The 111,131-nt window shown below is 54.2% G+C and carries 122 protein-coding genes, 3 tRNA genes and 4 rRNA genes (2 of these 129 running past the window's edge); 44 read left to right on the top strand and 85 right to left on the bottom strand.

Translation table 11 applies throughout. From position 1 onward, the window contains the following. The 4 genes from dusB to ACW9E7_RS18270 form a co-directional block, all read left to right on the top strand. Window positions 1–391: the end of a tRNA dihydrouridine synthase DusB gene (dusB, locus tag ACW9E7_RS18255; protein ID WP_023309409.1), read on the top strand. 575 nt of this gene lie to the left of the window's left edge; only the last 391 of its 966 coding nucleotides appear in the window; the start codon falls outside the window, past its left edge; its stop codon occupies window positions 389–391. Window positions 392–414: 23 nt separating this feature from the next. Beyond that, window positions 415–711: a DNA-binding transcriptional regulator Fis gene (gene fis / locus ACW9E7_RS18260; protein WP_000462905.1), complete on the top strand. Its 297-nt coding sequence runs from the start codon at window positions 415–417 to the stop codon at window positions 709–711. Window positions 712–889: 178 nt separating this feature from the next. Beyond that, window positions 890–1,054, top strand: coding sequence for a DUF2556 family protein (locus ACW9E7_RS18265; RefSeq protein WP_008502862.1), 165 nt, complete (start codon window positions 890–892; stop codon window positions 1,052–1,054). Between the two features lie 138 nt (window positions 1,055–1,192). After that, window positions 1,193–3,271 carry a putative bifunctional diguanylate cyclase/phosphodiesterase gene (locus tag ACW9E7_RS18270; RefSeq protein WP_458728187.1) on the top strand — a complete coding sequence of 693 codons (2,079 nt, stop codon included), beginning with the start codon at window positions 1,193–1,195 and terminating at the stop codon, window positions 3,269–3,271. Here the strand turns inward: ACW9E7_RS18270 and envR are convergent. Continuing rightward, window positions 3,190–3,906, bottom strand: a complete 717-nt coding sequence (envR, locus tag ACW9E7_RS18275; RefSeq protein ID WP_133295229.1) for an acrEF/envCD operon transcriptional regulator — start codon at window positions 3,904–3,906, stop codon at window positions 3,190–3,192. The two genes, ACW9E7_RS18270 and envR, sit on opposite strands and share 82 nt — an antisense overlap. A gap of 385 nt (window positions 3,907–4,291) precedes the next feature. On the opposite strand from envR, the gene ACW9E7_RS18280 reads away from it, so the two are divergent. The 7 genes from ACW9E7_RS18280 to ACW9E7_RS18310 all read left to right on the top strand — a co-directional run bounded on the left by ACW9E7_RS18280 (window position 4,292) and on the right by ACW9E7_RS18310 (window position 13,705). Continuing rightward, on the top strand, window positions 4,292–5,428 hold the full coding sequence (locus tag ACW9E7_RS18280; protein ID WP_136195020.1) for an efflux RND transporter periplasmic adaptor subunit: 1,137 nt from the start codon (window positions 4,292–4,294) through the stop codon (window positions 5,426–5,428). A gap of 11 nt (window positions 5,429–5,439) precedes the next feature. After that, entirely contained in the window at window positions 5,440–8,553 is a 3,114-nt protein-coding gene (locus tag ACW9E7_RS18285) for an efflux RND transporter permease subunit (RefSeq protein ID WP_252093507.1), read from the top strand. Between the two features lie 304 nt (window positions 8,554–8,857). Continuing rightward, on the top strand, window positions 8,858–9,079 hold the full coding sequence (locus ACW9E7_RS18290; RefSeq protein ID WP_008502867.1) for a lipoprotein: 222 nt from the start codon (window positions 8,858–8,860) through the stop codon (window positions 9,077–9,079). A gap of 473 nt (window positions 9,080–9,552) precedes the next feature. After that, a complete protein-coding gene (locus ACW9E7_RS18295) occupies window positions 9,553–10,578 on the top strand; it encodes an amino acid ABC transporter substrate-binding protein (protein WP_047071242.1) in 1,026 nt (341 codons plus the stop codon). Between the two features lie 66 nt (window positions 10,579–10,644). Beyond that, window positions 10,645–11,826 (top strand): amino acid ABC transporter permease, encoded by a 1,182-nt coding sequence (locus ACW9E7_RS18300; protein WP_133295232.1) that lies wholly within the window; start codon window positions 10,645–10,647, stop codon window positions 11,824–11,826. Between the two features lie 9 nt (window positions 11,827–11,835). Further along, window positions 11,836–12,939 carry an amino acid ABC transporter permease gene (locus ACW9E7_RS18305; RefSeq protein WP_133295475.1) on the top strand — a complete coding sequence of 368 codons (1,104 nt, stop codon included), beginning with the start codon at window positions 11,836–11,838 and terminating at the stop codon, window positions 12,937–12,939. 7 nt (window positions 12,940–12,946) lie between these two features. Further along, window positions 12,947–13,705 carry an amino acid ABC transporter ATP-binding protein gene (locus ACW9E7_RS18310; protein ID WP_014171880.1) on the top strand — a complete coding sequence of 253 codons (759 nt, stop codon included), beginning with the start codon at window positions 12,947–12,949 and terminating at the stop codon, window positions 13,703–13,705. 106 nt (window positions 13,706–13,811) lie between these two features. Here ACW9E7_RS18310 and rrf (ACW9E7_RS18315) read toward each other — a convergent pair. From rrf (ACW9E7_RS18315) to ACW9E7_RS18345, 7 genes are all read right to left on the bottom strand, one after another. Then, window positions 13,812–13,927: ribosomal RNA gene (rrf, locus tag ACW9E7_RS18315) — 5S ribosomal RNA — on the bottom strand. A 43-nt stretch (window positions 13,928–13,970) separates the two neighbouring features. Further along, a tRNA-Thr gene (locus tag ACW9E7_RS18320) sits at window positions 13,971–14,046 on the bottom strand. Between the two features lie 14 nt (window positions 14,047–14,060). Next, a 5S ribosomal RNA gene (gene rrf / locus ACW9E7_RS18325) occupies window positions 14,061–14,176 on the bottom strand. 72 nt (window positions 14,177–14,248) lie between these two features. Then, window positions 14,249–17,153, bottom strand: a 23S ribosomal RNA gene (locus ACW9E7_RS18330). A gap of 172 nt (window positions 17,154–17,325) precedes the next feature. Further along, a tRNA-Ala gene (locus tag ACW9E7_RS18335) sits at window positions 17,326–17,401 on the bottom strand. Between the two features lie 107 nt (window positions 17,402–17,508). Continuing rightward, a tRNA-Ile gene (locus tag ACW9E7_RS18340) sits at window positions 17,509–17,585 on the bottom strand. Between the two features lie 69 nt (window positions 17,586–17,654). Then, window positions 17,655–19,194: ribosomal RNA gene (locus ACW9E7_RS18345) — 16S ribosomal RNA — on the bottom strand. The 16S, 23S and 5S rRNA genes sit together here with 3 tRNA genes alongside, the layout of an rRNA operon. 472 nt (window positions 19,195–19,666) lie before the next feature. Here ACW9E7_RS18345 and ACW9E7_RS18350 point away from each other — a divergent pair. Then, window positions 19,667–20,221: a gamma carbonic anhydrase family protein gene (locus ACW9E7_RS18350; RefSeq protein WP_111966069.1), complete on the top strand. Its 555-nt coding sequence runs from the start codon at window positions 19,667–19,669 to the stop codon at window positions 20,219–20,221. Here the strand turns inward: ACW9E7_RS18350 and ACW9E7_RS18355 are convergent. From ACW9E7_RS18355 to dprA, 6 genes are read right to left on the bottom strand one after another with little or no spacing between them, the layout of a single operon-like run. Then, a complete protein-coding gene (locus tag ACW9E7_RS18355; RefSeq protein ID WP_111966068.1) occupies window positions 20,197–20,445 on the bottom strand; it encodes a DUF1488 family protein in 249 nt (82 codons plus the stop codon). The genes ACW9E7_RS18350 and ACW9E7_RS18355 overlap by 25 nt on opposite strands. Continuing rightward, window positions 20,442–21,260: a shikimate dehydrogenase gene (aroE, locus tag ACW9E7_RS18360; protein ID WP_133295233.1), complete on the bottom strand. Its 819-nt coding sequence runs from the start codon at window positions 21,258–21,260 to the stop codon at window positions 20,442–20,444. The genes ACW9E7_RS18355 and aroE overlap by 4 nt, the downstream gene beginning before the upstream one ends. Window positions 21,261–21,264: 4 nt before the next feature. Further along, window positions 21,265–21,837, bottom strand: a complete 573-nt coding sequence (gene tsaC, locus ACW9E7_RS18365) for an L-threonylcarbamoyladenylate synthase type 1 TsaC (RefSeq protein ID WP_115874277.1) — start codon at window positions 21,835–21,837, stop codon at window positions 21,265–21,267. After that, entirely contained in the window at window positions 21,830–22,384 is a 555-nt protein-coding gene (locus tag ACW9E7_RS18370; protein ID WP_047652855.1) for a DNA topoisomerase family protein, read from the bottom strand. Before ACW9E7_RS18370 ends, tsaC begins: the two co-directional genes overlap by 8 nt. 26 nt (window positions 22,385–22,410) lie before the next feature. Then, window positions 22,411–22,884 (bottom strand): DUF494 family protein Smg, encoded by a 474-nt coding sequence (smg, locus tag ACW9E7_RS18375; RefSeq protein ID WP_008503477.1) that lies wholly within the window; start codon window positions 22,882–22,884, stop codon window positions 22,411–22,413. Next, the gene (gene dprA, locus ACW9E7_RS18380) at window positions 22,856–23,980 is read right to left on the bottom strand and encodes a DNA-protecting protein DprA (protein WP_133295234.1); all 1,125 of its coding nucleotides are present in this window, start codon (window positions 23,978–23,980) and stop codon (window positions 22,856–22,858) included. Before dprA ends, smg begins: the two co-directional genes overlap by 29 nt. 127 nt (window positions 23,981–24,107) lie before the next feature. Here dprA and def point away from each other — a divergent pair, with 127 nt between their 5' ends. The 5 genes from def to mscL all read left to right on the top strand — a co-directional run bounded on the left by def (window position 24,108) and on the right by mscL (window position 28,883). Beyond that, the gene (gene def, locus ACW9E7_RS18385; RefSeq protein ID WP_008503479.1) at window positions 24,108–24,617 is read left to right on the top strand and encodes a peptide deformylase; all 510 of its coding nucleotides are present in this window, start codon (window positions 24,108–24,110) and stop codon (window positions 24,615–24,617) included. A gap of 23 nt (window positions 24,618–24,640) precedes the next feature. Beyond that, complete coding sequence (gene fmt, locus ACW9E7_RS18390; RefSeq protein WP_115874278.1) at window positions 24,641–25,588, top strand: methionyl-tRNA formyltransferase; 948 nt, start codon at window positions 24,641–24,643, stop codon at window positions 25,586–25,588. Window positions 25,589–25,640: 52 nt separating this feature from the next. Then, a complete protein-coding gene (gene rsmB / locus ACW9E7_RS18395; RefSeq protein WP_136195925.1) occupies window positions 25,641–26,927 on the top strand; it encodes a 16S rRNA (cytosine(967)-C(5))-methyltransferase RsmB in 1,287 nt (428 codons plus the stop codon). 22 nt (window positions 26,928–26,949) lie between these two features. Next, complete coding sequence (gene trkA, locus ACW9E7_RS18400) at window positions 26,950–28,326, top strand: Trk system potassium transporter TrkA (RefSeq protein WP_008503482.1); 1,377 nt, start codon at window positions 26,950–26,952, stop codon at window positions 28,324–28,326. Between the two features lie 146 nt (window positions 28,327–28,472). Continuing rightward, window positions 28,473–28,883 (top strand): large-conductance mechanosensitive channel protein MscL, encoded by a 411-nt coding sequence (mscL, locus tag ACW9E7_RS18405; protein ID WP_023309449.1) that lies wholly within the window; start codon window positions 28,473–28,475, stop codon window positions 28,881–28,883. On the opposite strand, the gene ACW9E7_RS18410 is transcribed toward mscL, so the two are convergent. The 31 genes from ACW9E7_RS18410 to rpsJ all read right to left on the bottom strand — a co-directional run bounded on the left by ACW9E7_RS18410 (window position 28,884) and on the right by rpsJ (window position 43,714). After that, entirely contained in the window at window positions 28,884–29,099 is a 216-nt protein-coding gene (locus ACW9E7_RS18410; RefSeq protein WP_115874279.1) for an alternative ribosome-rescue factor A, read from the bottom strand. 57 nt (window positions 29,100–29,156) lie between these two features. Next, on the bottom strand, window positions 29,157–29,582 hold the full coding sequence (gene zntR, locus ACW9E7_RS18415) for a Zn(2+)-responsive transcriptional regulator (protein WP_014833516.1): 426 nt from the start codon (window positions 29,580–29,582) through the stop codon (window positions 29,157–29,159). Window positions 29,583–29,584: 2 nt separating this feature from the next. Continuing rightward, window positions 29,585–29,953 (bottom strand): DnaJ family domain-containing protein, encoded by a 369-nt coding sequence (locus ACW9E7_RS18420; RefSeq protein WP_458728188.1) that lies wholly within the window; start codon window positions 29,951–29,953, stop codon window positions 29,585–29,587. A 107-nt stretch (window positions 29,954–30,060) separates the two neighbouring features. Continuing rightward, complete coding sequence (rplQ, locus tag ACW9E7_RS18425; protein WP_001216368.1) at window positions 30,061–30,444, bottom strand: 50S ribosomal protein L17; 384 nt, start codon at window positions 30,442–30,444, stop codon at window positions 30,061–30,063. A gap of 40 nt (window positions 30,445–30,484) precedes the next feature. Beyond that, complete coding sequence (locus ACW9E7_RS18430; protein WP_002919219.1) at window positions 30,485–31,474, bottom strand: DNA-directed RNA polymerase subunit alpha; 990 nt, start codon at window positions 31,472–31,474, stop codon at window positions 30,485–30,487. Window positions 31,475–31,499: 25 nt separating this feature from the next. After that, entirely contained in the window at window positions 31,500–32,120 is a 621-nt protein-coding gene (gene rpsD / locus ACW9E7_RS18435) for a 30S ribosomal protein S4 (protein ID WP_004868345.1), read from the bottom strand. Between the two features lie 33 nt (window positions 32,121–32,153). Continuing rightward, the gene (rpsK, locus tag ACW9E7_RS18440) at window positions 32,154–32,543 is read right to left on the bottom strand and encodes a 30S ribosomal protein S11 (protein ID WP_003863312.1); all 390 of its coding nucleotides are present in this window, start codon (window positions 32,541–32,543) and stop codon (window positions 32,154–32,156) included. Between the two features lie 16 nt (window positions 32,544–32,559). Beyond that, a complete protein-coding gene (gene rpsM, locus ACW9E7_RS18445; protein ID WP_063079676.1) occupies window positions 32,560–32,916 on the bottom strand; it encodes a 30S ribosomal protein S13 in 357 nt (118 codons plus the stop codon). A 146-nt stretch (window positions 32,917–33,062) separates the two neighbouring features. Further along, on the bottom strand, window positions 33,063–33,179 hold the full coding sequence (gene rpmJ / locus ACW9E7_RS18450; protein WP_000868187.1) for a 50S ribosomal protein L36: 117 nt from the start codon (window positions 33,177–33,179) through the stop codon (window positions 33,063–33,065). 31 nt (window positions 33,180–33,210) lie between these two features. Continuing rightward, window positions 33,211–34,542, bottom strand: a complete 1,332-nt coding sequence (gene secY, locus ACW9E7_RS18455; protein WP_003863305.1) for a preprotein translocase subunit SecY — start codon at window positions 34,540–34,542, stop codon at window positions 33,211–33,213. A 7-nt stretch (window positions 34,543–34,549) separates the two neighbouring features. Beyond that, window positions 34,550–34,984 carry a 50S ribosomal protein L15 gene (gene rplO, locus ACW9E7_RS18460; protein WP_003863304.1) on the bottom strand — a complete coding sequence of 145 codons (435 nt, stop codon included), beginning with the start codon at window positions 34,982–34,984 and terminating at the stop codon, window positions 34,550–34,552. A gap of 3 nt (window positions 34,985–34,987) precedes the next feature. Further along, window positions 34,988–35,167, bottom strand: coding sequence for a 50S ribosomal protein L30 (rpmD, locus tag ACW9E7_RS18465; protein WP_003863301.1), 180 nt, complete (start codon window positions 35,165–35,167; stop codon window positions 34,988–34,990). Window positions 35,168–35,173: 6 nt separating this feature from the next. Next, window positions 35,174–35,674, bottom strand: a complete 501-nt coding sequence (gene rpsE / locus ACW9E7_RS18470; RefSeq protein ID WP_003863299.1) for a 30S ribosomal protein S5 — start codon at window positions 35,672–35,674, stop codon at window positions 35,174–35,176. Window positions 35,675–35,688: 14 nt separating this feature from the next. Beyond that, a complete protein-coding gene (gene rplR, locus ACW9E7_RS18475; RefSeq protein WP_003863297.1) occupies window positions 35,689–36,042 on the bottom strand; it encodes a 50S ribosomal protein L18 in 354 nt (117 codons plus the stop codon). A 9-nt stretch (window positions 36,043–36,051) separates the two neighbouring features. Next, window positions 36,052–36,585, bottom strand: coding sequence for a 50S ribosomal protein L6 (gene rplF / locus ACW9E7_RS18480; protein ID WP_003863296.1), 534 nt, complete (start codon window positions 36,583–36,585; stop codon window positions 36,052–36,054). 12 nt (window positions 36,586–36,597) lie between these two features. Next, a complete protein-coding gene (gene rpsH, locus ACW9E7_RS18485; RefSeq protein WP_006178918.1) occupies window positions 36,598–36,990 on the bottom strand; it encodes a 30S ribosomal protein S8 in 393 nt (130 codons plus the stop codon). Window positions 36,991–37,020: 30 nt separating this feature from the next. After that, window positions 37,021–37,326, bottom strand: coding sequence for a 30S ribosomal protein S14 (rpsN, locus tag ACW9E7_RS18490; RefSeq protein WP_003863291.1), 306 nt, complete (start codon window positions 37,324–37,326; stop codon window positions 37,021–37,023). Window positions 37,327–37,340: 14 nt separating this feature from the next. Then, the gene (gene rplE, locus ACW9E7_RS18495; RefSeq protein WP_001096202.1) at window positions 37,341–37,880 is read right to left on the bottom strand and encodes a 50S ribosomal protein L5; all 540 of its coding nucleotides are present in this window, start codon (window positions 37,878–37,880) and stop codon (window positions 37,341–37,343) included. A gap of 14 nt (window positions 37,881–37,894) precedes the next feature. Then, window positions 37,895–38,209, bottom strand: coding sequence for a 50S ribosomal protein L24 (rplX, locus tag ACW9E7_RS18500; protein WP_003863287.1), 315 nt, complete (start codon window positions 38,207–38,209; stop codon window positions 37,895–37,897). A 10-nt stretch (window positions 38,210–38,219) separates the two neighbouring features. Next, window positions 38,220–38,591: a 50S ribosomal protein L14 gene (gene rplN / locus ACW9E7_RS18505; protein WP_002919748.1), complete on the bottom strand. Its 372-nt coding sequence runs from the start codon at window positions 38,589–38,591 to the stop codon at window positions 38,220–38,222. Window positions 38,592–38,757: 166 nt separating this feature from the next. Further along, the gene (gene rpsQ, locus ACW9E7_RS18510) at window positions 38,758–39,012 is read right to left on the bottom strand and encodes a 30S ribosomal protein S17 (protein WP_008503489.1); all 255 of its coding nucleotides are present in this window, start codon (window positions 39,010–39,012) and stop codon (window positions 38,758–38,760) included. Next, window positions 39,012–39,203 carry a 50S ribosomal protein L29 gene (gene rpmC, locus ACW9E7_RS18515; RefSeq protein ID WP_003863282.1) on the bottom strand — a complete coding sequence of 64 codons (192 nt, stop codon included), beginning with the start codon at window positions 39,201–39,203 and terminating at the stop codon, window positions 39,012–39,014. The genes rpsQ and rpmC overlap by 1 nt, the downstream gene beginning before the upstream one ends. Continuing rightward, on the bottom strand, window positions 39,203–39,613 hold the full coding sequence (gene rplP / locus ACW9E7_RS18520; RefSeq protein WP_002919759.1) for a 50S ribosomal protein L16: 411 nt from the start codon (window positions 39,611–39,613) through the stop codon (window positions 39,203–39,205). The genes rpmC and rplP overlap by 1 nt, the downstream gene beginning before the upstream one ends. 12 nt (window positions 39,614–39,625) lie before the next feature. Next, window positions 39,626–40,327: a 30S ribosomal protein S3 gene (gene rpsC / locus ACW9E7_RS18525; protein WP_000529945.1), complete on the bottom strand. Its 702-nt coding sequence runs from the start codon at window positions 40,325–40,327 to the stop codon at window positions 39,626–39,628. Window positions 40,328–40,344: 17 nt separating this feature from the next. After that, window positions 40,345–40,677 (bottom strand): 50S ribosomal protein L22, encoded by a 333-nt coding sequence (rplV, locus tag ACW9E7_RS18530; RefSeq protein WP_002919773.1) that lies wholly within the window; start codon window positions 40,675–40,677, stop codon window positions 40,345–40,347. A 14-nt stretch (window positions 40,678–40,691) separates the two neighbouring features. Next, complete coding sequence (gene rpsS, locus ACW9E7_RS18535; RefSeq protein WP_001138117.1) at window positions 40,692–40,970, bottom strand: 30S ribosomal protein S19; 279 nt, start codon at window positions 40,968–40,970, stop codon at window positions 40,692–40,694. A gap of 16 nt (window positions 40,971–40,986) precedes the next feature. After that, the gene (gene rplB, locus ACW9E7_RS18540; RefSeq protein ID WP_008457150.1) at window positions 40,987–41,808 is read right to left on the bottom strand and encodes a 50S ribosomal protein L2; all 822 of its coding nucleotides are present in this window, start codon (window positions 41,806–41,808) and stop codon (window positions 40,987–40,989) included. 17 nt (window positions 41,809–41,825) lie between these two features. After that, the gene (rplW, locus tag ACW9E7_RS18545; protein WP_000617546.1) at window positions 41,826–42,128 is read right to left on the bottom strand and encodes a 50S ribosomal protein L23; all 303 of its coding nucleotides are present in this window, start codon (window positions 42,126–42,128) and stop codon (window positions 41,826–41,828) included. Beyond that, window positions 42,125–42,730, bottom strand: a complete 606-nt coding sequence (gene rplD, locus ACW9E7_RS18550; RefSeq protein WP_000424395.1) for a 50S ribosomal protein L4 — start codon at window positions 42,728–42,730, stop codon at window positions 42,125–42,127. Before rplD ends, rplW begins: the two co-directional genes overlap by 4 nt. Window positions 42,731–42,740: 10 nt before the next feature. Then, complete coding sequence (rplC, locus tag ACW9E7_RS18555) at window positions 42,741–43,370, bottom strand: 50S ribosomal protein L3 (RefSeq protein WP_003863274.1); 630 nt, start codon at window positions 43,368–43,370, stop codon at window positions 42,741–42,743. Window positions 43,371–43,402: 32 nt separating this feature from the next. Beyond that, the gene (gene rpsJ, locus ACW9E7_RS18560) at window positions 43,403–43,714 is read right to left on the bottom strand and encodes a 30S ribosomal protein S10 (protein ID WP_001181005.1); all 312 of its coding nucleotides are present in this window, start codon (window positions 43,712–43,714) and stop codon (window positions 43,403–43,405) included. A gap of 380 nt (window positions 43,715–44,094) precedes the next feature. Between rpsJ and ACW9E7_RS18565 the strand changes: the two genes are divergently transcribed. Then, window positions 44,095–44,568 carry a prepilin peptidase gene (locus tag ACW9E7_RS18565; RefSeq protein ID WP_271369738.1) on the top strand — a complete coding sequence of 158 codons (474 nt, stop codon included), beginning with the start codon at window positions 44,095–44,097 and terminating at the stop codon, window positions 44,566–44,568. On the opposite strand, the gene bfr is transcribed toward ACW9E7_RS18565, so the two are convergent. From bfr to fkpA, 11 genes are all read right to left on the bottom strand, one after another. After that, window positions 44,552–45,028, bottom strand: a complete 477-nt coding sequence (gene bfr, locus ACW9E7_RS18570; RefSeq protein ID WP_008503492.1) for a bacterioferritin — start codon at window positions 45,026–45,028, stop codon at window positions 44,552–44,554. The two genes, ACW9E7_RS18565 and bfr, sit on opposite strands and share 17 nt — an antisense overlap. Window positions 45,029–45,100: 72 nt before the next feature. Next, on the bottom strand, window positions 45,101–45,295 hold the full coding sequence (bfd, locus tag ACW9E7_RS18575) for a bacterioferritin-associated ferredoxin (RefSeq protein WP_008503493.1): 195 nt from the start codon (window positions 45,293–45,295) through the stop codon (window positions 45,101–45,103). Window positions 45,296–45,474: 179 nt separating this feature from the next. After that, window positions 45,475–46,659 (bottom strand): elongation factor Tu, encoded by a 1,185-nt coding sequence (gene tuf / locus ACW9E7_RS18580; protein ID WP_014068448.1) that lies wholly within the window; start codon window positions 46,657–46,659, stop codon window positions 45,475–45,477. 69 nt (window positions 46,660–46,728) lie between these two features. After that, window positions 46,729–48,843 (bottom strand): elongation factor G, encoded by a 2,115-nt coding sequence (gene fusA, locus ACW9E7_RS18585; RefSeq protein ID WP_008503004.1) that lies wholly within the window; start codon window positions 48,841–48,843, stop codon window positions 46,729–46,731. Window positions 48,844–48,939: 96 nt separating this feature from the next. Continuing rightward, window positions 48,940–49,410, bottom strand: coding sequence for a 30S ribosomal protein S7 (rpsG, locus tag ACW9E7_RS18590; RefSeq protein ID WP_004106370.1), 471 nt, complete (start codon window positions 49,408–49,410; stop codon window positions 48,940–48,942). A 96-nt stretch (window positions 49,411–49,506) separates the two neighbouring features. After that, complete coding sequence (gene rpsL, locus ACW9E7_RS18595; protein WP_000246815.1) at window positions 49,507–49,881, bottom strand: 30S ribosomal protein S12; 375 nt, start codon at window positions 49,879–49,881, stop codon at window positions 49,507–49,509. A gap of 124 nt (window positions 49,882–50,005) precedes the next feature. After that, window positions 50,006–50,293 (bottom strand): sulfurtransferase complex subunit TusB, encoded by a 288-nt coding sequence (gene tusB, locus ACW9E7_RS18600; RefSeq protein WP_115876879.1) that lies wholly within the window; start codon window positions 50,291–50,293, stop codon window positions 50,006–50,008. 7 nt (window positions 50,294–50,300) lie between these two features. Next, window positions 50,301–50,660: a sulfurtransferase complex subunit TusC gene (gene tusC, locus ACW9E7_RS18605; RefSeq protein ID WP_111963791.1), complete on the bottom strand. Its 360-nt coding sequence runs from the start codon at window positions 50,658–50,660 to the stop codon at window positions 50,301–50,303. Next, window positions 50,660–51,046 (bottom strand): sulfurtransferase complex subunit TusD, encoded by a 387-nt coding sequence (gene tusD / locus ACW9E7_RS18610; RefSeq protein ID WP_115876878.1) that lies wholly within the window; start codon window positions 51,044–51,046, stop codon window positions 50,660–50,662. Before tusD ends, tusC begins: the two co-directional genes overlap by 1 nt. Beyond that, window positions 51,046–51,768, bottom strand: a complete 723-nt coding sequence (locus ACW9E7_RS18615) for a helix-turn-helix transcriptional regulator (protein ID WP_003861697.1) — start codon at window positions 51,766–51,768, stop codon at window positions 51,046–51,048. Before ACW9E7_RS18615 ends, tusD begins: the two co-directional genes overlap by 1 nt. A 165-nt stretch (window positions 51,769–51,933) precedes the next feature. Next, on the bottom strand, window positions 51,934–52,755 hold the full coding sequence (fkpA, locus tag ACW9E7_RS18620) for an FKBP-type peptidyl-prolyl cis-trans isomerase (RefSeq protein ID WP_111963789.1): 822 nt from the start codon (window positions 52,753–52,755) through the stop codon (window positions 51,934–51,936). Window positions 52,756–52,993: 238 nt separating this feature from the next. On the opposite strand from fkpA, the gene ACW9E7_RS18625 reads away from it, so the two are divergent. Further along, window positions 52,994–53,212 (top strand): protein SlyX, encoded by a 219-nt coding sequence (locus ACW9E7_RS18625; RefSeq protein ID WP_008503009.1) that lies wholly within the window; start codon window positions 52,994–52,996, stop codon window positions 53,210–53,212. Window positions 53,213–53,263: 51 nt separating this feature from the next. Here ACW9E7_RS18625 and slyD read toward each other — a convergent pair whose 3' ends face one another. The 4 genes from slyD to kefG form a co-directional block, all read right to left on the bottom strand. Then, the gene (gene slyD / locus ACW9E7_RS18630; RefSeq protein WP_008503010.1) at window positions 53,264–53,854 is read right to left on the bottom strand and encodes a peptidylprolyl isomerase; all 591 of its coding nucleotides are present in this window, start codon (window positions 53,852–53,854) and stop codon (window positions 53,264–53,266) included. A gap of 94 nt (window positions 53,855–53,948) precedes the next feature. Beyond that, the gene (locus tag ACW9E7_RS18635; RefSeq protein ID WP_010436300.1) at window positions 53,949–54,149 is read right to left on the bottom strand and encodes a YheV family putative zinc ribbon protein; all 201 of its coding nucleotides are present in this window, start codon (window positions 54,147–54,149) and stop codon (window positions 53,949–53,951) included. Window positions 54,150–54,162: 13 nt separating this feature from the next. Beyond that, window positions 54,163–55,968 (bottom strand): glutathione-regulated potassium-efflux system protein KefB, encoded by a 1,806-nt coding sequence (gene kefB, locus ACW9E7_RS18640; RefSeq protein WP_133295240.1) that lies wholly within the window; start codon window positions 55,966–55,968, stop codon window positions 54,163–54,165. Beyond that, window positions 55,968–56,519, bottom strand: a complete 552-nt coding sequence (gene kefG / locus ACW9E7_RS18645) for a glutathione-regulated potassium-efflux system ancillary protein KefG (RefSeq protein ID WP_014885493.1) — start codon at window positions 56,517–56,519, stop codon at window positions 55,968–55,970. Before kefG ends, kefB begins: the two co-directional genes overlap by 1 nt. A 138-nt stretch (window positions 56,520–56,657) precedes the next feature. On the opposite strand from kefG, the gene ACW9E7_RS18650 reads away from it, so the two are divergent. The 4 genes from ACW9E7_RS18650 to ACW9E7_RS18665 all read left to right on the top strand — a co-directional run bounded on the left by ACW9E7_RS18650 (window position 56,658) and on the right by ACW9E7_RS18665 (window position 60,812). Beyond that, window positions 56,658–58,562, top strand: coding sequence for an ABC transporter ATP-binding protein (locus ACW9E7_RS18650; protein ID WP_274241057.1), 1,905 nt, complete (start codon window positions 56,658–56,660; stop codon window positions 58,560–58,562). Window positions 58,563–58,674: 112 nt separating this feature from the next. Continuing rightward, a complete protein-coding gene (locus tag ACW9E7_RS18655; protein ID WP_115876875.1) occupies window positions 58,675–59,697 on the top strand; it encodes a hydrolase in 1,023 nt (340 codons plus the stop codon). After that, window positions 59,694–59,912 carry a YheU family protein gene (locus ACW9E7_RS18660; protein ID WP_008503016.1) on the top strand — a complete coding sequence of 73 codons (219 nt, stop codon included), beginning with the start codon at window positions 59,694–59,696 and terminating at the stop codon, window positions 59,910–59,912. The genes ACW9E7_RS18655 and ACW9E7_RS18660 overlap by 4 nt, the downstream gene beginning before the upstream one ends. 30 nt (window positions 59,913–59,942) lie before the next feature. Continuing rightward, complete coding sequence (locus ACW9E7_RS18665) at window positions 59,943–60,812, top strand: phosphoribulokinase (protein WP_008503017.1); 870 nt, start codon at window positions 59,943–59,945, stop codon at window positions 60,810–60,812. Window positions 60,813–60,878: 66 nt separating this feature from the next. Here ACW9E7_RS18665 and ACW9E7_RS18670 read toward each other — a convergent pair whose 3' ends face one another. Continuing rightward, window positions 60,879–61,283: an OsmC family protein gene (locus ACW9E7_RS18670; RefSeq protein ID WP_008503018.1), complete on the bottom strand. Its 405-nt coding sequence runs from the start codon at window positions 61,281–61,283 to the stop codon at window positions 60,879–60,881. Between the two features lie 311 nt (window positions 61,284–61,594). Here ACW9E7_RS18670 and crp point away from each other — a divergent pair, with 311 nt between their 5' ends. Together crp and ACW9E7_RS18680 are read left to right on the top strand one after the other, a co-directional pair. Next, on the top strand, window positions 61,595–62,227 hold the full coding sequence (crp, locus tag ACW9E7_RS18675) for a cAMP-activated global transcriptional regulator CRP (RefSeq protein WP_000242758.1): 633 nt from the start codon (window positions 61,595–61,597) through the stop codon (window positions 62,225–62,227). A 57-nt stretch (window positions 62,228–62,284) separates the two neighbouring features. Further along, the gene (locus ACW9E7_RS18680) at window positions 62,285–64,372 is read left to right on the top strand and encodes a YccS/YhfK family putative transporter (RefSeq protein WP_127732848.1); all 2,088 of its coding nucleotides are present in this window, start codon (window positions 62,285–62,287) and stop codon (window positions 64,370–64,372) included. On the opposite strand, the gene argD is transcribed toward ACW9E7_RS18680, so the two are convergent. From argD to ppiA, 4 genes are all read right to left on the bottom strand, one after another. Next, window positions 64,369–65,589, bottom strand: coding sequence for a bifunctional acetylornithine/succinyldiaminopimelate transaminase (argD, locus tag ACW9E7_RS18685; protein WP_172621926.1), 1,221 nt, complete (start codon window positions 65,587–65,589; stop codon window positions 64,369–64,371). The two genes, ACW9E7_RS18680 and argD, sit on opposite strands and share 4 nt — an antisense overlap. A gap of 86 nt (window positions 65,590–65,675) precedes the next feature. After that, window positions 65,676–66,239 (bottom strand): aminodeoxychorismate synthase component 2, encoded by a 564-nt coding sequence (gene pabA / locus ACW9E7_RS18690; protein WP_458728189.1) that lies wholly within the window; start codon window positions 66,237–66,239, stop codon window positions 65,676–65,678. Window positions 66,240–66,269: 30 nt separating this feature from the next. Further along, entirely contained in the window at window positions 66,270–66,854 is a 585-nt protein-coding gene (locus tag ACW9E7_RS18695) for a putative adenosine monophosphate-protein transferase Fic (RefSeq protein ID WP_458728190.1), read from the bottom strand. 106 nt (window positions 66,855–66,960) lie between these two features. Then, complete coding sequence (gene ppiA / locus ACW9E7_RS18700) at window positions 66,961–67,533, bottom strand: peptidylprolyl isomerase A (protein ID WP_014885514.1); 573 nt, start codon at window positions 67,531–67,533, stop codon at window positions 66,961–66,963. Between the two features lie 277 nt (window positions 67,534–67,810). Between ppiA and tsgA the strand changes: the two genes are divergently transcribed. After that, window positions 67,811–68,995, top strand: coding sequence for an MFS transporter TsgA (tsgA, locus tag ACW9E7_RS18705; protein ID WP_136195933.1), 1,185 nt, complete (start codon window positions 67,811–67,813; stop codon window positions 68,993–68,995). Between the two features lie 18 nt (window positions 68,996–69,013). On the opposite strand, the gene ACW9E7_RS18710 is transcribed toward tsgA, so the two are convergent. Next, window positions 69,014–70,315 carry a cytosine deaminase gene (locus ACW9E7_RS18710; protein ID WP_458728191.1) on the bottom strand — a complete coding sequence of 434 codons (1,302 nt, stop codon included), beginning with the start codon at window positions 70,313–70,315 and terminating at the stop codon, window positions 69,014–69,016. Between the two features lie 240 nt (window positions 70,316–70,555). Here ACW9E7_RS18710 and nirB point away from each other — a divergent pair, with 240 nt between their 5' ends. From nirB to ACW9E7_RS18730, 4 genes are all read left to right on the top strand, one after another. Continuing rightward, on the top strand, window positions 70,556–73,099 hold the full coding sequence (gene nirB / locus ACW9E7_RS18715) for a nitrite reductase large subunit NirB (protein WP_127732470.1): 2,544 nt from the start codon (window positions 70,556–70,558) through the stop codon (window positions 73,097–73,099). Further along, window positions 73,096–73,422 carry a nitrite reductase small subunit NirD gene (gene nirD / locus ACW9E7_RS18720; RefSeq protein WP_008503027.1) on the top strand — a complete coding sequence of 109 codons (327 nt, stop codon included), beginning with the start codon at window positions 73,096–73,098 and terminating at the stop codon, window positions 73,420–73,422. Before nirB ends, nirD begins: the two co-directional genes overlap by 4 nt. Window positions 73,423–73,556: 134 nt before the next feature. Then, the gene (gene cysG, locus ACW9E7_RS18725; RefSeq protein WP_458728192.1) at window positions 73,557–74,930 is read left to right on the top strand and encodes a siroheme synthase CysG; all 1,374 of its coding nucleotides are present in this window, start codon (window positions 73,557–73,559) and stop codon (window positions 74,928–74,930) included. A 143-nt stretch (window positions 74,931–75,073) separates the two neighbouring features. Further along, window positions 75,074–75,244, top strand: a complete 171-nt coding sequence (locus tag ACW9E7_RS18730; RefSeq protein WP_008503029.1) for a YhfL family protein — start codon at window positions 75,074–75,076, stop codon at window positions 75,242–75,244. Window positions 75,245–75,387: 143 nt separating this feature from the next. Here ACW9E7_RS18730 and trpS read toward each other — a convergent pair whose 3' ends face one another. From trpS to pilM, 12 genes are all read right to left on the bottom strand, one after another. Further along, window positions 75,388–76,392 (bottom strand): tryptophan--tRNA ligase, encoded by a 1,005-nt coding sequence (gene trpS / locus ACW9E7_RS18735; RefSeq protein WP_115876864.1) that lies wholly within the window; start codon window positions 76,390–76,392, stop codon window positions 75,388–75,390. Further along, a complete protein-coding gene (gene gph, locus ACW9E7_RS18740) occupies window positions 76,385–77,146 on the bottom strand; it encodes a phosphoglycolate phosphatase (RefSeq protein ID WP_111963775.1) in 762 nt (253 codons plus the stop codon). Before gph ends, trpS begins: the two co-directional genes overlap by 8 nt. Next, the gene (rpe, locus tag ACW9E7_RS18745; RefSeq protein WP_133295249.1) at window positions 77,139–77,816 is read right to left on the bottom strand and encodes a ribulose-phosphate 3-epimerase; all 678 of its coding nucleotides are present in this window, start codon (window positions 77,814–77,816) and stop codon (window positions 77,139–77,141) included. Before rpe ends, gph begins: the two co-directional genes overlap by 8 nt. 41 nt (window positions 77,817–77,857) lie before the next feature. Next, entirely contained in the window at window positions 77,858–78,670 is an 813-nt protein-coding gene (gene dam / locus ACW9E7_RS18750; RefSeq protein ID WP_458728193.1) for an adenine-specific DNA-methyltransferase, read from the bottom strand. Between the two features lie 67 nt (window positions 78,671–78,737). Beyond that, a complete protein-coding gene (gene damX / locus ACW9E7_RS18755; protein ID WP_458728194.1) occupies window positions 78,738–80,054 on the bottom strand; it encodes a cell division protein DamX in 1,317 nt (438 codons plus the stop codon). A 92-nt stretch (window positions 80,055–80,146) separates the two neighbouring features. Further along, complete coding sequence (gene aroB, locus ACW9E7_RS18760; protein WP_133295251.1) at window positions 80,147–81,235, bottom strand: 3-dehydroquinate synthase; 1,089 nt, start codon at window positions 81,233–81,235, stop codon at window positions 80,147–80,149. A 57-nt stretch (window positions 81,236–81,292) separates the two neighbouring features. Then, complete coding sequence (aroK, locus tag ACW9E7_RS18765; protein WP_003861630.1) at window positions 81,293–81,814, bottom strand: shikimate kinase AroK; 522 nt, start codon at window positions 81,812–81,814, stop codon at window positions 81,293–81,295. A 286-nt stretch (window positions 81,815–82,100) separates the two neighbouring features. Then, the gene (hofQ, locus tag ACW9E7_RS18770; protein ID WP_458728195.1) at window positions 82,101–83,339 is read right to left on the bottom strand and encodes a DNA uptake porin HofQ; all 1,239 of its coding nucleotides are present in this window, start codon (window positions 83,337–83,339) and stop codon (window positions 82,101–82,103) included. Then, on the bottom strand, window positions 83,251–83,655 hold the full coding sequence (locus ACW9E7_RS18775) for a HofP DNA utilization family protein (protein WP_133295253.1): 405 nt from the start codon (window positions 83,653–83,655) through the stop codon (window positions 83,251–83,253). The genes hofQ and ACW9E7_RS18775 overlap by 89 nt, the downstream gene beginning before the upstream one ends. Continuing rightward, window positions 83,645–84,100, bottom strand: coding sequence for a HofO family protein (locus ACW9E7_RS18780; RefSeq protein WP_458728196.1), 456 nt, complete (start codon window positions 84,098–84,100; stop codon window positions 83,645–83,647). The genes ACW9E7_RS18775 and ACW9E7_RS18780 overlap by 11 nt, the downstream gene beginning before the upstream one ends. A 3-nt stretch (window positions 84,101–84,103) precedes the next feature. After that, complete coding sequence (locus tag ACW9E7_RS18785; RefSeq protein ID WP_458728197.1) at window positions 84,104–84,598, bottom strand: PilN domain-containing protein; 495 nt, start codon at window positions 84,596–84,598, stop codon at window positions 84,104–84,106. Beyond that, window positions 84,595–85,371 (bottom strand): pilus assembly protein PilM, encoded by a 777-nt coding sequence (gene pilM, locus ACW9E7_RS18790; protein WP_127732488.1) that lies wholly within the window; start codon window positions 85,369–85,371, stop codon window positions 84,595–84,597. The genes ACW9E7_RS18785 and pilM overlap by 4 nt, the downstream gene beginning before the upstream one ends. 120 nt (window positions 85,372–85,491) lie before the next feature. Between pilM and mrcA the strand changes: the two genes are divergently transcribed. Then, entirely contained in the window at window positions 85,492–88,044 is a 2,553-nt protein-coding gene (gene mrcA / locus ACW9E7_RS18795) for a peptidoglycan glycosyltransferase/peptidoglycan DD-transpeptidase MrcA (RefSeq protein WP_458728198.1), read from the top strand. 88 nt (window positions 88,045–88,132) lie between these two features. Here mrcA and nudE read toward each other — a convergent pair whose 3' ends face one another. Further along, window positions 88,133–88,693, bottom strand: coding sequence for an ADP compounds hydrolase NudE (nudE, locus tag ACW9E7_RS18800; protein ID WP_008503041.1), 561 nt, complete (start codon window positions 88,691–88,693; stop codon window positions 88,133–88,135). A gap of 324 nt (window positions 88,694–89,017) precedes the next feature. Between nudE and ACW9E7_RS18805 the strand changes: the two genes are divergently transcribed. The 5 genes from ACW9E7_RS18805 to pckA all read left to right on the top strand — a co-directional run bounded on the left by ACW9E7_RS18805 (window position 89,018) and on the right by pckA (window position 95,171). Next, window positions 89,018–91,153 (top strand): intracellular growth attenuator family protein, encoded by a 2,136-nt coding sequence (locus tag ACW9E7_RS18805; RefSeq protein ID WP_458728199.1) that lies wholly within the window; start codon window positions 89,018–89,020, stop codon window positions 91,151–91,153. A gap of 66 nt (window positions 91,154–91,219) precedes the next feature. Next, window positions 91,220–91,903 (top strand): GMP/IMP nucleotidase, encoded by a 684-nt coding sequence (yrfG, locus tag ACW9E7_RS18810; RefSeq protein ID WP_127732494.1) that lies wholly within the window; start codon window positions 91,220–91,222, stop codon window positions 91,901–91,903. Continuing rightward, window positions 91,900–92,301 (top strand): ribosome-associated heat shock protein Hsp15, encoded by a 402-nt coding sequence (gene hslR, locus ACW9E7_RS18815; protein ID WP_458728200.1) that lies wholly within the window; start codon window positions 91,900–91,902, stop codon window positions 92,299–92,301. Before yrfG ends, hslR begins: the two co-directional genes overlap by 4 nt. A 17-nt stretch (window positions 92,302–92,318) precedes the next feature. Beyond that, window positions 92,319–93,203: an Hsp33 family molecular chaperone HslO gene (gene hslO / locus ACW9E7_RS18820; protein ID WP_161495995.1), complete on the top strand. Its 885-nt coding sequence runs from the start codon at window positions 92,319–92,321 to the stop codon at window positions 93,201–93,203. 348 nt (window positions 93,204–93,551) lie between these two features. Continuing rightward, window positions 93,552–95,171: a phosphoenolpyruvate carboxykinase (ATP) gene (gene pckA, locus ACW9E7_RS18825; protein ID WP_248235478.1), complete on the top strand. Its 1,620-nt coding sequence runs from the start codon at window positions 93,552–93,554 to the stop codon at window positions 95,169–95,171. A gap of 66 nt (window positions 95,172–95,237) precedes the next feature. Here pckA and envZ read toward each other — a convergent pair whose 3' ends face one another. Further along, complete coding sequence (envZ, locus tag ACW9E7_RS18830; RefSeq protein ID WP_008503047.1) at window positions 95,238–96,584, bottom strand: two-component system sensor histidine kinase EnvZ; 1,347 nt, start codon at window positions 96,582–96,584, stop codon at window positions 95,238–95,240. Further along, the gene (gene ompR / locus ACW9E7_RS18835) at window positions 96,581–97,300 is read right to left on the bottom strand and encodes an osmolarity response regulator transcription factor OmpR (protein ID WP_001157751.1); all 720 of its coding nucleotides are present in this window, start codon (window positions 97,298–97,300) and stop codon (window positions 96,581–96,583) included. The genes envZ and ompR overlap by 4 nt, the downstream gene beginning before the upstream one ends. A gap of 232 nt (window positions 97,301–97,532) precedes the next feature. Here ompR and greB point away from each other — a divergent pair, with 232 nt between their 5' ends. The 5 genes from greB (at window position 97,533) to feoC (ending at window position 103,552) form a co-directional block, all read left to right on the top strand. After that, window positions 97,533–98,006 (top strand): transcription elongation factor GreB, encoded by a 474-nt coding sequence (gene greB / locus ACW9E7_RS18840; RefSeq protein WP_458728201.1) that lies wholly within the window; start codon window positions 97,533–97,535, stop codon window positions 98,004–98,006. 88 nt (window positions 98,007–98,094) lie between these two features. Further along, entirely contained in the window at window positions 98,095–100,425 is a 2,331-nt protein-coding gene (locus ACW9E7_RS18845; protein ID WP_458728202.1) for a Tex family protein, read from the top strand. A gap of 303 nt (window positions 100,426–100,728) precedes the next feature. Continuing rightward, window positions 100,729–100,956, top strand: coding sequence for a ferrous iron transporter A (gene feoA / locus ACW9E7_RS18850; RefSeq protein ID WP_008503050.1), 228 nt, complete (start codon window positions 100,729–100,731; stop codon window positions 100,954–100,956). Window positions 100,957–100,986: 30 nt separating this feature from the next. Beyond that, window positions 100,987–103,305, top strand: coding sequence for a Fe(2+) transporter permease subunit FeoB (gene feoB / locus ACW9E7_RS18855; protein ID WP_458728203.1), 2,319 nt, complete (start codon window positions 100,987–100,989; stop codon window positions 103,303–103,305). Window positions 103,306–103,315: 10 nt separating this feature from the next. Further along, the gene (gene feoC / locus ACW9E7_RS18860) at window positions 103,316–103,552 is read left to right on the top strand and encodes a [Fe-S]-dependent transcriptional repressor FeoC (RefSeq protein ID WP_048976275.1); all 237 of its coding nucleotides are present in this window, start codon (window positions 103,316–103,318) and stop codon (window positions 103,550–103,552) included. Window positions 103,553–103,585: 33 nt separating this feature from the next. Here feoC and ACW9E7_RS18865 read toward each other — a convergent pair whose 3' ends face one another. Further along, on the bottom strand, window positions 103,586–103,855 hold the full coding sequence (locus ACW9E7_RS18865) for a YdgH/BhsA/McbA-like domain containing protein (protein WP_048976276.1): 270 nt from the start codon (window positions 103,853–103,855) through the stop codon (window positions 103,586–103,588). Window positions 103,856–103,966: 111 nt separating this feature from the next. Beyond that, window positions 103,967–104,740 carry a pimeloyl-ACP methyl ester esterase BioH gene (gene bioH, locus ACW9E7_RS18870; RefSeq protein WP_252093621.1) on the bottom strand — a complete coding sequence of 258 codons (774 nt, stop codon included), beginning with the start codon at window positions 104,738–104,740 and terminating at the stop codon, window positions 103,967–103,969. A 36-nt stretch (window positions 104,741–104,776) separates the two neighbouring features. Between bioH and gntX the strand changes: the two genes are divergently transcribed. The 3 genes from gntX (at window position 104,777) to gntT (ending at window position 107,730) form a co-directional block, all read left to right on the top strand. After that, window positions 104,777–105,460, top strand: coding sequence for a DNA utilization protein GntX (gene gntX / locus ACW9E7_RS18875; RefSeq protein WP_127732505.1), 684 nt, complete (start codon window positions 104,777–104,779; stop codon window positions 105,458–105,460). A gap of 61 nt (window positions 105,461–105,521) precedes the next feature. Further along, a complete protein-coding gene (gene nfuA / locus ACW9E7_RS18880; protein WP_008503055.1) occupies window positions 105,522–106,097 on the top strand; it encodes a Fe-S biogenesis protein NfuA in 576 nt (191 codons plus the stop codon). A 316-nt stretch (window positions 106,098–106,413) separates the two neighbouring features. After that, complete coding sequence (gntT, locus tag ACW9E7_RS18885) at window positions 106,414–107,730, top strand: gluconate transporter (RefSeq protein ID WP_024907902.1); 1,317 nt, start codon at window positions 106,414–106,416, stop codon at window positions 107,728–107,730. 87 nt (window positions 107,731–107,817) lie between these two features. Here gntT and malQ read toward each other — a convergent pair whose 3' ends face one another. Further along, entirely contained in the window at window positions 107,818–109,896 is a 2,079-nt protein-coding gene (gene malQ / locus ACW9E7_RS18890) for a 4-alpha-glucanotransferase (protein WP_458728204.1), read from the bottom strand. Window positions 109,897–109,905: 9 nt separating this feature from the next. Continuing rightward, a protein-coding gene (malP, locus tag ACW9E7_RS18895) for a maltodextrin phosphorylase (RefSeq protein ID WP_458728205.1) crosses the window boundary here: on the bottom strand, window positions 109,906–111,131 show its 3' portion. It continues 1,168 nt past the right edge of the window; 1,226 of the gene's 2,394 nt are visible here — the last part of the coding sequence; its start codon lies off the right edge, out of view; its stop codon occupies window positions 109,906–109,908.

Genomic DNA, 111,131 nt, shown 5'->3' on the forward strand with positions numbered 1-111,131 from the left:
AGTTTCCATTCCGATTATCGCGAATGGCGACATAACTGACCCGCTTAAAGCCAGGGCTGTACTCGACTATACGGGAGCTGATGCTCTGATGATAGGACGTGCAGCTCAGGGAAGACCCTGGATCTTCCGGGAAATCCAGCATTATCTGGACACTGGGGAGCTGCTTGCCCCGCTGCCTCTGGCAGAGGTTAAGCGCTTGCTTTGTTCGCATGTTCGGGAACTGCATGACCACTACGGTCAGGCAAAAGGGTACCGAATTGCGCGTAAACACGTCTCCTGGTATCTCCAGGAGCACGCTCCAGATGACCAGTTTCGGCGCACATTCAACGCCATAGAGGATGCCAGCGTACAGCTGGAGGCGTTGGAGGCATACTTCGAAAATCTTGCGTAATGAAATAAAGAGCTGACAGAACTATGTTCGAACAACGCGTAAATTCTGACGTACTGACCGTTTCTACCGTTAACTCTCAGGACCAGGTAACTCAAAAACCCCTGCGTGACTCGGTTAAACAGGCACTGAAGAACTATTTTGCTCAACTGAATGGTCAGGATGTTAATGACCTGTATGAGCTGGTACTGGCTGAAGTTGAACAGCCACTGTTGGACATGGTGATGCAATACACCCGCGGTAACCAAACCCGCGCTGCGCTGATGATGGGTATCAACCGTGGTACTCTGCGTAAGAAACTGAAAAAATACGGCATGAACTGATACTAATCAGTTGAATGCTTGTTTAAAAAGGCGCTCTTCGGCATGGGGAAGCGCCTTTTTTATTCCCCAGCTTCAGTCCGTCAACGCTTTGTAAACCTTAACTTATCCCGCTTTAAAACCGCAGATTTTGGTGTATATTTCTCCCACCTTACTGGCGATCTTCTCGCGGAATGACACAATGATTCGTAAATACTGGTGGCTGGTTGTCTTTGCAATCTCCGTTCTCATTTTCGATGCACTCCTGATGCAGTGGATTGAACTGATGAGCACCGAAACCGATAAGTGTCGCAATATGAACTCCGTGAATCCCCTTAAACTCGTGAACTGCTCAGAGCTCGACTAAGCGCCCGATTGCGCAAATCACCTGTTATTACCCACTAAAAACGGGGATTTAAATCCCTTTGAGCCATTACCTGACGGTGATAATGTCTCGCCCTTCTCAACCGCTCTAGCGTAACCCCACACTCGAGTAGAACCGTCCATGCTGGTCAGCCAATACAACCATATCCTTGTCGTCCTCTCCTTTGTTGTTGCCATCCTTGCTGCGTATACCGCACTGAATATGGCTGCACGCGTTGCCGGAAGCGAGGGCGTCGCTGCCCGCGTCTGGCTGGCTGGCGGCGGTATTGCTATGGGTATTGGCGTGTGGGCCATGCATTTTATCGGCATGCTGGCGATGGACCTCTCCATGAGCATGAGCTACAACGCCACCCTGACGGTGTTATCTATGATCATCGCCGTGGGGTCGTCGCTATTTGCGCTATGGCTCGTTAGCTGCGAGCAATTACGCCTGCGCCGACTGCTGCCCGGAGCGTTGGTGATGGGAAGCGGTATAGTTGCAATGCATTACACCGGTATGGCGGCGCTGGAAGTGATGCCCGGGATTATCTGGGACAAGGTCTGGGTGGCCATTTCGGTCGCGATTGCGCTTGCCGCTTCACTCGCGGCGTTATGGCTGACCTTCCGCCTGCGCCACGAAGCCGCGCAGGTCGTGCTGATGCGCATGGGTGCCGCCATCACGATGGGAATTGCCATTGCCGGTATGCACTATGCCGGGATGAAAGCGGCGCAGTTTCCGATGTCCACAATGGTTCACCATGATGGTATCAACGGGAGCTGGCTGGCGGTGCTGGTCAGCGTCGTCGCGCTCTCTATTCTTGGGATCACCCTGCTGGTCTCGATGCTGGATGCCCGCCTTCAGGCTCGTACCGCCCTTTTGGCCTCGTCGCTTGCAGAAGCTAACCGGGAACTCGCTCAACTGGCTCTACACGATACCCTCACGCGTCTGCCCAACCGTATCCTGCTGGAAGACAGACTCGATCAGGCCATCAGCAAAGCCGATCGTGAAAGAACCCATTTTGCCCTGATGTTCATGGATCTTGACGGCTTTAAAGCCATCAATGATGCCTACGGCCATGATGTCGGTGACAGGCTGCTGGTCGCCGTTACACAGCGTCTGCTGCTTCTCCTGAAAGGCCAGTTCACCCTTGCACGTATTGGCGGTGATGAGTTTGTTCTGCTGGCAGAGGGAGAAGGTCCGGACGACGCGGCGTCGCTGGCGAATTCGCTGGTACGCGCGATCGATAGTCCATTCAATCTCAGTCCCTATGAACTGGTGGTTACCCTCAGCATTGGTATTGCGCTGTACCCTCACGACGGCAAAACCGAGCGTGAGCTGATGTTTAACGCCGACGCGGCGATGTATCACACGAAGCATATGGGCCGTAACGGTTACCATTTTTTCCAGCCCTCCATGAACACCCTGGCGCAGACCCATCTCCAGTTAATGAACGATTTGTGGATGGCAATCGAGCGCAATGAGCTGCGCCTGCTTTATCAGCCAAAATTCAACGCCCCCGCGGGTCCTGTCCTCGGATTCGAGGCGTTATTACGCTGGCAGCATCCTAAGCAGGGGTTACTGACCCCTGACCTTTTCCTGCCGCTGGCGGAAAAAACGGGGCTGATCATCCCCATAGGCAACTGGGTGATTAATGAAGCCTGTCGCCAGCTGCGGGAATGGCATCTGCAGGGGCATCAAAGCTGGTCAATGGCGGTAAACCTGTCGACACTGCAGTTTGAACAACCTTCGCTGGTTAAAACGGTTCTCGACTGCCTGGCACTTCACCAGGTGCCACCGGAATTGTTGATCCTCGAAGTGACGGAAACCACGGCGATGAGCAACCCGGATGAGAGCGTACGAGTGCTGACAGAGCTGACGGATGCGGGGGTGAAAGCCTCCATTGATGATTTTGGCACCGGATATTCAAGCCTGCTGTACCTCAAACGCTTACCGGCCTGCGAACTAAAAATCGACAGGGCGTTTGTACAAGAGCTTAGCGGGGAGAGTGAGGATGCGACTATTGTCTCAGCGATTGTAGCCCTTGCAAAAACACTTAACCTGAAAGTCGTGGCTGAAGGTGTAGAAACCGAAGCGCAGCAGGCCTTTTTGACCGAGCTAGGCTGTAACACCCTTCAGGGTTATCTGTTAGGTAAACCCGTCAGCGCGGAAACCATCGAAGCACTTTGTGCCCGAGGGGAAATGTTACCTGCCGCTGAGTAGTAAGCATCATCAGGCGACACGCGAATGACAGGAAGTGTCGCCAGAATGCTATCAACTAGGGCGGGGGCCTGCTGATAAAGATTAAAACTGTCGGTACTCATTAGCCAGTTTTTAATTATTCCGCTAAAAAACCCGTGGAATACAATCAAGGTGAGATCAACATTCACCTTTGGCGAAATGATATTCCGCGAAATACAGGTCTCCAGCGTGGCACGGAGCGTATCATCATTAAATCCAATACGTTTTCTGATTTCATGCTCTGAAATCATATCACCGCTAAATTCACACTTATGATACAGAATTTGTAAAAGCGCACATTGCCGGGGTTCATGGGCAATATACTGCAGCGCAGTAATAAACTGCTCACGAAGTTTTAACAAGGGATCGTCACTATCGGAAAGGGGAAGCCTGTCGCGGATAATGTCGCGAAGGGGTAATTGCTGTTCCCAGATGGCATTAAATATTTCAGATTTACTGGTGAAGTGCCAGTAGATAGCGCCGCGCGTCACCTTAGCAGCATCAGCGATATCCGTCAGCGTCGTGCTGGCTACGCCACGCGTCGCAAACTGTCCGATAGCCGCCTCAATCAGTTTCTGCCGGGTTTGTTGAGCTTCTTCTTTCTTTTTACGCGCCATAGGCAACTACTCGTGACTCAGAAGGTTTAAAGGTAATATTGCGTTCATGCAAATGTAAGTATTCACTAAAATCCGTTTTAATTTTGCACAAAAAAAGTCACCTCTATTAATTTATAATTAATACAAATACATTAAATCAATTAAATTGGCGGCATGAATAACAAGAAGTATTAAACTCACTTACCTGATTAATATACATGAAGTATACCCCTGAATGGACATGGTCTGATTCTGATTTTTTCTGTAAGCATGGTCATTCGCACTTATAAATTAAAAAAGATTAAATACCCTCATTATTATACGCAGCTACATTTTATTTTTTATCCCTCTGCCCCGCTACCGATTCGCGGCATATATCGGTTTATGGGTATTTAAAGGAACAGTAATGACGAATCATTTCAGACGCTTGCCCTTATCCGGTTTCATTGTCTGCGCGGTACTGCTCACTGGATGCGATGGTCAGGAAAATCAACAACACCTGCAGGCACCTCAGGTCAGCGTGCATATTGTGCAAAGCGCGCCTCTGGCTGTCACCACTGAACTCCCGGGAAGAACAGATGCGTTCCGCGTTGCAGAGGTTCGTCCGCAGGTTAGCGGTATCATCCTGCGCCGCAACTTCACGGAAGGTAGCGATGTAAAAGCCGGGGATTCGCTTTATCAGATTGATCCTGCAACCTATCAGGCGGCATACGATAACGCGAAAGGCGAGCTGGCGAAGGCCCAGGCGGCGGCCAATATTGCGCACCTGACGGTGAAACGTTATCTCCCGCTGGTCGGCACACAGTATGTCAGCAAGCAAGAGTATGACCAGGCCGTCGCCACGGCCCAGCAGGCAGATGCCAGCGTCGTCGCCGCCAAAGCGGGCGTTGAAAGTGCACGAATCAATCTTGCTTATACCAAGGTGACGTCTCCCGTCGATGGTCGCATCGGCAAATCCAGCGTGACGGAAGGGGCGCTGGTGACGAACGGACAAACCGCTGCACTGGCAACGGTCCAGCAGCTCGATCCTATTTATGTCGATGTCACCCAGTCCAGCAATGATTTTATGCGCCTTAAACAAACGAGCCTGCAAAAAGGCGGTAACGCCAGCAGCGTTGAGCTACTGATGGAGAACGGACAGCCCTATCCGCTGAAAGGCACATTGCAGTTCTCTGACGTCACGGTGGACGAAAGTACCGGCTCGATTACCCTGCGCGCCATTTTCCCGAATCCTCAACATCTGCTGTTACCCGGCATGTTCGTTCGCGCCCGCATTGATGAAGGTACGCAGCCGGATGCGATTCTGGTTCCCCAGCAAGGCGTGACCCGCACGCCGCGAGGCGAAGCCACCGTGATGGTGGTGAACGATAAAAACCAGGTTGAGTCGCGTACCGTCGTTGCGCCTCAGGCGATTGGGGACCGCTGGCTGGTAACCGAAGGGCTGAAAAACGGTGACCGCGTGATCGTCAGCGGGCTACAGAAAATCAGACCGGGGGTAACCGTCGTCGCCACGCCGGATACCACAACGACTCCAGCCGGTTAAGGGACGACGACATGGCTAATTTCTTTATTCAGAGACCGGTTTTCGCCTGGGTACTTGCTATCATTTTGATGATTGCTGGCGGGCTGGCCATTCTCAAACTCCCCGTCGCACAGTACCCAACCATTGCACCTCCCGCCGTGGCGATATCCGCGACCTACCCTGGAGCTGACGCTCAAACGGTACAGGATACCGTGACTCAGGTTATAGAACAGAACATGAACGGTATCGATAACCTGATGTATATGTCATCCACCAGCGATTCAGCGGGCAACGTCACCATCACTCTGACCTTCGAGTCAGGAACCGATCCGGATATCGCTCAGGTACAAGTGCAAAACAAGCTGCAGCTCGCCATGCCGCTGCTGCCGCAAGAGGTGCAGCAGCAAGGGATCGGCGTGGAGAAATCCAGCAGCAGCTTCCTGCTGGTCGCCGGTTTTGTTTCTGACAACAAAAATCTCACGCAGAACGACATCTCTGATTACGTCGCCTCAAACGTCAAAGATGCCATCAGCCGAACGTCTGGCGTTGGCGACGTGCAGCTGTTTGGTGCTCAGTATGCGATGCGCATCTGGCTCGACAGCAACGCGATGAACAAATACCAGCTGACGCCGCTGGATATTATCAGCCAGCTGAAAACGCAGAACGACCAGATAGCGGCAGGCCAGCTGGGCGGAACGCCGTCCATTCCCGGTCAGCAGCTGAATGCCTCGATCATCGCGCAAACTCGCCTGAAATCACCGGGGGAATTTGGCCGCGTGACGCTCAAGGTGAATCAGGACGGCTCGATGGTTCATCTTAAGGATGTGGCTCGCATTGAGCTCGGTGGCGAAAACTACAACATGGTCACTAAAATCAACGGGCAGGCGGCAACCGGTCTCGGGATCAAGCTGGCAACCGGAGCAAATGCGCTGGACACTGCGGCTGCCATTAAGAGCAAGCTGACGCAACTGCAGCAGTTCTTCCCACAGGGTCTGAAAGTTGTCTATCCCTATGACACCACGCCTTTTGTAAAAATCTCTATCCACGAAGTGGTGAAGACCCTGTTTGAAGCAATCATTCTCGTCTTCCTGGTCATGTACCTCTTCCTGCAAAACCTGCGGGCAACGCTCATCCCGACTATCGCGGTGCCGGTCGTTCTGCTGGGTACCTTCGCGGTTCTGGCGGCATTTGGTTTCTCCATCAATACCCTGACGATGTTCGGCATGGTGCTGGCGATAGGTCTGCTGGTCGATGACGCTATCGTGGTCGTTGAGAACGTTGAACGCGTCATGGTCGAGGATAACCTGCCGCCCAAAGAGGCCACGCAGAAGTCGATGGAGCAGATCCAGGGTGCGCTGGTAGGGATCGCCATGGTGCTCTCGGCGGTCTTTATTCCAATGGCCTTTTTTGGCGGCTCGACTGGAGCAATATATCGCCAGTTCTCACTGACTATCGTGTCCGCTATGGCGCTGTCGGTACTGGTTGCGCTAATCCTGACGCCCGCACTCTGCGCAACGTTGCTTAAGCCCGTATCCGACGACCATCGTCAGAAAAAAGGTGGCTTTTTCAGCTGGTTTAATGCGCTCTTTGATAAAAGCGTGGAGCACTACAGCAACAGCGTGAGCGGTATTTTGCGCAAGACAGGGCGCTATCTGGTGGTGTACGTCATCATCGTCGGTGGGATGGCGGTGCTCTTCCTGCGCTTACCTACCTCCTTTCTGCCCGAAGAGGATCAGGGGGTGTTCATGACGATGGTTCAACTCCCGGCAGGTGCAACTCAGACGCGTACTCAACAGGTGCTCGACCAGGTACAGGACTATTACCTGAACAAAGAGAAGGCGAACGTCCAATCCGTCTTTACCGTAAATGGCTTTAGCTTTAGCGGCCAGGGTCAGAACGCCGGCATTGCCTTCGTCAGCCTGAAGCCCTGGGAGGAACGCCCGGGACAGAAAAACGGCGTTGAGGCGATTGTCGGTCGCGCGACTAAAGCCTTCAGTCAGATTAAAGATGGCCTCGTGTTCCCGTTTAACCTGCCTGCAATTATCGAACTGGGTACCGCTACGGGCTTCGATTTTGAATTGATCGATCAGGCTAACCTGGGGCATACCCAGCTGACTCAGGCGCGTAACCAACTGCTTAACATGGTGAAAGAGCACTCTGATCTGCTGGTTAGCGTGCGTCCTAACGGTCTTGAAGATACGCCCCAGTTCAAGCTGGATGTCGACCAGGAGAAAGCACAGGCGCTGGGCGTCAGTCTTTCTGACGTCAACCAGACGATTTCAACGGCCTTAGGTGGCACCTATGTGAACGACTTTATCGATCATGGGCGCGTGAAAAAAGTCTACGTACAGGCCGACGCAAAATTCCGTATGTTGCCAGGAGATATTAACAACCTTTACGTGCGCAGCGCGAATGGAGAAATGGTCCCTTTCTCAGCCTTTAGCAACGCTCGCTGGGTCTATGGTTCACCCCGACTGGAGCGCTATAACGGGATGCCCTCTATGGAGATCCTCGGTGAGTCAGCCCCGGGTAAAAGTACCGGTGAGGCTATGGCTATGATGGAAAGCCTCGCGGCAAAACTGCCTTCCGGTATCGGATATGACTGGACGGGGATGTCTTATCAGGAGCGGCTTTCGGGTAACCAGGCACCTGCCCTGTACGCCATTTCACTGATCGTGGTGTTCCTGTGTCTGGCAGCGCTGTATGAAAGCTGGTCCATTCCGTTCTCCGTTATGCTGGTTGTGCCGCTGGGGGTCATTGGGGCGCTTCTCGCAGCGTCGCTGCGTGGATTAAACAATGACGTCTATTTCCAGGTCGGCCTGCTGACGACGATTGGTTTATCGGCGAAAAACGCCATCCTGATCGTCGAATTTGCTAAGGACCTGATGGAGAAAGAAGGCAAAGGCATCATTGAAGCCACACTGGAGGCGTCAAGGATGCGCCTTCGACCGATCCTGATGACTTCCCTGGCTTTTATCCTTGGCGTCATGCCGCTGGTGATCAGCTCCGGGGCCGGGAGCGGCGCGCAAAACGCCGTCGGTACGGGCGTGATGGGGGGAATGCTTTCCGCAACGCTTCTGGCGATTTTCTTCGTGCCCGTCTTCTTTGTGGTTGTCCGTCGACGCTTTACCCGTCATAAAGATTAACATTTCACTAAAAAGGCACCTCGGGTGCCTTTTTTATTTTTAAGATAAACAATCAATTAGGCATTAAGCAAAAGTCATGTTAAAAATACGATGATTTGCATTAAGTAAAAACACTCTATTACCCCTTCATAATGTCTCCATTAATTCGTCCTGAAAGCGACTTTTCTCCACGATTTTTACAAACTACATAATTTGAGATTATTCCTCGTGTAACGTGGACTTACCCCGGTGGTAAAATAACCTCCGGTTCGTTAATTGCCCTCCTGGCTTTATAGCGGACGAGAAATAATACTGAGGTAACATCATGAAAAGATTCATTTCCGTTGCACTACTCGCTGCGCTGCTTGCTGGTTGCGCGCACGACTCTCCATGTGTACCGGTTTACGACGACCAGGGCCGACTGGTTCATACCAATACCTGCATGAAAGGCACCACCCAGGATAACTGGGAAACTGCGGGTGCTATCGCCGGCGGTGCTGCCGCAGTGGCAGGTTTGACGCTGGGTATTGTTGCCCTGACGAAGTAACAGCTGTTAAGAAAGCGCGGCTCTGGCCGCGCTTTTGCTTTTAATCAGTGCACTATTTTCAAATAAGTAAAAAAATAGCCCCGTATTTATTCGCGCTGTTCATTTCATCCTGAAACCAGTCACATCTTTTTCGTATACTCATTTAAATTACGGGTTCTATTGTGATGATTTTCACACATTAATATTATTGACTACCCTGCCAATATTCACGCTGGAAACTATCTTGTCTTTTTCCTGACGCGACTCAAAACTTTTGCTCCAATTTGTGGCACAGGTTGTAATTTCGCACCGTTTCAGGGCGCTCGTTTTATTTAAGCCTGTCTACACTCAGCATTAAGCGTTCACTCATCTCTTATTTTGTCGAACGCAAAACTGGCATTACGTTTGCTTTATAAACGTTGGCCAACGCCACAGACAGGTAAAGCGTTTAAAAACGCCTCTATAACGATAAATTTCGCCACACAGGATGCATTATGAAAAAGACGATGATAGCCAGCCTGGCCGCTGCAGGCATGATGTTTGCCGTAGCCGGTCAAGCCCATGCGGGAACGACACTGGATGCCGTTAAAAAGAAAGGTTTTGTTCAATGCGGTATCAGTGACGGTTTGCCTGGCTTCTCTTATGCCGATGCGAACGGCAAATTTACCGGTATCGATGTGGACGTCTGCCGTGGCGTTGCTGCCGCCGTTTTTGGTGATGACAGCAAAGTAAAATATACCCCGCTGACGGCGAAAGAACGCTTTACGGCGCTGCAGTCCGGTGAGGTTGACATGCTCTCCCGTAATACCACCTGGACTTCCTCCCGCGACGCAGGGATGGGGATGTCATTCACGGGCGTGACCTATTATGACGGTATCGGCTTCCTGACCCACAATAAAGCGGGCCTGAAAAGCGCCAAAGAGCTGGATGGCGCTACCGTTTGTATTCAGGCGGGCACCGATACCGAGCTGAACGTCGCCGATTATTTCAAAGCAAATAACATGAAATACACGCCAGTGACATTCGACCGCTCGGATGAGTCGGCCAAAGCGCTGGAATCCGGCCGTTGCGACACGCTGGCCTCTGACCAGTCACAGCTGTATGCCTTACGCATTAAGCTGAGCAATCCTGCAGAATGGATTGTTCTGCCTGAAGTGATCTCCAAAGAACCTCTCGGGCCGGTGGTACGTCGTGGCGATGAAGACTGGTTCTCCATTGTTCGCTGGACGCTGTTTGCCATGCTGAACGCAGAAGAGATGGGCATCAACTCGAAAAACGTGGATGAGAAAGCGGCTAAACCATCCAACCCGGATATGGCACACCTGCTGGGTACAGAAGGTGATTTCGGCAAGGATCTGAAGCTGGATAACAAGTGGGCCTACAACATCATCAAACAGGTGGGCAACTACTCTGAGATCTTTGAACGCAACGTGGGATCGGAAAGCCCGCTGAAGATCAAACGCGGCCAGAACAATCTCTGGAACAACGGCGGTATTCAGTACGCACCACCAGTACGTTAAGTCATAGCTGTAACGGGCACTGCTCCGGCAGTGCCCACTCCAGAGTCATGGTTACTGAGGTTTCTTATGTCCCATCGCCGCTCAGCCGTAAAAGGATCGCTATCCTTTTCTCATCCCGCGGTCCGCGCCTGGCTATTCCAGATTATTGCTATTGTTGCGGTTGTTCTCATCGCCGTGTATCTCATCCATAACACCATCACCAACCTGAATAATCGCGGCATTACCTCCGGTTTCGCGTTTTTAGATCGCAGCGCGGGGTTTGGCATTGTTCAGCATCTTATTGATTACCAGGAAGGTGACACGTATGGACGCGTGTTCGTGGTCGGTTTACTGAATACGCTGTTGGTATCGGCGCTTTGTATCGTCTTCGCGTCGATTCTGGGCTTCTTTATTGGTCTGGCGCGTCTTTCTGAAAACTGGCTCCTGCGGAAGCTGTCGACTGTTTATATTGAAACGTTCCGCAATATCCCCCCGCTCCTGCAGATCTTCTTCTGGTATTTTGCCGTATTGCGTAACCTACCCGGCCCCCGTCAGGCCGTCGACGCGTTTGAGCTTTTTTTCCTGAGCAACCGTGGGTTGTCTATCCCTTCTCCTCTGCCGGGTGAAGGTCTGTACGCTTTTATCGGCGCGATTGTGATAGCGTTTGCTCTGTCTGCCGGGGCATTCCGTTTTAACCGCAAGCATCAGATCAAAACCGGTCAGCTTCGCAGAACCTGGCCCACGGCAGTTATCCTGCTCGTTAGCCTGCCGCTGGTGGCACACTGGCTGTTTGGGGCCGCGTTGCACTGGGATGTTCCACACCTACGAGGCTTTAACTTCCAGGGTGGAATGGTGTTAATTCCCGAGCTGGCAGCTCTAACATTGGCGCTGTCGATTTATACTTCCGCGTTTATTGCCGAGATTATTCGTGCCGGGATCCAGGCCGTACCTTACGGGCAGCACGAAGCGGCACGCTCGCTGGGATTACCCCATACCGTGACGCTTCGCCAGGTCATCATCCCGCAGGCTTTACGGGTCATCATTCCGCCTCTGACCAGCCAGTATCTCAACATCGTTAAAAACTCGTCGCTGGCCGCCGCTATTGGTTATCCGGATATGGTGTCACTCTTCGCCGGAACCGTGCTTAACCAGACCGGACAAGCCATTGAAACCATCGCCATCACGATGTCTGTCTATCTGATCATCAGCCTGGTGATTTCATTGCTGATGAACCTCTATAACCGTCGTATAGCACTGGTCGAGCGCTAAGGATTTATGATGACAAAAGCGATACTGTCGCACTCCTCGCGCCCTGCCAACTCGACAGGTGGACGTTTCATTCTCTGGGCGCGCAAGAACCTGTTCTCCAGCTGGAGTAACAGCCTGCTGACGATTGTCTGCCTGTGGCTCATGTGGGAATTGATTCCTCCCCTGCTGAACTGGGCATTTTTACAGGCCAACTGGGTCGGTTCAACTCGGGCAGACTGTACAAAAGCCGGCGCCTGCTGGGTGTTTATCCATGAACGCTTCGGTCAGTTCATGTATGGGCTGTATCCCCACGAACAGCGCTGGCGGATTAATCTGGCGCTGATTATCGGCCTGATATCTGTCGCAGTCATGTTCTGGAAAAAGCTGCCTCACCGTGGACGCTATATTGCCGTCTGGGCGGTGGTTTATCCGATTATTGTCTGGGTGCTGTTGTATGGCGGTTTCCTGGGGCTGGAACGCGTTGAAACACGCCAGTGGGGCGGGCTGACGCTGACGCTGATTATCGCTTCTGTGGGGATAGCCGGTGCGCTACCGTGGGGGATTTTACTGGCCCTGGGACGGCGTTCAAAAATGCCGATTGTACGCGTGCTCTCCGTTATCTTCATTGAGTTCTGGCGCGGCGTCCCGCTTATTACCGTTCTCTTTATGTCGTCGGTCATGCTGCCGCTATTCATGGCAGAAGGCACAACGATCGACAAACTGATCCGTGCCCTGGTCGGGGTAATTCTCTTCCAGTCCGCCTATGTCGCTGAAGTCGTACGTGGTGGTCTGCAGGCGTTGCCTAAAGGGCAGTACGAAGCGGCGGAATCACTGGCTCTCGGCTACTGGAAAACGCAGGGGCTGGTCATTCTTCCCCAGGCACTCAAGCTGGTCATCCCGGGTCTGGTCAACACGATCATTGCCCTCTTCAAGGATACCAGCCTGGTGATCATCATTGGATTGTTCGATCTCTTTAGCAGCGTGCAACAGGCGACCGTTGACCCAGTCTGGCTGGGTATGTCCACCGAAGGATATGTCTTTGCTGCCCTGATCTACTGGATCTTTTGTTTTAGCATGTCGCGCTACAGCCAGCATCTGGAAAAGCGCTTTAACACCGGGCGTACACCGCACTGAGGAAATTATGAGCCAAATAACTATGACACCCGCCGACGCGATGATTACGCTGGAAAATGTGAATAAATGGTACGGACAGTTTCATGTCCTGAAGGACATTAATCTTAAGGTAAAGCAGGGAGAACGCATCGTCCTTTGCGGCCCTTCTGGCTCCGGGAAATCCACAACCATTCGCTGTATTAATCATCTTGAAGAACATCAGCAAGGACGCATTGTGGTTGATGGTATCGAGCTGAATGAAGATATCCGCAATATCGAACGCGTGCGTCAGGAAGTGGGTATGGTCTTTCAGCACTTTAATCTGTTTCCGCACCTGACCGTTCTGCAGAACTGTACGCTTGCACCGATTTGGGTACGGAAGATGCCGAAAAAGGAAGCCGAGGCGTTGGCAATGCACTACCTGGAGCGAGTGCGCATCGCAGAGCATGCCAATAAGTTCCCTGGCCAGATATCGGGTGGCCAGCAGCAGCGTGTGGCTATCGCCCGTTCTCTGTGTATGAAACCGAAAATTATGCTGTTTGATGAACCGACATCTGCCCTCGATCCGGAAATGGTGAAAGAGGTTCTGGACACCATGATTGGGCTGGCACAATCCGGCATGACCATGCTGTGCGTGACGCATGAGATGGGTTTTGCACGAACCGTCGCCGATCGGGTGATCTTTATGGACCGTGGGGAGATTGTTGAGCAGGCGCCACCGGATGAGTTCTTTGCGCATCCGAAGTCAGAGCGTACGCGAGCATTCCTGTCGCAGGTGATTCATTAATCAGCAGTTTTTGCCCGGTAGCGCTGCGCTTACCGGGCTTACGGTTTTCACGAGAATCATAACGCAAAAAGGCCATCCTTTCGGATGGCCTTCTCACTTATTTGATGTCTGGCAGTTCCCTACTCTCACATGGGGAGACCCCACACTACCATCGGCGCTACGGCGTTTCACTTCTGAGTTCGGCATGGGGTCAGGTGGGACCACCGCGCTAAAGCCGCCAGACAAATTCTTTTACTTCTTGCCGAACTTTAACCTAAGTATAAAGTGGTGCTGATACCCAGAGTCGAACTGGGGACCTCACCCTTACCAAGGGTGCGCTCTACCAACTGAGCCATATCAGCACGCTAAATTTGATGCCTGGCAGTTCCCTACTCTCACATGGGGAGACCCCACACTACCATCGGCGCTACGGCGTTTCACTTCTGAGTTCGGCATGGGGTCAGGTGGGACCACCGCGCTAAAGCCGCCAGGCAAATTCTGTTAATCTGTATCAGGCTGAAATTTGATTGTTCTGTCTCTTCGCCAAAACACCTTCGGCGTTGTAAGGTTAAGCCTCACGGTTCATTAGTATCGGTTAGCTCAACGCATCGCTGCGCTTACACACCCGACCTATCAACGTCATAGTCTTTAACGTTCCTTCAGGAGACTTAAAGTCTCAGGGAGAACTCATCTCGGGGCAAGTTTCGTGCTTAGATGCTTTCAGCACTTATCTTTTCCGCATTTAGCTACCGGGCAGTGCCATTGGCATGACAACCCGAACACCAGTGATGCGTCCACTCCGGTCCTCTCGTACTAGGAGCAGCCCCCCTCAATTCTCCAGCGCCCACGGCAGATAGGGACCGAACTGTCTCACGACGTTCTAAACCCAGCTCGCGTACCACTTTAAATGGCGAACAGCCATACCCTTGGGACCTACTTCAGCCCCAGGATGTGATGAGCCGACATCGAGGTGCCAAACACCGCCGTCGATATGAACTCTTGGGCGGTATCAGCCTGTTATCCCCGGAGTACCTTTTATCCGTTGAGCGATGGCCCTTCCATTCAGAACCACCGGATCACTATGACCTGCTTTCGCACCTGCTCGAGCCGTCACTCTCGCAGTCAAGCTAGCTTATGCCATTGCACTAACCTCCTGATGTCCGACCAGGATTAGCTAACCTTCGTGCTCCTCCGTTACTCTTTGGGAGGAGACCGCCCCAGTCAAACTACCCACCAGACACTGTCCGCAACCCGGATCACGGGTCTACGTTAGAACACCAGCCATTAAAGGGTGGTATTTCAAGGACGGCTCCACGCAGACTGGCGTCCACGCTTCAAAGCCTCCCACCTATCCTACACATCAAGGACCAGTGTTCAGTGTCAAGCTATAGTAAAGGTTCACGGGGTCTTTCCGTCTTGCCGCGGGTACACTGCATCTTCACAGCGAGTTCAATTTCACTGAGTCTCGGGTGGAGACAGCCTGGCCATCATTACGCCATTCGTGCAGGTCGGAACTTACCCGACAAGGAATTTCGCTACCTTAGGACCGTTATAGTTACGGCCGCCGTTTACCGGGGCTTCGATCAAGAGCTTCGCGTTGCCGCTAACCCCATCAATTAACCTTCCGGCACCGGGCAGGCGTCACACCGTATACGTCCACTTTCGTGTTTGCACAGTGCTGTGTTTTTAATAAACAGTTGCAGCCAGCTGGTATCTTCGACTGATTTCAGCTCCACCCGCAGGGGCTTCACCTACATATCAGCGTGCCTTCTCCCGAAGTTACGGCACCATTTTGCCTAGTTCCTTCACCCGAGTTCTCTCAAGCGCCTTGGTATTCTCTACCTGACCACCTGTGTCGGTTTGGGGTACGATTTCGTGTTACCTGATGCTTAGAGGCTTTTCCTGGAAGCAGGGCATTTGTTACTTCAGCACCGTAGTGCCTCGTCATCACACCTCAGCGTTAATAAGGTACCGGATTTACCTGGAACCTCCGCCTACATGCTTAAACCGGGACAACCGTCGCCCGGCTAACATAGCCTTCTCCGTCCCCCCTTCGCAGTAACACCAAGTACAGGAATATTAACCTGTTTCCCATCGACTACGCCTTTCGGCCTCGCCTTAGGGGTCGACTCACCCTGCCCCGATTAACGTTGGACAGGAACCCTTGGTCTTCCGGCGAGCGGGCTTTTCACCCGCTTTATCGTTACTTATGTCAGCATTCGCACTTCTGATACCTCCAGCATGCCTCACAGCACACCTTCAACGGCTTACAGAACGCTCCCCTACCCAACAACACATAGTGTCGCTGCCGCAGCTTCGGTGCATGGTTTAGCCCCGTTACATCTTCCGCGCAGGCCGACTCGACCAGTGAGCTATTACGCTTTCTTTAAATGATGGCTGCTTCTAAGCCAACATCCTGGCTGTCTGTGCCTTCCCACATCGTTTCCCACTTAACCATGACTTTGGGACCTTAGCTGGCGGTCTGGGTTGTTTCCCTCTTCACGACGGACGTTAGCACCCGCCGTGTGTCTCCCGTGATAACATTCTTCGGTATTCGTAGTTTGCATCGGGTTGGTAAGCCGGGATGGCCCCCTAGCCGAAACAGTGCTCTACCCCCGAAGATGAGTTCACGAGGCGCTACCTAAATAGCTTTCGGGGAGAACCAGCTATCTCCCGGTTTGATTGGCCTTTCACCCCCAGCCACAAGTCATCCGCTAATTTTTCAACATTAGTCGGTTCGGTCCTCCAGTTAGTGTTACCCAACCTTCAACCTGCCCATGGCTAGATCACCGGGTTTCGGGTCTATACCCTGCAACTTAACGCCCAGTTAAGACTCGGTTTCCCTTCGGCTCCCCTATACGGTTAACCTTGCTACAGAATATAAGTCGCTGACCCATTATACAAAAGGTACGCAGTCACACCACGAAGGTGCTCCCACTGCTTGTACGTACACGGTTTCAGGTTCTTTTTCACTCCCCTCGCCGGGGTTCTTTTCGCCTTTCCCTCACGGTACTGGTTCACTATCGGTCAGTCAGGAGTATTTAGCCTTGGAGGATGGTCCCCCCATATTCAGACAGGATACCACGTGTCCCGCCCTACTCTTCGAGTTCACAACCTGTGTGCTTTCGTGTACGGGACTGTCACCCTGTACCGTGCGACTTTCCAGACGCTTCCACTAACACACAAGCTGATTCAGACTCTGGGCTGCTCCCCGTTCGCTCGCCGCTACTGGGGGAATCTCGGTTGATTTCTTTTCCTCGGGGTACTTAGATGTTTCAGTTCCCCCGGTTCGCCTCGTTAACCTATGTATTCAGTTAACGATAGTGCAACGAATTGCACTGGGTTTCCCCATTCGGACATCGCCGGGTCAAAGGTTCATATCACCTCGCCGGCGCTTTTCGCAGATTAGCACGTCCTTCATCGCCTCTGACTGCCAGGGCATCCACCGTGTACGCTTAGTCGCTTAACCTCACAACCCGAAGATGTTTCACTTCATGATTGCGAAAATTTGAGAGACTCGAACACACCATTAAAGATGTGTCGTTTCAATTTTCAGCTTGATCCAGATTTTTAAAGAGCAAAACTTCGCAGTGCACCTTTTCAGGTTCACTCTGAAGTTTTCTTGTGTTTGCAGTAAAAGATGGTGGAGCTATGCGGGATCGAACCGCAGACCTCCTGCGTGCAAAGCAGGCGCTCTCCCAGCTGAGCTATAGCCCCATCGTTTTGCAATCTCTGTACCGGTAATTTTTCCTGAGACAAGGCGTGGTAACGCGAAGCATACATCAGTATGTGAGCGTTGCCGCAACGCAGTATCAGGGAAAATTTGGTAGGCCTGAGTGGACTTGAACCACCGACCTCACCCTTATCAGGGGTGCGCTCTAACCACCTGAGCTACAAGCCTGCAGAGATTTTTACTGCTGTTTTTCATCAGACAATCTGTGTGAGCACTACAAAGGCAGGTTCTTTAAGGTAAGGAGGTGATCCAACCGCAGGTTCCCCTACGGTTACCTTGTTACGACTTCACCCCAGTCATGAATCACAAAGTGGTAAGCGCCCTCCCGAAGGTTAAGCTACCTACTTCTTTTGCAACCCACTCCCATGGTGTGACGGGCGGTGTGTACAAGGCCCGGGAACGTATTCACCGTAGCATTCTGATCTACGATTACTAGCGATTCCGACTTCATGGAGTCGAGTTGCAGACTCCAATCCGGACTACGACGCACTTTATGAGGTCCGCTTGCTCTCGCGAGGTCGCTTCTCTTTGTATGCGCCATTGTAGCACGTGTGTAGCCCTACTCGTAAGGGCCATGATGACTTGACGTCATCCCCACCTTCCTCCAGTTTATCACTGGCAGTCTCCTTTGAGTTCCCGGCCTAACCGCTGGCAACAAAGGATAAGGGTTGCGCTCGTTGCGGGACTTAACCCAACATTTCACAACACGAGCTGACGACAGCCATGCAGCACCTGTCTCAGAGTTCCCGAAGGCACCAATCCATCTCTGGAAAGTTCTCTGGATGTCAAGAGTAGGTAAGGTTCTTCGCGTTGCATCGAATTAAACCACATGCTCCACCGCTTGTGCGGGCCCCCGTCAATTCATTTGAGTTTTAACCTTGCGGCCGTACTCCCCAGGCGGTCGACTTAACGCGTTAGCTCCGGAAGCCACGCCTCAAGGGCACAACCTCCAAGTCGACATCGTTTACGGCGTGGACTACCAGGGTATCTAATCCTGTTTGCTCCCCACGCTTTCGCACCTGAGCGTCAGTCTTTGTCCAGGGGGCCGCCTTCGCCACCGGTATTCCTCCAGATCTCTACGCATTTCACCGCTACACCTGGAATTCTACCCCCCTCTACAAGACTCTAGCCTGCCAGTTTCGAATGCAGTTCCCAGGTTGAGCCCGGGGATTTCACATCCGACTTGACAGACCGCCTGCGTGCGCTTTACGCCCAGTAATTCCGATTAACGCTTGCACCCTCCGTATTACCGCGGCTGCTGGCACGGAGTTAGCCGGTGCTTCTTCTGCGGGTAACGTCAATCGCTGAGGTTATTAACCTCAACGCCTTCCTCCCCGCTGAAAGTACTTTACAACCCGAAGGCCTTCTTCATACACGCGGCATGGCTGCATCAGGCTTGCGCCCATTGTGCAATATTCCCCACTGCTGCCTCCCGTAGGAGTCTGGACCGTGTCTCAGTTCCAGTGTGGCTGGTCATCCTCTCAGACCAGCTAGGGATCGTCGCCTAGGTGAGCCGTTACCCCACCTACTAGCTAATCCCATCTGGGCACATCTGATGGCAAGAGGCCCGAAGGTCCCCCTCTTTGGTCTTGCGACGTTATGCGGTATTAGCTACCGTTTCCAGTAGTTATCCCCCTCCATCAGGCAGTTTCCCAGACATTACTCACCCGTCCGCCGCTCGTCACCCAGGAGCAAGCTCCCTGTGTTACCGCTCGACTTGCATGTGTTAGGCCTGCCGCCAGCGTTCAATCTGAGCCATGATCAAACTCTTCAATTTAAGTTTGATGCTCGTGAATTAAACTTCGTAATGAATTACGTATGTTCACTCAGAGACTTGGTATTCATTTTTCGTCTTGCGACGTTAAGAATCCATGTCACTTTGAGTGCCCACACAGATTGTCTGATAAATTGTTAAAGAGCAGTGCAACGCGGCTTTCGCTCACCGTTGCGAGGTGGCGTATATTACGCTTTCCTCTTTCAGAGTCAACCCGTTATTGCAGGATTTTTTCTCTTCAACCGAACCGCTTGTTGTGTGAAGTGATTCACATCCGCCGTGTCGATGGAGGCGCATTATAGGGATCCCATTTTTTAGCACAAGTATTTTTTAGATCTTTTTTTCCGACTGCTGATTTTCCGCGCTTTTCGCTGAAATCCCGCCCGATCTGCTTAAATATTGACGTATTTTGCCTTGCCTCGATCCATTAATACGATCAAAGTCTTATGTATAGCGCTCATTGTTAGAGGTAGATATGCCCGCAGTATTACGTCCTTATAAAGATCTGTTCCCCCAAAAAGGCGATCGCGTGATGATCGATGCCAGTAGCGTGGTGATTGGTGATGTCCGAATGGCCGATGATGTCAGTATCTGGCCACTCGTCGCCATCAGGGGTGATGTTAACTATGTGTCGATTGGTGCACGTACCAATATTCAGGACGGTAGCGTCCTGCACGTCACGCACAAATCCTCCTATAACCCGGAAGGCAATCCCCTCATCATTGGAGAAGAGGTTACCGTCGGCCATAAAGTGATGCTTCACGGCTGCACTATCGGAAATCGCGTACTTGTTGGCATGGGGTCGATTTTGCTGGATGGCGTCATAGTAGAAGATGACGTGATGATTGGAGCCGGTAGCCTGGTCCCGCAGAACAAACGGCTGGAGAGCGGCTATCTCTATCTGGGAAGTCCGGTAAAACAGATCCGCCCCCTTAAGGAGGCAGAGATCGAAGGATTAAAATACTCGGCGAACAACTACGTAAAATGGAAAAATGATTATTTGGATCAGGATAGCCAAACCCAACCCTGATCGTCTTCCTGCTCTTCGCGGATTAAATCGCTGGCTTCCTCTTCCAGATCCCAGCGATTTTCGCAAAATACCGCTATCGGATCTGAACCGCCAAAACGACGCAACAGCGTTTCCCCATGAATGGCACAGGTCAGTTGCATGCCGTGCACCAGAACCGGGAAACAGACCGCTTGCTTACTTTCATCCCAGCTCTCTCTGTCCGGAAAATGAATAGCCTGATTCACGCCGAAAGCTCCTGCTTTAACTTTTCAATGACCGGCTCGACTGCAGGCAACACCCCGTGCCAGAGAAGCACCGCATGCGCAGCCTGCCCCACCAGCATGCCGAGTCCATCGGCTAACTTTTTCGCACCGTGTTGTTCACACCAGTAAAGGAAAGGCGTCTTCCCTTTCTGATAAAACATGTCATAGAAATACATATGCGCACTGACCAGCGAAGCGGGGATCGCCGGGATCTCACCGTTGATGCCGCTGGATGTAGCATTAATGACAAGATCGAACTCACGATCGGCAAGATCGTCAAGAGCTACCGCGCTCACGCTGCCGATATGCGCAAACAACGCCGCCAGCGCTTCTGCCCGGGAAAAGGTTCTGTTAGTAACGGTCACCGAACAGTCCAGTGAAAGCAGAGGCAACAGAACGCCCCGCGATGCGCCACCCGCGCCAATCAGCAGGATCCGGAATCCGGGCTTGATAAAGGAGAGCCTTTCCAGATCGCTGAGTAAACCAATCCCGTCGGTGTTGTCACCCAAAAAGCGTCCATCCTCAAGCCGTTTTAGAGTATTGACTGCACCAGCCAGTGAAGCGCGCTCGGTTAGCTCATCCGCACGTTCGAAGGCTTCCTCTTTAAAAGGCACCGTCACATTCGCGCCTTTGCCCCCCGCGGCGAAAAAGGCCTCCAGCGTTGGGATAAAAGCATCCACTGGCGCCAGTATGCGACCGTAGGGATGATCAATCTCCAGCTGCTCCGCGAATTGCTGATGGATCAACGGTGACTTGCTGTGTGCAATGGGATTGCCAAAAACAGCATAGGTTTCCATGAGATTACCCCTGGCGAAAACGTTCGCCGGTCAAAGCGTCGCGAATTTCAGACGGATTCAGGCGCCCTCCCGTTTCACCGACAGCAACAGGGAAGTCATCCCCGAACTGCGCCAGCACTTCTTCGGTTGTCCTACAAGGCGGCAATCCGGTCAGGTTAGCACTTGTTGAGACTAGCGGTTTACCAAATGCCAGACAAAGCTCAACCACCAGCGGATGGTCAGTTACGCGAACGGCGAGGGAATCAAAGCGTCCGGTTAACCAACGCGGGGTTGTCGGCTGCGCCGGGAAGACGAAGGTCACTGGTCCCGGCCACGCGGAGAAGATAGTCTCGCGCTGCGCCGGCGTCAGCATAGAGTCATCGATATAAGGTTTAAGCTGCTCGTAATTCGCAGCGATCAAAATCAGTCCTTTCTCGACGGGTCTTTGTTTCAGGGCAAGCAGACGGCTCACAGCCGTCTCGCTGTCAGGATCGCAACCGACCCCAAAAACAGCTTCAGTTGGATAGGCGATGACTTCTTCATTTTTCAGTACGTCCACTGCATGCGCAATGGAGCCTAATGGCAGGTTATTATTCACTATTTTGATCCGCCGTAACCGGCTTTCCACATTGTTTACTGGCGCAGAAGCGTTTCATGCCTTGCGCGGTTTTCTTCTCTATCAGTAGCGGATAATTGCAATGAGGGCAGGTTCCCGCTACCGGTTTAAAATTGATGACGAACTGGCATTCAGGGTAGCGATCGCACGAATGGAAGGTCTTACCATAACGGGAACGGCGCTGTACCAGCTGACCGCGCTGACACTGAGGACACGCAATTGCCGTTTCATCAGGCTTATCAATTTGTTCCGTATGCTCACATTCTGGATAGCGGCTACATCCAATAAACATGCCGAAACGCCCCTGCCGCAGGGCTAATTCACCACCGCACACGGGACAATACTGACCCTCCAGAATTTTAACGATATGTCCATCCGCCTGGCTTTTCAGAGGACGAACATAATCACATTCCGGATAGTGTGAACAACCGAGAAACGGGCCGTGTTTCCCGGACCGAATAACAAGTTCAGCCCCGCACTGCGGGCAGGGCTCGTTTTTATGCACCGTGAATAGTGCTGATTTGGCCATAACAACTCTTGGTGCTGCACATTGAATTAGTGCAGCATACCTTCATTCACTTCAAAGAGTAATTCTTCCATTTGCTGATAGGCATTTTCACAGCCCGGAATATTAAACAGAACCATCAGGATCACCCATTTGAGATCTTCCAGTTCGAATTCTGCTGTATCCAGCGCCATGACGCGCTCTATCACCATTTCTCTCGTTTCGAGGTTCAGCACCTGAATCTGCTCAAGGAATAAGATGAATCCCCGACAGCTGGCGTCCAGCCTTTCACACTCTTCTGCGGTATAAATGCGTACTGACAATGGATCAGAAGCAAGCTGCATCGGTTCGGCCAGGCCTTCCTGATAATCAGCCAGTTTTTCCAACCACATCAACGCATTATAGATGTCTTCCCGCTCAAACCCCGCATCGGTAAGATCCTGTGTCAATTTGTCCTGATCCACTCGCATTTCTGCTTCGTTATGGATGTAAGTCTCAAACAAATACATCAGTACGTCGAACATGGCATGCCCTCCTCAATCGGACATAGCCGCCGGGTACAGCTGCGATCCACCCTGCTAACTCCAGTTCGAGTAGCTGTGCTACCGTTACTGGCACAGGTTGGCCGGCACGTTCAGCGACAACGTCAACAGGTGTTACCTCATCTCCTACGTTAGCCAGGAGCTTGGGAAATGGCAATGCCACCTTTCCCTGATCTGATGAATATTGTCGCTTTTCGGGATCTTCCTGCAGCCATTGCAGCCCATATTGCAAATTTTCAAGAATATCCCCTACTTCCGTTACCGGTGTGGCCCCTTGTTTAATCAGCCAGTGGGGCCCCTCGCATCCGGGGTTACCTATCGGGCCGGGCAAGGCAAAGACCTCTCTCCCCTGTTCAAGCGCGCATCGTGCCGTGACCAGCGAACCGCTTCGCCGCGCAGCTTCAACTACCAGCACGCCTTTGCTAAGCCCGCTGATAATTCGATTACGACGCGGAAAGTTTGCCGGCCTGGGCTGCGCGGAAAGCGGAAACTCAGAGACTATCGCGCCGTCAGATTCAATAAGCCGCATCGCCAATGCCTGATGTCGGCGTGGATAAATGCTAAAAAGACCGTTCCCCAGGACCGCGACACTTTGTCCTTTAGCTGACAGCGCCGCGCTGTGGGCAACGCCGTCAATACCGCAGGCCAGCCCGCTGGTAATCGTGAAACCACTTTGTGTAAGCTGTTCGCACAGGATTTTCCCCCATCGCTCGCCGTACCATGACGGCGCACGACTGCCTACCACCGCCAGCTGAACGCTATTAAGCGTCTCTGGGTTACCTTTTATGAATAATGCACCGGGATAATCAGGGATCGTGCGGAGCAAAGGGGGATAAAGGGGATGGTTGGCCGTTAATAAATGATGCCCCGGCTGTTCAAGCCATAGCAGGCTACGTTCCAGCTCACTCTCATTGAACGCAAAGAACCGTTCAGCCTGCTTTGCTGTCAGTCCAGCATTTCTTAAGACAAGCGTGTCGATGCCTTCCTGCTTCTGCAGTCGTGCAGCCGCTTCCAGCATTACATCACCACACAGAGACCCTGTGTGTATTAGCCGTAGCCATATCTCGGTCAACGTCATCCTTTCCCCTGCCATAAGCGGCCTCCGCAATCATTGCGATTGGTCACTGATGCTGTCAATCGATGGGGGATTTGTCTAGAATAGAGGTAGTATTCTTATCAACTCCTGAACACGACTCTGGAAATTTATGGCAGTTTTGCAAGTGTTACATATTCCGGACGAGCGCCTTCGCATCGTCGCTGAACCGGTCAAAGAAGTGAATGCAGAAATCCAGCGTATCGTTGATGATATGTTCGATACCATGTACGCCGAAGAAGGCATTGGTCTGGCGGCGACGCAGGTAGACATTCATAAGCGTATTATCGTGATTGATGTTTCTGAAAATCGCGATGGCCGCCTGGTGCTGATCAACCCTGAGCTGCTCGAAAAGAGTGGCGAAACCGGTATTGAGGAAGGCTGTCTGTCTATTCCTGAACAGCGTGCGTTAGTGCCGCGAGCTGAAAAGGTGAAAATTCGCGCCCTGGATCGTGACGGTAATCCGTTCGAACTGGAAGCAGATGACCTGCTGGCGATTTGTATTCAGCATGAGATGGATCACCTTGTCGGTAAACTTTTTATCGATTACCTCTCACCGCTGAAACAGCAGCGTATTCGTCAGAAAGTAGAAAAACTGGATCGTTTGCGTTCTCGCGCATAACGCCCCCGGATACAAGGATCACCGTGTCTAAAACACTACGAATTATCTTCGCGGGAACCCCTGATTTTGCAGCGCGTCATCTTGACGCGCTGTTATCTTCTGGTCACAAGGTTGTTGGCGTCTTTACCCAGCCGGACCGTCCTGCTGGTCGCGGCAAAAAACTGATGCCCAGCCCGGTAAAAGTGCTGGCAGAAGAGCATGGGCTACCCGTTTTCCAGCCCGCATCGTTACGCCCACAGGAAAATCAGCAGCTGGTCGCTGACCTAAATGCCGACGTAATGGTGGTGGTGGCTTACGGTTTAATCCTGCCAAAAGCTGTGCTCGATATGCCTCGCCTGGGTTGCATCAACGTGCATGGGTCTTTGCTCCCGCGCTGGCGTGGTGCTGCACCTATTCAGCGCTCGCTGTGGGCTGGTGATGCCGAAACGGGCGTTACCATTATGAAGATGGACGTAGGTTTAGACACCGGCGATATGCTGTATAAACTGGCCTGCCCCATTACGTCAGACGATACCAGCGCCACGCTGTATGACAAACTGGCAGACCTCGGTCCACAAGGGCTTATCGAGACGCTCCAGCAGCTTGCTGACAATACGGCGAAACCGGAAGTTCAGGATGACGCGCTGGTGACATATGCCGAAAAGCTGAGCAAAGAAGAAGCGCGGATCGACTGGTCCCTGTCGGCCGCTCAGCTTGAACGCTGCATTCGCGCTTTCAATCCGTGGCCGATGAGCTGGATAGAGATTGATGAGCAGCCGGTGAAAGTGTGGAAAGCCTCCGTCATTAGCGGTACTACCACGGCTGAACCCGGTACGATCGTTGACGCCAATAAGAACGGCATCCAGGTGGCGACTGGGCAAGGGATATTGAATCTTGAATCGCTCCAACCGGCCGGTAAGAAAGCCATGAGCGCTCAGGATCTGTTAAATTCCCGTCGCGAATGGTTTATCCCGGGCAACCGTCTTGCCTGAGCAAATTTATTCTTAAGGCCCGGTGTTTCCGGGCATTTTTATTTTTACGGTTATGAAAAAACAAAATCTACGCAGTATGGCGGCTCAGGCCGTCGAGCAGGTTATTGAGCAGGGCCAGTCATTGAGCAACGTCCTGCCTCCCCTGCAGCAAAAAGTCTCTGATAAGGATAAAGCCCTGCTTCAGGAGCTCTGCTTTGGCGTCCTGCGCATGCTTTCTCAACTTGAGTGGTTGATTAATAAGCTGATGTCACGCCCAATGACAGGCAAACAGCGCACCGTACACTATTTGATTATGGTGGGTTTTTATCAGCTTCTTCATACCCGCATCCCACCCCATGCCGCGCTGGCAGAGACGGTGGAAGGTGCCGTTGCGATTAAACGCCCTCAGCTGAAAGGGCTGATCAACGGCGTATTGCGTCAGTTCCAGCGACAGCAGGATGAGCTTCTGGCTGAATTTGCCCAAAGCGAAGCGCGCTTCCTGCATCCGGACTGGCTGTTGAAGCGCCTGAAAAAAGCTTATCCACAGGAGTGGCAGGACATTGCCGATGCTAACAACCAGCGTCCACCAATGTGGTTACGCGTGAATCGTAATCACCACACCCGTGACGCATGGCTGGCATTACTTGAAGAAGCTGGAATGAGCGGCTTCACCCATGACGCATACCCTGATGCCGTGCGCTTAGCATCGCCTGCACCGGTACATGCATTGCCCGGCTTTGAAGACGGTTGGGTAACGGTACAGGATGCCTCGGCTCAGGGTTGCATGACCTGGCTTGAACCCCAAAACGGTGAGCAGATCCTCGATCTCTGCGCAGCGCCTGGGGGCAAAACGACCCATATTCTTGAAGTGGCTCCGCAGGCCAGCGTGATGGCGGTGGATGTTGATGAGCAGCGTCTTTCACGCGTTTATGACAACCTCAAGCGTCTGGGCATGAAGGCACAGGTTAAGCAAGGCGATGGGCGCAAACCCGCGGAATGGTGTGGTGAAACCCAGTTTGACCGCATTTTGCTGGATGCCCCCTGCTCAGCAACCGGCGTGATTCGTCGTCATCCGGATATCAAGTGGCTGCGTCGTGATCGTGATATTAACGAGCTTGCCCAACTGCAATCCGACATTCTCGACGCCATCTGGCCGCATCTCAAACCCGGCGGCACGCTGGTCTATGCGACCTGCTCAGTGCTGCCGGAAGAAAACAGTCAGCAAATCTCGGCCTTTCTTAAACGTACCCCGGACGCGGCGCTGCGCGATACGGGAACGCCTGAATGCCCGGGTCAGCAGAATCTGCCGGGTACAGAAGAGGGTGATGGCTTCTTTTACGCTAAGCTAATCAAAGAGTGATGTTGAGAACAGGTCACGAGATATGAAGATTATCATTCTGGGCGCAGGACAGGTTGGCGGAACGCTGGCGGAAAACCTGGTTGGGGAAAACAACGACATCACCATAGTTGATACCAACGGCGATCGCCTGCGTGTTTTACAGGACAAATTTGACCTGCGGGTGGTGCAGGGTCATGGTTCGCACCCACGTGTTCTTCGTGAGGCAGGCGCCGACGATGCCGACATGCTGGTTGCGGTAACCAGTTCTGATGAAACTAATATGGTGGCCTGTCAGGTGGCCTACTCGCTTTTCAACACGCCAAACCGAATTGCGCGTATTCGCTCTCCGGACTATGTTCGCGATGCTGAAAAACTGTTTAATTCCGAAGCGGTCCCCATCGACCACCTTATCGCGCCTGAACAGCTGGTTATCGACAATATCTACCGCCTGATCGAATATCCGGGTGCCCTGCAGGTGGTAAACTTTGCCGAGGGCAAAGTGAGTCTGGCAGTGGTTAAGGCCTATTACGGCGGACCATTGATCGGCAATGCGCTTTCCACCATGCGCGAGCACATGCCGCATATCGATACGCGCGTCGCAGCCATTTTCCGTCACGACAGACCCATTCGCCCGCAGGGCTCCACGATTGTCGAAGCCGGTGATGAGGTCTTCTTTATTGCGGCCTCACAGCATATTCGTGCGGTGATGAGTGAACTACAGCGTCTCGAAAAACCCTATAAACGCATTATGCTGGTCGGCGGCGGCAATATCGGTGCAGGTCTCGCACATCGGTTAGAAAAAGATTACAGCGTGAAGTTGATCGAGCGCGATCAACAGCGTGCTGCTGAACTGGCGGAAAAACTGCAAAATACGATCGTATTTTATGGTGATGCGTCCGATCAGGAGCTACTGGCTGAAGAGCATATTGATCAAGTCGATCTCTTTATTGCCGTCACCAACGATGACGAGGCAAATATAATGTCCGCCATGCTCGCGAAGCGCATGGGGGCAAAAAAAGTCATGGTGCTTATCCAGCGCAAGGCGTATGTCGATCTGGTTCAGGGCAGCGTTATTGATATTGCCATTTCGCCTCAGCAGGCAACAATTTCAGCGCTTCTGAGCCATGTTCGTAAAGCGGATATTGTCGGTGTGTCATCGCTCCGCCGTGGCGTGGCGGAAGCCATTGAAGCTGTTGCTCACGGAGATGAAACCACGTCACGCGTCGTGGGCCGGTCAATCGATGAAATTAAGCTTCCACCAGGCACGATCATCGGCGCCGTTGTGCGCGGGAATGATGTCATGATTGCCAATGACAATTTACGAATTGAGCAAGGCGATCACGTTATTATGTTCCTTACCGATAAAAAGTTTATTACCGACGTCGAACGTTTATTCCAGCCAAGTCCATTCTTCCTTTAAAGAATTGGGTGCTCCAGAAAGAGCACCCTTACTTTATCCTTTTCATTTCTGTGCCTTTTATTTTTCATAATGTTTAATTATCCCGAATGGCAATTGGCTAATCATTTGTTAAACTTAAACTCGTCAGCTGGCACAAGGAGAGAACAATGAGTTTTATTAAAGAATTTCGCGAATTTGCGATGCGCGGGAACGTGGTGGATTTAGCTGTGGGTGTCATTATTGGTGCGGCATTCGGCAAGATTGTTTCATCATTAGTGGCCGACATTATCATGCCACCTTTAGGGTTGTTAATCGGGGGCATTGATTTCAAACAGTTCGCTTTCACGCTGCGTGAAGCACAGGGTGATGTGCCGGCAGTCGTGATGCACTACGGCGTTTTTATTCAGAACGTATTTGATTTTGTGATTGTCGCGTTTGCCATTTTTATGGCTATCAAGCTGATCAACAGGCTCAATCGTAAGAAAGAAGAGCCAGCTGCAGCACCTGCACCAACGAAAGAAGAAGTGCTGCTGAGTGAGATCCGCGATCTGTTAAAAGAGCAGAACAACCGCGTTTAATCAAGAGCTTAAAGCAGGAAGGCCAGTGGTAAATAAGCGATTCGCTTGCTTGCCACTGGCCTCCCAGTTACCCCGTTTTTCATGCTTGTCTTTACGCAGATAACTTCCTTTCCCTTTTTTATTCTTCTCAACGCGCTGTCTGAATAGCGGGTCGTGAAGTAGTGCCTCAATGGCATTGTCTTTGATCTGACCTTTCGTGTGCTGATAGCGGCTCATAAATTCTCCTGAGCTTGGTTTATGACGACGGGAGTCTAGACCCGGTTTGACTAAAAATCAACAGCCCTGCGTTTCTCCACTGGCCCCCTGTTCAAGGGCTTCGAGAATGGAACAATAAATACTGCTGTGGGCCGTACCGCAGCAGGCATCATTCAGCCTTTGCAGAGATCGCTGCATGGTTTGCAGCTCCTGAATGCGTGCTTCCACTTCATCCAGACGGGCCTGCACAATGCTTTTAGACTCCTGGCAGGTGTGATGTGCCGGATCGATGCGGATCGATAATAGCTCGCGGATCGAGTCTAATGTGAAGCCGAGCTGGCGCGCATAACGAATAAACCGCAGGCGCTGCAGATCGTTATCGGTATAAAGTCGAAAGCCACCTTCAGTACGAACTTCATGATCGATCATCTGCTGCTTTTCGTAATATCGGATAGTATCCGGCGTCACGTTCGCGAGCTTCGCAAGTTCACCGATACGGTACATAGCTACTCCTCGTTTATTCTTCGCAACAAGCGTTCACCGTATTCACCGTGCAGAAAGTCAGTGTTCATTCCTGCCTGGCGAAGCTTGAGTTCAATCAGGACGAGACGACGGCTAAGTTCAGAATGTCGCGGATCGTCCTGACGGATGCCTTTAAGCAGATCGGCCAGTTCAACAGCCTCTCTGCGCTGTTCAAGCTCCGGAGGGAGACAGCCTGCATTTTTCAGTAAACGGTAGCCCGCCCGTAGTTCAGGCGCAATGTGCGAGTCATCGTCAAGCACAAGGGGTTCACCGCGTCCCGGAAGATCGTCGAATTCACCTTTTTTTTGGGCATCACGAATATGGCGTTCTGCCCACTGGTCAAGCAACCACATTACCCGCTCCAGGAGATGAACAGAATTGATACAGACATTGTAGAGAAGTGGGGATATCGCGGATATAAAAAAACCCGCCGAAGCGGGTTTTTTTACGTTACTGCAGATTACTCTGCAGCAGCTTCTGCTTTCTCTGAACGATCAACCAGCTCGATGTAAGCCATCGGCGCGTTGTCGCCTGCACGGAAACCACACTTCAGAATGCGAGTGTAACCACCTGCACGGCTCGCGAAACGCGGGCCCAGTTCGTTAAACAGTTTTGCCACGATCTCGTTATCACGAGTACGGGCGAATGCCAGACGACGATTAGCAACGCTGTCAGTCTTGGCAAGAGTAATCAGCGGCTCAACTACGCGACGCAGCTCTTTCGCTTTAGGCAGGGTCGTCTTGATGATCTCATGACGAACCAGTGAACCTGCCATGTTGCGGAACATAGCCTGGCGATGGCTGCTGTTGCGGTTCAGTTGACGACCACTCTTACGATGGCGCATGACCTTATCCTTCTCAGTAAAACCTTAACCTGTGATCCGGTTACTCGTCAGCAATGCTTGCCGGTGGCCAGTTTTCCAGGCGCATGCCCAGAGACAGACCACGAGAAGCCAACACGTCTTTAATCTCAGTAAGAGATTTTTTACCCAGGTTCGGCGTTTTCAGCAACTCAACCTCGGTACGCTGTACCAGATCACCGATATAGTGGATAGCTTCTGCCTTGAGGCAGTTAGCAGAGCGGACAGTCAACTCGAGATCGTCAACAGGGCGCAGCAGGATCGGATCGAATTCTGGTTTCTCTTCTTTCACTTCCGGCTGACGTACATCACGTAAGTCAACGAAAGCTTCCAGTTGTTCTGCCAGGATGGTTGCCGCACGACGAATCGCCTCTTCAGGATCGATTGTGCCGTTGGTTTCCATTTCGATGACCAGCTTGTCCAGGTCGGTACGCTGTTCTACACGCGCTGCTTCAACATTGTAGGCAATACGCTCTACAGGGCTGTAGCATGCGTCGACCAGCAGACGGCCGATTGGGCGCTCATCTTCTTCCGAATGAATTCGGGCAGAAGCCGGCACATAACCACGACCGCGCTGAACTTTGATACGCATGCTAATCGCTGCGTTCTCATCGGTCAGGTGGCAGATCACGTGCTGCGGCTTGACGATTTCAACATCACCGTCGTGGGTGATGTCGGCTGCAGTCACAGGGCCAATGCCAGATTTATTCAGAGTAAGAATAACTTCATCTTTACCCTGAACTCTCACCGCCAGCCCTTTCAGGTTGAGCAGGATTTCAAGGATATCTTCCTGAACGCCTTCTTTGGTGCTGTACTCATGAAGTACACCATCAATCTCAACCTCGGTCACCGCGCAACCCGGCATCGATGAGAGCAGAATACGGCGCAGTGCGTTACCCAGAGTATGGCCAAAGCCACGCTCTAAAGGCTCAAGGGTCACCTTGGCGTGCGTCGAACTCACTTGCTCGATATCTACCAGGCGCGGTTTTAGAAACTCTGTCACAGAACCCTGCATTGTGTCCTCTCTTTGGTACTAAGCTTTACTTGGAGTAAAGCTCGACGATCAGGTGTTCGTTAATGTCCGCAGACAGATCAGAACGTTCTGGCTGACGCTTGAACGTACCTTCCATCTTGCCAGCATCAACTTCCAGCCAGGTTGGCTTTTCACGCTGCTCAGCCAGCTCCAGAGCGGCCTTCACGCGAGATTGCTTTTTCGCTTTCTCACGAATGCTAACAACGTCATTCGCTTTAACCTGATAAGAAGCGATGTTAACAACACGACCGTTTACCATGATTGCTTTGTGGCTAACCAGCTGACGTGATTCAGCACGAGTAGCGCCGAAGCCCATACGGTATACAACGTTGTCCAGACGACCTTCCAGCAGAGCCAGCAGGTTTTCACCTGTGTTGCCTTTCAGACGTGCTGCTTCTTTATAGTAGTTACGGAACTGACGCTCCAGCACACCGTACATACGGCGAACTTTTTGCTTTTCACGCAACTGCACACCATAGTCAGACAGACGCGGTTTACGCGCACCGTGCTGGCCAGGAGCTTGTTCAATTTTACACTTGGTATCGATCGCGCGAACGCCAGACTTAAGGAATAAGTCGGTGCCCTCACGACGGCTCAGCTTGAGCTTAGGACCCAAATATCTTGCCATTTTCTATCTCCAACTAACCTAAAAAACGGAGCGTTATACGCGACGTTTTTTCGGCGGACGACAACCGTTATGAGGGATCGGAGTCACATCAGTAATATTCGTGATGCGGAAACCAGCGGCGTTCAGAGCGCGAACAGTAGATTCACGACCCGGACCCGGACCTTTAACCATAACTTCCAGATTCTTGATGCCGTATTCTTTTACGGCTTCAGCGCAACGCTCTGCTGCAACCTGAGCTGCGAACGGAGTGGATTTGCGAGAACCACGGAAACCGGAACCACCGGCTGTTGCCCAACCCAATGCGTTACCCTGACGATCAGTAATAGTAACGATGGTGTTGTTGAAAGAAGCATGGATATGAGCCACGCCGTCAGAGACTTGTTTTCTTACACGTTTACGTGCACGAACTGGTGCCTTTGCCATTATTCAATCACCCCGATTATTTCTTGATCGGTTTGCGCGGACCCTTACGGGTACGTGCGTTGGTCTTAGTACGCTGACCGCGCACTGGCAGACCACGACGATGACGCAAACCGCGATAGCAACCAAGATCCATCAGGCGCTTGATGCTCATGCTGATTTCACGGCGCAGATCACCTTCAACGACAAATTTGGCAACTTCGTCACGCAGCGTGTCGATTTGTTCTTCAGACAGCTCACTGATCTTAACATCTTCAGCGATACCCGCTGCAGCCAGAATGGCTTTAGAACGGGTCTTGCCGACGCCGTAGATCGAAGTTAATGCGATCACAGCATGTTTATGATCAGGAATGTTAATGCCTGCTATACGGGCCACTATGCACTCCTACTATTTAATATGTACGCACCATGCTGAAAAGCCCGTTTTCAGGATACTCAAATGGAAACGTACAGACATACAAAAGATTGGCTGGCTAATCTAGCCAGCTCAACCCAACTTTGCAAGAAAAATATGCGAAATAATCAGCCTTGGCGCTGTTTATGCTTCGGCTCGGCACTGCAAATCACACGGATGACACCATCACGCTTAACGATTTTGCAGTTACGGCATAATTTCTTGACGGAAGCACGAACTTTCATTTTTACTCTCCGTAACTTCTCAGGCGACCAATTAGCGGCCGTAGCCTTTCAGGTTCGCCTTCTTCAATGCAGACTCATACTGACTGGACATCATCAGAGTTTGCACTTGAGCCATAAAGTCCATAATCACGACAACAACGATAAGCAGTGAGGTCCCACCGAAGTAGAACGGTACTTTCATTGCATCACGCATGAACTCCGGGATCAGGCAGATAAAAGTAATATAGAGCGCACCAACCAAAGTCAGGCGGGTCATTACTTTATCGATATACTTCGCCGTTTGCTCTCCCGGACGAATTCCTGGTACAAATGCACCGGACTTCTTCAGGTTATCTGCTGTTTCACGCGGGTTGAAGACCAACGCCGTGTAGAAGAAACAGAAGAAGATGATCGCAGACGCATAGAGTAACACATAAAGTGGTTGCCCAGGCTGCAAATACAGCGAAATTGTTGTCAGCCAGTTCCAACCAGTACCGCCCCCGAACCATGACGCGATGGTCGCCGGGAACAGAATAATACTGGAAGCGAAGATAGCCGGGATAACCCCCGCCATGTTCACTTTCAGCGGTAAATGTGTGCTCTGTGCAGCATAGACACGACGACCTTGCTGACGTTTAGCGTAGTTCACCACAATGCGGCGTTGACCACGTTCAACGAAGACAACAAAGAACGTCACTGCAAATACTAATACTGCAACCAACAGCAACAGGAGGAAGTGCAGGTCGCCTTGACGCGCTTGCTCGATAGTATGGGCGATGGCTGGCGGGAGGCCCGCAACAATACCGGCGAAGATGATGATTGAGATACCGTTACCGATACCACGCTCAGTAATCTGTTCGCCGAGCCACATCAGGAACATTGTCCCTGTGACCAGACTTACAACAGCGGTGAAGTAGAATGCAAAGCCCGGGTTTAACACCAGGCCCTGCATACCAGGCATATTCGGCAGACCGGTAGCAATACCGATCGACTGGAATATTGCCAGCACCAGAGTACCGTAACGGGTGTACTGACTAATCTTACGACGTCCAGACTCCCCTTCTTTCTTCAACTCTGCCAGGGCCGGATGAACGACCGTCAGCAGCTGGATAATAATAGATGCCGAAATGTACGGCATAATACCCAATGCAAAGATAGAAGCACGGCTGAGAGCACCACCAGAGAACATGTTGAACATTTCAATGATGGTGCCTCGCTGTTGCTCAAGCAGTTTGGCAAGTACAGCGGCATCGATACCAGGGATCGGAATAAAAGAGCCAATACGGAACACAATCAGCGCGCCGATAACAAACAGCAGTCTGCGTTTCAGCTCGCCAAATCCACCTTTGGCACTTTGAAAATCTAATCCCGGTTGCTTAGCCATCTGCTACTTATTCCTCAATTTTACCGCCAGCAGCTTCGATAGCAGCACGAGCACCTTTAGTAACACGCAGGCCACGAACAGTTACCGGAGTAGAAACTTCACCAGCCAGGATCACTTTCGCGAACTCGATCTGGATACCGATAATGTTTGCTGCTTTCAGCGTGTTCAGGTCTACAACGCCGCCTTCAACTTTCGCCAGGTCAGACAGACGGATTTCCGCTGTGATCGCTGCTTTGCGAGAGGTGAAGCCGAACTTCGGCAGACGACGGTACAGTGGCATCTGGCCACCCTCGAAACCGCGACGTACGCCACCGCCAGAACGAGAGTTCTGACCTTTGTGACCACGACCACCGGTTTTACCGAGGCCAGAACCGATACCACGACCCAGGCGTTTACCCGCCTTTTTAGAGCCTTCGGCCGGAGACAGAGTATTTAAACGCATCTCTTACTCCTCAACTTTAACCATGAAGTAAACCGCGTTGACCATACCACGAACAGCAGGAGTATCCTCGCGCTCAACGGTATGACCAATACGACGCAGACCCAGGCCAAGCAGCGTTGCCTTGTGTTTCGGCAGACGACCGATTGCACTGCGGGTTTGAGTGATTTTAATAGTCTTTGCCATGGTCAATTACCCCAGAATTTCTTCAACGGATTTACCACGCTTGGCAGCGACCATTTCTGGAGAATTCATATTTTCCAGGCCATCAATAGTTGCACGAACCACGTTGATCGGGTTGGTGGAACCATATGCTTTAGCCAGAACGTTATGAACCCCAGCAACTTCCAGAACGGCGCGCATTGCACCACCGGCGATGATACCGGTACCTTCTGAAGCTGGCTGCATGAATACACGAGAACCCGTGTGAACACCTTTAACTGGGTGCTGCAGGGTGCCGTTGTTCAGCGCGACGTTAATCATGTTGCGACGGGCTTTTTCCATCGCTTTCTGGATCGCTGCTGGAACTTCACGCGCTTTACCGTAACCAAAACCAACGCGACCGTTACCATCGCCTACTACAGTCAGAGCTGTGAAGGAGAAAATACGACCACCTTTAACGGTTTTAGATACGCGGTTTACCGCGATCAGCTTTTCCTGCAGTTCGCCAGCCTGTTTTTCGATGTGAGCCATCTTACACCTCTACCTTAGAACTGAAGGCCAGCTTCACGGGCAGCATCTGCCAGTGCCTGGACACGACCATGATATTGGAACCCGGAACGGTCAAAGGAAACATTGCTGATGCCTTTTTCCAGAGCGCGTTCAGCAACAGCTTTACCTACAGCTGCAGCGGCGTCTTTGTTACCGGTGTACTTCAATTGTTCTGAGATAGCTTTTTCTACAGTAGAAGCAGCTACCAGAACTTCAGAACCGTTCGGTGCAATTACCTGTGCGTAAATATGACGCGGGGTACGATGTACCACCAGGCGAGTTGCACCCAGCTCTTTGAGCTTGCGGCGTGCGCGGGTCGCACGACGGATACGAGCAGATTTCTTATCCATAGTGTTACCTTACTTCTTCTTAGCCTCTTTGGTACGCACGACTTCGTCGGCGTAACGAACACCCTTGCCTTTGTAAGGCTCAGGACGACGGTAGGCGCGCAGATCTGCTGCAACCTGACCGATCAGCTGTTTATCAGCGCCTTTCAGCACGATTTCAGTCTGAGTCGGGCATTCTGCAGTGATACCGGCCGGCAGCGGATGCTCAACAGGGTGTGAGAAGCCCAGAGACAGGCCTACTGCATTCCCTTTGATAGCTGCACGATAACCTACACCAACCAGCTGAAGCTTTTTAGTGAAGCCTTCGGTAACACCAACAACCATTGAGTTCAGCAGGGCACGCGCGGTACCAGCCTGAGCCCATCCATCCACGAAACCATCACGTGGACCGAAGGTCAGAGCGTTATCTGCATGTTTAACTTCAACAGCTTTGTTGAGGGTACGAGTCAGCTCGCCGTTTTTACCTTTGATCGTAATAACCTGACCGTCGATTTTTACATCAACGCCGGCAGGAATAACGACCGGTGCTTTAGCAACACGAGACATTCTTTCCTCCGATTAGGCTACGTAGCAGATAATTTCGCCACCAAGACCAGCCTGGCGCGCTGCACGATCAGTCATAACACCTTTAGAGGTAGAAACAACTGCGATACCAAGACCAGCCATAACTTTTGGCAGCTCATCTTTTTTCTTATAGATGCGCAGGCCTGGGCGGCTGACACGCTGAATGCTTTCTACAACAGCTTTACCCTGGAAATACTTGAGAGTAAGTTCCAGTTCCGGCTTGGTGTCGCCTTCAACTTTAAAATCTTCGATAAAACCTTCTTCCTTCAGCACGTTGGCAATTGCCACTTTCAGCTTGGCGGAAGGCATGGTGACCGCAACTTTGTTCGCGGCCTGACCGTTACGGATACGGGTCAGCATATCCGCGATCGGATCTTGCATGCTCATCTGTCTTTACTCCCGTGATTCAATTGGTAATTACCAGCTAGCCTTTTTCAAGCCTGGCACTTCACCGCGCATGGCGGCTTCACGCAGTTTGATACGGCTCAACCCAAACTTGCCCACATAACCATGTGGACGACCTGTTTGACGACAGCGGTTACGCTGACGAGACGGGCTGGAATCACGCGGCAGAGACTGCAGCTTGAGAACCGCATTCCAACGATCTTCGTCGGAAGCGTTCACATCAGAAATGATCGCTTTCAGTTCAGCGCGTTTAGCGAAGAATTTATCAGCTAAAGCTACGCGCTTTACTTCGCGTGCTTTCATTGATTGCTTAGCCATTCAGTAACCCTACCTTACTTGCGGAACGGGAAGTCAAAGGCAGCCAGCAGAGCACGGCCTTCTTCGTCAGATTTCGCAGTAGTGGTAATGGTAATATCCAAACCACGCACGCGGTCGACTTTATCGTAGTCGATTTCTGGGAAGATGATCTGCTCACGGACACCCATGCTGTAGTTACCACGACCGTCGAAAGACTTAGCGGACAAGCCACGGAAGTCACGGATACGTGGAACAGCAATAGTGATCAGGCGCTCAAAGAACTCCCACATGCGTTCGCCACGCAGAGTTACTTTACAGCCGATCGGATAGCCCTGACGGATTTTGAAGCCTGCAACAGATTTGCGTGCTTTGGTGATCAGCGGTTTTTGACCGGAGATTGCTGTCAGGTCAGCTGCTGCGTTATCCAGCAGTTTCTTGTCAGCGATCGCTTCACCAACACCCATGTTCAGGGTGATCTTCTCGACCCGAGGGACTTGCATGACAGAATTGTAGTTAAACTCGGTCATGAGTTTTTTAACTACTTCGTCTTTGTAGTAATCATGCAGTTTCGCCATCGTACTACTCCAAATTACTTGATAGTTTCGCTGTTAGACTTGAAGAAACGGACTTTTTTGCCGTCTTCGAATCTAAAGCCTACACGGTCAGCCTTGCCGGTAGCCGCATTGAAGATTGCAACGTTAGAAACCTGAATAGCAGCTTCTTTTTCAACGATGCCACCTGGTTGGTTCAGGGCCGGAACCGGCTTCTGATGTTTCTTAACCAGGTTGATACCTTCAACGACAAGTTTGCCGGAAGACAGAACATTTTTTACTTTACCGCGTTTACCTTTATCTTTACCGGTTAACACGATAACTTCGTCATCACGACGGATTTTCGCTGCCATGATTCGCTCCTTAGAGTACTTCTGGTGCCAGAGAGATAATTTTCATGAACTTCTCAGTACGAAGTTCACGAGTTACCGGCCCAAAGATACGCGTGCCGATAGGCTGCTCGCTGTTATTGTTTAAAATAACGCATGCATTACCATCGAAGCGAATGACAGAACCGTCAGGGCGACGAACACCCTTCTTGGTGCGCACCACTACCGCCTTCAGCACATCACCTTTTTTGACCTTACCACGTGGAATTGCTTCCTTGATGGTGATCTTGATGATGTCGCCTACGCCTGCGTAGCGACGGTGCGAGCCACCCAGAACCTTGATACACATTACGCGACGTGCACCGGAGTTGTCGGCGACGTTCAGCATAGTCTGTTCTTGGATCATTTTAGTGCTCCGCTAATGTCAACTACTACCTGAGACTCTAAAATCAGAGCCGTTAAAAAGCCCCATATCGAGGGCGCGGCATTATAACACCGCTTCTGCAATATGGGTAGAAAAAATAAACGGCTCATCGCTGAGCCGTTTATTCGTATTGAGAAGGCGTACTGTATTACAGAACCGCTTTCTCTACAACGCGAACCAGCGTCCAGGACTTAGTCTTGGACAGTGGGCGGCATTCACGGATTTCAACCTTGTCGCCGATACCACATTCGTTGTTCTCGTCATGTACGTGCAGTTTGGTCGTACGCTTGATGAATTTACCGTAGATCGGGTGTTTCACAATACGTTCGATAGCTACAACAATGGATTTCTCCATTTTGTCGCTAACAACACGACCTTGCAGAGTACGGATTTTATCGGTCATTACGCACCCGCCTTCTGAGTCAGTAAAGTCTTAACGCGCGCAACATTGCGACGCACTTGCTTCAGCAGGTGAGTCTGTTGCAGCTGGCCACTTGCAGCCTGCATACGCAGGTTGAACTGCTCACGCAGCAGGTTCAGCAGCTCAGCGTTCAGCTCTTCAACGCTTTTTTCACGCAGCTCTTTTGCTTTCATTACATCACCGTCTTAGTTACAAAGGTGGTTTTGATAGGCAGTTTCGCTGCTGCCAGGCCGAAGGCTTCACGGGCCAGCTCTTCCGGAACACCGTCCATTTCATAAAGGACTTTGCCCGGTTGGATCAAGGCAACCCAGTACTCCACGTTACCTTTACCTTTACCCATACGAACTTCCAGCGGCTTCTCGGTGATCGGTTTGTCCGGGAATACACGGATCCAGATCTTACCTTGACGCTTAACTGCACGGGTCATTGCACGACGTGCTGCTTCGATCTGACGTGCAGTCAGACGACCACGGCCAACAGCTTTCAGACCGAAAGTGCCGAAGCTAACATCCGTACCCTGCGCCAGACCACGGTTGCGGCCTTTGTGCACTTTACGGAATTTTGTACGCTTTGGTTGTAACATCAGCGACGCTCCTTATTTACGGCCTTTACGCTGCTGCTTTTTAGGTTGAGCAGCCGGTTTTTCCGGTTGTTCAACAGCAGCCATACCACCCAGGATCTCACCTTTGAAGATCCATACCTTAACGCCGATTACACCGTAAGTGGTGTGCGCTTCAGAGGTGTTGTAGTCGATGTCAGCACGCAGAGTGTGCAGCGGTACGCGACCTTCACGGTACCATTCGGTACGTGCGATTTCCGCGCCGCCCAGACGGCCGCTAACTTCAACTTTGATACCTTTAGCGCCCAGACGCATTGCGTTCTGTACAGCACGCTTCATAGCACGACGGAACATAACACGACGTTCCAGCTGTGAAGTGATGCTGTCAGCAACCAATTTAGCGTCCAGTTCAGGCTTACGAACTTCAGCGATATTGATCTGTGCAGGAACGCCAGCGATATCCGCTACGACCTTGCGCAGTTTTTCTACGTCTTCGCCTTTCTTACCGATAACGATGCCAGGACGAGCAGTGTGAATAGTCACACGGATGCTCTTCGCTGGACGCTCGATAACGATACGAGATACAGACGCTTTAGCCAGTTCCTTAGTCAGGTACTGACGTACTTTAAAATCGCTGTCCAGGTTGTCAGCGAATTCTTTGGTGTTCGCAAACCAGGTAGAGTTCCATGGTTTTACAATACCCAGGCGAATACCATTAGGATGTACTTTCTGACCCATTGCTAGTCTCCAGAGTCTCAGCGATCGGACACAACCACAGTAATGTGGCTGGTGCGCTTCAGGATGCGATCTGCACGACCTTTCGCACGCGGCATAATGCGCTTCATGCTTGGGCCTTCATCTACGAAAATTTTCGCAACTTTCAGATCGTCGATGTCAGCGCCATCGTTGTGTTCAGCGTTAGCAATGGCAGATTCCAGTACTTTCTTGACCAATACCGCAGCTTTCTTGTTGGTATAGGTCAGAATGTCCAGGGCCTGCGACACTTTCTTACCGCGAATCAGGTCAGCAACAAGGCGAACCTTCTGAGCAGAAGAACGAGCATGGCGATGTTGAGCTAAAGTTTCCATCTCTTCCTCCTACCTTATTTCTTCTTCGCTTTTTTATCAGCAGCGTGGCCGCGATAAGTACGAGTCGGTGCGAATTCACCCAGTTTGTGACCAACCATTTCGTCGGTAACAAAGACTGGAACGTGCTGACGACCATTATGGACAGCGATGGTCAAACCGATCATGTTAGGAAAGATCGTTGAACGACGGGACCAAGTGCGCAGGGGCTTCTTGTCTCCGCTTTCCACCGCTTTCTCTACCTTCTTCAGCAAGTGCAGGTCAATAAAAGGACCTTTCTTGAGAGAACGTGGCATGGCTTATCCTCTAAAATTATTTGCTACGGCGACGTACGATAAATTTATCAGTACGCTTGTTGCTGCGGGTCTTCTTACCTTTGGTCTGAACGCCCCACGGAGATACCGGGTGCTTACCAAAGTTACGACCTTCACCACCACCATGTGGGTGATCGACTGGGTTCATCGCAGTACCGCGAACGGTAGGACGAACACCACGCCAGCGTGCAGCACCAGCTTTACCCAGAACGCGCAGCATATGCTCAGCATTGCCAACTTCGCCCAGAGTAGCGCGGCAGTCTGCTTCGACTTTACGCATTTCACCAGAACGCAGACGCAGGGTGACATAAGCACCATCACGAGCAACGATCTGAACGTAAGTACCAGCGGAACGTGCCAGCTGACCGCCTTTACCTGGTTTCATTTCTACGTTATGAACGGTAGAACCAACCGGGATATTGCGCATCGGCAGGGTGTTGCCTGCTTTGATTGCAGCATCAACGCCAGACTGAATCTGGTCGCCAGCTTTCAGGCCTTTAGGGGCCAGGATGTAACGGCGTTCGCCGTCTTTGTACAGAACCAGCGCGATGTTCGCGGAACGGTTCGGATCGTACTCAAGACGTTCAACAACTGCTGGGATACCGTCTTTGTTGCGTTTGAAGTCAACAATACGATAAGCCTGCTTGTGGCCACCACCGATGTGACGAGTGGTGATACGGCCATTGTTGTTACGACCACCGGATTTGCTGTTTTTTTCCAGCAACGGAGCAAAAGGTTTGCCCTTGTGCAGCTCAGGGTTAACCACTTTAACTACGTGGCGACGACCCGGAGATGTCGGTTTACATTTAACAACTGCCATTGTATTACTCCTCCGACTTACTCAGCGCCGCCAACGAAGTCCAGATTCTGGCCTTCTTTCAGGGTGACGTAAGCTTTTTTCCAGTCGCTACGACGACCGATACGCTGTCCGTGACGTTTAACTTTCCCTTTAACTACCAGGGTGTTAACGACTTCGACTTCGACTTCAAACAGTTTCTGCACAGCAGCTTTGATCTCTGCTTTGGTCGCGTCTTTAGCAACTTTGAGAACGATGGTGTTTGTTTTTTCCATCGCAGTAGACGCTTTTTCAGAAACGTGCGGTGCGCGAAGCACCTTCAGCAGACGTTCTTCACGAATCATGCCAGCATCTCCTCAACTTGCTTAACAGCATCAGCAGTCATTACGACTTTGTCGAAGGCGATCAGGCTAACCGGGTCGATACCAGTCGCATCGCGTACGTCAACCTTGTGCAGGTTACGTGCGGCCAGGAACAGGTTCTCGTCCAGCTCACCGGTGATGATCAGCACATCTTCCAGAGCCATGTCTTTCAGTTTCTGTGCCAGCAGCTTAGTTTTAGGCGCTTCAACAGAGAACTTCTCGACAACGATCAGACGATCCTGACGTACCAGTTCGGACAGGATGCTTTTCAGCGCGCCGCGGTACATCTTTTTGTTAACTTTTTGACTGTGGTCCTGTGGACGCGCAGCGAAGGTCACGCCACCTGAACGCCAGATCGGGCTCTTGATAGAACCTGAACGCGCACGGCCGGTACCTTTCTGGCGCCATGGCTTTTTGCCAGAACCAGTTACTTCAGCACGAGTCTTCTGAGCACGAGTACCCTGACGAGCACCAGCTGCATAAGCAACAACAACCTGGTGAACCAGCGCTTCGTTGAAATCACGACCGAAGGTAGTTTCGGAAACAGTCAGCGCGCTCTGCGCGTCTTTCAATACTAATTCCATTGCTATCCCCTTACGCCTTCACAGCTGGTTTAACGATCAGGTCGCTACCGGTTGCACCCGGAACTGCACCTTTAACCAGCAGCAGGTTGCGCTCAGCGTCAACACGTACTACGTCCAGGCTCTGAACGGTTACACGTTCGTTACCCAGCTGACCTGCCATTTTCTTGCCTTTGAACACTTTGCCCGGAGTCTGGTTCTGACCGATAGAACCCGGAACGCGGTGAGACAAGGAGTTACCGTGAGTAGCGTCCTGGGTACGGAAGTTCCAGCGCTTAACGGTACCAGCAAAACCTTTACCTTTAGAGGTACCGGTTACGTCAACTTTTTTAACGTCAGCAAACAGCTCAACGCTAATGTCCTGACCTACGGTGAACTCTTCGCCTTCAGCAAGACGGAATTCCCACAGACCACGGCCAGCTTCTACGCCAGCTTTAGCGAAGTGACCCGCTTCTGGTTTGGTTACACGGTTAGCTTTTTTAGCACCAGTGGTAACCTGAATAGCGCGGTAGCCATCGTTAGCCAGATCTTTAACCTGAGTAACGCGGTTTGCTTCAACTTCGATTACGGTTACTGGGATAGAAACGCCATCTTCAGTGAAGATGCGGGTCATACCCACTTTTTTACCGACTAAACCAATCATTGTTTCAACCTCTCAATCGCTCGATGACCTGATTAACCCAGGCTGATCTGCACGTCTACACCGGCAGCCAGATCCAGACGCATCAGAGCATCAACGGTTTTCTCAGTTGGCTCAACGATGTCAACCAGACGCTTGTGAGTGCGGATTTCGTACTGATCGCGCGCGTCTTTGTTGACGTGCGGAGAGATCAGAACGGTGAAGCGCTCTTTGCGGGTCGGCAGCGGGATCGGACCACGGACTTGCGCACCAGTGCGCTTAGCAGTCTCGACGATTTCCGCGGTTGATTGATCGATCAGACGATGATCAAACGCTTTAAGGCGGATACGGATTCTTTGGTTCTGCATGAGACCAGAGCTCCAATTATTTTATAAACGAAAATGATTACTCCTCAAACCCATTACGATTGATGGGAGAGTGTAACCGTTCTTACGTAGCTCCCCAATTGGGAGCATTGTTGAGTAACAAAATGAGCTACTCTGGTTCTGATTGAACCCGCCGTCAATTACGACAAGCCCGCGCATTATACGTAAATCTGGGCAAGACGCAAGTGCCGTTTAGAAATTAAGCGTCAGAGGCGCAGTATTCGTAAGAGCGCGCAACATTTTATGCAATGTAATCTGCGTCGATGTTTTGTTTCGAGCCGCTACGCGTCTCCGTTTTTTATGCATTGCCGGCAAGGCCGATTATAACGAGTATGCGCCCAAACCCGCTTGAGGCCTTTTTCATGCTAACCACCCTCCCCTTTCTGCTGATCTATCTTTCGCTGACTGCCTTACTGGTACATGCCGATATTCGCTACGGTCTGCTTCCCGATAAATTTCTCTGCCCGCTGCTATGGGCGGGCCTGCTTTTTCAGCTCTGTATCCATCCGGATTTTCTGCCACGTGCGGTGGTGGGTGCGATGGCTGGATATATCGGTTTTGCCGTTATTTACTGGGGCTACTGGTTTATCCGCCGACGTGAAGGTATGGGATATGGCGATGTAAAATACCTGGCTGCGCTTGGCGCATGGCACGGCTGGTGCGTACTGCCTACGCTGGCGCTACTCGCGGCGCTGATGGCGCTTCTTTGCATTATTGTTTTTTCGTTAATCCGCCCTGATAAGAAGGCAATAAAAAACCCGCTGCCTTTTGGGCCATTTCTGGCAGCAGCGGGTTTATGCGTTGGCTGGAAGACGTTGCTTATTCTTCCACTTTAATCTGTGACTGAAGATAGTTTTGCAGGCCGATTTTAGCAATCAGATCCAGCTCCGTTTCCAGCCAGTCAATATGGCCTTCTTCATCGGCCAGGATCTGGATCATCATATCGCGACTGACGTAGTCATGTACGCTGTCAGCATAGGCAATGGCTTCACGGAGATCTTTGGCGCCTTCAAGCTCCAGCCTGAGGTCGGAACGCAGCATCTCTTCGACATCTTCTCCGATGCCCAGCTTGCCGAGATCCTGCAGGTTTGGAATGCCTTCAAGGAATAAAATACGCTCGATATATTTATCAGCGTGTTTCATCTCATCTATAGATTCATGGTACTCAACGTCGTTTAAACGTTTGAGTCCCCAGTTTTTGAACATTCTCGCGTGAAGAAAGTACTGGTTGATTGCGACAAGCTCATTTCCCAATAATTTATTGAGATAACTTATGATTTTAACATCACCTTTCATTATATAGTCCCTCCGCTTCCACTCATTGAAGCGTAGATCGGGCTACAGGGATGTCAAAAAAAAGATGGGCGCTTACGCGATCTCTTTGTATTCCGGGATCTGCATCAGTTCGTCCTGCATGATCTCTCGCGCAGCACGTACACATTTACCGCATTGATTTCCCACCGGAACAAATTTGCGAAGCTGCTGGAATGACTGGGGCTGGAACTGGCGAACGGCCTGACGTATTTTTTTGTCGCTTACACCATTACATAAACAAACGTACATATAAACTCCCGTTCAAATTATGCGCAAAGTGTAAGTGAGAATGGTTATGATTACAATAGCACAAACGCCAGAATGCGGGGAGGGAGCAGGCAAAAAATGCGAAATTTTGTGACAAATACCTGAGCGGCAGAAAACAAAAAAGGACGCCGAAGCGTCCTTTTTTATTCGGGGATAATTAATTAGCCCAGAACTTTAGCAACAACGCCCGCGCCAACGGTACGGCCGCCTTCACGGATTGCGAAACGCAGACCGTCGTCCATCGCGATTGGGTGGATCAGAGTCACAACCATCTTGATGTTGTCGCCTGGCATTACCATCTCAACGCCTTCTGGCAGTTCGATGGTACCGGTCACGTCAGTTGTACGGAAGTAGAACTGTGGACGGTAGCCTTTGAAGAACGGAGTATGACGGCCGCCTTCGTCTTTGGACAGAATGTACACTTCAGATTCGAACTTGGTGTGTGGCTTGATTGAGCCTGGCTTCGCCAGAACCTGACCACGTTCGATTTCTTCACGTTTGATACCACGCAGCAGAACACCAACGTTCTCACCAGCACGGCCTTCGTCCAGCAGTTTGCGGAACATTTCAACGCCAGTACAGGTAGACTTTGCAGTCTCTTTGATACCAACGATTTCAACTTCCTCACCAACTTTGATGATACCGCGCTCTACACGACCGGTAACAACGGTACCACGACCGGAGATGGAGAATACGTCTTCGATTGGCAGCAGGAATGGCTTGTCAATCGCACGCTCTGGTTCTGGGATGTAAGAATCCAGGAAGCCAGCCAGTTCGATGATTTTCGCTTCCCACTCAGCTTCGCCTTCCAGCGCTTTCAGAGCAGAACCACGAACGATTGGAGTATCGTCGCCTGGGAAATCGTACTGAGACAGCAGTTCACGAACTTCCATCTCTACCAGTTCCAGCAGCTCTTCGTCATCAACCATGTCGCACTTGTTCAGGAACACGATGATGAAAGGAACGCCTACCTGACGACCCAGCAGGATGTGCTCACGAGTCTGAGGCATTGGGCCGTCAGTCGCAGCAACAACCAGGATCGCGCCGTCCATCTGCGCAGCACCGGTGATCATGTTTTTAACATAGTCGGCGTGGCCTGGGCAGTCTACGTGTGCGTAGTGGCGAGTCGGGGTGTCATATTCAACGTGGGAAGTGTTGATGGTGATACCACGAGCTTTTTCTTCTGGTGCGTTATCGATCTGGTCGAATGCACGAGCAGAACCACCGTAGGTTTTAGCCAGAACGGTAGTGATTGCAGCAGTCAGGGTAGTTTTACCATGGTCAACGTGGCCGATAGTACCAACGTTGACGTGCGGTTTTGTACGTTCAAATTTTTCTTTAGACACGGCTATATTCCTTACTATAGTGCTCTCCCCTCTGGAGAGAGCACGGGACTTAGGTTTTAATCCTGTGGATTACTTACCACGGGCTTCAATAACGGCCTGAGCAACGTTGTTAGGCGCATCATCATACTTCAGGAATTCCATGGTGTATGATGCACGACCTTTGGTCAGAGAACGCAGCTGAGTCGCATATCCGAACATTTCAGACAGCGGAACTTCAGCGTGGATCTTAACGCCAGTTACTTCGGATTCCTGACCACGCAGCATACCGCGACGACGGCTCAAGTCACCGATAACGTCACCGGTGTTCTCTTCAGGAGTTTCTACTTCAACCTTCATGATTGGCTCAAGCAGAACTGGTTTTGCTTTCTTAAAGCCTTCTTTAAAGGCAATAGACGCAGCCAGTTTAAACGCCAGTTCAGAGGAGTCAACGTCGTGGTAAGAACCGAAGTGCAGACGAACACCCATGTCAACAACCGGATAGCCAGCCAGAGGGCCCGCTTTCAGCTGTTCCTGGATGCCTTTATCAACGGCAGGGATGTATTCGCCAGGAATTACACCACCTTTGATGTCGTTGATGAACTCGTAACCTTTCGGGTTAGAGCCCGGCTCCAGTGGGTACATGTCGATCACAACGTGACCGTACTGACCGCGACCACCAGACTGCTTAGCGTGTTTACCTTCAATGTCGGTAACTTTCGCGCGAATCGCTTCGCGGTAAGCAACCTGAGGTTTACCCACGTTCGCTTCAACGTTGAATTCACGCTTCATACGGTCAACGATGATGTCCAGGTGCAGTTCACCCATACCAGCGATGATGGTCTGGTTAGATTCTTCATCAGTCCATACGCGGAATGATGGGTCTTCTTTCGCCAGACGGCCCAGAGCCAGACCCATTTTTTCCTGGTCAGCTTTGGTTTTTGGTTCAACTGCGATGGAGATTACCGGCTCAGGGAATTCCATACGCTCCAGAATGATCGGGTGATCCGGGTCACACAGGGTGTCACCAGTGGTCACGTCTTTCAGACCGATAGCTGCAGCGATGTCGCCCGCACGAACTTCTTTGATCTCTTCACGTTTGTTAGCGTGCATCTGTACGATACGGCCAAAACGCTCACGCGCCGCTTTCACGGAGTTCAGGATGGTGTCACCGGAGTTAACCACACCAGAATAAACGCGGAAGAAGGTCAGGTTACCCACGAATGGGTCGGTAGCAATTTTGAACGCCAGTGCAGAGAATGGCTCTTCGTCGCTTGCGTGACGCTCAGCCGGAGTATCTTTACCGTCGTCCAGGATGCCGTTGATCGCAGGAACGTCAACCGGGGATGGCAGGTAGTCAACTACCGCATCCAGCATCGCCTGAACACCTTTGTTCTTGAACGCAGAACCACAGGTTACCAGGATGATTTCGTTGTTCAGAACGCGCTGACGCAGAGCTTTTTTGATCTCTTCTTCAGTCAGTTCTTCACCACCCAGGTATTTCTCCATCAGCTCTTCAGAAGCTTCAGCAGCGGATTCGATCAGGTTCTGGTGCCATTCGTCAGCCAGGTCCTGCATTGCAGCTGGGATATCTTCGTATTCGAAGGTAACGCCCTGGTCTGCATCGTTCCAGTTGATGGCTTTCATTTTCACCAGGTCGATAACGCCGGTGAAGCCTTCTTCAGCACCAATTGCCAGCTGCAGCGGAACAGGGTTCGCGCCCAGACGGGTTTTGATCTGACCAACAACTTTCAGGAAGTTAGCACCCATACGGTCCATTTTGTTAACGAACGCGATGCGTGGAACTTTATATTTGTTCGCCTGACGCCATACGGTTTCAGACTGTGGCTGAACACCACCAACTGCGCAATAAACCATTACCGCGCCGTCAAGAACACGCATGGAACGTTCTACTTCGATGGTGAAGTCAACGTGCCCTGGGGTGTCGATGATGTTTACGCGATGCGGTTCGTACTGCTTAGCCATACCTGACCAGAATGCAGTAGTCGCTGCGGAGGTGATAGTGATACCACGCTCCTGCTCCTGTTCCATCCAGTCCATGGTGGCTGCGCCGTCATGAACTTCACCGATTTTGTGGTTTACACCGGTGTAGAACAGAATACGTTCGGTAGTAGTGGTTTTACCGGCGTCGATGTGCGCACTGATACCGATGTTACGGTAGCGTGCGATGGGTGTTGTACGAGCCATTTGATTCCTCGTTTATATCTTTAGGCGTTCAGTTAAGTTACCCAGAGCAGGCGGCTTCTCTGAAGCGCCCGCCTGGTGACTAAGACTCCGAAGGGATTACCAACGGTAGTGTGCGAACGCCTTGTTGGCTTCTGCCATACGGTGAACGTCTTCACGTTTCTTAACTGCAGTACCTTTGTTGTCTGCAGCATCAGAAAGTTCGTTCGCCAGACGCAGAGCCATGGATTTATCACCGCGTTTACGAGCAGCTTCAACGATCCAACGCATTGCCAGGGCATTACGACGGACCGGACGAACTTCAACTGGAACCTGATAAGTAGAACCACCAACGCGGCGGGACTTAACTTCTACAGTTGGGCGAACGTTGTCGAGAGCGACTTCGAAAGCTTCCAGTTCATTTTTACCAGAACGCTGAGCCAGGGTCTCAAGCGCACTGTATACGATTGCTTCTGCAGTAGATTTTTTACCATCTACCATCAGGATATTTACAAATTTTGCCAGCAGTTCTGATCCGAATTTCGGATCTGGAAGAATTTTACGCTGACCAATGACGCGACGACGTGGCATGGGAATACTCCGTTGTTAATTCAGGATTGTCCAAAACTCAAAGAGTTTAGTGTGACATTAAGATAAATCAGTTTGGCCTTACTTAACGGAGAACCATTAAGCCTTAGGACGCTTCACGCCGTACTTGGAGCGAGCCTGCTTACGGTCTTTAACACCTGAGCAGTCCAGCGCACCACGAACGGTGTGGTAACGAACACCCGGAAGGTCTTTAACACGACCGCCACGGATCAGGATCACGGAGTGCTCCTGCAGGTTGTGACCTTCACCACCGATGTAGGAAGTCACTTCGAAACCGTTAGTCAAACGCACACGGCATACTTTACGCAGTGCGGAGTTTGGTTTTTTAGGAGTGGTGGTATATACACGAGTACATACGCCACGTTTCTGCGGGCAGGCTTCCAGCGCAGGCACGTTGCTTTTCGCAACTTTGCGTGCACGTGGTTTGCGTACCAGCTGGTTAACTGTTGCCATTAAATAGCTCCTGGTTTTAGCTTTTGCTTCGTAAACACGTAATAAAACGACCTCATACAATATGAGGACGCGAAATTTTAGGGCTACGTCGAAAAGGTGTCAAGAAATATACAGCGATCTCAAATCACCAGTTCATTTGACTGGCGTGCGTCACAGTAAGATTGACGAAATCAGTATAGCCAACCACGTCAATTTTGGCTGAAATTTGACCAGAAAGACCCCGCGCATTCAGATCGTCCTTCAGCGCAGAGACTGTTATGGGGGCATTCGTGAGAATTTCAACGAAACGACTGCCTTCCAGTGCAGCAAGTACGCCATCCTGAATCAGCAGCAGGTCATCACCGTCGCGCAGCATACTCAGTAACGCGTCGATATCACATTGCCACGGTGAATGGCTCAGAGTATGGAGCATATCAGCCTCAGAAAGTCAGAACGGTGTCGTAGTGGGAAAGGTGTTCGCGCAATGCAGCTGAAGACAGGACTGTCACATCCAGCACGAAAGGCGTCTTATCATCCAAACCGCGAGCGGCCAGCGAATCGGCGCAGACATAAAGGGTTTCGATGTCGTACAGCGGCAGCACTTTAAAGGTAGCGATGTAATCCCGCGCCAGAATGGCCTGAGGCTGTTGCCCAGCCAGAAGCTGAAACACCCCGTCCCCCAAAAAGAAGACGCCGATATCTTCGGTCAGCGCGGACGTTGCAAGTAACGCATCCAGCCCTTCGCGGCCAGAAGCGCTGCCGTGCGGCGCAGACTTAAAAACAAATGCCACGCGCTTCATCAGAATTGCACCACTCTGTCGCAGGTTAACGCCGCCTGTGCCAGCGCGCCCAGACCACTTAACGAAAAACCGGGCTGCAGGTTAGAACCCGATAAACCAAGACGCGCGGCTTCGGTTGCATCGGTTACGCCCCGGCGCAGTGCCGCCGCCACGCAGATGTGCAGTTCTACGCCCTGCTTTTCGTTTAATGCCTGCCATCCGCGCACCACATCAAACTCATCGTTCGCCGGCGACGTAAACTGGTTTGCGTTGTACACCCCTTCCCGATAGAAGAAGACGCTCGCCAGCTCATGTCCGGCCGCCAGCAGCGCATGTGCAAACTGTAGCGCGCTGCTGGCCTGCTGAGTCCCGTACGCCGGGCCTGTCACCATTAACGCAAAACGCATTACTTATCTTGTCCCAGGAAATCACCGCTTTTGAACTGGCGAATATAGAGGTAGACCGTGTGCTTGGAGATGTTCAGACGATCGGCCACCTGGTTGATGGCGTCTTTAATATCAAAAATCCCTTTCTCATAGAGATTGAGCACGATCTGGCGATTCTTGGCGTTGTTCGAGACGTTGCGATCGGCATTCACTTCTTCAATGGTGAACTCAAGCGTCTGAGTGACGAGATCTTCGACGGAAGAGGCAAAGTTAACAGAAGAGCCAACATCCGGCGTTTCTGGTGGAATAAAGGTGCTCATGATCTGCGAGAAAGGCACATCAAGGTTCATGTTGATGCACAGCAGCCCAATCACACGATGCTCGCGGTTTCGAATCGCGATAGTTTCTGATTTCATCAGCACGCCGCTTTTGGCGCGGGTGAAATAGCATTTGGAGACGCTGCTGTCCGCGCCGGTCATGTCATGCAACATACGCAATGCAAGGTCGGTGATTGGCGAACCAATTTTACGGCCAGTATGCTCACCATTCGCAATGCGGATGGCGGAACACTTCAGATCTTGCAGGGAGTGCAATACGATTTCGCAGTGGGAGCCAATGAGCATCGCTAACCCGTCCACTACCGCTTCATAGGATTTCAGAATATCGAAGTCGGTCTGATCGAAAGGACGTTGATCCAGCAAATCAAGTTCACTGGTTTCGTTGGTTAAAAGCGACCTGGACATGAAAAAAACACTCCTTTTCAGGAGCCTGTCGTTAGGTTTTCAGGGCAGGCTCATTATCTACACGGACAACTAAATTAATACAGCGTGTATAGCGCTTTCCAGTGTTAATTATATCTGCCCCACAATAAAAAAACCGCCGCCTGAAAGGCGGCGGTTTTTATCACATTACTTCTTAGCGTCTGTCGCTGCTTTTTCTTCAGCAGGTGCGTCCGCTTTAGCATCCGCTTTCGGTGCCGGTTTGATGTCCAGCAGCTCTACGTCAAAGACCAGCGTAGAGTTGGCTGGGATTCCCGGAACGCCGGTTTTGCCATAGGCCAGATCCGGTGGGATGACCATCTTGATCTTGCCGCCTTTCTTGATGTTTTTCAGGCCTTCAGTCCAGCCGGGGATCACACCATCCAGACGGAAGGAGAGCGGCTCACCACGGGTGTAAGAGTTATCGAACTCTTTACCGTCGATCAGCGTACCTTTGTAGTTCACAACAACGGTGTCGCTGTCTTTAGGCGCATCGCCGGTGCCTTCTTTCTCAACTTTGTACACCAGGCCAGTAGAAGAGGTTTTCACACCCTTCTCTTTAGCAAAGGTATCGCGGTAGGCTTTGCCTTTCGCTTCGTTGTCTTTCGCGTCCGCGTCCATCTTGGTCTGCGCGGCACCCTTCACACGCGCTTCGAACGCCTGCAGAGTCTGTTCAATTTCCTGGTCAGACAGCTTGCTCTTATCTGCAAATGCGTCCTGAACGCCCGCGATCAGCTGAGCTTTATCCAGTTTGATGCCCAGCTTCTCTTGTTCTTTCAGAGAGTTTTCCATGTAACGACCCAGAGATGCGCCCAGTGCGTAGGCGGATTTCTGGTCGTCATTTTTGAACGCCGCTTTGCTGTCTGCAGTGGCAGCAGGCTTCGCAGCAGTATCAGCAGCGAATGACAGCGGCGCGTTCAGCGCAACAGCCATCGTCGTCGCCAGCAGCGTTACTTTAAACAGTGATTTCATCCATATCTCCAGGGCCTGGGGACTCTCACCCCAGCATTAAACGTAAATGAGTGACGTACTATAAAACGTTGCGGAAGAAATCTACAGACAGACACTTCCAATTCTCGCCACTTTTCAGACTATTTTTGTTTAAATAAGTTTCCTGCCAAGGGGATGCAGACTGTACTTAAGGATAAACTCAGTTAAACTGCGCCGCCGCAGTGCCATTATGGTGAATCTGAAACAAACGAGGTGAATGATGAAGGATACAACGATAGAAGCGAGAATGGCTGAGCTGGAAAGCCGCCTGGCTTTTCAGGACATCACCATCGAAGAGCTAAACCAGACCGTAACCGCACATGAGCTCGAAATGGCGAAACTGCGGGATCATATGCGCCTGCTGACGGAAAAGCTGAAGGCTACGCAGCCGTCGAACATTGCCTCTCAGTCAGAAGAGACGCCACCTCCTCATTATTGAGGCGTAAAAAAAGCGGGAGTATCCCGCTTTTTTATTTTCCGCATGACGGAATTAGTGGCAGCCGCAGCCGCCGTTACCGCAACCACCTTTACCGTGGCCGTGATCATGACCATGGTCGTGGCCGTGACCACCGCAGCAGCCATCGTGGCCGTGATCGTGGTCATGGTCGTGACCGTGCGCACCGTGAACGTGGCCATGAGCCAGCTCTTCTTCGGTCGCTTCACGGATCGCAACAACTTCGACGTTGAACTTCAGGTTCTGGCCAGCCAGCATGTGGTTGCCGTCAACCACGACGTGGTCATCTTCCACTTCGGTGATTTCAACAGGAACCGGGCCCTGGTCGGTTTCCGCCAGGAAGCGCATGCCAACCTGCAGTTCGTCAACGCCCATGAACACGTCTTTAGGAACGCGCTGAACCAGGTTGTCGTCATACTGACCGTAAGCGTCGTTCGCGCCTACAGCAACGTCAAATTTGTCGCCAACTTCATGACCTTCCAGCGCGTTTTCCAGGCCGGAAATCAGGGAACCGTGACCATGCAGGTAGTCAAGCGGCGCACTCACCGGAGACTCATCAACCAACACACCGTCTTCTGTACGTACCTGATAGGCCAGGCTGACCACCAGGTCTTTTGCTACTTTCATGATATCTCCTGAGCGTGGGAAAATTGCTGGCGCAGATTGTAGCGGAAATCTGCACCCGTGTACCCTTAAGCTTAAAAAAACTCAGAGCATATCGCTAGTCTGGATGAAAAATGCCGATCACTTGCTCTTCTTTGCGAACGTGATCGCGGGCCTCTTTGTCGGCCTCACGCATCTGGTGACCGCACTTAACACACTCAACAACATCAATATTATTTTCCCGCCACATCGCCAGGGTATCTTGCGCCTGGCAGGTCGGGCATTTTGCACCCGCGATAAAGCGTTTACGTACAGCCATCTTTCGTTACCCTTTATTCAAATTCATCCCAGCCATCGAGCTGGCGTCTTTCCTGCTGCATCTCGCGCTGGAAGATCTCCTCCAGCTCGCGACGCGCTTCCCGCACGCGGGAGATCTGCGCCGTATCGGTATGTACCGGCATCAGCTCGCGCAGCATCCGCATATCCAGCCGGCGGAAGTGCATCTGGGCGCGCTGCGCCTGATGCGGATGCATGCCGAGCGAGATCAACGCCTTGCGCCCCAGCTCCAGCGCACTGGAGAATGTCTCACGGGAGAAGTGTTTCACACCCGCCTGCAATAATTCGTGAGCTTCAACACGTCCCCGCGCACGCGCCAGAATATGCAGATGCGGGAAATGCTGCTGACACAGATCCACCAGCTTCATCGTGTCTTCCGGGTCGTTACAGGTAATCACGATGGACTCTGCCGCTTCTGCCCCCGCCGAGCGCAGCAGCTCGAGCTGGGTCGCATCGCCGTAGTAAACCTTATAGCCATATTTGCGCATCAGGTTGACCGCGCTGATATCACGCTCCAGCACCGTAATGCGCATTTTGTTCGCCATCAGTAAACGCCCGATCACCTGTCCGAAGCGGCCAAAGCCCACCACGATAACCTGAGGCTTATCATCTTCCACCCACGGCGCTTCGTCTTCATCGTCTGACGGGTTCAGGCGGCGCGACAGGAGTTTATCCACTAGCTTCATCAGCAGCGGCGTGGTCATCATTGACAGCGTGACCGTCACCAGCAAAAGCGCCATCTGATCGTCTTTAAACAGCTTCTGGGAGGAGGCGGTAGAGAACAGCACAAACGCAAACTCACCTCCCTGGCTTAACACGCTGGCAAACTGCATGCGTTCCGAACTGCGCAAGCCGTAAATGCGCGCCAAGGCGTACAGCACCAGCGTTTTCACCGCTACCAGGATGGCTACGCTCACCACAACCCACAGCAGATGGGTATAGAGCACGCCAAGGTTGAGCGCCATCCCCACCGAAATAAAGAACAGGCCTAACAGCAGCCCTTTGAAGGGATCGATGGCAATTTCCAGCTCGTGCCGATACTCGCTCTCCGCCAGCAGCACCCCGGCGATAAAGGTCCCGAGCGCCATCGACAGCCCCAGCGCATCCATAAACAACGCCGACCCCAGCACCAGCAGCAGCGTCGCGGCCGTAAAGACCTCGCGCACGCCCGACGCGGCAATAAAGCGGAACACCGGACGTAAAAGAAAACGTCCGCCAATCAGCATGCCCGCGAAGGCCAGCACCTTCATGGCAATTTTTGCCCAGTCGAAGTGATCGTCCCCGGAGCCCGCCAGCAGCGGCACCAGCGCCAGCGCCGGGATGACCGCCAAATCCTGGAACAGCAGCACCGAAAAACCCAGCTGACCGGCTTCGTTGCGGTTCATCCCCTTGTCGCGCATCAGCTGCAGGGCCATCGCCGTCGACGACATCGCAAGGCCTATCCCGCCTATCACCGCCGCCTGCCAGGAGAAATTCGTCAGCATTAACAGGCCCCCCAGAATCGCGGCGCTGAACACCACCTGCGCGGCACCCACGCCAAAGATGGAGCGTCGGAGCTGCCACAATTTAGAAGGGTTCAGCTCAAGGCCGATGATGAACATCAGGAACACCACGCCCAGCTCGGAGAAATGAAGAATTTCATCCACATCGCTGATGAATCCCAGCCCCCAGGGGCCAATCGCGATCCCCGCCAGCAGATAACCCAACACCGCACCTATTCCAATACGTGCAGCAAGCGGCACAGCGACGACGGCCGCAAATAAAAACAGCACCCCGGCGAGGAGCAAATTCGATCCTTCCATTAACGACCTCCTGCCGGAATCGGTGACGCCAGCCATTCACCGTAGGCTCTGGCGTGGCTGGCCAGCTCTTTCGGATCCTGACGCCGCGCCCAGTAGACAATAATCGGGCTCATCCAGTGCATACGGCACATGGCCGCCGTCAGCTCAAAAGGCCGCAGAATGTCGCTCATCGGATAACGGTTCAGCCCGTCGTGGCGGTAAGCGCTTTCGGGTTCACCGGTCGTAATCACGCTACGCCAGTACTTTCCCGCCAGCTGATTGCCCCCTACCCCGCTGGAGAAGCCCCGGCTCAGCACGCGGTCCAGCCACTCTTTGAGCAGCGCCGGACAGCTGTAGGTATAAAGCGGATGCTGGAACACAATCACGTCATGCTGACGCAGCAGTTCCTGCTCGTAAGGAATATCAATAAAGAAATCAGGATAGTGCGCGTAGAGATCGTGCACCGTCACGTTACTGAGCTGTGTGGCCGGCTTAAGCAGCACCCGGTTTGCCACCGAGTCCTGAGATTCCGGATGGGCATACAGCAGCAGCACTTTTGCTGTCTGAGACATCATTCCCCTCCCGGTCTTGTTTCTGTTTTTGTGTATCGCTGTTGTTTTGGGCTACCATGGCGGCCCGGTGCGGAAAATGGCCCACACCTTACATTATCATAATGACAAATTAACATAGTCGGAACATACGGCGCTTCTATGATTGTTTTCTCCTCGTTACAAATTCGTCGCGGCGTGCGCGTCCTGCTGGATAACGCCACTGCTACCATCAACCCAGGCCAAAAAGTGGGTCTGGTCGGCAAAAACGGCTGCGGTAAATCCACCCTGCTGGCGCTGCTGAAAAACGAGATTAGCGCGGATGGCGGTAACTTTACCTTCCCGGGAAACTGGCAGCTCGCCTGGGTAAACCAGGAGACCCCGGCGCTGAGCGAACCGGCTCTCGACTATGTTATCGACGGTGACCGTGAGTACCGTAAGCTCGAGGCGGAACTTAACGCCGCTAACGAGCGCAACGACGGCCACGCCATTGCCACGGTTCACGGTAAGCTGGACGCCATTGACGCGTGGACCATTCGCTCCCGCGCCTCCAGCCTGCTGCACGGCCTGGGCTTCAGCAACGAACAGCTCGAACGCCCGGTCAGCGACTTCTCCGGCGGCTGGCGTATGCGCCTCAACCTGGCGCAGGCGCTGATCTGCCGCTCTGACCTGCTGCTGCTTGATGAACCGACTAACCACCTCGATCTCGATGCGGTTATTTGGCTGGAGAAGTGGCTCAAGAGCTATCAGGGCACTCTGATTCTGATCTCCCACGACCGCGACTTCCTCGACCCGGTGGTGGATAAAATCATTCATATCGAACAGCAAACGATGTTCGAGTACACCGGCAACTACAGCTCCTTCGAGCGCCAGCGCGCGACGCGCCTTGCCCAGCAGCAGTCCATGTACGAAAGCCAGCAGCAGCGCGTGGCACACCTGCAGAGCTTCGTGGATCGCTTCAAGGCCAAAGCCTCAAAAGCGAAGCAAGCCCAGAGCCGCATCAAGATGCTGGAACGCATGGAGATGATCGCCCCGGCGCACGTCGACAACCCGTTCCATTTCAGCTTCCGCGCCCCGGAAAGCCTGCCGAACCCGCTGCTGAAGATGGAAAAAGTCAGCGCGGGCTATGCCGACCGCATTATTCTCGACTCCATCAAGCTCAACCTGGTGCCGGGTTCACGTATTGGTCTGCTGGGACGCAACGGTGCCGGTAAATCGACGCTGATCAAACTGCTGGCGGGCGAGCTTAACCCGGTCAAGGGTGAAATCGGCCTGGCGAAGGGCATCAAGCTGGGTTACTTCGCCCAGCATCAGCTGGAATTTTTACGCGCGGATGAATCCCCGATTCAGCACCTCGCGCGTCTGGCGCCGCAGGAGATGGAGCAGAAGCTGCGCGACTACCTCGGCGGCTTCGGCTTCCAGGGCGATAAGGTGACTGAAAACACCGAGCGCTTCTCCGGGGGCGAAAAAGCCCGTCTGGTGCTGGCGCTGATCGTCTGGCAGCGTCCGAACCTGCTGCTGCTCGATGAACCGACCAACCACCTGGATCTCGATATGCGTCAGGCGCTGACCGAAGCGTTGATTGAGTTCGAAGGCGCACTGGTTGTGGTTTCGCACGACCGTCACCTGATCCGCTCCACCACGGACGATCTCTATTTAGTGCACGATGGCAAAGTGGAACCGTTCGATGGCGATCTGGAAGACTATCAGCAGTGGCTGACGGACGTGCAGAAGCAGGAGAGCCAGCCGGAGGAGTCGGCGAAAGACAACGCCAACAGCGCGCAGGCACGTAAAGACCAGAAGCGTCGTGAAGCGGAGCTGCGCACCCAGACGCAGCCGCTGCGTAAAGAGATTGCCCGTCTCGAAAAAGAGATGGAAAAGCTCAACGCCACGCTTGCTACCGTTGAAGAGAAGCTCGGCGACAGCGGCCTGTATGACCAGAGCCGTAAAGCTGAACTGACGGACTGCCTGCAAACCCAGGCGAAGACCAAATCCAGCCTTGAAGAGTGTGAGATGGCGTGGCTCGACGCGCAGGAACAGCTGGAAGCGATGCTGCAGGCTGACTGACCTGTTTACCCCGTTTTAAGAACAGAATCCGTACCGGGTTCGGAAATCCAGCTTAAACGGGGTACAATTCGGAAAGTATCGTAAATTTCCGACAAGAATCAGCATCGCGCTTATGACCCAAATCATCCCATCAGACTTCGACATTGCGGTCGAAGACAGCACTGAGTTCGTGCCTATGCGCGGCGTGGCCAATCCCCATTTGCAGACCATGCTGCCGCGACTGATCCGCCGCAAGGTTCAGTTCACCCCGCACTGGCAACGGCTTGACCTGCCAGACGGTGATTTTCTGGATCTCGCCTGGAGCGAAGCGCCGGAACAGGCTCGCCATAAGCCGCGTCTGGTGGTCTTTCACGGCCTGGAAGGCAGCCTGCACAGCCCGTATGCCCATGGGCTAATTGAGGCGGCAAAGGCGCGCGGCTGGCTCGGCGTGGTGATGCATTTTCGCGGCTGTAGCGGCGAACCGAATCGTCAGAAACGCATTTATCACTCGGGTGAAACAGAAGACGGGACGTGGTTTTTACACTGGCTGCGTGAAAATTATGGCACCGTGCCAACGGCCGCCGTGGGCTACTCGCTGGGCGGCAATATGCTGGCCTGCTTGCTGGCCAAAGAGGGCGAAAGCGTGCCGCTGGAGGCCGCCGTCATTGTCTCCGCGCCGTTTATGCTCGAGCAGTGCAGCTACCATATGGATAAAGGCTTCTCCCGCGTCTACCAGCGTTACCTCCTCAACCTCCTGAAGGCCAATGCGGCACGTAAACTGAAGGCCTACCCGGATACCCTGCCGGTCAGCCTGCGCCAGCTGAAAAAGGTACGCCGTATTCGCGAGTTCGACGACCTGATCACCGCGAAAATTCACGGCTTCGCCGATGCGATTGACTATTATCGTCAGTGCAGCGCCATGCCGCTGCTCAGCAAGATCACGCAGCCAACGCTGATTATTCATGCCAAAGATGACCCGTTTATGGATCATCACTCGATCCCCGCGCAGGAATTCCTGCCCGACAACGTTCACTATCAGTTGACCGAGCACGGCGGCCACGTCGGGTTTATCGGCGGCACGCTGCGCCGCCCGAAAATGTGGCTTGAGGCGCGTATTCCTGACTGGCTAACCCCTTATCTGGACGGTGCAAAATGATTATTCCCTGGCAGGATCTGGCTCCCGAAACGCTCGATAATCTGATTGAAAGCTTTGTATTACGCGAAGGCACCGATTATGGTGAACAGGAACGCTCGCTTGAGCAAAAGGTCAACGATGTAAAGCGCCAGCTGAAAAGCGGCGACGTGGTGCTGGTGTGGTCAGAACTGCATGAGACGGTCAATATCATGCCCCGCAACGCGTTTCACGGCTGATCTTCCACCCTTTTCAGTCAGGGAGTTGCTATGTCTGCCAGACATCCGGTTATAGCCGTTACGGGGTCGAGTGGTGCGGGAACCACCACCACAAGCCTCGCATTTCGCAAGATTTTCGCCCAGCTGAATCTCCGTGCGGCGGAGGTCGAGGGCGACAGCTTTCACCGCTACACGCGTCCGGAAATGGACATGGCCATCCGTAAGGCGCGCGATCTGGGTAAACACATCAGCTACTTCGGTCCGGAAGCCAATGACTTCGGCCTGCTGGAACAAACCTTTATTGAGTACGGCCAGAGCGGTAAAGGGCAGTCCCGCAAGTATCTGCATACCTATGATGAAGCCGTTCCCTGGAATCAGGTGCCGGGAACCTTTACCCCATGGCAACCGCTGCCGGAACCCACTGACGTCCTGTTTTACGAAGGATTACACGGCGGCGTGGTCACCCCGCAACACGACGTGGCGCGCCACGTGGACCTGCTGGTCGGTGTGGTCCCTATCGTGAACCTGGAGTGGATCCAGAAGCTGACGCGCGACATGAGCGAACGTGGCCATTCGCGAGAGGCGGTAATGGACTCGGTGGTACGCTCCATGGAAGATTACATCAACTTCCTGACGCCGCAGTTCTCCCGCACCCATATCAACTTCCAGCGCGTGCCGACGGTGGATACCTCCAACCCGTTTGCCGCCAAAAGTATCCCATCCCTGGATGAGAGCTTTGTGGTTATTCATTTCCGCAATCTTGAAGGTATTGATTACCCCTGGCTGCTGGCGATGCTGCAGGGCTCGTTTATTTCTCACATGAATACATTGGTCGTACCGGGCGGAAAAATGGGGCTGGCGATGGAGCTCATCATGACGCCGCTGGTGGAGCGGTTGATGGAAGGGAAACAGATCGCATGAGCATGTTCCCTCTCCCTGTGGGAGAGGGTTAGGGTGAGGGCATCAACACGCACGATGCCCCATGGATCACGCCTCGATCACTTCATACGAATGCGTGATTTTTACCGCTTTCTCCAGCATTAACGCCACAGAGCAGTACTTCTCCGCAGACAGGTCCACCGCACGTGAAACCGCCGCGTCTTTCAGTTCTTTACCGGTGACCACAAAGTGCAGGTTAATATGGGTGAACAGACGTGGTGCCTCTTCACGACGTTCTGAGGTGAGTTTAACCTCACAATCCGTCACGTCATGACGACCTTTTTGCAGAATCGACACCACGTCAATGGCGCTGCATCCGCCTGCCGCCATCAGCACCATTTCCATTGGGCTTGGCGCTTTATCGCCGGAGTTACCGTCCATTAAAATCTGGTGCCCTGACGCGGACTCGCCCAGGAACGTTAAACCTTCAACCCATTTCACGCGCGCTTGCATATTCTTAAACTCCAACGTTGCATTTTTGGTGACAGATTACGCGTGCGTTACATTTCTCGCAATGGAAGGCGACCTGCATCATGCTGAAGCGAGACACCAGGAGACACGCGGCGAAAGCTATGCTAAAACACTCTGGATGCTACAGTAATACATTGACGTTACACATGTATGCAGAGGACATCAAACTTTACTGGCTGCGAAACGTTACGGTAGCCGACTTCCCAGGGTATGGGTAAGAATTCGATTGCAACCCCAGAGTCCGGATGCATCTGATGACTCTGGTGACAGCTTATAACAGAGGATAACAGCGCATGGTGCTTGGCAAACCGCAAACAGACCCGACTCTCGAATGGTTCTTGTCTCATTGCCACATTCATAAGTACCCATCAAAGAGCACGCTGATTCACCAGGGTGAAAAAGCGGAAACGTTGTATTACATCGTTAAAGGCTCGGTGGCAGTGCTGATCAAAGATGAAGAAGGGAAAGAGATGATCCTTTCTTATCTGAACCAGGGCGATTTCATCGGTGAACTGGGCCTGTTTGAAGAGGGCCAGGAACGTAGCGCCTGGGTTCGTGCAAAGACAGCATGTGAAGTGGCTGAAATTTCTTACAAGAAGTTCCGTCAGCTGATTCAGGTTAATCCTGACATTCTGATGCGTCTTTCTTCCCAGATGGCACGCCGTCTGCAGGTCACCTCAGAGAAAGTGGGTAACCTCGCCTTCCTGGACGTTACCGGTCGTATCGCGCAGACCCTGCTGAACCTGGCGAAACAGCCAGACGCCATGACCCACCCGGACGGCATGCAAATTAAAATTACCCGTCAGGAAATTGGTCAGATCGTCGGTTGCTCCCGTGAAACAGTAGGCCGTATCCTGAAAATGCTGGAAGATCAAAACCTGATCTCCGCCCACGGTAAAACCATCGTGGTCTACGGAACGCGTTAATTCCGCTTAAACGGCGTGCCATCGCAAGGTGTCACGCCGTTTTTGTCTCTATTCCCCATGTGGCGCAGGCTGATCTATCACCCGGAAGTTAACTACGCACTGCGACAAACGCTGGTGTTGTGTCTTCCTGTGGCCATAGGCCTGATCCTCGGACATCTTCAACAAGGCCTGCTGTTTTCCCTCGTGCCCGCCTGCTGCAACATCGCCGGTCTGGACACGCCGCATAAGCGCTTTTTCAAACGCCTGATCGTTGGCGGCTGCCTGTTTGCGGGCTGTAGCCTCGCCGTACAGCTTTTACTGGCTCGTGATATCCCGCTGCCGCTGATCCTGACCGTGCTGGCGATGACCCTCGGCGTCACGGCGGAAATCAGTTCGCTGCACGCCCGCCTGCTTCCCGCGTCGCTGATTGCGGCCATTTTCACGCTAAGTCTCGCCGGGAATATGCCGGTGTGGGAGCCGCTGCTGATCTACGCTCTGGGGACGCTGTGGTACGGGCTGTTTAACTGGTTTTGGTTCTGGCTGTGGCGGGAACAGCCGCTGCGCGAATCCCTGAGCCTGCTCTATGTGCAGCTTGCGGATTACTGCGAGGCCAAATACACCCTGCTCACCCAGCATACCGATCCGGAAAAATCCTTACCGCCGCTGCTGACGCGCCAGCAGAAGGTGGTGGATCTCATAAGCCAGTGCTATCAGCAGCTACACATGCTCGCCGCCAACAAGAACCACGAGTACAAACGCCTGCTGCGCACCTTCCAGGTCGGGCTGGATCTACAGGAACATATCTCCGTGAGCCTGCACCACCCGCAGGAGGTACAAAAGCTGGTCGAGCGCAGCCATGCCGAAGCGGTGATCCGCTGGAACGCGCAGACCGTCTCCGCACGCCTGCGGGTGCTGGCCGATGATATTCTCTATCACCGCTACCCCACGCGCTTTAACATGGATAAACAGCTCGGCGCGCTGGAGAAAATCGCCCGCCAGCATCCGGATAACCCGGTCGGACAGTTTGCCGCCTGGCACTTCAGCCGCATCGCCCGGGTATTGCGCACCCAGCGTCCGCTTTATCCCCGCGACCTGATGGCGGATAAGCAAAAACGGCTGCCGTTATTGCCCGCGCTCAAAAGCTATCTTTCTTTTAAATCTTCCGCCCTGCGCAACGCCGCAAGGATTAGCGTGATGCTCAGTACCGCCAGCCTGATGGGCATGGCGCTGCATCTGCCGAAGCCCTACTGGATCTTAATGACCGTGCTGTTTGTCACTCAGAACGGCTACGGTGCCACGCGGGTGCGTATTCTGCACCGGGCGGGCGGCACCATGGCCGGACTGATCATTGCGGGCGTGACGCTGCACTTCCACGTGCCGGAAGGCTATACCCTTGCAGGGATGCTGGCGATCACGCTGGTGAGCTATCTAATTATCCGCAAAAACTACGGCTGGGCGATGGTGGGCTTTACGGTGACGGCGGTATATACCCTGCAGCTGCTTACGCTCAATGGCGAACAGTTTATTGTCGCCAGGCTGATTGATACTCTGATCGGCTGCCTGATTGCCTTTGGCGGCATGGTCTGGCTCTGGCCGCAATGGCAGAGCGGGCTGCTGAGACAGAACGCCCACGACGCGCTGGAGGCCGACCAGCAGGCCATTCGCCTGATCCTGAGCGACGACCCGCAGCCGTCCCCGCTGGCCTATCAGCGCATGAAGGTCAACCAGGCGCACAACGCCCTGTTCAACTCGCTTAACCAGGCGATGCAGGAGCCGGGCTTTAATTCGCACTATCTGGCCGATATGAAGCTCTGGGTGACGCACAGCCAGTTTATCGTCGAGCACATTAACGCCATGACCACGCTGGCGCGCGAGCACACGATGCTGACGCCGGACCTGGCGCAGCGCTATCTGCAGTCATGTGAAATTGCGTTGCAGAGGTGTCAGCAGCGTCTGGAGTATGACGCGCCGGGCGAGTCGGGAGACTCAAACATTCTGGAAGCGCCGGAGACGTTGACCCACGGGCCAATGAGCACCCTGGAGCAGCACTTGCAGCGCGTTCTGGGGCATCTGAACACCATGCACACCATTTCGTCGGTGGCATGGCGTCAGCGTCCGCATCACGGCATTTGGTTAACGCGCCGGTTGAAACGAACCGAATATTAGCCTTTAACGATCTTCGCAACCGCCGCGGCAAACCGGGTTAACCCGTCTTCAATGTCCTTATCCTCCACCACCAGCGACGGCGCAAAGCGCATGACGTCCGGTCCGGCGTTGAGCACCATCACCCCTTCGCGAGCGGCGGCGTGCAGAAAGTCGCGAGCGCGGCCCTTGTACTGCGGCTTAAGCTCGGCGCCAATCAGCAGCCCCATCCCGCGGATCTCGCTGAACACGTCGTACTGCTCATCAACCTTTTTCAGGTGTTTCACAAACAGCTCGCGCTTCGCGCTAACGCCGTTCAACACCTCTGGCGTGTTGATAATGTCGAACGCGGCACCCGCCACGGCGCTCGCCAGCGGGTTACCGCCGTAGGTGGAGCCGTGAGAACCGACGTGGAACGCAGAGGCGATCTCCTGTGTCGTCAGTACCGCACTCACCGGGAAACCACCGCCAAGCGCTTTGGCGCTGGTCAGAATATCCGGCGTCACGCCGTAGTGCATATAAGCGAACAGATCGCCGGTACGCCCCATCCCGCACTGCACTTCATCAAAGACCAGCAGCGCCTGATGCTCGTCGCACAGCGCGCGCAGCCCTTTCAGGAATTCCGGGGTTGCCGCGGTCACGCCGCCTTCACCCTGGATCGGTTCGACAACAACTGCGCAGGTGTGGTCGTCCATTACCGCTTTCACCGCGTGCAGATCGTTAAACGGCACGTGGACGATGTCGGCCGGTTTTGGGCCAAACCCGTCGGAATACTTCGGCTGGCCGCCAACAGAGACGGTAAAGAAAGAGCGTCCGTGGAAGGCGTTGTGGAAGGCGATGATTTTGGTTTTGTACGGGCTGTGGCGCGTTGTCGCGTAGTAGCGCGCCAGCTTAAAGGCAGTTTCGTTGGCTTCAGTGCCGGAGTTCATAAACAGCACGCGTTCCGCAAAGGTAGCATCAATGATCTTGCGGCCCAGGCGCAGCGCCGGTTCGTTGGTGAACACGTTGCTGGTGTGCCACAGGGTTTCGCCCTGGGTTTTCAGCGCCTCCACCAGCGCGGGATGGCAATGACCCAGCGCCGTGACCGCAATACCACCCGCGAAATCCACATACTCTTTACCCTGCTGATCCCAGACGCGGCTGCCTTTTCCCTTCACCGGGATAAATTCAGCCGGTGCATAAATCGGCAGGATCACTTCATCAAATGTCGCGCGGGTAATTGCTGGTTGTTCAGTTGCCATGTCATGACCATCCATTTTATGTCACAGTAAATGTGAAAATATAATCACAAAATATGCATAAAAAATCACAGCAAGGCAACAGATTTTCAGCGATTGAGGAAATTTGCCAGCAGCGCGTGCCCCTGCTCGCTGAGGATACTTTCCGGGTGGAACTGCACGCCTTCGAGATCCCATTCGCGGTGGCGAATCCCCATGATCTCCTGCGTATCGCTCCAGGCGGTCACCTCAAAACAGTCGGGCAGCGTCGACGGGTCAATGACCAGGGAATGGTAGCGCGTCACGGTTAAAGGATTATTGAGCCCCGTGAACACCCCGGTGCCGGCGTGGGTGACCGGAGAGGTTTTACCGTGCATCACTTTCGCGGCGCGCACGATGGTGGCACCAAACGCCTGGGCAATTGCCTGATGGCCCAGGCAGACGCCCAGGATTGGCAGCTTGCCGGCATAGTGCTGGATAACCTCCAGCGAAATACCCGATTCCGAAGGGGTGCAGGGGCCGGGTGAAATCACTATTTTCTGCGGCGCCAGCGTCACGATATCGGCGAGAGCGATCTCGTCGTTACGGCGGACAACCACCTCTGCACCCAGTTCACAAAAATATTGGTAAAGGTTCCAGGTGAAGGAATCGTAGTTATCAATCAGCAGAATCATGGCGGCTCCCGAAAAAAATGCCGCCCTATTCTACTCAGATTCCAGCGCTTCGCTCACTACTTTGGCAAAGATAGCGTTTAGCGCGGTTAAATCTCCCGTTGCGCCACTTCGGTTAGCCGCAACCCACTGCTCGGGGTCGATATCACGCCAGTCCAGCGAGTAGCCCGCGTGGAGCGCCAGCTGCTCGAAGAAAACGCGTTGGGCAATGCCGTTGCCGCCCATAAACGGATGCAGCATGTTGATTTCGCAGTAGTAGTGGCTAACTCTGTCAACAAACGCCGCTTTCTCAAGACCCACAAGATATTTTTCGCTTTCCAGCGCCGCCATCAGCTCGTTCCCCATCTTTTCGATGTACTCAAAATGGCAGAAGGGAATGTCACCTTTAAAAATATCCTCGGTACGGAGCTCACCTGCCCGCTTCATCTCACTGCGGTACAAATGACGATGAATAAGGCACAGATGGGGTAGCCCGGGCGCGGAAGGCCCAAGCTCCAGCGTCTCAATATGGGGTTCTGAGGGACCATTACCTTTTTCAAGGAGACAACTGGCCTGTAAATTGACGTTACGCTGCTGTTCCCAGAGACGGGATTTTTGCTTGTCGGTGAGTTTTTTCACTTAACGCCTCCCTGAATAGTCCGTTTGCCACAAGTATAAGCAGCAAAACGCGCTTTCGCAGGGAGGGCTACATAACGCGGGCCGGAGAAGCCCGCGCTCAGAAGAGTTACGGCAGAACTTTGGCGGAGAGGATAACCACTGGTTTTGACGGGACATTCTGATACGGACCGACGTCGTGAGTAGGCACCTGAGAAATCTTGTCAGCCACGTCCATCCCTTTCACGATTTTACCAAAGACCGCATAGCCAAAGTCGCGCTGACCGTGGTCGAGGAAGGCGTTATCCGCTACGTTGAGGAAGAACTGGCTGGTCGCGCTGTCTTTGTCCGCGGTACGCGCCATTGAGATGGTACCGCGCTTGTTCAGCAGGCCGTTGTCCGCTTCGTTTTTAATAGGCGGGTTTGGCTGTTTCTGCTGCATCTGCTCGTTGAAACCGCCCCCCTGAATCATGAAGCCTGGGATCACGCGGTGGAAAGTGGTGTTGTTGTAGAAACCGCTGTTCACATAGTCGAGAAAGTTTTTCACGGAAACAGGGGCTTTCTGGCTATTCAGTTCCAGCTCAATATTCCCGGCGGAGGTGGTCAGCAGAACGTGAGGGTCCCCTTTTGCTGCCAGCGCAGCAGGGGAAACGGCAGAAAGAGCAAACACAGCTGCGACAGCCGCCAGTGTTGATTTGAGCATGAGAATTCCTTAACAAAGCGCAGTATAAAAAGCGAATGGCTTGATTCTAAAGAGCAGTATGAACGGAGACCAGCCTTTTACCTAATTTTACGAAGTTGAAACAATTATTACTACGCAAACGATTGGTTATGCCGCCAATTAATGTGATTTAGATCACACTAAAACCTGCAATGACACATTCATTGCCCTTAAAAGATAGGAATAGATCACTTTAACGACTAAAATCTGCCCGCTCTCAGCGCCCCCTGGGCGCTTTTCTTTTCTGAACAGGCCAGACATGACTAACAGCAATCGCATCAAGCTCACATGGATCAGCTTCTTCTCCTACGCCCTGACCGGCGCGTTGGTGATCGTCACCGGGATGGTGATGGGGAATATCGCAGACTACTTCCATCTGCCCGTTTCCAGCATGAGTAACACCTTCACCTTCCTCAACGCGGGGATCCTGATCTCTATCTTCCTGAATGCCTGGCTGATGGAAATCGTCCCGCTGAAAACCCAGTTACGCTTCGGCTTTGTACTGATGGTCGCCGCCGTGGCGGGTCTGATGCTAAGCCACAGCATCGCCCTGTTCTCCGCCGCCATGTTCGTGCTCGGTCTGGTCAGCGGGATCACCATGTCGATCGGTACGTTCCTGATTACCCATATGTATGAAGGCCGCCAGCGCGGCGCGCGTCTGCTGTTTACCGACTCCTTCTTCAGCATGGCCGGGATGATTTTCCCAATGGTCGCGGCCGTTCTCCTGGCCCGCAGCATTGAGTGGTACTGGGTCTATGCCTGCATTGGTCTGGTCTACGTGGCGATCTTTATTCTGACCTTCGGCTGCGAGTTCCCGGTGCTGGGCAAGAAAGCGCAAACTACCGCAGAACCCGTCGCGAAAGAGAAATGGGGTATCGGCGTACTGTTCCTCTCCATCGCCGCCCTGTGCTACATCCTGGGCCAGCTGGGCTTTATCTCCTGGGTTCCGGAATACGCCAAAGGTCTGGGCATGAGCCTGAACGATGCGGGCAAACTGGTGAGCGATTTCTGGATGTCTTACATGTTCGGCATGTGGGCGTTTAGCTTCATCCTGCGCTTCTTCGACCTGCAGCGCATTCTGACCGTGCTGGCGGGCCTGGCGACCGTGCTGATGTATCTGTTCATTAACGGCTCCCCGGAACATATGCCGTGGTTCATTCTGACCCTGGGCTTCTTCTCCAGCGCGATTTACACCTCGATCATCACCCTGGGCTCCCTGCAGACCAAAGTGGCTTCGCCGAAGCTGGTTAACTTCGTTCTGACCTGCGGCACCATCGGCACCATGCTGACCTTCGTGGTGACGGGCCCGATCGTTGCCCACAGCGGCCCGCTGGCCGCGCTGCACACCGCGAACGGTCTGTACGCCGTGGTGTTCATCATGTGCTTCGTTCTGGGCTTCGTGACCCGCCACCGCCAGCACAACGCGGTAGCGGCATCGCACTAAACCCTGCGCCCCTTTGCATTACGCAGAGGGGCTGTTTCTGGCGAAACTCACCTCTTCTCCTCCGTTATCCATCTGGATCCAGGTCTGCGCCAGCTGCGTGGTGGCAATAATTCGCCCCTGACGAATCGACCAGCGCACCGGCACCTGACAGCGCACCGCTTCAAACCCGCTCTCCGCAGGCAGAATAATCAGGTTTGCCGGGTTTCCCGTAGCAATACCGTAATCGCTCAGGCCGAAGGTACGGGCGCTGTTGTGGGTGATCAGGTTCAGGCCATTGTCGATTTGCGGATACCCCATCATCTGACAGACGTGCAGCCCCATATGCAGCACCTGCAGCATATTGCCGGTGCCGAGCGGGTACCACGGGTCGAAGACGTCGTCGTGACCAAAGCAGACGTTTATGCCCGCTTCCTGCAGTTCCTTTACCCGGGTGAGGCCGCGGCGCTTCGGATAGTCATCAAAGCGCCCCTGCAGGTGGATATTGACCAGCGGGTTTGCGACGAAGTTAATCCCCGACATCTTCAGCAGACGGAAGAGCCGCGAGGTGTAAGCGCCGTTGTAGGAGTGCATGGCGGTGGTATGGCTGGCCGTCACGCGCGGGCCGATGCCGGCCTCATACGCCAGCGCTGCCACCGTCTCGACAAACCGCGACTGCTCGTCGTCGATTTCATCGCAGTGGATATCCAGCGGACGGTCATACTTCTTCGCCAGTTCAAAAGCGATGTGCAGCGACTGCACGCCATACTCGCGGGTGAACTCGAAGTGTGGGATCGCCCCCACCACGTCGGCGCCCAGCTTTAACGCCTCTTCCAGCAGCGCCGCGCCGTTCGGGTAAGAGAGAATCCCTTCCTGCGGAAACGCAACGATTTGCAGCGTTACCCACGGGGCCACCTCCTGCTTCACCTCGAGCATCGCCTTCAGGGCGGTAAGCGTCGGGTCGGAGACATCCACATGGGTGCGGACAAACTGGATGCCGTTAGCGATTTGCCACTTCAGCGTTTTCCAGGCGCGCGCTTTCACGTCGTCATGGCTGAGCAACGCCTTGCGCTCCGCCCAGCGCTCAATGCCCTCAAACAGCGTGCCGGACTGGTTCCAGTTCGGTTCGCCCGCCGTCTGGGTCGTATCAAGATGGATATGCGGCTCAATGAACGGCGGGATAGCCAGCCCACCGCGCGCATTCAATACTTCATAACTTTCGGCGTGGGTGTCGTCCATCGGGGTGATGTCACCAAATCGCCCGTTCTCAATGGCGAGCTGCCACAGCCCTTCCCGACCCGGTAAACGAACATTCTGAACAAGCCATAACGGTGTTGTAGACATACCCTTCCCCTAAAAAACGCCGCTGATTTTCAGGCGTATCGATTTTGGCAAAACCCTCTCCTGATTTGTACACAAATTCAACGAGCACGAAAAGCCTGCGATTTCCGCCACTTATAAAAATCCTGACAAATCAGTCGCATACCACCTAAGGAGTAGGCTAAGACGTATTTGATTTGCATCAATAAGCGCCCCTGCTGAATCGTTAAGGTAGGCAATAATAGAAAAGAAATCGAGGCAATAATGAGCAAACTCAGACTCGCTATCATCGGTAACGGCATGGTCGGCCACCGCTTTATTGAGGATCTTCTCGATAAGGCCGATGCTGAGCAGTTCGATATTACCGTGTTCTGTGAAGAACCCCGCAAGGCGTACGACCGTGTGCACCTGTCTTCCTACTTCTCCCATCATACCGCCGAAGAGCTCTCTCTGGTGCGTGAAGGTTTCTACGAGAAGCATGGCGTAAAAGTGCTGGTGGGCGAACGCGCTATCACCATCAACCGTCAGGAAAAAGTGATCCACTCCAGCGCCGGGCGTACGGTTTTTTACGACAAGCTGATCATGGCGACGGGCTCCTATCCGTGGATCCCACCAATTAAGGGCTCGGAAACTCAGGATTGCTTCGTCTACCGTACCATTGAAGACCTTAACGCCATCGAATCCTGCGCGCGTCGAAGCAAACGCGGCGCGGTGGTGGGCGGCGGCCTGCTGGGCCTGGAAGCGGCAGGCGCGCTGAAAAACCTCGGCGTTGAAACCCACGTCATCGAATTTGCCCCGATGCTGATGGCAGAACAGCTCGACCACATGGGCGGTGACCAGCTGCGTCGTAAAATCGAAAGCATGGGTGTGAAGGTTCACACCAGCAAGAACACCAAAGAGATCGTTCAGGAAGGGACTGAAGCGCGCAAAACCATGCGCTTTGCCGACGGCAGCGAGCTGGAAGTGGACTTCATCGTCTTCTCCACCGGTATTCGTCCGCGCGACAAGCTGGCGACCCAGTGCGGTCTTGCCGTGGCGCAGCGCGGCGGGATCATGATTAACGACACCTGCCAGACCTCCGATCCGGATATCTACGCGATTGGCGAATGCGCCAGCTGGAACAACCGCGTATACGGTCTGGTGGCGCCCGGCTACAAAATGGCACAGGTCGCAGTGGACCATATCCTCGGCAGCGAAAACGCCTTTACCGGCGCAGACTTGAGCGCCAAGCTGAAGCTGCTGGGCGTAGATGTCGGCGGTATTGGCGATGCGCATGGCCGCACCCCGAATTCCCGCAGCTATGTCTATCTCGACGAAAGCAAAGAGGTCTACAAACGACTCATCGTCAGCCAGGACAACAAAACCCTGCTCGGCGCGGTGCTGGTGGGCGACACCAGCGACTTCGGCAACCTGCTCCAGCTGGTGCTCAACGCCATCGAGCTGCCGGAAAACCCGGACGCGCTGATCCTTCCGGCTCATGCCTCCAGCGGCAAGCCGTCAATCGGCGTGGATAAACTGCCGGACAGCGCGCAGATTTGCTCCTGCTTCGACGTTACCAAAGGCATGCTGATCTCCGCCATCAACAAAGGCTGCCACACCGTTGCGGCCCTGAAAGCCGAAACCAAAGCCGGTACCGGCTGCGGCGGCTGTATTCCGCTGGTCACTCAGGTGCTGAACGCCGAACTGGCGAAACAGGGCATCGAGGTGAACAACAACCTGTGCGAGCACTTCGCGTATTCTCGCCAGGAGCTGTATCACCTGATCCGCGTGGAGGGCATCAAATCCTTCGACGAACTGCTGGCGAAGCACGGCCAGGGCTACGGCTGCGAAGTCTGTAAACCGACCGTCGGCTCCCTGCTGGCCTCCTGCTGGAATGAGTACGTGCTCAAGCCCGAGCATACGCCGCTGCAGGACACCAACGACAATTTCCTGGCCAACATCCAGAAAGACGGCACCTACTCCGTGATTCCACGTTCCGCCGGCGGCGAAATCACGCCGGAAGGGCTGGTCGCGGTGGGCCGCATCGCACGGGAATTTAACCTGTACACCAAAATCACCGGCTCCCAGCGTATCGGCCTGTTTGGCGCGCAGAAAGACGATCTGCCGGAAATCTGGCGTCAGCTGATTGAAGCTGGCTTCGAAACCGGCCACGCGTACGCAAAAGCGCTGCGCATGGCGAAAACCTGCGTGGGCAGCACCTGGTGCCGCTACGGCGTCGGCGACAGCGTGGGCTTCGGCGTTGAGCTGGAAAACCGCTACAAAGGCATCCGTACCCCGCACAAAATGAAGTTCGGCGTCTCCGGCTGCACCCGCGAATGTGCGGAAGCGCAGGGTAAAGACGTGGGTATTATTGCCACCGAGAAAGGCTGGAACCTCTATGTGTGCGGCAACGGCGGGATGAAACCGCGCCATGCGGACCTGCTGGCGGCGGATCTCGATCGCGACACGCTGATTCAGTATCTCGACCGATTCATGATGTTCTATATCCGCACCGCCGATAAGCTGACCCGTACCGCCTCCTGGCTCGATAACCTGGAAGGCGGCATCGACTACCTTAAATCAGTCATTATCGACGACAAGCTGGGCCTGAACGAGCATCTGGAAGCGGAAATGGCGCGCCTGCGCGAGGCGGTGATCTGCGAATGGACGGAAACCGTCAACACCCCGGCGGCGCAGACGCGCTTCAAACACTTTATCAACAGCACCCAGCGCGACCCGAACGTGCAGGTAGTGCCGGAGCGCGAACAGCATCGTCCAGCCACGCCGTATGAACGTATTCCGGTTACGCTGGTGGAGGAAAACGCATGAGCCAGTGGGTAAACATCTGCAATATTAACGACATTCTCCCCGCCACCGGCGTCTGTGCGCTGCTGGGCAACGAGCAGGTGGCGATTTTCCGCCCTCGCCACGATGAACAGGTTTTTGCCATCAGCAATATCGACCCGTTCTTCGAGGCCAGCGTGCTCTCCCGCGGACTGATTGCCGAGCATCAGGGTGAACTGTGGGTCGCCAGCCCGTTGAAAAAGCAGCGTTTCCGCTTAACCGACGGACTCTGCATGGAAGATGAAAGCTTCTCGGTCAAACACTACGACGTCCGCGTGAAGGACGGCGAGGTGCAGCTGAAAGCGTAACCCCTCGCCTTTTCAATAGGAAAGGCTTATGACCCCTTATGGGTAACGGCAGGAAAAACCGTATGTTCTGTACGATTCCTGCTGTTATCCTGACGTCAATTCTTCCCCCGCCATGAATGCTGTGAGGTAACGTCGTGGATCACCTGCCGATTTTTTGTCAATTACGCAACCGCGACTGCCTGCTCGTGGGCGGCGGCGACGTAGCTGAACGTAAAGCGCGCCTGCTGTTAGAGGCTGGCGCCCGACTGACCGTTAACGCCATTGCCTTCGCCCCACAGTTTGAGGTCTGGGCTCAGGAAGGGATGCTCACGCTGGAACAGGGAGAGTTTGATGAGTCCCTGCTGGATACCTGCTGGCTGACTATTGCAGCGACGGATGACGATGAAGTGAACCAGCGCGTGAGCGATGCCTGCGAAGCGCGCAGAATTTTCTGCAACGTGGTGGATGCGCCGAAAGAGGCCAGCTTCATCATGCCGTCGATTATCGACCGCTCGCCGCTGATGATAGCCGTATCGTCCGGCGGACGCTCCCCGGTTCTCGCCCGCCTGCTGCGGGAAAAGCTGGAAGCCGTGCTGCCGCAGCATCTTGGTCAGATTGCGCATTACGCCGGGCAGCTCCGCTCCCGCGTGAAGCAAACCTTTTCGACAGTGGGCGAGCGTCGTCGCTTCTGGGAAAAATTCTTTGTGAACGACAGGCTGGCGCAGTCGCTGGCGAATCAGGACACCAAAGCCGTTGAAGAGACCACCGAACAGCTGCTGAGCGAGCCGTTGGATCACCGCGGTGAAGTGGTGCTGGTGGGCGCAGGCCCCGGCGATGCGGGCTTGCTGACGCTAAAAGGGCTACAGCAGATCCAGCAGGCCGATACCGTGGTTTACGATCGCCTGGTCTCCGATGACATTATGAACCTGGTTCGCCGCGATGCCGACCGCGTCTTCGTGGGCAAACGGGCGGGCTACCACTGCGTGCCGCAGGAGGAGATTAACCAGATCCTGCTGCGCGAGGCGCAGAAAGGTAAACGCGTGGTGCGCCTTAAGGGTGGCGATCCGTTTATCTTTGGTCGCGGCGGCGAGGAGCTGGAAACTCTCTGTGACGCGGGTATTCCCTTCTCCGTCGTGCCGGGCATTACGGCGGCATCCGGCTGTTCAGCGTACTCTGGCATTCCGCTGACCCACCGCGACTACGCCCAAAGCGTGCGTCTGGTGACGGGGCATCTTAAAACCGGCAGCGAGCTGGACTGGCATAACCTGGCCGCTGAAAAGCAGACGCTGGTGTTCTACATGGGGCTAAACCAGGCCGCCACGATTCAGGCGAAGCTGCTGGAGCACGGTATGAATGCGGATATGCCCGTCGCGCTGGTCGAAAACGGCACCGCCATTACGCAGCGCGTGGTGGATGGCGTGCTGACGCAGCTGGGCGAGCTGGCGCAGCTGGTCGAAAGCCCGGCGCTGATCGTGGTGGGCCGCGTGGTTGAGCTGCGCGATAAGCTGAACTGGTTCTCGAATCACTAACGCATATTCTTCCTTTCCGGAGTAGTCCCTATACGGACTACTCCCCTCTTAGCGCTGTCGATAACATACTGCCCCGAAGTGGAACTTTCCCCTTTATTCCCTTGATATACATCTAACTTTCGTTTTTAAGACAAGGAATGCGTATGTTCAAACTGGCAAAGGCCGCCGTTCTGGTTGGCCTGTTATCGACTCTGACTGCCTGTACCGGTCATGTACAGAACACCAAAAATAACTGCAGCTACGATTACCTGCTGCACCCGGCGATCTCCATTTCGAAGATCATCGGTGGTTGCGGTCCGGCGGCACAGCAGTAAGCGTTTTACAGGCGTAAAAAAACCGGGATGTCCCGGTTTTTTAGTTTTGGAGAGTGTGTTTTTTGTCGGGTGGCGGCTTTGCCTTACCCGACCTACACGATCCTGTAGGCCGGGTAAGCGTTAGCGACACCCGGCAAGCAGACTCAAGGCTTCGCAACAAACCCAATCGCGTTGTACACCGCTTTCAGGGTTTCGGACGCGCGCGCGCTGGCTTTTTCCGCGCCCTCTTTCATCACTTTCTGCAGGAAAGCTTCGTCGTTACGGTAGCGGTGATAACGCTCCTGCAGCTCGGTCAGCATGCCGGAAACGGCATCTGCCACTTCGCCTTTCAGGTGGCCGTACATCTTGCCTTCGAAGTGTTTTTCCAGCTCAGGGATGCTCTGACCGGTCACACCGGAGAGGATATCCAGCAGGTTGGAGACGCCCGCTTTGTTCTGCACGTCGTAGCGCACAACAGGCGGCTCGTCGGAGTCCGTGACCGCGCGCTTGAGTTTTTTCACTACCGATTTCGGATCTTCCAGCAGGCCGATAACGTTATTGCGGTTATCGTCAGACTTGGACATCTTCTTGGTCGGCTCAAGCAGCGACATGACGCGCGCGCCGGACTTCGGAATAAATGGCTCAGGCACTTTAAACACATCGCCATAGATCGCGTTAAAGCGCTGGGCGATGTCACGGCTCAGCTCCAGGTGCTGCTTCTGGTCTTCACCCACCGGCACCTGGTTGGTTTGATACAGCAGGATGTCTGCCGCCATCAGCACCGGATAGTCGAACAGTCCGGCGTTGATGTTTTCAGAGTAGCGGGCAGATTTATCCTTGAACTGGGTCATGCGGCTCAGCTCGCCGAAATAGGTGTAGCAGTTCAGCGCCCAGCCCAGCTGCGCGTGCTCCGGCACGTGGGACTGAACGAAAATGGTGCTCTTCTCAGGATCGATGCCGCAGGCCAGGTACAGCGCCAGGGTGTCCAGCGTGGCTTTGCGCAGCTTCTCAGGATCCTGACGCGCGGTAATCGCATGGAGATCGACGATGCAGTAAATGCAATGGTACTCATCCTGCATGCTGACCCACTGACGTAGCGCACCCATGTAGTTACCAATGGTCAATTCACCTGAAGGCTGTGCGCCACTAAAAACGATGGGCTTAGTCATTGTTCAATTCCTGATTTTCACTGTGCGAAAGCCCGAGAGCGGGCAACAAATCTTTGAAGTGGTCGAAAACAACGTCCGGCTCACTCAGCGTGATGGCTTCACCGTAGTTGTAGCCATAGGTTAACCCCACGGAAGGACATCCAGCCGCGCGGGCAGCCAGAATATCATTGCGTGAATCGCCGACAAAGAGCAGCTCCGCAGGCGTTAAGGATAATTTTCCTGCCACCAGCAGCAGCGGTTCCGGATGGGGCTTTTTATTTTGCACGTCGTCGCCGCCCACAATCACGGAGAAATACTTCGCGATATCGAGCGCTTCCAGCAGAGGTGCGACAAAAGGTGTCGGTTTGTTGGTCACCAGTCCCAGCGGAATGCCCTTCGCGGACAGCGCGCTCAGCGTTTCCTGAACGTCCGGGAACAGGAAGCTGCCCTCTTCGACCGTCTCTTCATAGAAACGATCGAACAGTTTGCGCAGAATACGCAGCTGCTCTTCCTGCGGGATATCCGCGTGATCGACGCTCGGTTTACCTTGGGCGGAACGCTGTGACGCACGCTCCTGACGCGCCCACGTCAACGCGCGCTCCATCAGAACATCGGCCCCGTTGCCAATCCACGTGACGACACGCTCTTCACCCGCAACGGGGAGTTCAAGCGCGTACAGCGCCTGGTCTACGGCGCTCGTTAAGCCCGGCGCGCTGTCGACCAGCGTGCCGTCGAGGTCAAATGCGATACCCCGAATTGCCTGCAATTTATCCATGACTTACCTTCGACAGCTCGCGGCGCATTTCATCAATGACTTTTTTGTAATCCGGTTGGTCGAAAATGGCTGAACCGGCAACGAACATATCCGCACCTGCCGCCGCAATTTCACCAATGTTATTCACTTTCACACCGCCGTCCACTTCCAGACGAATATCGTAACCTGACTCATCAATGCGACGGCGTACTTCACGCAGCTTATCCAGCGTGTGGGGGATAAACGACTGACCGCCAAAGCCCGGGTTAACGGACATCAGCAAAATCACGTCCAGTTTATCCATGACATAATCGAGATAGCTCAGCGGCGTGGCCGGGTTAAACACCAGGCCCGCTTTACAACCGTTCTCTTTGATCAGCTGCAGCGTGCGATCTACGTGTTCAGAGGCTTCCGGATGGAAAGTGATGATGCTGGCACCCGCTGCGGCGAAGTCAGGCACGATGCGATCAACAGGCTTCACCATCAGATGAACGTCGATCGGGGCGGTAATGCCGTAGTTACGTAATGCTTTGAGCACCATTGGGCCAATTGTCAGATTAGGGACGTAGTGGTTGTCCATAACGTCGAAATGGACAACATCTGCACCAGCCGCGAGAGCTTTGGCAGTGTCTTCACCCAGGCGGGCAAAATCGGCCGACAGAATTGAGGGAGCAATCAAAAACTGTTTCATCCGCTTCTCCTTGAAATGTGTTTACCGGCGGGCAAAACGGCTCAGGGGCGATAAAGAGCCAGAAGTTCGTCCACCTTTTTACGCGTGCCGCCGTTGCTGCTAATGCTACGCCGCACCTTAACCTGAAAATGCTTCGCGGCTTTGTACCATTCGCGCGTATCAGGCGTGTCGTGATTTGAAATTAACACCGGAATTCTTTTGCTGACCAGCTTTTCCGCCATCTCAGCCAGACGAGCCTGTTCGGCCGGGCTGAAGCTGTTGGTGTGATAAGCGGTGAAATTCGCCGTTGCAGACAATGGTGCGTAAGGCGGATCACAGTAAACCACCGAGTTTACGCCTGCCAGCTCCATACACTCTTCATAGGAAAGGCAATGAAATTCAGCGTTCTGCGCTTTTTCGGCAAAGTGATACAGCTCGTCCTGCGGGAAATACGGGCGCTTATAGCGACCAAACGGCACGTTAAATTCCCCACGAAGATTATACCGGCACAGGCCGTTGTAACCATGACGGTTGAGATAGAGGAATAGCAGCGCTCTACGGAATGGATCCTGGCTCTGATTAAACTCCGCGCGGAACTGATAGTAGACGTCAGGGGTGTTGTTCTCTGGCGTAAACAGCATGCGCGCCTCTGCGACATACTCTTCGGTACGCAGCTTAACGATGTTATAGAGGCTGATAAGATCGTTGTTGATATCCGCCAGGATATAACGAGAAAAATCGGTGTTGAGGAACACCGATCCTGCACCCACGAAAGGCTCGATTAGACACTCGCCTTCAGGCAGGTGTTTTTTAATATCATCGAGCAGGGGGTATTTCCCCCCTGCCCATTTCAGAAAAGCGCGATTTTTTTTCATGCTGACTAACTGATTACACCTTCTCCAGCTGTGGAGAAAGCTCCGACAGCATCCTGCGCTTTAAACATTACTTCAGATCGGCCTGAACCTGATGAATCGGCTTCGCCCAGGGGTTTTTCGCCTGAACATCCGCTGGCAGTGCCGCAACGGCACGTTTCGCTTCATCTTTGGACGAATACACGCCGCTCACCAGCACATACCAGGGCTGACCGTTACGGGTCGTCTGATAAACAACATAGTTTTTCAGATTTGATTTCTTCGCCCAGCTGTTGAGGTTGTCATAGTTAGACGAACTGCTCAGCTGCAGCGTGTAGTTGCTGGATGGCGCAGACTTTAGCGAACCAACGTTACCTGCCGTTTTGCCTGCGGCGCTGCTGGAGGATGTTGCCGTGGCAGCTGGAGTCGTTGCTGCAGGCGCAGCTGTGGCAGCCGGTGCTGTTGTGGTCGCCGTTGCTTTCGGCGCCGTCTGCGTGACTGGCGCTTTCGCAGGCTCACTCACCGCCGCCGTTTCGGTATGTTTCGGCTGTGCCGGTACGGCTTTCACTTCAGGCGCTTTGACTACTGACTGAGGTTTGGTTTCACGCTTAGGCTCAATCACCGCCTGCTTACGTTCAGGACGTGTCGCAGTTTGCGTCTGGCGCGGTTTGGTTTCCGTCGCAGCCGTTTGTGGCTGGGCGTTACCACCGCGAATCGGGGCAACGGTTGCAGGTTCAGTTGGCAGCGTAGAGTTAACCACGACGTTATCAACCTGCTGCTGGTTCTGCGGCTGAGTCAGCGCATTGTTCAGGTCTCCCTGAACTTCCACACGCTGCTGACCTTCAGGCGCAGCAGGTGCCTGACCCTGAGCTGGGGTTGAAGAAACGGGCGGCAGAGAAACATCCTGCTGCGCTGTGGTGTTGCCTGCGGTCTGCTCTGCGGAAGTCGCTCCCGGCGCTGGCTGTGCGCCATTCGCCTGATTGGACGCATCGTTACCGGACAGGTTGATGCTCTTCTCAGCGGAAGCCGTTTGCTCGGTTGAGTTCGTTGACGGTGCTTTAAGCGCGGAGCCAATGCCGACAATCAACAGCACAAGCACCAGAACGCCAAGGCCCATCATAATGTACTGGCGGGAAGCCGGTTTCGGCGCAGCGGCTTTTTTACGTTTACGCGGGCGACGCTCTACAGGCTGTTCGTCCATTGAATCTTCTTCGGACTCATAATCCTCTTCTGCTCGCTCTTCGTGCGCGTTGCGGCTGCGCGAAGGGCGACGATCGTCTGCATCCAGATCAACATCGTCAAAGTTGATCTGCGGCTCGTTATCACGTTCTGAAGATTGACGAGAACGACCAGTACGACGATCGCTGGGATCGGGTTTCAGCTCGTCTTCTGGTTTGAATTCATCCATTTAACACCCCACTCAAAGGCTTATGCCAACGACTTTGCATTTCACCTGAAGCTAAACGACCACCTGCGACAGTGGCCTGACCTTTCTAGTTGTTACGCCTGCTGACAATCAGCGATAGCGCCAAGAACGACATCGTGCGGCACTCCGCCGCGCACTTCACTCTTCCCTATTGCAAGCGGGAGTACAAGACGCATCTCACCTGCCAATACTTTTTTATCGCGCATCATGTGGGGTAAATACGCTTGCGCCGACATCTCCTGCGGCCCGGTCACCGGCAAACCTGCACGTTCAAGCAGCGCAATGATACGTGCCGTCTCTTCCGGTTTGAACTGTCCGAGGCGTTCAGAGGTGCGGGCTGCCATGACCATTCCGGCCGCGACGGCTTCACCGTGCAGCCAGTTGCCGTAACCCATTTCGGCTTCAATCGCGTGACCAAACGTATGCCCAAGATTCAGTAAAGCACGTAAGCCCGTTTCACGCTCGTCTGCAGCGACAACTTCTGCTTTCAGCTCACAGCAACGACGAATGCAGTATGCCAGTGTAGCCTCATTCAGGCACAGCAGCGCATCCATATTCTCTTCAAGCCAGCTAAAGAACTCGCCATCCAGAATAATGCCGTATTTGATCACTTCCGCCAGACCCGAAGCCAGTTCGCGCTTCGGCAGGGTTTTCAGACAGTCGAGATCCACCACCACCGATGCAGGCTGGTAGAACGCGCCAATCATGTTTTTGCCGAGCGGATGGTTGACTGCCGTTTTGCCACCCACAGAGGAGTCGACCTGGGACAGCAACGTGGTTGGGATTTGAATAAAACGGACGCCGCGCTGATAGCTTGCGGCCGCAAAGCCGGTCAGATCGCCCACAACACCGCCGCCCAGGGCAAGCAGTGTTGTATCGCGACCGTGCGGTTTTTGCAGCAATGCGGTAAAGACGGTATCCAGTACCGTCAGGCTTTTATACTGCTCGCCATCGGGGAGAATCACACTGTCGACTTTTACGCCCGCCTGCTCAAGCAGATGGCGTACGCGGTCGAGATAAAGCGGAGCCAGCGTCTCATTGGTGACCAGCATCGCCTGATCACCCGCTTTCAGTGGTAAAAAGGAAGCTGGGTCGTTAAACAAACCAGCCGCGATGGTGATAGGGTAACTACGTTCCCCGAGAGTAACTGTAATCCTCTCCATGACGCGACATCCACCTTTAATGCTTTTACCCGCAGGCGAGTGTATATAAAGCCAGAATCAGTTGCTTTCCAGCATATGAATAATCTGGTTTGCAACCACTTTAGCGCTCTGGTCGTCAGTACGAATGGTCACATCGGCAATCTCTTCATACAGCGGATTGCGTTCATCGGCCAATGCTTCCAGAACTTCGCGTGGTGGCGTTTCAACCTGCAGCAGCGGGCGCTTTTTATCGCGCTGCGTACGTGCCAGCTGTTTCTCGATAGTCGTCTCAAGATAGACCACTACGCCACGGGCGGAGAGACGGTTACGGGTTTCGCGAGATTTCACAGAACCGCCGCCTGTTGCCAGAACGATGCCCTGTTTTTCCGTGAGTTCGTTGATCACTTTTTCTTCTCGGTCACGGAAACCTTCTTCGCCTTCTACATCGAAAACCCAGCCCACATCAGCTCCGGTTCGTTTCTCAATCTCTTGATCAGAATCGTAAAATTCCATATTGAGTTGTTGAGCTAACTGACGCCCAATAGTGCTTTTGCCGGCACCCATAGGCCCAACCAGAAAGATATTGCGTTTCTCTGCCATTTTATCGGTACTACTAAGACTATTCGTTAATGGTAATCCCCGCTTCGCAGACACCCAGCGTAGCAGGACATGAACTGAAACCTCATATGCAATAGAGCGAGAGTCAGACTAAAAATTATCTCAATACTCCGGCTTGTTTGGCAACTGATTAAATCACCGCGTCGGGCGCATAAGGTAATAAGACGTAAGTCCAACTCAAATCGGTACTCCTTGTATGCTAATTCATGCCCCACGTCAAACATCTGCAACAAACTGAATGCAAAATCATTGCGGGGATCGTTACCCGTCAGCGAATACCGACCAGACGTGGCGTAATAAACACCACTAACTCGCGCCGTTCATTATCCTTACCATCGTGACGAAAAAGCTGCCCAAGCCAGGGGATTTTCCCGAGCCCGGGCACGCTGTCACTGCCGGTTTTGTTTTTCTGCGAAAAAATTCCGCCCAACGCCAGCGTTTCTCCACTTTTTACCTCCACCTGGGTTTCAATCTCCTGTTTGTCGATCGCCAGCGTTTCGCCGTCAGCCTGCTGCAGAACCTGCCCCGGCATATTTTCACTAATATGCAATTTCAGGCGCACGCGCCCCCCCAGCAATACCACCGGCGTGACCTCCATGCCTAATACCGCCTCCTTAAACTCAACTGAGGTCGCCCCACTTTCACCGCTTGAGACCTGATACGGGATCTCACTCCCCTGCTTGATGCTGGCTGGTTGCATATGCGAGGCCAGAAGCCTCGGGCTGGCGATAATATCGACCTGCTGTTTTTGCTCCAGCGCAGAGAGTTCCAGATCAAGCAGCCGACCATTGATCCGTCCGATGTTAAAACCCACGTGGCTGGTGGCGCTGGCAACGGAAAGATCGCTGCCAAGCGTGGTGAGCTGTCCAACTTTGCCCGCGTCGGTGGCGTCGGCGAGATTCCACTTCACCCCTAGCTCGCGCAGGCTTTTTTCATTAATGGTCACAATGTGCGCCGCCAGCTCGACCTGTTCGACGGGAATATCCATCTGGGCGGCCCAGCGCTGTAGAGTCTCCACCACCGTCTGGTTATCCCGAATCAGCAGCCGGTTGGTACGCGTGTCAACGGATAAACTCCCCTTTGGACTCAGGAGTTTTTCCGCGGCTTTCTGCAGCTCTCCGGCATCGGCATAGGAAAAAGCGATGCTGTGAGACACCAGCGGCGCATCAAGCTGTCTTCGGGCCCGCTCCTGTTCCGAGCGTTCCTGCTGTTCACGCTGCCAGGCCGCGGTATACACATAAAAAATGCCGCCCTCCTCTCGCAAAACGAGGCCAGCGCTGGCGACAACCGTCTGTAATGCCTGTCGCCAGGGGACGCGCTTCAGATTGAGCGAAAGCGTGCCGCCGACATCAGGCGATATCACCAGATTTCTATTCTCCTGGGCAACCAGACTCTGTAGTACCTGGGCTACAGGAACGTCATCCACCACCAGCGTGACCGGTTTTGGCGCGGCGGCCCACAGCGGATGGCTGAACGCCAGCAGCCACAGCATTATCCGTAAATTCATTCTTATCCGTTCCTTCTCGTTGCCACGTCCATTTTCCTGGTTCACATGTGTCACCCACATCAACAACCAGTTCCGTTTCATTGATGGTTGTTATCGTCCAGCCTTCCGGAAAGCGCTCATGCGTTTTCAGCCGATACCAGCGCTTTTGCCCATCCTGTAAAATGCCGATAGCCTGCTGTCCTCCCACCATGCCGCGATAGTGCCACTGCGCCAGCTCGGCAATGGCGCAGGGATCGTCCGGCGGGTGAAAGGGATCGCGCATACCGGTCAGTAGCAGCGCAGAGCAAACCAGCAAACATCGCGTGCTATTTCGCATGTTCCAGCTCCAGCCGCAGGCGCAACGCTGTGCCATGTGGTGTAATCGCGAAAGCAGCGATCTGCACATCCCGCTGCGCCAGCCGGGAAAAAAGCGCCGGGATAGCCTGCCACTCCACCTCCAGCATCAGTTCTCCTCCGTTCTGTAGCGGCTTCCAGTGAACGAGCGTCGCGTCATCGCCCTGAAAATCGAGCGGGGAGAACGGCGTCTTCTCCAGTGCTTCCGTTATTTTCGGACGAAACGGCGTCTTTCTGACGGCAGACCATAACGCTGCATTCGTCCTCACGTCCTGAATCAGCTGGCGTTGTCGTTCGGCACTCTGCCCGCCTACCGGTCTGAGCATGGTGCCCCACGCTGCCAGTCCAGCCAGGAGGCTCGCCAGAAACCAGAAGAGCACCCGATTCCAGGGACGGCTTTCGCACCAGCGTTCTAACAGGGTATCCACGCGTTACCCCTCGCTTTTAAGATGAAGGGTAAACATCCATCGCCCCTGGCTGTCCTGCCGAAGCTCACCCGTCGTCCCGGGCGTAAAATCCGCTATTAGGCCAAGCGCATCGCGCAGAGCAGACAGGGCCGGCAGGGTTATGGCATACCCTCTCAGCATCAGAGCAGGGGGCTGATAGCGCAACTCCGTCAGCCAGACCTGTGCCGGAACGGCGCGGGAAAGGGATTCCAGCACCGGTTGCCATGCCCGTTGTTGCACGGTCTGCACGGGCATCTGCGCCTGTGCGGTCAGTCTTTGCCGGGCAACAAGCGCGTGCTGCACGGTCTGCATTCCCGTCAGATCCGTTTGCAGCGCGCGCAGCTTCACGAGATGGTTCATCCGCAGACAGAAAATGGTCACGAACAGCAACAGCACTGTGCCGACACACATTGCGCCCCAGAAGCGCAGGCATCGCGAGCGCCGCTGCTGTCGCCACGGCAGAAAGTTCATGATGCTCATGCGGGTACCTCGCTCATGGCCAAAGCCAGCGCAACGGTATAATCAGCGCCGCAGTCCGGTAATGGAGCATGGTAACGTTCCAGGATTTCCCACGGGTCACGTCGGCTATCAAACAGCGCGATGTCATCCGGCCCAAGAGCCAGCAGCGCCGCCAGCTCAGCCATGCTTTCTGCTTCGGTAGTTAAGCGGCGTCCCCACTGGTGGCGCATAGCCCAGAGCCACTGCCGATCGTCCCGCCAGGCGATGCATTTCGCTGGTGCCACCGCAGGAAGAAGATTCGCCAGCGCGCTGGCATCCGGAGTAATGGTTACCAGCCGCAAACGCAGCGTTTTCGCCAGCGCCAGTAGGGTGTCGACCTCGTTATTTTGCGCGGCAGTCACGTGAAAGGTATTGCTGAAGGTATCCTGCGCGTAATCGAAACAGAGCGTTTCGGCAGACATCTCCAGTTCTCGCGCGAGCGCCGCACCGAGCCATGTGAGCTGCTCGCTGTCGCGCAGCGCAGCGGCCGGAAGGGGAAGCGACCGCTGCAGGGTGCGTGCTGCCGGGAAAGAGAGGAACACGCGGTGGTAGTGGGGCAGCGTTTTTCGCCAGTCGCGTAACGCATCAACCATCTGTTCTGGCTGACAAATTTTGCCGTCACGAATGATACCTTCGGCCAGAGGTATCGCCCACCAGCGGCGTAAGCACCAGCCAGACCTCTCCCGGGCCAACGAGACGATTCGCACCCTATCCTGTTGAATATGAACGCCCGTTTGCCATATTTTGAAAGCCATGCTTCACGATCTCCTTATCGCCCGTCGTCTTGACGGCTATATCAATGAATCAGGCTTGCCTTTATACTACCGCGCGATTGTTTAGAAACTGCCCAAGTGAAACCAAATGGGAAATCTCCGGTGAAGTTCGTAAAGTATTTATTCATCCTTGCAGTCTGTTGCATTCTGCTGGGAGCAGGCTCGATTTACGGTTTGTACAAATATATTGAGCCACAGCTGCCTGATGTCGCCACGCTTCGCGATGTGCGCCTCCAGATTCCGATGCAAGTCTATAGCGCCGATGGCGAGCTGATGGCGCAGTATGGCGAGAAGCGCCGTATTCCGCTGACCTTAAACCAAATTCCACCCGTGATGGTGAAAGCCTTTATCGCCACGGAGGACAGCCGTTTTTACGAGCACCACGGTGTCGATCCGGTGGGAATTTTCCGTGCCGCGAGCATTGCGTTGTTTTCTGGTCACGCCTCTCAGGGGGCGAGCACCATTACGCAGCAGCTGGCGCGTAACTTCTTCCTCAGCCCTGAAAAAACGCTAATACGTAAGCTCAAAGAGGTGTTCCTTGCGATCCGTATTGAGCAGCTGCTGAGCAAAGACGAAATCCTTGAGTTGTACCTCAACAAAATCTACCTGGGCTACCGCGCCTATGGCGTGGGGGCTGCCGCACAGGTGTACTTCGGCAAGCCTGTTGAGCAACTCACCTTAAGCGAAATGGCCACCATAGCCGGGCTGCCAAAAGCACCATCCACGTTTAACCCGCTTTACTCGCTCGATCGCGCCACCGCGCGTCGCAACGTCGTCCTGTCACGTATGCTGAGCGAAGGCTACATCAGCCAGAGCGAATACGACCAGGCGCGTAACGATGTCATTGACGCTAACTACCACGCCCCTGAGATCGCCTTTGCATCTCCTTACCTGACCGAAATGGTTCGCCAGGAGATGGTGAATCGCTATGGTGACAAGGCCTATGAAGATGGCTATCGCGTGTACACCACCGTCACCCGCAAAGTCCAGCAGGCGGCTCAGGAAGCGGTACGGAACAACGTGATGGACTACGATATGCGTCACGGCTATCGCGGCCCGTCAAACGTGCTCTGGAAAGTAGGCGAAAGCGCGTGGGACAGCAAAAAAATCACCAGTACGCTGAAGGCGCTGCCAACCTATGGTCCGCTCCTGCCTGCCGTGGTGACGCAGGCCGATCCTCAGGAAGCCGTTGCGACGCTCGCGGACGGCACCTCCGTCTCTCTGCGCATGGACGGTGTCCGCTGGGCGCGTCCGTACCGCTCGGATACCCTACAGGGCGCAACGCCGCGTAAAGTGACCGATGCAGTTCAGACCGGGCAGCAAATCTGGGTGCGCAAAGTAGGCGAAGCCTGGTGGCTGGCACAGGTGCCGGACGTCAACTCGGCCCTGGTCTCAATCAATCCACAGAACGGTGCGATCCTGGCCCTGGTCGGCGGGTTTGATTTCAACCAGAGCAAATTTAACCGCGCCACGCAGGCGCTGCGTCAGGTCGGTTCCAATATCAAACCGTTCCTCTACACGGCCGCGATGGATAAGGGACTGACCCTCGCCAGCATCCTCAACGACGTGCCAATCTCCCGCTGGGATGCCGGTGCGGGTTCCGACTGGCAGCCGAAGAACTCCCCTGCGGAGTATGCCGGTCCTATTCGTCTCCGTCAGGGTCTGGGGCAGTCGAAAAACGTGGTGATGGTGCGCGCCATGCGCGCGATGGGCGTTGACTATGCCGCAGAGTATCTGCAGCGCTTTGGTTTCCCGGCACAGAACATCGTTCGCACCGAGTCGCTGGCGTTAGGCTCGGCCTCGTTTACGCCGCTTCAGGTCGCCCGCGGGTACTCGGTGATGGCTAACGGCGGCTTCCTGGTTGACCCGTACTTCATCAGTAAAATCGAGAACGATCAGGGCGGCGTGCTGTTCGAAGCGAAGCCGAAAATTGCCTGTCCTGAGTGCGATATCCCGGTCATTTACGGCAATACGCCGAAATCCGAGGTGCTTGAGAATAAGGACATGGAAGACCCTGCCGTGTCGCAGGAGCAGCAGAACGGCGTTGTGCCGCAGCCGCAGCTCGAGCAGGCGAACCAGGCACTGGTGGCGCAGACCGGCGCGCAGGAGTACGCACCGCATGTGATCAACACGCCGCTGTCGTTCCTGATTAAGAGCGCGCTGAACACCAACATCTTCGGTGAACCGGGCTGGCAGGGTACCGGCTGGCGCGCAGGGCGTGATTTGCAGCGCCATGATATCGGCGGTAAAACGGGTACAACCAACAGCTCGAAAGATGCGTGGTTCTCCGGCTACGGCCCGGGCGTGGTGACATCAGTCTGGATCGGCTTCGACGATCACCGCCGTGATTTAGGTCGTACCACGGCATCCGGCGCGATTAAGGATCAGATTTCCGGCTACGAAGGCGGAGCGAAGAGCGCGCAGCCGGCCTGGGATGCCTACATGAAGTCCGCTCTTGAAGGTGTGCCGGAGCAGCCGTTAACGCCGCCGCCAGGCGTGGTGACGGTCAATATTGACCGTAGCACCGGTCAGCTTGCCAACGGCGGTAATAGTCGCGAAGAGTATTTCATTGAGGGCACCCAGCCAACCACACAGGCGGTGCACGAGGTGGGTACAGAGATTATCGATAACGGCGAAACGCACGAGCTGTTCTAACCACAAAGCAAAACGGCAACCTCTGGTTGCCGTTTTTGTGTTTGCTCCCTTTCCCTCAGGAGAGAGTTGGGGTGAGTACATCAGGCCACTACAGTCGCCCCTGCCCCTTCAACCACTCCCGTACCAGGAACAGCGCGCTCACGTTGCGGGCCTCATTAAAGTCAGGGTCTTCCAGCAGATCCATCAGGTGCGCTAACGGCCAGCGAACCTGCGGCAACGGCTCCGGCTCATCCCCTTCCAGCGATTCAGGATAGAGATCTTCAGCCACCACAATATTCATTTTGCTGGAAAAATAGGACGGTGCCATGCTCAGCTTTTTCAGGAATGAAAGCTCATTCGCCCCGAACCCCACCTCTTCTTTCAGCTCGCGGTTTGCCGCTTCAAAGACGGTTTCACCCGGGTCGATAAGCCCTTTCGAGAACCCGAGCTCGTAAGATTCCGTTCCCACAGCGTATTCGCGGATCAAAATCAGATGATCGTCAACAATGGGAACAATCATCACCGCTTCGCGCGAAGAAGGGCGCATACGTTCATAAACGCGACGCACACCGTTGCTGAACTCCAGATCCACACTTTCGACATTAAACAGGCGCGATTTGGCGACAGTTTCAACATTCAGAATGGTGGGTTTTTGTAGTGGTTTGCTCATCTTGATGGGTCTTAGCAGTGAGAACTGGCGTTATTGTGCGATACGCTGCACGGTTTCGGCAATGTCAATTGTTCTTTATTTACATTTATGCAACGTATTTGAGATCAATCCTCAATTCAAAACAAATGTCAAGAGGTTGAAATGTTTCCAGGAATTTGCTGATATCGCGCCATAACAGGCTTTGCTATCATCACCGGTCACTGGGATGCGCTTCAGAATGCTCAAGTTCGACTCCATACTTGCCGATAGCCAACCACAGACTCTCATTCAATGTAAAGGTGCTACTGACTACACCTGTAAGAAGATAAGTAAGATGGGGAAAGCATGAGCACCATTTTGATTGTTCTCGCTGCTATGCTGGCCGGTGCGTTGGTTGCAGGGTGGTTTTACAGGCGCCGCGTACAGCGCCGTTATCGCCTGCCCTTTTTAAATGCATTTGCGGGTGCAAGCACGCGTAAACTTACGCAAGACGAGCGCGATGCGGTTGAAAACTATCTCGAAATCCTGAACCGTACTCAATTAACGCCTGGGCCAACGGGAGCCACCGCTGCGCCCGTCGCGCTAAATCTTAATGCACAAAGTGATACCGTGCTCTGCGTGACGCGCTCCATCACGCGCTATGGCATCACTACTGATGACCCTAACAAATGGCGCTATTACCTTGATTCCGTCGAAGTGCATCTGCCCCCGTCCTGGGAGCAATACATTAACGACGAAAACAGCGTTGAGCTGATTCACACCGACTCGTTGCCCCTGGTTATCTCGCTTAACGGCCATACGCTGAATGAATACCTTCAGGAAGCCCCTCGTTTTGCGCTGGAACGCGCCAGTTCAACGCAGGCCTCCATTCGTGGCGAAGAGACTGAGCAGATTGAACTGCTGAATATTCGCCAGGAAACCCATGAAGAGTACGCTCTGAGCCGCCCGGACGGCATCCGCGAAGCCATTCTGATCGTTGCTGCCTTCCTGCTCTTTTTTATCTGCCTCCTCACGCCGGATGTGTTTGTCCCCTGGCTGGCTGGCGGTGCGGTTCTGCTGCTGGCGGGCGGGCTTTGGGGGCTCTTTGCCCCACCGGCCAAAACCTCGTTGCGCGAAATCCACTGCCTGCGCGGAACGCCAAAGCGCTGGGGCCTCTTCGGTGAAAACGATCAGGAACATCTCAACAATATCTCGCTCGGTATTATCGACCTGATCTACCCGCGCCACTGGCAACCGTGGATCGCGCAGGACCTGGGGCAGAAAACCGACATTGATATCTACCTTGACCGCCACGTTGTGCGTCAGGGGCGCTTCTTATCCCTGCATGATGAAGTGAAAAATTTTCCGCTTCAGCACTGGCTTCGCAGCACGGTCATTGCCGGCGGCGCCGCGCTGGTCTTAGTCATGCTGCTGCTTTTCGTGCCGCTGGATATGCCCATTAAATTCACCCTGTCGTGGATCAAAGGGGCGCAAACCATTGAAGCGACCAGCGTCAACAAACTGGATGAAGCCGGTGTGCGCGTGGGGGACACGCTGCGCCTGAAGGGAACCGGGATGTGTAATATTCACACCCCGGGGGCGTGGAACATGCGCCAGAACTCACCGTTTATGCCGTTCGATTGCTCACAAATTATCTGGAACGACGCACCGCCGCTGCCGCTGCCGGAATCCGAAGTCGTGAATAAAGCCACGGCTCTTACCCAGACGGTTAACCGCCAGCTGCACCCGAAACCGGACGATGATTCACGCGTTAGTCCCGCACTGCGTTCGGCCATTCAAAAATCAGGCATGGTTCTGCTGGATGATTTTGGTGACATAGTCCTGAAAACGCAGGATCTTTGTTCCTCTCAGGATGAGTGCATACGTCTTAAAAATGCCCTGGTAAACCTCGGGAACAGTAAAGACTGGGACTCGCTGGTGAAACGCGCCGAAGCGGGACGGCTGGATGGCGTCAACGTGCTGCTGCGGCCGGTTAGCGCTGAATCTCTTGATAACCTGGTCGCCACCTCGACGTCACCGTTCATGATGCGCGAGACCACCCGTGCGGCTCAGGCGCTGAACAGCCCGGCACCGGGCGGCTTTGTAATTGCAAGCGATGAGGGCAGCGACCTGGTCGATCAGCCTTATCCGCAGGTGGCGCTTTATGATTATCCGGCGCAGGAGCAGTGGAGCCAATTCCAGCGCCTGGCGCAGATGCTGATGCAAACGCCGTTCAGCGCAGAAGGGATTGTCACGAGTATTTATACCGACGCCAACGGCACTCGCCATATCGGCCTGCACCGGATGCCGGATAGCGCTGGGCTGTGGCGCTACATCGGCACCTCGCTGCTGATGACCGCGATGCTGATCGCCATTTTCTGGAACGGTTTTATGGCCCTGCGCCGCTACCAGCGCTCGCGCACGCGGCTTGCCGACATCCAGCAATATTACGAAAACTGCCTCAATCCTAAGCTGATCCCCTCGTCTGAGAGCCTGATCTGATAACGTCGTTGCGCGACAAGATGTGCTACCCTGTCGCGCACGTTTCTTCTGGCTGGAGTTCCCCTAATGCATCTTGATATCGCCTGGCAGGAGGTTGATACCGTTCTGCTGGATATGGACGGCACGCTGCTCGATCTCGCCTTTGATAACTATTTTTGGCAAACGCTGGTTCCAGAAACCTATGGCGAACAGCAGGGGATCTCCCCGGCAGAAGCGCAGGCATTCATTCGTTCGCAATATAGCGCCGTGCAACATACGCTAAACTGGTACTGTCTTGACTACTGGAGCGAGCGCCTCGGTCTGGATATTTGTGCCATGACTACCGCCCAGGGCCCGCGCGCCGTTCTGCGCGAAGATACATTGCCCTTTCTGGATGCGCTGAAAGCAAGCGGCAAGCGTCGTATCTTGCTGACCAACGCGCATCCACATAATCTGGCGGTGAAGCTGGAACATACGGGTCTGGCGTCGCACCTTGATTTATTACTTTCCACCCACACATTTGGTTATCCGAAAGAGGATCAGCGGTTGTGGCATGCGGTGAAGGAAGAGACGGGTTTGCAGCCGGAACGTACGTTGTTCATTGATGACAGCGAGCCCATTCTGGATTCTGCCGCAAGGTTTGGCATTCGCTACTGTCTGGGCGTTACCAATCCTGACTCTGGCCTGGCTGAAAAAAGCTATCTGCGCCACCCGGGACTGAACGACTATCGCCAGATGATCCCCTCACTGACCGTGAAGGAGACGCCATGAAAGAAAAACCCTCAGACGGGGTAAGACTGGATAAATGGCTGTGGGCAGCGCGTTTTTACAAAACACGCGCCCTTGCCCGCGAGATGGTTGACGGCGGAAAAGTGCATTACAACGGCCAGCGCAGCAAACCGAGCAAGCTGGTTGAGCTGAATGCCACCTTAACGCTGCGTCAGGGCAACGATGAACGTACGGTGGTGGTTAAAGCCATTACCGAACAACGTCGACCCGCAGCGGAAGCCGTAATGCTTTATGAAGAGACGGCGGAGAGCATTGAAAAGCGCGAGAAGACCGCGCTGGCGCGCAAAATGAACGCGCTGACGATGCCACACCCGGACCGGCGGCCGGACAAAAAAGAGCGCCGCGATCTGATGAAATTTAAACACGGTGAGACTGATTAACCTCACCCGCACGAGAGATGAAAATGGCCCAACACGACCAATTACACCGCTATCTGTTTGAACAATTCGCCGTGCGCGGCGAGCTGGTCACCGTATCCGAAACCTGGAAACAGATTCTGGAAAACCACAATTACCCGCTGCCGGTGAAGACCCTGTTGGGCGAACTGCTGGTTGCCACCAGCCTGCTTACCGCAACGCTGAAGTTTGCCGGGGATATCACCGTGCAGCTGCAGGGCGACGGCCCGATGACGCTGGCGGTCATCAACGGCAATAACCAGCAGCAGATGCGCGGCGTGGCGCGCGTTCAGGGCGACGTGCCAGAAAATGCTGACCTCAAAACGCTGGTAGGTAACGGCTACCTGGTGATCACCATCTCCCCAGAGGAAGGTGAGCGCTATCAGGGCGTGGTCGGTCTGGAAGGCGATACCCTGGCAGCCTGCCTGGAAGATTACTTCATGCGCTCCGAGCAGCTGCCGACGCGTCTGTTCATCCGCACCGGTGAAGTGGACGGCCAGCCTGCTGCGGGCGGTATGCTGCTGCAGGTTCTGCCTGCCCAGGACGCTCAGACCAATGATTTTGAGCACCTGGCGACGCTGACCGAAACCATCAAGGCGGAAGAGCTGTTCAACCTGTCGGCGACCGACGTGCTGTGGCGTCTGTACCACGAAGAAGAAGTGACCGTCTACGACCCGCAGTCCGTGGAGTTTAAGTGCACCTGCTCCCGCGAGCGCTGCGCTGGCGCACTGAAAACCCTGCCGGATGAAGAGATCGACAGCATCATGGCGGAAGACGGCGAAATTGATATGCACTGTGACTACTGCGGTACGCACTATGTATTCAATTCGATGGATATCGCTGAGATCCGCAACAACGCCTCCCCGGCGGATCCGCAGGTTCACTAAAGCTCTCTTTCCCCTCACCCTCTCCCCAAAGGGGAGAGGGTGAGGGGTAAAAACGCCACCCAAGCTGAATCGTTTTCCCAATGTAACTCTTACGTAATTTTCTTACGTGTATGCGATTACATTCACATTCTTTCCGATAAAATCACCAGCCTTTAACCTTTTCGGAACATTTTCCCCACCCAAAAAGCGATTCCTGCGATAATCCGCCTGCGCCGTGACTGGAGTCGCAGCGTTTTCCGTTAGTAAGGGTTTTGTCCAGATGCGTGAATCTATGAGCCCCGTCGCGGTAAACAACCTCAGAAAAACCCTACAATTTCAGGCAGTACATATTGGCTAAGGAGCAGTGATATGCGTGTTACTGGTTTAACCCCGCAAGATCTCAAGGCTTATGGTATTCACGACGTCCAGGAAATCGTCTACAACCCCGACTACGATACGCTGTATCAGGAAGAGCTCAATCCAGCACTGGAAGGATACGAGCGTGGTGTGTTGACGAATCTTGGTGCTATCGCCGTCGATACCGGTATCTTTACCGGTCGTTCGCCGAAAGATAAGTATATCGTCCGAGACGAAACCACCCGCGATACGCTGTGGTGGGCTGACAAGGGCAAAGGGAAGAACGACAACAAACCGCTCTCCCCGGAAACCTGGCAGCACCTGAAAGGGCTCGTCACCCATCAACTTTCCGGCAAGCGTTTGTTTATTGTCGACGCTTTCTGCGGCGCTAACGCCGATACCCGTCTCTCCGTGCGTTTTGTCACCGAAGTGGCCTGGCAGGCGCATTTCGTGAAAAACATGTTTATCCGTCCAACCGACGAAGAGCTGCAGGACTTCACCCCTGATTTCATCGTGATGAACGGCGCGAAATGCACCAACCCACAGTGGAAAGAGCAGGGTCTGAACTCCGAAAACTTTGTGGCCTTCAACCTGACCGAGCGTATCCAGCTGATCGGCGGTACCTGGTACGGCGGCGAAATGAAGAAAGGGATGTTCTCAGTCATGAACTACCTGCTGCCGCTGCGGGGCATCGCCTCCATGCACTGCTCGGCTAACGTCGGTGAAAAAGGCGACGTGGCGGTCTTCTTCGGCCTGTCCGGCACCGGGAAAACCACCCTGTCCACCGATCCAAAACGTCGCCTGATTGGCGATGACGAACACGGCTGGGATGACGATGGCGTATTCAACTTTGAAGGCGGCTGCTACGCGAAGACCATTCGCCTGTCTGAAGAGGCCGAGCCGGATATCTTCCACGCGATCCGTCGCGATGCGCTGCTGGAAAACGTCACCGTGCGTGCCGACGGCTCCATCGACTTCGACGATGCGTCGAAAACGGAAAACACCCGCGTCTCTTATCCGATCTACCACATCGACAATATCGTGAAGCCGGTGTCAAAAGCGGGTCATGCCACGAAGGTTATTTTCCTGACGGCGGATGCGTTCGGCGTTCTGCCTCCGGTGTCTCGCCTGACGGCCAGCCAGACGCAGTACCACTTCCTTTCCGGTTTCACCGCCAAGCTGGCGGGTACCGAGCGCGGCGTGACGGAGCCAACCCCAACCTTCTCCGCCTGCTTCGGCGCGGCCTTCCTGTCGCTGCACCCGACGCAGTACGCTGAAGTGCTGGTGAAACGCATGCAGGCATCCGGCGCGCAGGCATACCTGGTGAACACCGGCTGGAACGGCACCGGCAAACGTATCTCTATCAAAGATACCCGCGCCATTATCGACGCCATTCTGGATGGTTCTCTGGACGACGCCGAAACCTTCACGCTGCCAATGTTTGACCTGGCGATCCCAACGTCGCTGCCGGGTGTGGATACGCATATCCTCGACCCGCGCAATACGTACGGTTCGCCGGAGCAGTGGCGTGAGAAAGCGGAATCGCTGGCGAAGCTGTTTATTGAGAACTTCGAGAAGTATACCGATACCCCGGCGGGTGCTGCGCTGGTGAGCGCGGGTCCAAAACTGTAGTCCATGTCGGGTGGCGGCTTCGCCTTACCCGACCTACAAAAAAGGGTGGCTCGTGCCACCCTTTTTTCAACTCTCTTTCACCTGCCCTCGCGTCACCGGAACCGGCAACCAGGCGCGAATGCTCAACCCACCGCGCTCGCTGGTGCCAATCTCCAGCAGTCCGTTGTGGTTATCCACAATACGCTGCACAATCGCCAGGCCTAAGCCCGTACCGCTGGTGCTGCGCGCGCTATCGCCGCGCACAAACGGCTGGAACAGATGCTTACGCTGCTCGGGCTTGATGCCCGGACCGTCGTCTTCCACCTGGAACCAGGCGCGGTTGAGCTCAGACCCGCTGCTGACCTTAATCCAGCCGTTGCCGTAGCGCGCCGCGTTGACCACCATGTTGGCGACCGCACGTTTAATGGAGAGCGGGTGCATACGAACCTGAATTTCACCGGCCTGAAGGTCAGTATCAATCTCGCGCTCGTAGCCGCTTTCCGCCGCCACCACTTCGCCCAGCACCGCGTTCAGATCCGCCATCTCCATTGGCATCTCCTGCCCGGTGCGCAGGTAGTCGATGAACTGCTCAATGATGGCGTTACACTCTTCAATGTCCTTATTGATGGACTCGGCAAGGTAACCGTCCTCTTCTCCCATCATCTCCGTCGCCAGACGAATACGCGTTAGCGGCGTGCGCAGGTCGTGGCTGACGCCCGCCATCAGCAGCGTACGGTCATCCGCCAGCTGCTTCACGCCTGCCGCCATATGGTTAAAGGCACGCGTCACTGAACGGACTTCCGAGGCGCCATACTCGCGCAGCGGAGGAGGAATAATCCCTTTACCGACCTGCAGCGCAGCGTGCTCCAGGTCGACCAGAGGTCGGTTCTGTATACGGATAAATAGCCACGCGCCGCCTATCGCCAGCAGCATAATCGCCAGGGTATAGCGGAACAGCGGTGAGAAATCGCCCTGATGGATTTCGGTCAGCGGAACGCGAACCCAAATATTGGGTGACAGCCAGGTTTTCAGCCAGACGACGGGCGAGCTTTTGTTGACCTCAACGCGCACTTCCGTTGGACCGCCCAGCTGCTGCGCCATCTGCTGGCTTAGGAATTCGTAGTGCTGCGCCCAGCGCAGGCCAGCGTCTTCCGCCGCTTCGTTGGAATAGAGCGAAATGCCCAGTTCACGGTAGATTTCACGGCGAAACGCCGGAGGAACGACGAGCTGCGTGCCGTCCTCCAGCTGCAGCTTATCGGTCATCAGCATACGTACTTCGTAGGCCAGGACCTTATTAAACTGCTGGAGGCTCGGCAGGATCGCAAAGTTCAACACCACCAGGTAGGTCGTCACCAGGCTGACGAACAGCAGGGTGACGATCAGTAACAGGGTGCGGGCAAACGAGCTTCGCGGCGAGAAGCGCATTCGCCTCATGCTTTAGAGCCGTCCGGGACGAACACGTAGCCCAGACCCCATACGGTCTGAATATAACGAGGATGCGCCGGATCTTCTTCCACCATGCGGCGCAGACGGGAGATCTGCACGTCGATAGAGCGTTCCATTGCGGAGTATTCGCGACCGCGCGCCAGGTTCATCAGCTTGTCACGGGAAAGCGGTTCACGCGGGTGGCTGACCAGCGCTTTCAGTACCGCAAACTCGCCGCTGGTGAGCGGCATCGGCTCGTCTTCACGGAACATCTCGCGCGTGCCGAGGTTCAGCTTGAACTTGCCGAAGGCAATAACGGCTTCTTCCTGCGACGGCGCGCCCGGCAGCTCGTTCGCCTGACGGCGCAGCACGGCGCGAATACGTGCCAGCAGTTCACGCGGGTTAAACGGTTTTGGAATGTAGTCGTCCGCGCCGATTTCGAGGCCCACGATACGGTCAACTTCTTCGCCCTTCGCCGTCACCATGATAATCGGCATCGGGTTGCTCTGGCTGCGCAGACGGCGGCAAATAGAAAGCCCGTCTTCGCCAGGCAGCATCAGGTCGAGAACCATCAGGTGGAAAGATTCACGGGTCAGCAGACGGTCCATCTGCTCAGCGTTCGCGACGCTACGAACCTGGAAGCCCTGCTCGGTCAGATAACGTTCCAGCAGCGCACGCAGGCGCATGTCGTCATCCACGACCAGAATTTTGTAGTTCTCTTGCATTGTGTGTACTCCCAAAGGTTCGGATAGTCTTTGTAACAGCGTATTCTAAAAAAGTGCACGTATTCGACCAGTTAATTCTGGTATAAATTCTAGTCGAAATTGTTACAAAGCATATTTAACAGCAGCTTATCTGCTCATTTCATCACATAAATCATTATTAATCCTGTCTGTTACACTGTGTGGTACGTATTGTGCGCAAGACAGTTAACCGGCAGGCAGCAAAGGCTTTACCATGAAAACGCCCCTGATCACCCGCGAAGGGTACGAAAAGCTCAAAAAAGAGATGGATTACCTCTGGCGCGAAGAGCGTCCTGAAGTAACCAAAAAGGTGACCTGGGCGGCAAGCCTGGGCGATCGCAGCGAAAACGCTGACTACCAGTACAACAAAAAGCGGCTACGCGAAATTGACCGCCGGATTCGCTATCTGACGAAGTGCCTCGAGAATCTTAAAATTGTCGATTACTCTCCGCAGCAGGAGGGCAAAGTGTTCTTCGGCGCGTGGGTGGAAATTGAAAACGACGATGGTGACACCCTGCGTTTTCGCATTGTCGGCTACGATGAAATTTTTGGTCGTAAGGATTACATCTCCATCGACTCCCCGATGGCCCGCGCGCTGCTGAAAAAGGAAGTGGGCGATCTGGCCGTCGTGCAGACTCCAGCCGGTGAAGCCAGCTGGTACGTCAATGAGATCGTCTACGTAAAATAGTCCGAGAGCGCCCTCCCCGGCTGGCATTTTGCCGTGCCAGCCCGTATAACTATCCCCTGATTTTTTCGACTCAACAGATGATAAAGCCATGATGAAAGATTCGCTCTGCCGCATTATTGCGGGTGATATTCAGGCCAGAGCCGAACAGGTAGAAGCTGCCGTTCGCCTGCTTGATGAAGGGAACACCGTGCCGTTTATTGCACGCTATCGTAAGGAAGTCACCGGCGGTCTGGATGACACGCAGCTGCGTAACCTGGAGACCCGTCTCGGTTATCTGCGCGAACTGGAAGAACGTCGTCAGGCGATCCTCAAATCCATCGGCGAACAGGGCAAACTGACCAGCGATCTGGAAAGCGCCATTAACGGCACCCTGAGCAAAACCGAATTAGAAGATCTCTATCTGCCGTACAAACCGAAGCGCCGCACGCGCGGGCAGATTGCGATTGAAGCGGGCCTTGAGCCGCTGGCCGACCTGCTGTGGAACGAGCCATCGCACGATCCGGAAACCGAAGCGGCGAAATTTATCGACGCTGACAAAGGCGTGGCGGACACCAAGGCCGCCCTCGACGGCGCACGCTACATTCTGATGGAGCGCTTCGCCGAAGACGCCGCGCTGCTCGCTAAAGTGCGTGATTACCTGTGGAAGAATGCCCACATCGTCTCTACCGTCGTCGCGGGTAAAGAGGAAGAAGGCGCGAAATTCCGCGACTATTTCGATCACCACGAACCGATTTCCACCACCCCTTCCCACCGCGCGCTGGCAATGTTCCGCGGCCGCAACGAAGGCGTGCTCCAGCTCTCCCTGAACGCCGATCCGCAGTTTGACGAGCCGCCGAAAGAGAGCCACTGCGAGCAGATCATTATCGACCATCTCGGCCTGCGCCTGAACAACGCCCCGGCGGACAGCTGGCGTAAAGGCGTAGTAAGCTGGACCTGGCGCATCAAGGTGCTGATGCACCTCGAAACCGAGCTGATGGGCACCGTGCGCGAACGCGCCGAAGATGAAGCGATTAACGTCTTCGCCCGTAACCTGCACGACCTGCTGATGGCCGCCCCTGCCGGCCTGCGCGCGACAATGGGTCTCGACCCGGGTCTGCGTACCGGCGTGAAGGTCGCTGTGGTTGACGGCACCGGCAAGCTGGTGGCGACCGATACCATTTATCCGCACACCGGCCAGGCAGCGAAAGCGGCCGTCGTGGTGGCGGCGCTGTGCGAAAAATACAACGTCGAGCTGGTTGCCATCGGCAACGGTACGGCCTCTCGTGAAACCGAGCGTTTTTACCTCGACGTGCAGAAGCAGTTCCCGAAAGTGACGGCACAGAAAGTGATCGTCAGCGAGGCCGGGGCATCCGTCTATTCCGCGTCCGAGCTGGCGGCCCAGGAATTCCCGGACCTGGACGTTTCCCTGCGCGGGGCAGTTTCTATCGCTCGCCGCCTGCAGGATCCGCTGGCGGAGCTGGTGAAGATCGATCCGAAATCCATCGGCGTGGGCCAGTATCAGCATGACGTGAGCCAGACTCAGCTGGCGCGCAAGCTGGATGCGGTGGTGGAAGACTGCGTAAACGCCGTCGGCGTTGACCTGAACACCGCTTCCGTTCCCCTGCTGACCCGCGTGGCGGGCTTAACCCGCATGATGGCGCAGAACATCGTCGCCTGGCGTGATGAGAACGGCCAGTTCCAGAACCGTCAGCAGCTGCTGAAGGTGAGCCGTCTGGGGCCAAAAGCCTTTGAGCAGTGTGCGGGCTTCCTGCGCATCAACCACGGCGATAACCCGCTGGATGCCTCCACCGTGCACCCGGAGGCGTACCCTGTGGTGGAACGCATCCTGGCCGCCACCCAGCAGGCGCTGAAAGATCTCATGGGTGACAGCAGCGCCCTGCGCAACCTGCAAGCCGTTGATTTCACCGACGACAAATTTGGTGTGCCAACCGTCACCGACATTATTAAAGAGCTGGAAAAGCCGGGCCGCGATCCGCGTCCTGAGTTCAAAACGGCGACCTTTGCCGACGGCGTGGAAACCATGAACGACCTGCTGCCCGGCATGGTGCTGGAAGGCGCGGTGACCAACGTCACCAACTTTGGCGCGTTCGTGGATATCGGCGTGCATCAGGATGGTCTGGTGCATATCTCATCCCTTGCCGACAAGTTCGTTGAAGACCCGCACACCGTGGTCAAAGCGGGCGACATCGTGAAGGTCAAAGTGCTGGAAGTGGATCTGCAGCGCAAGCGTATCGCGCTGACCATGCGTCTGGACGAGCAGCCGGGCGACACCAACGCGCGCCGCGGCGGCAATGGCGGAGGCCGCGAACAGCAGCGTCCCGCCGCGAAAGCGGCAAAACCGCGCGGACGTGATGCTCAGCCTGCAGGCAACAGCGCGATGATGGATGCGCTGGCGGCTGCGATGGGTAAAAAACGCTAAGGTTGTAAATGCCCCTCACCCTAACCCTCTCCCCAGAAGGGAGAGGGCCGGGATGAGGGGAATAATCATATCGAAATATATGAAACCGATTGCATAGCCATATTTAAACCACTAATTATCACCCCGTTAACAAATACTCCCCTTTTCGTTTTCCAGGCAATTCAGCAAATATTGAGCAAGGTCAAACAGGCCGTAAATTAATACCGTAAACAACATTCCGTCACAGTTTTAATATTGCTGATAAAAACTATTCTCATTATCATCCCATAGTAGATAATTTAACCTTTCGTGGAATCAGGCGTTATGCAATTCACTCCAGACAGTGCATGGAAAATTACCGGTTTTACCCGCGAAATTAGCCCAGCCTATCGGCAAAAGCTGCTGTCGCTGGGCATGCTGCCCGGCTCGTCATTTCAGGTCGTGCGCGTGGCGCCGCTGGGCGACCCGGTTCATATCGAAACCCGCCGCGTGAATCTGGTCCTGCGTAAGAAAGACCTCGCATTAATAGAAGTCGAAGCCTTATCCCGATAACAAGCCAGCGGTTTCAGTGAGTCTAAAAAAATGAAAAAGTTAGCTATTGGCTTAATTGGCAATCCTAATTCCGGCAAGACCACCCTTTTTAACCAGCTGACCGGGGCTCGCCAGCGCGTGGGCAACTGGGCGGGCGTGACGGTTGAGCGTAAAGAGGGCCAGTTCACGACGACAGACAACCAGGTGACGCTGGTTGACCTTCCCGGCACCTACTCCTTAACCACCATTTCGTCGCAAACCTCGCTCGATGAGCAAATCGCCTGTCACTATATTCTTGGCGGCGACGCGGACCTGCTGATCAACGTGGTCGACGCCTCAAACCTCGAGCGTAACCTCTATCTGACGCTGCAGCTGCTTGAGCTGGGTATCCCCTGCATCGTGGCGCTCAACATGCTCGACATCGCAGAGAAACAAAAGCTGCGCATCGACGTCGATGCCCTCTCCTCGCGCCTGGGGTGCCCGGTCGTTCCGCTGGTCTCGACGCGCGCTCGCGGTATTGATGCGCTGAAGCTGGCCATTGACCGTCACGCGGGAAATCGCGACGTTGAGCTTGTGCATTACGCCCAGCCTCTCCTGCGCGAAGCCAACGTGCTGGCGCAGGAGATGGACACCGGTATGCCAGCAAAACAGCGCCTGTGGCTTGGCCTGCAGATGCTGGAAGGGGATATCTACAGCCGCGCTTACGCCGGGCATGCGGCCGATAAGCTGGACGCGACGGTAGCCCGTCTTAGCGACGAGCTGGACGACCCGGCGCTGCATATCGCCGATGCGCGTTACCAGGCCATAGCCTCGATTTGCGACGTTGTCAGTAACGCCCTGACGGCAGAGCCCAGCCGCTTTACGGCGGCGGTGGATAAGGTCGTGCTTAACCGCTTCCTCGGTTTGCCCATCTTCCTGCTGGTGATGTACGTGATGTTCCTGCTTGCCATTAACATCGGTGGCGCACTGCAGCCGATTTTTGACGCCGGTTCCGTCGCGGTCTTCGTCCACGGGATCCAGTGGGTGGGTTACACTCTGCACTTCCCGGAATGGCTCACCATCTTCCTCGCGCAGGGGATCGGCGGCGGTATCAATACCGTTCTGCCGCTGGTGCCGCAGATCGGCATGATGTACCTGTTCCTCTCGTTCCTGGAAGATTCCGGCTACATGGCGCGCGCGGCGTTCGTGATGGATCGTCTGATGCAGGCGCTGGGCCTGCCGGGTAAATCCTTCGTCCCGCTGATCGTCGGCTTCGGCTGTAACGTGCCGTCGGTGATGGGCGCACGCACCCTGGATGCGCCGCGCGAGCGTCTGATGACCATTATGATGGCGCCGTTTATGTCCTGCGGTGCCCGTCTGGCCATCTTTGCGGTCTTTGCCGCAGCCTTCTTTGGTCAGCAGGGCGCGCTGGCGGTCTTCTCGCTGTATGTGCTGGGCATCGTGATGGCGATCCTCACCGGTCTGATGCTGAAGCACACCATCATGCGCGGTGAAGCGTCACCGTTTGTAATGGAGCTGCCGGTGTATCACGTGCCGCATCTGAAAAGCCTGGCGATCCAGACCTGGCAGCGCCTGAAGGGCTTTGTGCTGCGCGCCGGTAAGGTGATTGTCATCGTCAGCATTTTCCTGAGCGCGCTGAACAGCTTCACCCTCAGCGGACAGGCGGCAGATAACATTAACGACTCTGCCCTCGCCTCCGTCAGCCGCGTCATCACGCCGGTCTTTAAACCGATTGGCGTGCATGAGGATAACTGGCAGGCAACCGTCGGGCTGTTCACCGGCGCGATGGCGAAAGAGGTGGTTGTCGGCACCCTGAACACGCTTTACACCGCAGAGAACATTCAGGAACAGGAATTTAATCCGGCAGAGTTTCATCTCGGTCATGAACTGCTGGGTGCCGTAGAGGAGACCTGGCAGAGCCTGAAAGACACCTTCAGCCTGAGCGTGCTGGCGAACCCTATTGAGGCCAGCAAAGGCGACGGCGAAATGGCGACGGGAGCCATGGGCGTGATGGGCGAGAAATTTGGCAGCGCGTCCGCGGCCTACAGCTACCTCATCTTTGTTCTGCTCTACATTCCGTGCATCTCCGTGATGGGGGCGATTGCCCGCGAGTCCAGCCGCGGCTGGATGGGCTTCTCCATCCTGTGGGGGTTAAACATTGCGTACTCGCTTTCGACGCTCTTTTATCAAACCGTTAATTTCAGCCAGCATCCGCGCTACAGCCTGGTCTGCATTCTCGCGGTTGTGCTGTTTAACGTGATAGTGCTCGGTTTGCTGCGGCGTGCGCGCAGCCGCGTCGACATCGACCTGCTGGCAAACCGTAAAACCGCCGCGACCTGCTGCAGCAGCCCGGCGGGCGACTGTCACTAAGGAGTAAACCATGGCATCGTTGATTCAGGTTCGTGACCTGCTGGCACTGCAGGGGCGAATGGAGGCGAAACAGCTGAGCCTCAGCCTGCATACGCCGCAGCCGATGATCGATGCCATGCTGGAAAGACTGGAAGCCATGGGGAAAGCCGTGCGGATTCAGGAAGAAGCGGACGGTTGTCTCTCCGGCAGTTGTAAAAGCTGTCCGGAAGGAAAGGCCTGCCTCAGGGAGTGGTGGACGCTGCGTTAACAAAGCCGGGCATCGCTGCCCGGCTTTATCGTATTACTTGTAGACGTCCGCCGTTGCGCGTACGTTTTTGGTCTGTTTTTCTGCACTGGTGACGACGTAGTACGTTCCGCCCAGCTCATCCGCTTTCTTCGACAGCTCTCTGCGAGCATCCATCGGCGCGGTGGTGTCAGACGTAGAAATCTCACCAATTTTCGTCAGATTCATGCTGGCAACTTTATCTTTTTCCAGCTCTTTTGCCGCAAAGACGCCAAATGACAGTGACCCAATAACCAGAGAAGTGACAATACCTGTAACAAGTTTCATAGCCTGACTCTCCATAGGATTGTTGTTTTGATTATCGTAGGCAGAACAACCGCAACGACATCTGGAGTATGGTTGCGGTGTGTTACTTTTTCCAGGCAGGATAGAAAATAATCAGTCGAAACGTTGACTTAACGCAATCAGCGCTGAACAAAATTCCGTCGGATGAGAGATAAACGGGGCATGTGCGGCTTTGGCAACGATCTGCGATTCACTCTCCGGCCAGAGCGAATCCAGCAGCGGAACCACTTTGCGCGGCACAATCCCATCGAGATAACCGTAGATACGCAGGTGCGGCACCGTCAGCGCGGCCAGCGGCTCGCGCAGGTCAACCGTTTTCAGGAGCTCAAGTCCGCCGTTTAGCACCTCAACCTCCGGCATCGGCAGCGAAAGCACGGTCTGCTTCAGCGTTCGGGCATCCTTACGCGCGGTTTCGGTACCCATCGTCTGCAGCGCGAGGAACCGCTCTACGGTCCGCTGGAAATCGTCGCTCAGCTGCTGCTGAAAGCCCGCCAGTACCTCGGGTTTTATCCCTGGCCACGCGTCCTGCGCGCTAAAACAGGGCGACGACGCCACGGTCACTAGCGCTTTTACGCGGTCAGGTCTCGACAGCGCAATCTGGCTCGCCACCAGCCCGCCCAGGCTCCAGCCCAGCCAGATGGCATTTTGCGGAGCAGCGTTCAGAACCTGCTCCGCCATCTCATCAAGCGACATGGCCCCAAAACCGCGGCTGCGGCCATAACCCGGCAAATCCACCAGATGCAGCGTGAAATGCGAGGCGAGTTCCTCGCTTACGCAACGCCATACTTCAGCATTCAGTCCCCATCCGTGCAGCAGCACAAGATGGCAATTTCCTGTCCCGACGGTCTGCCACCACAGCGTCTTCATCAGTTACTGTTCTCTTTTTTCACATGGAGGTTGCACATGCTAACAGTACCTGGGTTGTGCTGGCTATGCCGAATGCCGCTGGCACTAGGCGGGTGGGGCATCTGCTCCGTCTGTACGCGATCGCTGCAATGGCGTATCGGGATCTGCCCACAATGTGGTTTACCGGCCACGAATCCCGCTTTGCCCTGTGGCCGTTGCCTGAAAAAGTCCCCGCCGTGGAGCGCGATGGTGGCGGTGGATGATTATGTTCCACCGCTGAACAGGCTGATCCATGCGCTGAAGTTTTCCGGGCAGAGCTCGCTGGCACAGCCCCTTGCTCGCCTGCTGTTGCTGGCGGTTTTGCAGGCGCGACGTCAGCGGGCACTGCCGAAAATCGACATGGTGGTGAGTGTCCCCCTTTACCGACGTCGTCACTGGCGGCGCGGCTATAACCAGAGTGACCTGCTCTGCCGTCCCCTCGCACGGTGGCTCGGCTGTCGGTATGATGCCCGCGCGCTGACACGTGTTCATGCCACCGCCATCCAGCATCAGCTCAGCGCCCGGCTTCGCAAAAGAAACCTCAAAAATGCCTTTCGCCTTGAATTGCCGGTCGACGGGCTCCATATCGCGATTGTGGATGATGTTGTCACCACAGGCAGTACCGTTGCTGAACTTTCCCGACTGCTTTTGCAAAGCGGCGCCGCGTCGGTTCAGGTATGGTGTCTGTGCCGTACCTTGTAGCCCTTCTTCAATGGGCGTATGATTATACCCAGGTAATTTAGTCAACTATTAGGCCAAAGCTATGATCCGTATTTCCGATTCTGCACAAGCGCACTTTGCCAAACTGCTGGCAAATCAGGAAGAAGGGACGCAGATCCGCGTGTTTGTGATTAATCCAGGCACTCCGAATGCAGAATGTGGTGTTTCGTATTGTCCTCCGGACGCTGTGGAAGCTACTGACACTGCCCTTAAGTTTGAACAGCTCACCGCCTATGTTGATGAGCTGAGCGCACCGTATCTTGAAGATGCGGAGATCGACTTCGTCACCGATCAGTTGGGTTCTCAGCTTACCCTGAAAGCGCCGAACGCGAAAATGCGTAAAGTGTCTGACGATGCCCCTCTGATGGAGCGCGTTGAGTATCTGCTGCAATCCCAGATCAACCCACAGCTGGCGGGCCACGGCGGCCGTGTTTCCCTGATGGAAATCACCGACGAAGGTTTTGCCATCCTGCAGTTTGGCGGCGGTTGTAACGGTTGTTCAATGGTCGATGTCACCCTGAAAGAAGGGATCGAGAAGCAGCTGCTGAACGAGTTCCCGGAACTGAAAGGCGTGCGTGACCTGACCGAACACCAGCGCGGCGAGCACTCTTACTACTGATTCATTGCCCATCTGTATTGCCCGGTGGCGCTGCGCTTACCGGGCCTACAAAACCCTGCTCCCCCTCTTCGCTCCCCTCTATATGTTGACCTGCGTCTCATAATTCACATTTTGCCTGCCAGGGTGATTCTCAATCACGTCATGTTACCCGTATCATTCTCATGGGCACTAAGCACACCCATAACAGCCGACTAAACTTAATCGTTTAAAAGGCATCAGTATTAGTGCCGTTACTTCTCTGTTCCCAGTTGGGACAATCGGAATTTGTCGTTGAAACAATGACGTTACCCATAACAATTCAAAGGCCAGGTAAATCATGCCATTAGTCATCGTTGCTATCGGTGTTGTGTTATTACTGCTCTTGATGATCCGTTTCAAAATGAACGGATTTATCGCTCTGGTTCTGGTGGCACTTGCAGTCGGTCTGATGCAGGGGATGCCGCTGGTGAAAGTTATCAGCTCGATTAAAGCCGGTGTTGGCGGCACGCTCGGCAGCCTGGCGTTGATCATGGGCTTCGGCGCCATGCTCGGTAAAATGCTGGCGGACTGCGGGGGCGCGCAGCGTATTGCCACCACGCTTATCGACAAATTCGGTAAGAAGAACATTCAGTGGGCAGTGGTGTTAACCGGCTTTACCGTTGGTTTCGCGCTGTTCTATGAAGTGGGCTTCGTATTGATGCTGCCGCTGGTGTTCACCATTGCGGCTGCCGCGAGCATCCCGCTGCTGTATGTCGGCGTGCCAATGGCTGCGGCGCTGTCCGTGACCCACGGCTTCCTGCCGCCGCACCCGGGTCCAACCGCTATCGCGACCATCTTCCACGCGGATATGGGTAAAACTCTGCTGTTCGGTACGATTCTGGCGATCCCGACGGTGATTCTGGCCGGCCCGGTTTATGCCCGCTTCCTGAAAGGCATTGATAAGCCGATTCCGGAAGGTCTGTACAGCGCCAAAACCTTCACCGAAGAAGAGATGCCGGGCTTTGGCGTCAGCGTCTGGACCTCCCTGGTACCGGTGATCCTGATGGCGATGCGCGCCGTGGCGGAGATGATCCTGCCTAAAGGTCATGCGTTCCTGTCCGTGGCGGAATTCCTGGGTGACCCGGTGATGGCAACGCTGATTGCCGTGCTGATCGCGATGTTCACCTTCGGTTTGAACCGTGGCCGCTCCATGGATCAGATCAACGACACGCTGACCTCTTCAATCAAAATCATTGCCATGATGCTCCTGATCATCGGCGGTGGCGGTGCATTCAAGCAGGTTCTGGTCGACAGCGGCGTGGACAAATACATCGCCGCCATGATGCATGAAACCAACGTATCGCCGCTCCTGATGGCCTGGTCTATTGCCGCGGTTCTGCGTATTGCGCTGGGTTCAGCGACCGTTGCGGCGATCACCGCAGGCGGTATCGTTGCCCCGCTGATTGCGACCACGGGCGTAAGCCCTGAGCTGATGGTTATCGCCGTCGGTTCCGGTAGCGTGATTTTCTCTCACGTTAACGACCCGGGCTTCTGGCTGTTCAAGGAGTACTTCAACCTGACGATCGGTGAAACCATCAAGTCCTGGTCCGCGCTGGAAACCATTATTTCGGTGTGTGGTCTGGTCGGGGTGCTGCTGCTCAACATGGTGGTCTGATGCCCTAAGTCGGGTGGCGGCTACGCCTTACCCGACCTGCATGAGCACTGCCTGATAATAAAAAACCCGCCACTGGCGGGTTTTTTATTACTTCTTACCAGCAGCTTTTCGCCGCTTATCCAAATCCTTGATCAGCCTGTTCACCCCATCATCGGCAAACATCGCCTCAAGCGTGGTGGACAGCTTGCGACGCCAGTTCTTGTACTGATAGCTGGTGCCCGGGATGTTCACCGGCTCCGCCATATCAATCCAGTCTTCCGGCTGCAGCCCCAGCAGCGCGCTGTTGCTGTCGGCAATATAGCGCTGCAAACCGCGATTGAGGGTCGCGGTCATCGACATCAATGACGCTTTATGTCCCGCACGTTTCGGCAGACAGCCCTGCTTGTGCAGCGCATCCAGTAGCCCCTGTTTGGAAAGCTCGCGATCCTGATACAGGCCGTGTAACACCTCCTCATCAGGATACAGGCCCAGCGTTTTGCCAAGGGTCAGATCGCCGCTTTCCCAATAGCCACGAAGCGTAGGAAGGTCATGCGTCGTCGCGACTGCCATTGACTGTTCAGGGTACGCTTGCGGCGCGCGGAAGGTTTTCTCATGGTCGTTTTCAAAATAGAGCACTTTATAGGAGTAGACGCCGCTGTCGCGGAGCTTGCTGACAATTTCCACCGGCACGGTACCGAGATCTTCACCGATCACCATGCACTGATGGCGCTTGCTTTCCAGGGCCAGGATCGACAGCAGATCGTCAACCGGATACTGCACATACGCCCCGTGATCGGCTGTTTCACCGTATGGGATCCACCACAGACGCAGCACGGACATTACGTGGTCAATACGCAGCGCGCCGCAGTTCTGCATGTTAGCGCGCAGCAGGTCGATAAACGGCTCGTAAGCGCGCTCCGCCATGACGTGCGGATCCATAGGCGGCAATCCCCAGTTCTGGCCCAGCGGGCCAAGGATATCCGGCGGCGCGCCGACGGAGGCTTTCAGACAGTAAAGCTCACGGTCACACCAGGTTTCCGCGCCGCCTTCCGCCACGCCCACGGCCAGATCGCGGTACAGGCCAATCGGCATTTTATAGCCCTGGCTCACCTGCCAGCAGGCGGCAAACTGGCTATAAGCCAGCCACTGCAGCCACAGGTAGAAGTCCACTTCATCGGCATTTTTTTTACAGAACGCTTTCACTTCAGGCGTGTCGACGCTCTGATACGCTTCGGGCCAGACCGGCCAGCCCCAGCGCATTTCGTCCTCTTTTACCTGATATGCGTGCAGCGCATCGAACGCCGCCTGCCAGTACAGGCTCTCGCCCTCCTGCGTCACAAACTGGCGGAACGCGGCCATCTGCTCGTCATCGCGCTGCGAAAAGCCTTTCCACGCCAGGCGCAGCGCGGCCATTTTCAGCGCCGTGACGGTGGAATAGTCCACCCAGTCAGCTTCGCGCGCCTGCTTCAGCGCCTGCTGTGTGGTGCTGAGTTTCCACCACGCCTGCGCCTCCTGGCTGTTTTTGAAATCATCTAAGGCGTTAACGTCGATATAAATAACGTTCAGCCAGCGACGGGACGACGGACTATACGGGCTGGCGCTCTCCGGGTTGGCCGGATAGAGCGCGTGGATCGGGTTGAGACCGATAAACGCGCCGCCGCGCTCGCCCACGGATGCCAGCATCTTTTTCAGATCGCCAAAATCACCGATGCCCCAGTTGCTGTCGGAACGCAGAGTGTAGAGCTGCACGCAGGCGCCCCACAGCTTTTTGCCTTCAAGCAGCGCCTGCGGCTCGTAGCAGCGTTTTGGCGCGACGATCACCCGGCAGTGGAAACGCAGATCGTCCTGGGTGAGCGTTAAGGTGTGATACCCCTCCGGCAGCTTTGCCGGAAGGTTTAACGTTTTGCCACCGGTGGCGTGGCCTTTATGCTGATGCCCCTCTTCGGTGGTAAGAAGCCAGCTAAACTCGCCGCGCCCCTCCACCGCCAGCGGCATCTTTTTGCCTGCGGTGAATACCTTCACGTTCGGCACCGGAGCAGCCGACGCTTTCGCGTCGGTTTTGTGCATGGCATCCAGCAAACGTCTTTTGGTGTCCGCACCAATAGACTGCGGTTTGCCGTGCGCATTGATGTAACTGAGGCTAATTCCCGCCGCCTGCGCGGCACTGTCCAGACGTTTACTCTCCATCGCGCTTCCTTAGCGTTTTGCCTGCCAGATACGGGCCTGATAATCACGGATTGAGCGGTCAGAGCTGAACATACCGCAGCGGGCGGTATTCAGGATGCACGCGCGGGTCCACGCTTCCTGGTCGCGATACAGCACGTCGACCTGCTTTTGCGCTTCAACGTAGGCCGTGAAGTCCGCCATTACCAGATACGGGTCACCGCCGTGTTTGTCCATGCTGTGCAGCATCTGGTCAAACGCGTGCTTATCGCCGTCGCTGTATTTACCGCTCTCCAGCTCCTTCAGCACCGCATCGAGGACTTTGTCTTTCTTACGCCATTTCACCGGGTCATAGCCTTTGGCCTTGATGGCTTTCACCTCTTCCACGGTATGGCCGAAGATAAAGATGTTCTCTTCGCCCACCTTCTCGGCGATTTCGACGTTCGCCCCGTCGAGCGTGCCGACGGTCAGCGCGCCGTTCAGCGCCAGCTTCATGTTGCCGGTACCGGAGGCTTCTTTCCCTGCGGTTGAGATCTGCTCGGAGATATCCGCCGCCGGGATCAGCATTTCCGCCGCCGAGACGCAGTAATCCGGCAGGAACACCACCTTCAGCTTGTCGCCCACTTTCGGATCGCTGTTGATCGCCGCCGCTACTTTATTGATGGCGAGGATAATGTTTTTCGCCAGGTAGTAGCCCGGCGCCGCTTTCGCACCGAACAGGAACACGCGCGGCACGCGGTCGGCCTGCGGGTTCTCGCGGATCTCTTTGTACAGCGCCAGAATGTGCAGCAGGTTCAGATGCTGGCGTTTGTACTCGTGCAGACGTTTGATCTGGATATCGAATATGGCGTTCGGGTTGATCTCAATCCCGGTACGCACTTTCACAAACTCCGCCAGGCGAACCTTGTTCTCCAGCTTGATCGCCCGGTACTGCTCGCGGAATTTCGCGTCGTCAGCGTATTTTTCCAGGTTGATGAGCTGGTCCAGATCGTTGGCCCACTCTTTCTTCAGGGTCTTATCCAGCAGGCCGGCCAGCAGCGGGTTGCACTGCTTGATCCAGCGACGCGGCGTGATGCCGTTGGTCACGTTGTGGAATTTGGTTGGCCACAGCTGGTGGTATTCCGGGAAGAGATCTTTGACCACCAGATCCGAGTGCAGCGCCGCCACGCCATTCACCGCAAACCCGCTGACAACGCACATATTCGCCATGCGCACCTGCTTGTCGTGAACCACCGCCAGCTTCGCCCAGACCGACTTGT

The sequence above is a fragment of the Enterobacter sp. H2G27 genome (genome assembly GCF_054403075.1).

Excerpts from the sequence above, each read along its gene's own strand:
- ACW9E7_RS18730 (WP_008503029.1), top strand. The coding sequence starts at position 75,074 with ATGTTCAAACTGGCAAAGGCCGCCGTTCTGGTTGGCCTGTTATCGACT.
- ACW9E7_RS18775 (WP_133295253.1), bottom strand. The coding sequence starts at position 83,655 with ATGCGAAATAGCACGCGATGTTTGCTGGTTTGCTCTGCGCTGCTACTG.
- rplX (WP_003863287.1), bottom strand. The coding sequence starts at position 38,209 with ATGGCAGCGAAAATCCGTCGTGATGACGAAGTTATCGTGTTAACCGGT.
- rpsH (WP_006178918.1), bottom strand. The coding sequence starts at position 36,990 with ATGAGCATGCAAGATCCGATCGCGGATATGCTGACCCGTATCCGTAAC.
- ACW9E7_RS18785 (WP_458728197.1), bottom strand. The coding sequence starts at position 84,598 with ATGAGCATCATGAACTTTCTGCCGTGGCGACAGCAGCGGCGCTCGCGA.
- aroB (WP_133295251.1), bottom strand. The coding sequence starts at position 81,235 with ATGGAGAGGATTACAGTTACTCTCGGGGAACGTAGTTACCCTATCACC.
- ACW9E7_RS18635 (WP_010436300.1), bottom strand. The coding sequence starts at position 54,149 with ATGGCTGTACGTAAACGCTTTATCGCGGGTGCAAAATGCCCGACCTGC.
- crp (WP_000242758.1), top strand. The coding sequence starts at position 61,595 with ATGGTGCTTGGCAAACCGCAAACAGACCCGACTCTCGAATGGTTCTTG.
- ACW9E7_RS18285 (WP_252093507.1), top strand. The coding sequence starts at position 5,440 with ATGGCTAATTTCTTTATTCAGAGACCGGTTTTCGCCTGGGTACTTGCT.
- ACW9E7_RS18270 (WP_458728187.1), top strand. The coding sequence starts at position 1,193 with ATGCTGGTCAGCCAATACAACCATATCCTTGTCGTCCTCTCCTTTGTT.
- bioH (WP_252093621.1), bottom strand. The coding sequence starts at position 104,740 with ATGAAGACGCTGTGGTGGCAGACCGTCGGGACAGGAAATTGCCATCTT.
- greB (WP_458728201.1), top strand. The coding sequence starts at position 97,533 with ATGAAAACGCCCCTGATCACCCGCGAAGGGTACGAAAAGCTCAAAAAA.
- malQ (WP_458728204.1), bottom strand. The coding sequence starts at position 109,896 with ATGGAGAGTAAACGTCTGGACAGTGCCGCGCAGGCGGCGGGAATTAGC.
- rpmD (WP_003863301.1), bottom strand. The coding sequence starts at position 35,167 with ATGGCAAAGACTATTAAAATCACTCAAACCCGCAGTGCAATCGGTCGT.
- smg (WP_008503477.1), bottom strand. The coding sequence starts at position 22,884 with ATGTTCGACGTACTGATGTATTTGTTTGAGACTTACATCCATAACGAA.
- kefB (WP_133295240.1), bottom strand. The coding sequence starts at position 55,968 with ATGGAAGGATCGAATTTGCTCCTCGCCGGGGTGCTGTTTTTATTTGCG.
- ACW9E7_RS18310 (WP_014171880.1), top strand. The coding sequence starts at position 12,947 with ATGAGCCAAATAACTATGACACCCGCCGACGCGATGATTACGCTGGAA.
- rplV (WP_002919773.1), bottom strand. The coding sequence starts at position 40,677 with ATGGAAACTTTAGCTCAACATCGCCATGCTCGTTCTTCTGCTCAGAAG.
- trkA (WP_008503482.1), top strand. The coding sequence starts at position 26,950 with ATGAAGATTATCATTCTGGGCGCAGGACAGGTTGGCGGAACGCTGGCG.
- rplO (WP_003863304.1), bottom strand. The coding sequence starts at position 34,984 with ATGCGTTTAAATACTCTGTCTCCGGCCGAAGGCTCTAAAAAGGCGGGT.
- pilM (WP_127732488.1), bottom strand. The coding sequence starts at position 85,371 with ATGGCTTTCAAAATATGGCAAACGGGCGTTCATATTCAACAGGATAGG.
- tsgA (WP_136195933.1), top strand. The coding sequence starts at position 67,811 with ATGACTAACAGCAATCGCATCAAGCTCACATGGATCAGCTTCTTCTCC.
- gph (WP_111963775.1), bottom strand. The coding sequence starts at position 77,146 with ATGGATAAATTGCAGGCAATTCGGGGTATCGCATTTGACCTCGACGGC.
- rpsG (WP_004106370.1), bottom strand. The coding sequence starts at position 49,410 with ATGCCACGTCGTCGCGTCATTGGTCAGCGTAAAATTCTTCCAGATCCG.
- dam (WP_458728193.1), bottom strand. The coding sequence starts at position 78,670 with ATGAAAAAAAATCGCGCTTTTCTGAAATGGGCAGGGGGGAAATACCCC.
- rpsQ (WP_008503489.1), bottom strand. The coding sequence starts at position 39,012 with ATGACCGATAAAATCCGTACTCTGCAAGGTCGTGTTGTTAGCGACAAA.
- ACW9E7_RS18865 (WP_048976276.1), bottom strand. The coding sequence starts at position 103,855 with ATGAAACTTGTTACAGGTATTGTCACTTCTCTGGTTATTGGGTCACTG.
- fusA (WP_008503004.1), bottom strand. The coding sequence starts at position 48,843 with ATGGCTCGTACAACACCCATCGCACGCTACCGTAACATCGGTATCAGT.
- ACW9E7_RS18420 (WP_458728188.1), bottom strand. The coding sequence starts at position 29,953 with ATGTGGTTGCTTGACCAGTGGGCAGAACGCCATATTCGTGATGCCCAA.
- rplW (WP_000617546.1), bottom strand. The coding sequence starts at position 42,128 with ATGATTCGTGAAGAACGTCTGCTGAAGGTGCTTCGCGCACCGCACGTT.
- pabA (WP_458728189.1), bottom strand. The coding sequence starts at position 66,239 with ATGATTCTGCTGATTGATAACTACGATTCCTTCACCTGGAACCTTTAC.
- ACW9E7_RS18265 (WP_008502862.1), top strand. The coding sequence starts at position 890 with ATGATTCGTAAATACTGGTGGCTGGTTGTCTTTGCAATCTCCGTTCTC.
- kefG (WP_014885493.1), bottom strand. The coding sequence starts at position 56,519 with ATGTCTCAGACAGCAAAAGTGCTGCTGCTGTATGCCCATCCGGAATCT.
- tusC (WP_111963791.1), bottom strand. The coding sequence starts at position 50,660 with ATGAAGCGCGTGGCATTTGTTTTTAAGTCTGCGCCGCACGGCAGCGCT.
- ACW9E7_RS18805 (WP_458728199.1), top strand. The coding sequence starts at position 89,018 with ATGAGCACCATTTTGATTGTTCTCGCTGCTATGCTGGCCGGTGCGTTG.
- rpsN (WP_003863291.1), bottom strand. The coding sequence starts at position 37,326 with ATGGCTAAGCAATCAATGAAAGCACGCGAAGTAAAGCGCGTAGCTTTA.
- fis (WP_000462905.1), top strand. The coding sequence starts at position 415 with ATGTTCGAACAACGCGTAAATTCTGACGTACTGACCGTTTCTACCGTT.
- rpmC (WP_003863282.1), bottom strand. The coding sequence starts at position 39,203 with ATGAAAGCAAAAGAGCTGCGTGAAAAAAGCGTTGAAGAGCTGAACGCT.
- tusD (WP_115876878.1), bottom strand. The coding sequence starts at position 51,046 with ATGCGTTTTGCGTTAATGGTGACAGGCCCGGCGTACGGGACTCAGCAG.
- ACW9E7_RS18410 (WP_115874279.1), bottom strand. The coding sequence starts at position 29,099 with ATGAGCCGCTATCAGCACACGAAAGGTCAGATCAAAGACAATGCCATT.
- ACW9E7_RS18565 (WP_271369738.1), top strand. The coding sequence starts at position 44,095 with ATGCTAACCACCCTCCCCTTTCTGCTGATCTATCTTTCGCTGACTGCC.
- tusB (WP_115876879.1), bottom strand. The coding sequence starts at position 50,293 with ATGCTCCATACTCTGAGCCATTCACCGTGGCAATGTGATATCGACGCG.
- rsmB (WP_136195925.1), top strand. The coding sequence starts at position 25,641 with ATGAAAAAACAAAATCTACGCAGTATGGCGGCTCAGGCCGTCGAGCAG.
- fkpA (WP_111963789.1), bottom strand. The coding sequence starts at position 52,755 with ATGAAATCACTGTTTAAAGTAACGCTGCTGGCGACGACGATGGCTGTT.
- rpsS (WP_001138117.1), bottom strand. The coding sequence starts at position 40,970 with ATGCCACGTTCTCTCAAGAAAGGTCCTTTTATTGACCTGCACTTGCTG.
- hslO (WP_161495995.1), top strand. The coding sequence starts at position 92,319 with ATGAAAATGGCCCAACACGACCAATTACACCGCTATCTGTTTGAACAA.
- rplP (WP_002919759.1), bottom strand. The coding sequence starts at position 39,613 with ATGTTACAACCAAAGCGTACAAAATTCCGTAAAGTGCACAAAGGCCGC.
- def (WP_008503479.1), top strand. The coding sequence starts at position 24,108 with ATGGCAGTTTTGCAAGTGTTACATATTCCGGACGAGCGCCTTCGCATC.
- rplQ (WP_001216368.1), bottom strand. The coding sequence starts at position 30,444 with ATGCGCCATCGTAAGAGTGGTCGTCAACTGAACCGCAACAGCAGCCAT.
- ACW9E7_RS18280 (WP_136195020.1), top strand. The coding sequence starts at position 4,292 with ATGACGAATCATTTCAGACGCTTGCCCTTATCCGGTTTCATTGTCTGC.
- rplN (WP_002919748.1), bottom strand. The coding sequence starts at position 38,591 with ATGATCCAAGAACAGACTATGCTGAACGTCGCCGACAACTCCGGTGCA.
- rplC (WP_003863274.1), bottom strand. The coding sequence starts at position 43,370 with ATGATTGGTTTAGTCGGTAAAAAAGTGGGTATGACCCGCATCTTCACT.
- ACW9E7_RS18845 (WP_458728202.1), top strand. The coding sequence starts at position 98,095 with ATGATGAAAGATTCGCTCTGCCGCATTATTGCGGGTGATATTCAGGCC.
- ACW9E7_RS18670 (WP_008503018.1), bottom strand. The coding sequence starts at position 61,283 with ATGCAAGCGCGCGTGAAATGGGTTGAAGGTTTAACGTTCCTGGGCGAG.
- feoB (WP_458728203.1), top strand. The coding sequence starts at position 100,987 with ATGAAAAAGTTAGCTATTGGCTTAATTGGCAATCCTAATTCCGGCAAG.
- bfr (WP_008503492.1), bottom strand. The coding sequence starts at position 45,028 with ATGAAAGGTGATGTTAAAATCATAAGTTATCTCAATAAATTATTGGGA.
- rpsL (WP_000246815.1), bottom strand. The coding sequence starts at position 49,881 with ATGGCAACAGTTAACCAGCTGGTACGCAAACCACGTGCACGCAAAGTT.
- rplB (WP_008457150.1), bottom strand. The coding sequence starts at position 41,808 with ATGGCAGTTGTTAAATGTAAACCGACATCTCCGGGTCGTCGCCACGTA.
- ACW9E7_RS18430 (WP_002919219.1), bottom strand. The coding sequence starts at position 31,474 with ATGCAGGGTTCTGTGACAGAGTTTCTAAAACCGCGCCTGGTAGATATC.
- rplE (WP_001096202.1), bottom strand. The coding sequence starts at position 37,880 with ATGGCGAAACTGCATGATTACTACAAAGACGAAGTAGTTAAAAAACTC.
- rpmJ (WP_000868187.1), bottom strand. The coding sequence starts at position 33,179 with ATGAAAGTTCGTGCTTCCGTCAAGAAATTATGCCGTAACTGCAAAATC.
- ACW9E7_RS18665 (WP_008503017.1), top strand. The coding sequence starts at position 59,943 with ATGTCTGCCAGACATCCGGTTATAGCCGTTACGGGGTCGAGTGGTGCG.
- rplR (WP_003863297.1), bottom strand. The coding sequence starts at position 36,042 with ATGGATAAGAAATCTGCTCGTATCCGTCGTGCGACCCGCGCACGCCGC.
- nudE (WP_008503041.1), bottom strand. The coding sequence starts at position 88,693 with ATGAGCAAACCACTACAAAAACCCACCATTCTGAATGTTGAAACTGTC.
- secY (WP_003863305.1), bottom strand. The coding sequence starts at position 34,542 with ATGGCTAAGCAACCGGGATTAGATTTTCAAAGTGCCAAAGGTGGATTT.
- ACW9E7_RS18295 (WP_047071242.1), top strand. The coding sequence starts at position 9,553 with ATGAAAAAGACGATGATAGCCAGCCTGGCCGCTGCAGGCATGATGTTT.
- rplF (WP_003863296.1), bottom strand. The coding sequence starts at position 36,585 with ATGTCTCGTGTTGCTAAAGCACCGGTCGTTATTCCTGCCGGCGTTGAT.
- aroE (WP_133295233.1), bottom strand. The coding sequence starts at position 21,260 with ATGGAAACCTATGCTGTTTTTGGCAATCCCATTGCACACAGCAAGTCA.
- hslR (WP_458728200.1), top strand. The coding sequence starts at position 91,900 with ATGAAAGAAAAACCCTCAGACGGGGTAAGACTGGATAAATGGCTGTGG.
- aroK (WP_003861630.1), bottom strand. The coding sequence starts at position 81,814 with ATGGCAGAGAAACGCAATATCTTTCTGGTTGGGCCTATGGGTGCCGGC.
- rpsD (WP_004868345.1), bottom strand. The coding sequence starts at position 32,120 with ATGGCAAGATATTTGGGTCCTAAGCTCAAGCTGAGCCGTCGTGAGGGC.
- rpe (WP_133295249.1), bottom strand. The coding sequence starts at position 77,816 with ATGAAACAGTTTTTGATTGCTCCCTCAATTCTGTCGGCCGATTTTGCC.
- ACW9E7_RS18615 (WP_003861697.1), bottom strand. The coding sequence starts at position 51,768 with ATGTCCAGGTCGCTTTTAACCAACGAAACCAGTGAACTTGATTTGCTG.
- mscL (WP_023309449.1), top strand. The coding sequence starts at position 28,473 with ATGAGTTTTATTAAAGAATTTCGCGAATTTGCGATGCGCGGGAACGTG.
- trpS (WP_115876864.1), bottom strand. The coding sequence starts at position 76,392 with ATGACTAAGCCCATCGTTTTTAGTGGCGCACAGCCTTCAGGTGAATTG.
- nfuA (WP_008503055.1), top strand. The coding sequence starts at position 105,522 with ATGATCCGTATTTCCGATTCTGCACAAGCGCACTTTGCCAAACTGCTG.
- ACW9E7_RS18350 (WP_111966069.1), top strand. The coding sequence starts at position 19,667 with ATGCCCGCAGTATTACGTCCTTATAAAGATCTGTTCCCCCAAAAAGGC.
- ACW9E7_RS18305 (WP_133295475.1), top strand. The coding sequence starts at position 11,836 with ATGACAAAAGCGATACTGTCGCACTCCTCGCGCCCTGCCAACTCGACA.
- rpsK (WP_003863312.1), bottom strand. The coding sequence starts at position 32,543 with ATGGCAAAGGCACCAGTTCGTGCACGTAAACGTGTAAGAAAACAAGTC.
- pckA (WP_248235478.1), top strand. The coding sequence starts at position 93,552 with ATGCGTGTTACTGGTTTAACCCCGCAAGATCTCAAGGCTTATGGTATT.
- ACW9E7_RS18370 (WP_047652855.1), bottom strand. The coding sequence starts at position 22,384 with ATGGCCAAATCAGCACTATTCACGGTGCATAAAAACGAGCCCTGCCCG.
- ACW9E7_RS18625 (WP_008503009.1), top strand. The coding sequence starts at position 52,994 with ATGAAGGATACAACGATAGAAGCGAGAATGGCTGAGCTGGAAAGCCGC.
- ACW9E7_RS18710 (WP_458728191.1), bottom strand. The coding sequence starts at position 70,315 with ATGTCTACAACACCGTTATGGCTTGTTCAGAATGTTCGTTTACCGGGT.
- bfd (WP_008503493.1), bottom strand. The coding sequence starts at position 45,295 with ATGTACGTTTGTTTATGTAATGGTGTAAGCGACAAAAAAATACGTCAG.
- dprA (WP_133295234.1), bottom strand. The coding sequence starts at position 23,980 with ATGACGTTGACCGAGATATGGCTACGGCTAATACACACAGGGTCTCTG.
- feoA (WP_008503050.1), top strand. The coding sequence starts at position 100,729 with ATGCAATTCACTCCAGACAGTGCATGGAAAATTACCGGTTTTACCCGC.
- ACW9E7_RS18660 (WP_008503016.1), top strand. The coding sequence starts at position 59,694 with ATGATTATTCCCTGGCAGGATCTGGCTCCCGAAACGCTCGATAATCTG.
- feoC (WP_048976275.1), top strand. The coding sequence starts at position 103,316 with ATGGCATCGTTGATTCAGGTTCGTGACCTGCTGGCACTGCAGGGGCGA.
- damX (WP_458728194.1), bottom strand. The coding sequence starts at position 80,054 with ATGGATGAATTCAAACCAGAAGACGAGCTGAAACCCGATCCCAGCGAT.
- ACW9E7_RS18290 (WP_008502867.1), top strand. The coding sequence starts at position 8,858 with ATGAAAAGATTCATTTCCGTTGCACTACTCGCTGCGCTGCTTGCTGGT.
- gntX (WP_127732505.1), top strand. The coding sequence starts at position 104,777 with ATGCTAACAGTACCTGGGTTGTGCTGGCTATGCCGAATGCCGCTGGCA.
- yrfG (WP_127732494.1), top strand. The coding sequence starts at position 91,220 with ATGCATCTTGATATCGCCTGGCAGGAGGTTGATACCGTTCTGCTGGAT.
- hofQ (WP_458728195.1), bottom strand. The coding sequence starts at position 83,339 with ATGAATTTACGGATAATGCTGTGGCTGCTGGCGTTCAGCCATCCGCTG.
- envR (WP_133295229.1), bottom strand. The coding sequence starts at position 3,906 with ATGGCGCGTAAAAAGAAAGAAGAAGCTCAACAAACCCGGCAGAAACTG.
- ACW9E7_RS18650 (WP_274241057.1), top strand. The coding sequence starts at position 56,658 with ATGATTGTTTTCTCCTCGTTACAAATTCGTCGCGGCGTGCGCGTCCTG.
- rpsE (WP_003863299.1), bottom strand. The coding sequence starts at position 35,674 with ATGGCTCACATCGAAAAACAGGCTGGCGAACTGCAGGAAAAGCTGATC.
- nirD (WP_008503027.1), top strand. The coding sequence starts at position 73,096 with ATGAGCCAGTGGGTAAACATCTGCAATATTAACGACATTCTCCCCGCC.
- rpsC (WP_000529945.1), bottom strand. The coding sequence starts at position 40,327 with ATGGGTCAGAAAGTACATCCTAATGGTATTCGCCTGGGTATTGTAAAA.
- rplD (WP_000424395.1), bottom strand. The coding sequence starts at position 42,730 with ATGGAATTAGTATTGAAAGACGCGCAGAGCGCGCTGACTGTTTCCGAA.
- ACW9E7_RS18680 (WP_127732848.1), top strand. The coding sequence starts at position 62,285 with ATGTGGCGCAGGCTGATCTATCACCCGGAAGTTAACTACGCACTGCGA.
- envZ (WP_008503047.1), bottom strand. The coding sequence starts at position 96,584 with ATGAGGCGAATGCGCTTCTCGCCGCGAAGCTCGTTTGCCCGCACCCTG.
- nirB (WP_127732470.1), top strand. The coding sequence starts at position 70,556 with ATGAGCAAACTCAGACTCGCTATCATCGGTAACGGCATGGTCGGCCAC.
- rpsJ (WP_001181005.1), bottom strand. The coding sequence starts at position 43,714 with ATGCAGAACCAAAGAATCCGTATCCGCCTTAAAGCGTTTGATCATCGT.
- slyD (WP_008503010.1), bottom strand. The coding sequence starts at position 53,854 with ATGAAAGTAGCAAAAGACCTGGTGGTCAGCCTGGCCTATCAGGTACGT.
- argD (WP_172621926.1), bottom strand. The coding sequence starts at position 65,589 with ATGGCAACTGAACAACCAGCAATTACCCGCGCGACATTTGATGAAGTG.
- ACW9E7_RS18655 (WP_115876875.1), top strand. The coding sequence starts at position 58,675 with ATGACCCAAATCATCCCATCAGACTTCGACATTGCGGTCGAAGACAGC.
- ompR (WP_001157751.1), bottom strand. The coding sequence starts at position 97,300 with ATGCAAGAGAACTACAAAATTCTGGTCGTGGATGACGACATGCGCCTG.
- gntT (WP_024907902.1), top strand. The coding sequence starts at position 106,414 with ATGCCATTAGTCATCGTTGCTATCGGTGTTGTGTTATTACTGCTCTTG.
- ACW9E7_RS18300 (WP_133295232.1), top strand. The coding sequence starts at position 10,645 with ATGTCCCATCGCCGCTCAGCCGTAAAAGGATCGCTATCCTTTTCTCAT.
- ppiA (WP_014885514.1), bottom strand. The coding sequence starts at position 67,533 with ATGCTCAAATCAACACTGGCGGCTGTCGCAGCTGTGTTTGCTCTTTCT.
- zntR (WP_014833516.1), bottom strand. The coding sequence starts at position 29,582 with ATGTACCGTATCGGTGAACTTGCGAAGCTCGCGAACGTGACGCCGGAT.